We start from the raw sequence: 86915 nt of genomic DNA on the forward strand, positions 1-86915 counted from the left end.
GCGCTGGAGGCGCCGGGCTCGGAGCTGCTCGGCAAGGATGCCGGCGTGCTCGCGGGCCTGCCGGCCAACGGCATCAAGCTCTCAGCCGATCTCTGGGCGATGTCGAAGGAGGCCGACGGCATCCTCGACTTCACCGTGCCCGCGGCGACCATCGCCAATGTCGCGATCGCCGCCGAGCGCGGCATCGTGCATGTCGTCGGCACGACCGGGCTGTCGGGCTCCGACAATGCCGTGATCAAGAGCGTCACCAACCGCGCCATCGTGGTGCAATCCGGCAATATGAGCCTCGGCGTCAATCTGCTGGCCGCCGTGGTCAAGCGCGTTGCCAAGGCGCTCGACCCGACTTTCGACATCGAGATCGTCGAGACCCATCACCGCATGAAAGTCGACGCACCCTCCGGCACGGCGCTGATGCTCGGCCAGGCGGCGGCCGCCGGCCGCGGCGTCACCCTCGATGACCATTCCGAGCGTGGTCGTGACGGCATCACCGGCGCGCGTCGGCCGGGCCACATCGGCTTTGCCTCCTTGCGCGGCGGCACGGTGGCCGGCGATCACAGCGTCACCTTCCTCGGGCCGTTCGAGCGCCTGACGCTATCGCATCAGGCCGAGGACCGCATGCTGTTCGCCCATGGCGCGCTGAAGGCGGCGCTGTGGGCGCATGGCAAGAAGCCGGGACACTACTCCATGGCCGACGTGCTCGGCCTGTCTGACATCTGAACCAGAGCATGATCCGGAAAAGTGTGAAGCGGTTTTCCGATCAGATCATGCTCAAACGACAACGGTAACGGAAAGCAGTTGATGAGCGAACGTCTTCTCGTGCTCGTGCGCCACGGCCAGAGCGAATGGAATCTGAAGAACCTGTTCACGGGCTGGAAGGACCCTGACCTCACCGAACTCGGCGTCAAGGAAGCCACCGAAGCTGGCCGCAAATTGAAGGCGCAGGGACTTGAGTTCGACGTCGCCTACACCTCGGTGCTGACGCGCGCGCAGCATACGCTCGACCTCATCCTCGGCGAGCTCGGCCAGGAGGGCCTGCCGACCTCGAAGGACCTCGCGCTGAACGAGCGCGACTATGGCGATCTCTCCGGTCTCAACAAGGATGACGCCCGCAAGAAATGGGGCGAGGACCAGGTGCTGATCTGGCGCCGCTCCTACGACGTGCCGCCGCCCGGCGGCGAAAGCCTGAAGGACACGCTCGCGCGCGCGCTGCCGTACTACGTGCAGGAAATCCTGCCCGGCGTGCTCAACGGCAAGCGCACCCTGGTTGCCGCCCACGGCAACTCGCTGCGCGCACTGATCATGGTGCTGGAAAAGCTCTCGCCCGAAGGCATCCTGAAGCGCGAGCTCGCGACCGGCGTGCCGATCATCTACCGCTTGAATGCGGATTCGACGGTGGCCTCGAAGCTGGATCTGGCGGGCTAGGCTTTCGCCAAGAGCACGTTGCCGTAGGGTGGGCAAAGCGTAGCGTGCCCACGCGCCGTCAGCGACTTGAGAGAGATGGTGGGCACGGTGCTATGCGCCTTTGCCCACCCTACGCCAGTGTGCTCGTTGCACACTTACTGCAATCCCAGCCGCCCGGCTTCCCAGCCCAGCATCGCCTGCTTGCGGGTGATGCCCCAGTGATAGCCCGTGAGCGTGCCGCTCTTGCCGAGTGCGCGGTGGCAGGGGACGACGAACGAGACCGGGTTCTTGCCGACCGCGGCTCCAACGGCGCGCGAGGCCTTCGGGCTGTTGATGTTGCAGGCGATGTCGGAATAGGACACCGCGCGGCCCATCGGAATCCTCAGCAGCGTCTCCCACACCCGCACCTCGAAATCGGTGCCGATCAGGACCACCCGCAGCGGCTGGTCTGGCCGCCATAGTTTCGAATCGAAGATGCGCGCTGCGAGCGGTGCGGTGCCTTCGTGATCCTCGACATAGGTCGCGTTCGGCCAGCGCCGTGTCATGTCGGCGAGCGCAATCTTCTCCTCGCCATGATCGGCGAAGGCCAGGCCTGACAATCCACGGTCGGTGGCGATGACGATCGCGGTGCCGAACGGCGAGGGATGGAAGCCGTAGCGCAGCGTCAAACCGGCGCCGCCGTTCTTCCATTCGCCCGGCGACATCGCCTCGTGGGTGACGAAGAGATCGTGCAGGCGGCCGGGACCCGACAGGCCGGAGTCGAGGGCTGCATCGAGGATGCTGGCGGAATCCCGCAGCAGCCCCTTGGCGTGGTCCAGAGTGAGCGCCTGCATGAACGCCTTCGGCGTGATCGAGGCCCAGCGGCGGAACAGTTGGTGCAGCTCATCCGGCGTGACGCCGGCCGCATCCGCCATCGCCTCGATGGTCGGCTGCGCGCGCCAGTTCTCCGAGATGAACGCGATCGCCCGGCGCACGGAATCATAGTCGCGCAGTGCGGCGTTCTGGGGGCCCGGCTTGGCCAGGCGCTGGTCATGTATCGCGAGTGTCATCATGACCGGAAATGTAGGCGCGGCCGGGGAGCGAAACCACCCGATTTCCGACCCGCCGATCAGCTCACCGGATTGTAGGTCGGGCCGCGCCTGGCGGCGTTCAGGGCCTCAACCAAGCCTTTGTAAAAGCTTGCTTTTTCTTCCGGGCCGAGGAAGCGGGCGATCTGGATCTGGTGGCCGCGCGAGATCAGATAGAGATGCTCGATGCCAAAGTCCTCGTCGACCTCCATGTCGAGCCGGACCCAGAGCGGGTTGAACGTCCATTCGGCGACCTGGCCGCGATGGCTGACGCGGCGTACGCGCAATTCGCAAGGGGTCACCACGATCTCCTCACGGGCCCGCGCGGCGCGGAAATTGGCCTTGAAGGCCCACCAGATCACGAGAACGTCGAGGCCGAAGAAGAAGAGCACCGGCCACGCCCCCATCATCAGGAAGGCCAGGCCCGTGACGAAGCTGACGACGCTGACGAACAGCATCACGGCGAGGAAGCCGGTGCGGTTCAGCGAGCGATGCGGCGTCAGCAGCGCGGAGAAGATCCGCACGTCGCGCGGGTCTTCAGAAGCGCTGCGCTCAATTTCGTTGCCTGTGCTCATCGTCCCTCAGTATATCCCGATCATGGCGAAAATCACCCGCAAGCCGGCGCCGCGCAAAGCGGCCGTGCCGAAGAAAAAGGCAAAAGCGGTCGTCGCGAAGCCGAATGCCCCGGCCAAAAAATCGCTCAAAGCGACAAGGCCCTGGACCCCCGCCGAGGTCCACGAGGCCTTCAGCCGATTCCGCAAGGCCAATCCGGAACCGAAGGGCGAGCTCGAGCACGTCAATCCGTTCACGCTGCTGGTTGCCGTGGTGCTGTCGGCGCAGGCGACCGATGCCGGCGTCAACAAGGCGACGCGCGCGTTGTTCGAGGTCGCCGACACGCCTCAGAAGATGCTCGATCTCGGCGAGGATCGCCTGCGTGAGTACATCAAGACCATCGGGCTCTATCGCACCAAGGCGAAGAACGTGATAGCACTATCTGCCAAGGTGCTGAATGATTTCGGCGGCGAGGTGCCGCGCACGCGCGCCGAGATCGAATCGCTGCCCGGCGCCGGCCGCAAGACGGCGAATGTCGTGCTCAACATGGCCTTCGGCGAGCACACGATGGCCGTCGACACGCACGTCTTTCGTGTCGGCAACCGCACTGGACTTGCGCCGGGCAAGACACCGCTCGAAGTCGAGCTCGGTCTCGAAAAGGTGATCCCGGCCGAGTTCATGCTGCACGCTCATCATTGGTTGATCCTGCACGGCCGCTATACTTGCCTCGCGCGCAAGCCGCGCTGCGAGGTCTGCCTGATCAACGATCTCTGCCGGTGGCCGGAGAAGACCGTGTGAGATCGCGGCGAGTCCGCTTTGGGGTCATGTCGTGAGTCAACAAGAACAAGTTCCGTCCTCGCCTCCCACCGCAGCGCCTGCCCCGCCGCCCAGGCCCACCCAGCGCCCGGCCCCTTCGCTCTGGAGCCGGCTCGCGATCCCGCTGTTCGCGGTGATCGTTGCGCTCGGCTTCGTCGCGCTGGCGACGCTGCGCTTCGACGAGTGGGTCGGCAATGCAGTGGTGCAGACCACCAATGACGCCTATGTCCGTGCCGAGCTGACGCGGCTGTCGAGCCGCGTCTCGGGTGAGGTGCTCAAGGTAGGCGTCACCGACTTCCAGCGCGTCAAGGCCGGCGATCTCCTGATCCAGATCGACCCCGCCGATTACGAGGCGCAGGTCGCGCAGGCCGAGGCGTCAGTGGCTGCCGCGCAAGCCGCGCTCGACAATCTCGCCAACCAGATCGAGCTGCAATATGCGACGATCGCGCAGGCCCAGGCCGCGCGGCTCTCGGCCGAAGCCATGGAAGTCGAGGCGAGGCAGGAGCAGGAACGTCAACAGTCGTTGTCGCAGACCGAATCCGGCACGCGGCAGCGGCTCGAGCAGGCGGTTGCCGCCTACGCCAAGGCGCAGGCCGACGTGCGCGCCAGCCGCGCCGTGATCGCCGCCCAACAGCACCAGCTAGAAGTCCTGCAAGGCAACAGGAAGCAGCGCGCCGCCGATGTCGAGGCGGCCAAGGCAACGCTGGCGAGCGCGAAGCTGAAGCTTGGATATACCAAGATAACAGCGCCGTTCGACGGCGTCGTCGGCGAACGACAGGTGCAGCCGGGCGACTATGTCAATATCGGCAGCAATCTCATCAACGTGGTGCCGCTGCCGAAAGTGTATGTGATCGCGAACTACAAGGAGACGCAGCTCACGCATGTGCGGCCGGGCCAGCCGGTCGAGATCACCGTTGACAGTTTCCCGCGCGAGACGCTGCGCGGCCGGGTCGAGCGCATCGCGCCGGCGACCGGCGCGCAGGTGGCGCTGCTGCCGCCGGACAATGCGACCGGCAACTTCACCAAGGTGGTGCAGCGCATTCCCGTGCGGATCCAGTTCGATGATGGCCAGCCGCTGCTGGCGCGGCTGGTGCCGGGCATGTCGGTCGTCACCCGCATCGATACGAAGGCCGCGAATGGCGGAAAATGACGACGCTGGCCGCGAGGAGCCGCTCTCGCGTGGCGGCATCACGCCACGGCCGCTCTTCGCCGTGGCGGCGGTGCTGCTCGGCTCGTTTCTCGCCAATTTCGACAGCCGCCTGACCACGGTCGGCCTGCCGGACCTGCGCGGCGCGTTCTCACTCTCCTTCGACGAGGGCGCCTGGCTCTCCACCGCCGGCATCGGCTCGCAGATCTTCATCGCGCCCGCCGTGGCCTGGCTTGCCACCGTGTTCGGCCTGCGCCGCGTGCTCGGCATCCCCAGCCTCGTTTATGCCGCCGTCTCGTTCATCATCCCGTTCGTGTCCGACTATACGACGCTGCTCTCACTCAGCGTCGTGCATGGCCTCCTGCTCGGCACCTTCGTGCCCGCGACCTTGATGATCGTGTTCCGCAATCTGCCGATCCGCTGGTGGCTGCCGGCCATCTCGATCTATGCGATCCGTGTCGGCTTCGCTCTGGACAGCTCGACCTCGCTGGTCGGCTTCTATGTCGATCATGTCGGCTGGCAATGGCTGTACTGGCAGGGCGTGGTGATCGCGCCGCTGATGGGCCTGATGGTCTATTTGGGCACGCCGAACGAGCCGGTGAACCGCGCGCTGCTGCGTGAGGCCGATTGGGGCGGCATGCTGCTGCTCGGCGCCTCCGTCGCGATGGTCTATGCCGGGCTCGATCAGGGCAACCGGCTGGACTGGCTCGGCTCCGGCACGGTGATGGCGCTGCTCGCCAGCGGCGCGGCGCTGTTCGTGGCCTTCCTCGTCAACGAATCCCTGGTCAGGCAGCCATGGGCACATGTCAGCGTGCTGTTCTCGCGCAACATCGGCTTGGGGCTGGTGCTGATCCTGCTCTACACACTGACCAGCCTGTCCAACGCCTCGCTGGTGCCGAACTTCCTCGGCACCATCGGCTTGCTGAGACCGGAGCAGAGCGGCATGCTGCTGCTCACCTATGGCGCGCTGCCGATGTTCGTGCTGGTGCCGATCTCGATCTGGCTGCTCAGGCACTTCGATACGCGCACGGTGCTGGTGGTGGGATTTGCCTCATTCGCCGCGGCCAATCTCTGGGGCACGCAGCTCACCCACGCCTGGGCGCGCGAGGATTTCATCGGCATCGTGCTGCTGCAGTCGATCGGGCAGTCGCTGACCTTGCTGCCGCTGATCATCACGCTGCTGTCCAACTCCGATCCGAGCCGCGCCACGTCCTTTGCCGCCTATATCCAGATCATGCGGCTCGGCGGCGCCGAGATCGGCGTCGCGCTGATGGGAACGTGGCTGCGCGTGCGCGAGCAGGTCCATTCCTTCTATCTCGGTCAGAACCTGAACGTCGGCGACGCCGATGTGATGCAGCGGCTGAAACAGCTCGCGGACCATTTCGCGGCCCATGGCACAGGATCGGCGCAGGCGCGCGCGGTCGGCACGCTCGCGGGCGTCGTCCAGCGCGAGGCCAATGTGCTCGCCTATATCGACGGTTTCTGGCTGTGCTTTTGGCTCGCGATGGCCGCGCTCGGTGTTCTCGCGCTCGTCACCCGCGCCCCGACGGGCCCGTTCACGCCGGCCCCGTTCGGCTTCGCCCGCATGCTCCTGCGCAAATGCGGGGTGACGGCGGCGTAAGCACCGTCACCTCATCTGTCGCGCTGGCTCGATCAGCTCGGGCCGCGGGCCGGACAGGCGCTTGTGCATGTGCACCATGAAGGCCATCGCAAAGATCGGCGTCGCCAGGTTGACGATCGGGATCGAGACGAAGGCCGCAATGAACAGGCCGGCCGTGAAGATCGTTGCGGCGTTGTCGCGCCGCATCGCCTTGGCTTCCGCCGGTGGGCGAAAGCGCATCGCGGCGAGCTCGAAATATTCGCGGCCTAGCAGCCAGGCCGCGGCGATGAAGAAGATCAGGAAACCGGCGCCGGCGAACAGCACCAGCGGCAGCGCGATCAGATAGATCAGGATCGTCAGCAGCGCGGTCTTGACGCCCTCGAAGATCGCCTGGCTGAACGGCAGCGCCACGCCGGGCCGCTCGGCGGGATAATGCTCGCGCTCGACGATGTCGGCGACATCATCAACGAACAGGCTCGCCACCAGCGAGGTGATCGCGGGCATCAGGAAGACGCCGCCGAACACCACGCCGAGGCCCGCCGCGATCGAAACGATCCAGGAGAGGACTTCGATCGACGAATGCCAGCCCGGTCCGAGCAGGCCCTCCAGCCAGACCCCACCGGAGGTCGCAAACCAGCTGAGCAGCCGCTGCAGGCCGATCGCCAGTACGATGATCAGCACCAGCGCCAGCCCGATCGACCGCCACAGGATCGAGCGCATCGGCGGCGAGATCATTTGCGACAGCGCCTTGATGGCGGCATCCAGCATGGGGGTTCCCTTTCAGATCAACACTTCGCGAGAGGTAAAGATGCACAGCGGTTTCGGCAAGGGAGGGTAGTTTGCCGAGAACGTAGCGTGATCTGGCCTACCCTGGGGCAGGGCATCGCACATTGAGGCGATTTCGCCGGTGGCCATCCTTCGAGACGCCCGCCGTTGGCGGGCCCTCAGGATGAGGACTGCGTGCGCGGGTCCACTTTCAGCGCGCACCGATGGTTCTGAGCCTCATCCTGAGGAGACCGCGAAGCGGTCGTCTCGAAGGACGAGGCGTGCGCCCATGTCGCGCAATATGCCATATGCGATCTCCCTACGTTGAGGGAGAGGTAAGATTCATCTATCCGTGCCTGTGCCCGTGCTTGCGTCCCTTCGCCGGTTTTCCGTCCCCCGTCGGGATCATCACCACGCGGCCGTAGCGCACGCCGCGTTCGGCGATGATGTGGTCGGCGAAATGCTTGACCTCTGAGGCATCGCCGCGCAGGGCCGTCATCTCCATGCAATTGTTGTCGTCGAGATGGACATGCAGAGTCGCCAGTGCGAGGTCGTGATGGCCGTGGAATTCCTGCACCAGGCGTTTCGACAGATCCCGGGCGGCGTGATCGTAGACATAGACGAGGCCGGCGACGCATTGGCCGGTCTGCGCAGTGTCTTCCGTACTTTGCTGCAGGCCGGCGCGCGCGAGATCTCGAATGATCTCGGAGCGGTTTTGATAGCCGCGGGCCTCGGCTGCGGCGTCAATCTCCGCCAGGAGGTCGTCCTCGATCGTGATCGTAATCCGCTGCATCAGGTCCTCTCCGCCGGTCGTCGCATGAGCCTGTTTTACACGGATTTTGAGATGCTCATAGCCGCGTTGCACGCAGCCGCAGGGCGTTCCCGACCACGCTCACAGAGGACAGCGCCATTGCCGCCGCGGCGATGATCGGGGAGAGCAGCAGGCCGAACGCCGGATATAGGATGCCGGCCGCGATCGGAATGCCGGCGGCGTTGTAGATGAAGGCGAAGAACAGGTTCTGGCGGATGTTGCTCATGGTCGCCTGCGACAGCTTTCGCGCTCGCACGATGCCGGTGAGGTCGCCCTTGAGCAGGGTCACGCCGGCGCTCTCCATCGCCACGTCCGTGCCGGTGCCCATGGCGATGCCGACCTCGGCCGCCGCCAGCGCGGGTGCGTCGTTGACACCGTCGCCGGCCATCGCGACGCTGCGGCCGGCCTTCTGCAACTTGGTCACCACCGCGCTCTTCTGATCCGGCAGCACCTCGGCCTCGACCTCGGCGATGCCAAGCCGGCGTGCCACGGCCTCTGCCGTCGTGCGGTTGTCGCCGGTCAGCATGATGACCTTGATGCCTTCGGCCGCGAGCGCCTGCAGCGCCTCCGGCGTCGAGGCCTTGACCGGATCGGCGATCGCGAACAGTCCGGCAAGCGCGCCGTCGACGGCCATGTTGATGACAGTCGCGCCGTCGCCGCGCAGGCGCTCGGCCTCGGTGTCGAGCGCCCTGGTGTCGATGCCGATCGACGTCAGATATTTGGCATTGCCGAGCACGATGGTCTTGCCCTCGACCTTTCCGGTCGCGCCCTTGCCGGTCGGCGAATCGAACTGCTCGACCTGAGCGGGCGTGAGCTGCCTCTCCTTCGCTGCGCGCACGATGGCATCGGCCAGGGGATGCTCGCTGGCGCGCTCGACGCTCGCGGCCATGCGCAGGATGTCGTCTTCCGTGAAGCCGGCGGCCGGGGCGATCGAGACCACCTTGGGCTTGCCCTCGGTCAGCGTGCCCGTCTTGTCGACCACCAGCGTGTCGATCTTCTCCATGCGCTCCAGTGCCTCGGCGTTCTTGATCAGCACGCCGGCTTGCGCACCGCGGCCGACGCCGACCATGATCGACATGGGGGTGGCGAGACCCAGCGCGCAGGGGCAAGCGATGATCAGCACGCTCACCGCAGCGACCAGACCGAAGGCCAGCCGCGGCTCCGGCCCGAACCAGGCCCAGGCGGCAAAGGCGGCGATGGCGACGACGATCACGGCGGGCACGAACCAGCCGGCGACCTGATCTGCCAGTCGCTGGATCGGCGCACGGGAGCGCTGCGCGTCCGCGACCATCTGCACGATCTGCGCCAGCAGCGTCTCACGACCGACCTTGTCGGCACGCATGATGAAGCTGCCGGACTGATTCAGCGTGCCGGCGATGACTTTTGCACCGCTCTCCTTCGTAACAGGCATGGATTCGCCGGTGACCAGAGATTCATCGAGCGAGGAGCGGCCCTCCAGGATGGTGCCGTCGACCGGCACCTTCTCGCCGGGACGGACGCGCAAGGAATCGCCGGCATGAAGCGTATCGATCTCGACCTCATGCTCGCTGCCATCGGCATCGACGCGGCGCGCGGTCTTCGGCGCGAGCTGCAGCAGCGCCTTGATCGCGCCCGAGGTCGCGTCGCGTGCGCGCAGCTCCAGCACCTGGCCGAGCAGCACCAGCACGGTAATGACGGCGGCCGCCTCGAAATAGACCGCGACCGCGCCGCCATGGCCGCGGAAATTGTCCGGGAATATCTGCGGCGCGATGGTGCCGAGGACGCTATAGACATAGGCCACCCCCGTACCCATTGCGATCAGCGTGAACATGTTCAGGTTGCGCGTCAGCAATGATTGCCAGCCGCGCACGAAGAACGGCCAGCCGGCCCACAGCACCACGGGCGTCGCGAACGCGAACTGGATCCAGTTCGACAATGTAGGGTCGATCCAATTGTGGGGACCTGCGAGATGGCCGCCCATCTCCAGCACCACGGCCGGCAACGCCAGCGCGCCGCCGATCCAGAACCGCCGCGTCATGTCCGCGAGCTCCGGATTAGGCCCGGTCTCCAGGCTCGCCACTTCCGGCTCCAGCGCCATGCCGCAGATCGGGCAGCTGCCCGGCCCGACCTGGCGGATCTCGGGGTGCATTGGACAGGTGTAGATCGTGCCCGCGGGCATCTCGGGCGCGAGCGCCTTTTTCCTTGGCGAGATATTTTGCGGGGTCAGCGGCGAACTTGGTGCGGCATCCCGCCGAGCAGAAGTGGAAGGTCTCGCCGTGATGTGTGAGGTGATGCTTCGACGTCGCAGGATCGACCGTCATGCCGCAGACGGGATCCTTCACCTTGGTTTCAGCATCATCATGGTCATGCGCGTGATGATGGGCGCGTCCGGAATGATCGCCGTGTCCGCCGCAGCACGAGGAGGTTGCGGGCTTGGCCGCTGGGGACGCTGCCGTCGCGGAACAGCCGCATCCGGAATGCGTTTCCGCCCCGTGGTGATGCCCGTGTTCATTGTTGTTCATTTGCGATGCTCCGGCCCTTCCACTTGGTCTTGCAACCAATACCCGGTAGGGGTATATAGACCCCATGCGCAAGGACATCAAGGCATCAGTCGGAAAACGTCTCAGCCGGATCGAGGGTCAGGTTCGCGGCCTCTCGAAAATGGTAGAGGAAGACCGCTACTGCATCGACATCGTCACGCAGATCTCGGCGGTGCGCGCCGCACTGCGCCGGGTCGAGGAGGAGGTCCTGAAGGACCACGTCGCTCATTGCGTCGAGCACGCGATCGCCAGCGGCGACAAGGCCGATCAACGCGAGAAGATCGCGGAGCTGATGGCGGTGATCGGGCGGGCGGAAAGGTAACGCTCTCTCCGCCGTCATTGCGAGGAGCGTAGCGACGAGGCAATCCAGAGTTTGACCTCGGCAAGATTCTGGAATGCTTCGCTTGCAATGACAGCTGTGCTTATGCCGCGATCTCGCGAATATCTCCGCGGCGGCGTGCCCGATACGCCGCGAGCTCGCTGAGCAGCATAAAATGCTCGGAGGCGGCGGCGCTGGCCGGCGCGCGCTTGGCGCTCACTTCTTCAGCCGGAATCGCAGCCGACGCCTCCTCGTCAATCGCTTCAGGAACAAGCGGCGGCGCACGGAGCGTTTCTGGAAACACACTGAAAGTGCCCGCTACCTCCTCGAGCGGCTTTTGCTTGTCGGCCCAGTGCAAGGCTGTGTAGTCGAAGCCGTTCACGATGGTGGGTTTGACGACTTCGAAATAGGGCGAGATGTCGAAGTCGCGGGGCATGTAGAGCGAGGAATCGCGGATGTGCAGGATCTCGCGGCGGGCGGCCCGGCTGCCGGCCTTGGTGATCTTCGGCAGGATTGGATAGCGCACGGCGTCGAACGCCTGCGCGATCAAGGCGGAGCAGATGATCTTGGTCGGGTCGCCCGAACCGAGCGCGATCATGCGCCGCCGCCAGCGCTGCGGTATCGGCAGCGGGAACAGGTAGCGCATGAGATCGACGATGTTCTTGGTGTCGTAGCCGAAGCCGATGCGGTTGATCGCATAGCGGCACACCGTGGTGCGGTCCTCGTACGACAGCCCGACCGGGCGGCAGAGGCGGGTGTGATAGGGGAAGTATTTCGACAGCGGTGCAGAGGTGACGCCCTCGCCGATATTGGCCTCGATCAGCACATGCGGCTCGCCGTCCGGCTCTTCCGCGCCCTCGATCGGGCCGACATAGAGCGCCGCATGCGACCATGTCGACTGCGTCAGATATTTGATGATGCCGGAGATGCGGTTGTTGCCTTCGACCAGCAGCACGTCGCCGGCCTCGACGACGCCGCGCAGGTGCTCCGGGTCGCTCGGAGTGAACGGCTCGTAGCCCGGCACCTCCTTCGAGAGGTACGCGGCAATCAGCTTGCCGACTGAGTCCAGGACCGTCCCCATCACACACTCCCCCCACGGCCTTTTCCGGCCGTCTTTTTCCCTTCTCTATCATGGTCGAAACGTGTTGCAATTCGGTTCATCACTCTGTGAGATCAAGCACGATTGATTCACCATGACGGTTGCTGCGCAACATCGGATACGGCAAGGTTCGCGGGCTGTTCCCGTTCGTCGCAAGTCCCCGGAAACCATGACATGACAATCACGCGCCGCAGCTTCCTTTCGGCGTCGGCGGCTCTTGCCGCGATGCCGGTCCTGCGCGCAACCGCCGCCCCCCTCCCGCGCGAGGCCGACATCGTCGTGATCGGCGCGGGGGCGGCGGGCATTGCCGCGGCGCGGCGCATCATGGCCGCGAACCGCAAGGTCGTGGTGGTGGAAGCCGCAGGCGAGATCGGCGGGCGCTGCATCACGGACAGCAGGACCTTCGACGTGCCGTTCGACCGCGGTGCACGCTGGATGCACAATCCCGAGACCAATCCGATGATCCGCCTGGCGCGGAGCGCGGGTCTCGACGTGCTGCCGGCGCCCTCGGGCCAGAAGATGCGCATCGGCCGCCGCAACGCGCGCGCTGGCGAGACCGAGGAATTCCTGGCCGCTTTGGTCCGGGCCAACCGCGCCATCGACGAGGCCGCGCGCGGCAAGCTGGATACGTCCTGCGCCTCCGTGCTGCCGAAGGATCTCGGCGACTGGGCCGGCGCGGCCGAATTCATGCTGGGCGCTGGCTTTGCCGGCAAGGATCTGAAGGAGCTGTCGGCGATCGACAAGGCCCGCGCGCAGGACCGCACCGGCGCGATCGCCTGCCGCCAGGGTCTGGGGACCCTGATCGCAAAACTCGGCGAGCAGGCGCCGGTGGCGCTGGCGACGCCAGCGAGCCGGATCGTCTGGAGCAATCGCGACGTGGCGGTAGAGACGCTCAGCGGCAAGATCGTCGCCCGCGCCGCCATCGTCACGGTCTCGACCAACGTGTTGATGTCGGGCGCAATCAAGTTTGCGCCAGACATCCCCAAGCGCACGCTGGATGCGGCCTCGAAGCTCAGCCTCGGCAGCTACGATCACATCGTGCTGCAGCTGCCGCGCAATCCGCTCGGGCTTGCGCGCGACGACATTCTCATCGAGCAGAGCAATTCGACGCGCACCGCGCTGATGTACGCCAATATCGGCGGCTCCTCGCTGTGCTCCATCGATGTCGGCGGCTCGTTCGGCCGCGATCTCTCCGAGCAGGGCGAGAAGGCGATGGCGGCCTTCGCCAAGGAGTGGATCACGAAGCTGTTCGGCAGCGAGGCTGCGGCCGCCGTGCAGAAAACCAGCGCGACGCGCTGGAATGCCTCACCCTATGTGATGGGCGCAATGTCGGCATCCTCGCCCGGCGGCCAGCTCTCGCGAAAAATTCTGGCGGAGCCGATCGGCAACATGTTCCTCGCCGGCGAAGCCACGCACGAGACGCTCTGGGGCACCGTTGACGGGGCCTGGGAAAGCGGCGAACGCGCCGCGGACGCCGCGCTCCGCAAGATCGGCGCGCTCAGAGACGATCCGGCGGACGTGCCGACGCAGTCAACGAAGAAGCGGCGGGCGCCGCGGCAGTAGGATAGAAGCAACCTATCCGCAACAAACTCCGCTGTCGTCCCGGACAAGCGCGCCTCAAGGCGCGCGCCGATCCGGGACCCATAACCAAAGGGAGAGGTTTGGCGAAGATTCGGAGTTATCAATCCGCGCTACGAGCACTGACTGGGTTAGTGGGTTCTGGCTTTCCGCCAGGACGACATTGGGAAGCTAGCGCAACACCCCGTCCAGCACCGGCAGTCCGGTGATCACAGCTATCGCGATCAGCGCATAACAAATACGACGAAACACTGTCTCGCTGGCGCGGCCGAACAGGGAGGCGCCGAAGGCGACGCCGAGCGCATAGACCGGACCGACGATCAGTGATAGCACGAGCGACTCCCGGGAGATCAGGCCCGTGGTGGCGTAGCTGACCATCGAGAAGAAATCCGACGCGCCGAAGAACAGCACGATGTTGGCGCGCGCGACGATCGGCGCGATCGGGCGGCCGAGCCAATAGCCGACGATCGGCGGGCCGCCGGTCTGCGCCAGGCCGCTGCAAAAGCCCGAGAGGCCGCCGATGCCGACCGAGAGCCAGGCGTGGTCCTTGCCGCGATATCGCCAGCCCGACAGCAGCAGAAGCAGCAGCGCCGCGACGAAGCAGGAGATGATCCAGCGCGTGGTGACGGGTTCGAGCACGCTGAGGAAATAGGTGCCGACGGGCACGCCGATCAGGGCGCCCAGCACGATCACGGCGGTGGCTTTGCGGTCCGCCTTGCGCCACGCATCGGGCAACAGCGGCGCGGCCGCGACGAAATCGATCACGAGCAGCAGGGCGGCAACCAGCCGCGGCGCCGCGATGCTGCTCGCAAGCGGCATGAAGATGAGCGCCGAGCCGAAGCCGGAGAAGCCGCGCGCGGTGCCCGAAACGAAAGCGACGGCGCAGAGCGCCATCGCAATGGTGAGGCTGACGTCCTTCGGGAGAAAGTCGGTGAGACTCATGCTCCGTTCTTCGGCATCATGCTCGCAAGACGCCGCCCGTCTTCTTCGTGACCTCGGCCACGATCTTGGTGCCGACAGCCTCGATCTCCTGGTCCGTCAGCGTCTTCTCGCGGGGCTGGAGCGTCACCGCGATCGCGATCGACTTCTTGCCGTCATCGATGCCCTTGCCCTCGTAGACGTCGAAGACGTTGACGCCGGTGATCAGCTTCTTGTCGACGCCCTGCGCGGCGCGTACGATGTCGCCCGCCTTCACCGTGCGGTCGACGATGAAGGCAAAGTCGCGCGAGACGGGCTGGAATGCCGAGAGCTCGATCAGGGGCTTGGCGCGGGTCGGCTTCTTCTTGGCCTCGGGAATGCGATCGAGGATCACCTCAAATACCATCAGCGGGCCGTCGGCGCCGAGCGCTTCCAGCGCACGCGGGTGCATCTCGCCGAAATGGCCGAGCACGTTTTGCGGGCCGATCTGGATCGTGCCGGAGCGCCCCGGATGCAGCCAGCCGGGTCCGCCGGCGACGATCTGCAGCGCCTGCATCGGCGCACCGGCGGCAGCCAGCACTGCTAGTGCGTCGGCCTTGACATCGAACACGTCGGCCTGCGCCGAGCCGGACCAGTGCCGTCCCAGACCTTCAGAGGAGGAAAGGCCGCGGCGTACGCCGCTTGCCGCCATGAACTGATCCTGCGGGCGGTCGCCCTTGAACAATTGGCCGACCTCGAACAGCACGACATCGCCAAAGCCGCGATCGGCATTGGCCTGCGCCGCGGCGATCAGGCCGGCCAACAGGGTCGGGCGCATGTCCGACAGGTCCGAGGCGATCGGATTGGCCACTTCCAGCTCGCGCTGCCCGCCGCCGAACAATTGGGCCGCAGGCTTTGCGATGAACGACCACGTCACGGCCTCGACCATGCCGCGGCTTGCGAGCGCCCGCCGCGCGCGGCGGGTGCGGAGCTGGAGCGGGGTCAGCACCGGCTTGCGCGCGTCCTCGCCGCGTTCGAACGGCGTCATCGGCACCTTGTCGACACCGAAGATGCGCACGATCTCCTCGACGATGTCGGCCTTGCCGTGCACGTCGGAGCGCCAGGACGGCACCGCCACCTTCACGACTGGGCCGGGGCCTGCCATCATGAAGCCGAGATGGCTCAGGATGCGCTTCATCTCGATTTGCGGCACCTCGATGCCGGACAGGCGCTTGACCTCGGTGACCGGGAATTCGATCAGGCGGTCGTCGCCGAAGGTCTTGCCGACCACGAATGTCTCGGACGGCGCGCCACCGCACATCTCCATCACCAGCCTGGTCGCGAGCTCCAGGCCCGGCACCATGAAGGCCGGATCGACGCCGCGCTCGAAGCGGTAGCGGGCGTCCGAATTGATGCCGAGCTTGCGGCCGGTCTGCGCGATGTTGATTTCGTTCCACAACGCCGATTCGATCAGCACGTCGGTGGTATCATCGTCGCAGCCCGAGGCCTCGCCGCCCATGATGCCGGCGAGCGATTCGACGCCGTGCTCGTCGGCGATCACGCAGATCGAGGGATCGAGATTGTAGGTACGGCCGTCGAGCGCCAGCAGGCTCTCGCCTTCACGCGCGCGACGCACGACGAGATTGCCCGTCACCTTCTTGGCATCGAACACGTGCAGCGGTCGCGCGCGATCGAAGGTCATGAAGTTGGTGATGTCGACCAGCGCGTTGATCGGGCGCAGCCCGATCGCAGTCAGCCGCTTCTGCAGCCATTCCGGCGACGGCTTGTTCTTGACGCCGCGCACAAGGCGGAGCGCGAAGCCCGGGCACAGCGTGGAATCGTCGACCGTAACCTTCACCGGGCAGGGGAATTCGCCCTTGATCGGCTTGATCGTGGGATCCCTGAACTTGCCCATGTCGGCCGCGGCAAGGTCGCGCGCGATGCCGTGCACGCCAGTGCAGTCCTGCCGGTTCGGTGTCAGATTGATCTCGACCACGGGATCGCCGAGCGCGGCCCATTCGGCATAGCCGGTGCCGATCGGGGCGTCCGCCGGCAATTCCATGATGCCGTCGTGGTCGTTGGAGATCTGCAGCTCCGCCGCCGAGCAGAGCATGCCGCGGCTCTCGACGCCGCGAATGGTGCCGACACCGAGCGTGATGTCCTTGCCGGGAATGTAGGTGCCCGGCGGCGAGAAGACGCTGACGAGGCCGGCGCGCGCATTCGGCGCGCCGCACACGACCTGCACCGGCGCGCCACCGTCGCCGGTGTCGACCATGCAGACCCGCAGGCGATCGGCGTTGGGATGCTGCTCGGCCGAGATCACCTTCGCGATGGTGAAAGGCTTGAGCGCCTTCGCCTTGTCCTCGATGTTCTCGACCTCGAGCCCGATCATGGTGAGCTTCTCGGCGAGCTTTTCCAGCGCCTCGTCGGTGTCGAGATGATCCTTCAGCCAGGAGAGGGTGAATTTCACGAGCTCAGCCCTCCGGCAAGCGTTGGCACTTCGAGCGGCTTGAAGCCGTAATGGGACAGCCAGCGGACGTCGCTGTCGAACAGCTGGCGCAGATCGGCGATGCCGTATTTCAGCATGGCGATGCGGTCGATGCCCATGCCCCAGGCAAAGCCCTGATACTCGTCGGGATCGATGCCGCAGGCGCGCAGCACGTTCGGGTGCACCATGCCGCAGCCGAGAATCTCCAGCCAGTCCTCGCCCTCGCCGAAACGGATCTCGCCCTTGTCGCGGCGACACTGGATGTCGACTTCCAGCGACGGCTCGGTGAACGGGAAGAACGACGGGCGGAAGCGCATGTTGATGTGGTCGACCTCGAAGAACGCCTTGCAGAACTCGTGCAGGATCCATTTGAGGTGGCCGAGATGAGAGGTCTTGTCGATGACGAGGCCTTCGACCTGGTGGAATTGCGGCGTGTGGGTCGCATCCGAATCGATGCGGTAGGTGCGGCCCGGGCAGATCACGCGGATCGGCGGCTTCTGGCTCAGCATGGTGCGCACCTGCACCGGCGAGGTGTGGGTTCGCAGCAGCATGCGCGAGCCGTCCTCCTTCGGATGGAAGAAGAACGTGTCGTGCATCTCGCGCGCCGGATGGCCTTCCGGGAAGTTCAGCTTGGTGAAATTGTAATCGTCGGTCTCGATATCGGGGCCTTCGGCGACCGAGAAACCCATGTCGGCGAAGATGGTGGTCAGCTCGTCCCAGACCTGGCTCAGCGGGTGGATGCGGCCGGCCTCCGCCGCGGCATCGCGCAGCGGCAGGGTGACGTCGACGGTTTCGGCGGCGAGCCGCGCATCGAGTGCGGCCGACTTCAGCACGTCGCGCCTTGCTGCGATTGCCCCGGTGACCTCGTCCTTGGCCTGGTTGATCGCGGCGCCTTGCGTCTTGCGCTCGTCCGGCGACATCTTGCCGAGCGTGGCGAGCAAGGCTGAGATCGAGCCCTTCTTGCCGAGCGTTGCGACGCGCACGGCCTCGAGCGCGGCCTCGTCGGTGGCCGCGGCGATGTCGGCGATGATCTGGGCTTGAAGCTGGGCAAGATCGGTCATGGCAATCCCTTTTGGCCAGGATGCTGAGCCGATGATCCTAGCCCGTCACGCCCGGCCCAAAAGCGCGAAGCGCGTCTTCGCGTTGATTCGCCGGGCATCCACGTCGGAGAAGTGTATGCGCGAGAGATGACGGCCGGGGCGATGAAAGCGCGACACGCGCCCTCTGCCCGGGCCATCACAAGCTGAACGCTGCGCGGAGCGCAGTGAGACGGCTTACGCCGCCAGCGCGGCCTTGGCCTTCTCGGCGATCGCCTGGAACGACGCAGGCTCGTTGATCGCGAGATCCGACAGCACCTTGCGGTCCACGGTGATGCCCGACTTGGCCATGCCGTCGATAAACTTGCTGTAGGTCAGGCCGAACGGACGGACGGCAGCGTTGATGCGCTGGATCCAGAGCGCGCGGAAGGTGCGCTTCTTACGCTTGCGGTCACGGAAGGCATATTGCATCGCCTTCTCGACGGCCGGCTTGGCGGCGCGGATGGTGTTCTTGCGGCGGCCATAGAAGCCCTTGGCGGCCTTGTAGACTTTCTTGTGCTTGGCGTGGGCGGTCACACCGCGTTTGACGCGAGACATGACAAAAATCCTTCAGGGATGACTTCGGTTGTCGGATCGCCGCGCGATGCGCGGCACGGTTGGCAGTGATCGTGGACGCGATCAGGCGTTCGGCAAGAAGTACTTCTTGACGTTGTCGCCGTCGGTCTTGAACAGCACGCGGGTGCCGCGGAGCTGACGGATCTGCTTCTTCGTCCGCTTGATCATGCCGTGACGCTTGCCACGCTGGGCGTGCATCACTTTGCCGGTGGCAGTCACCTTGAAGCGCTTTTTAGCGCCCGATTTGGTCTTCAGCTTGGGCATTTGGCTCTCCTATGGCCACAACAGAAATCCGCCCGTGAGGGCGGCTGGCCGTCTAAAATGCTCGTCAGAGCGTTGATTGTGCTCAGGTTTTGCGAACAAGCGCGAAACCCGCACGAGACACCGCCACGGCAGCCCTTAATCAGCCGGGCGATGAAGGCTGGGCTTATGACAGAGGACGGGGCGATTGGCAACGATGAACCGCCGGAACCTGCCCGCCGACTATTGGAAGTTGCCACCCCAATGTCCACGCCTTCATGTCCGGAGCAGGACCCAATGCGCTATTTCCCGCGATCTATTTCCGCTTTCGCCCGCCCGCGCCGCCTGGCGCTGCTCGCCGTGCTGGCCGCCGCCATGGTGCCCTCGGCCGCCGATGCCCGCGCCGCCGGTTATGACGGCATCTGGAACGTCACCTTTGCCACCACGCGCGGCAATTGCAGCTCCGGCTACAGCGTTCCCTTTACCGTCACAGGCACTCGGGTCTCCTCGGCCGGCGGTGGCCGGGTCTCGGGCAAGGTCAACCGGTCCGGCGCCGTCGCCGTCCAGGTCTCGGTCGGCGCCTCCCATGCAACCGGAGGCGGCCGGCTCGCCGGCGTGAACGGCGCAGGCTCGTGGAAGGGCATCATTTCCGGCGACCCATGCAGCGGCACCTGGCAAGCGACGCGGACCTGACACGCAAACGGCCCGCCGGAGATCCGGACGGGCCGTTGAACTCTCAGTCCTGACAAACCGGCGTCAGCGCGGTGCCAGCACCATGACGACCTGACGACCTTCGAACCGTGCGTCCTGCTCGACCTTGGCGAGCTCGGCGACGTCGGTCTTGATCTTGTCCAGAAGCTTGGTGCCGATCTCCTGGTGCGCCATTTCTCGGCCGCGATAGCGCAGCGTGATCTTGACCTTGTCGCCCTCTTCGAAGAACCGCTGCATCGCGCGCATCTTCACGTCGTAATCGTGATCGTCGATCATCGGGCGGAGCTTGATCTCCTTGATCTCGACGGTCTTCTGCCGCTTGCGGGCTTCGGCGGCCTTTTTCTGAGCCGAATATTTATACTTCCCGTAGTCCATGATCTTGCAGACGGGAGGGCTGACATTCGGGGAAATCTCGACCAGATCCATGCCAGCTTCCTGGGCCATCCGGATGGCCAAGACGGTCTCGACCGTGCCCTTATTGTCACCGGTCTGATCGATCAGCTGGATCTGCGCATTGCGAATATCGTCATTGATGCGCGGCCCGTCTTTGCTGGCAGCGGGCGGAGCTTTATTAGGACGGCGAATGGGTGGTTCTCCAAAGTTGTGAAAGAAGCGGCTATCTTGAAGGAAGATGCGTTTGCCGGCAAGCAAGTCGCTCGTGTGAGACGCGAAAAACCCTCAAATGCGAGGCATTTTGGTCACGCCCTTTCCCACGCCGACCGACATAGACACCTTGCCCCTGTTCCGCAAGCGTCCCAAGGGTCAAGGCAGGGTCAATGCCGGGTCGGGCCGCGCGACAAAGTCCGTCCGAACGGCTCAAACCGCACAGCCAGAGTAAACGTTCCATGACTGATGCAATTCCCGATAGCGTGCTCGAGTTCATTACCGTCGGCGAAGGTCCGTCGGCGCGTCGGATCGCGGTGCGCCGGCGTACCGGAAAGGGCCCCGGGCTGGTCTGGCTCGGCGGATTCAAGTCGGACATGCAGGGCGGCAAGGCCGTGGCGCTGGAGGGCTGGGCCAGGGAGCACGGCCGCGCCGTGGTCCGGTTCGACTATTCCGGTCACGGCGAATCCGGCGGCGAATTCGTCGATGGAACCATCGGGCGTTGGCTGGAGGATAGCATGGCGGTGTTCGAGCGCTTCTGCGCCGGCCCGCAGGTGCTGATCGGCTCCTCCATGGGCGGCTGGATGGCGCTGCTGCTCGCGCGCGAGATCAGGAAACGGCAAGAGAAGGAGCAGGCCAGAGGGTCGCTCGCGGGTCTCGTCCTGATCGCGCCGGCGCCCGACTTCACCGAGGAGCTGATGTGGAAGAATTTCCCTTCTTCGGTGAAGAAGGAGATCGAGACCAAAGGTGTCTGGATGCGGCCGTCGGAATATGACGACGGCTCGCCCTATCCGATCACGCGAAACCTGATCGAGGAGGGGCGCAATCATCTCTTGCTCGGCAGCGCCATCGATCTCGGCTGCCCCGTCCGCATCCTGCAAGGCGCGAAGGACCCTGACGTGCCGTGGCAGCACGCTTTCGCCTTGACGCATCGTCTCCCTGCCGACGACGTCGTGCTGACCATGATCCAGGACGGTGATCACCGCTTGTCGCGCCCGCAGGACATCGCGCGCATTCTTGCGGCCGTGGCGGAGATCGGGTGAAGTTGTTTCTACAATGCACGCTGTCATCGTCCGCGAAGGCGGACGATCCAGTACGCCGCGGCGATTGTGACTGAGCCGGGAAGCCTCGGAGTACTGGATGCCCCGGTCAAGCCGGGGCATGACCGAGAACGGGAGAAACGCCAATGACCACCACCGCCATGCTGCGCGCTTTCTGCGACGCGGTCGAACAGCGCAACGGGAAAGCCTTCGCCGAGCTGTTCACCGAGGATGGCGTCTATCACGACGTTTTCTACGGCGCCTTCGTCGGCCGCGCCAAGATCGCCGAGCTGATCGACGACTGGTTCTATCGCACGGCGACCGATTTCCGCTGGGACATGCACGCCCCCGTCACCGACGGCACCACGCTCTATGCGCGCTACACCTTCAGCTATCGCTCGACACTGCCGGAAGCGAACGGCGCGCGGGCGATGTTCGAGGGTGTGGCGATCATGACGCTGAAGGACGGCAGGATCGCGAGCTATCACGAGGTCGCCAACACCGCGCCGGCATTCGTCGACCTGAAATTTGCACCGGAGCGCATCGCGAAGATCGTCGCCAAGCAGGGCGCGGAGCTGAAAGCGCGGCCGGAGATGCAGCGGCATCTGGCGTAGCTCTCTGACGGTTACGGCGGCGGAGGCTTCGCCATCGGCTTGCGCTGTGCCAGTGCGGCGACGGTCGCGGAGCCGATCGGGCCTTCTTCGTCATAGAGCCAGCATTCGCCGATGGCGACGCCATCGGTGGCGTGATGGTTCACCACCTCGAAGCCGATCCAATTCGTCACCGGCAGGCGGTGCAGATAGATGGTGACGTCGCTGTTAATGTAGCCGAGCCCCTTGTCGCCGGCATTCGCGAATGGGCTGGCAAAGTCGGCGCCGGTGGCGACATGGACGAACGGCGTCATAGGCACGCCGGCGACGAGCTCGCGCACTTCGCTCATCCAGAGCCGGCGCGGACCGAGCGAGCCCATATGGCCGACGATGGGACGCGTCGCCCATTTGCCGTTCATGCCGAGCCTGGGATCGGTGGGCTTCGGAATGTCTGATGGCTTCGGCACGTCCCAGTTCGGCGGCGACCAGACATTGCCGTCAGGATTTTGCGTCCGCCGCAGCAGCTGGCACGACGCGCGTGCCATGCTGACACCGCCGGAGACGAACTCCGCCTCCACAACGCGGATGCGCATTCCGTCGCGCACGAGGCGCGTCGTCACTTGAATCGGCTTGTCGATAGTCGGCAGCCGAAACATGTCGACGGTGAGCCGCGCCGGCACGAATTCAGGACCGGAATGGCGTTCCTCGATGGCAAAGCCGAGCAGGCCGATGATGACGCGGCCGTGCAGCGATTTCGGATCCCACGGACCATTGGCCACTTCCGTCGGATGGAATGTATCGCCGTCGCGGGTGAAGAAGGGGATGTTTGTTGTCATGACGCGCGACTTTGCGGGAACGCGCGGGGAAATCAAGTGCGGTAGGGCCATCGCGAGAGTCAGGAGCGCATGCTCTCGCCATTACAACAGGTGTCATCGCCCGGCTTGACCGGGCGATCCAGTACTCCGAGACGGCAAAGGCTTGATCGATAGGCCGCGGCGTACTGGATGCCCCGGTCAAGCCGGGGCATGACACTGAGAGTTAGGAAGCGGCCTGCCACTCCTCACGCACATTATCGTCATGCTCGTTTCCGGTCGCATCAGCCTTCATCGCCGCAAACTCATCCCGCTTCACCAACTGTCCCAGCGCCCACACGGCAGCGCCACGCACCAGAGGACTCGCATCCTCCAGCAATCGCCGCGCCTCTTCCGCCAGCACCGGGTCGCCCGAATTGCCGATCGCAATCAGCACATTCCGTACGAACCGGTCGCGGCCGATGCGCTTGACCGGGGATTTCGTGAACAGCGCACGGAACGCCGCGTCGTCCAGCCGTGCGAGCTCAGCGAGAGAAGGCGCGCGCAATGCGTCGCGTGCGGCGAGTTTCGCTTCGCGTCCCTCCTGCGCGAACTTGTTCCACGGGCATGCGGCGAGGCAATCATCGCAACCATAGATGCGATTGCCCATGGCCTTGCGGAATTCGCGCGGGATCGGTCCCTTGTTCTCGATGGTGAGATAGGAGATGCAGCGCCGCGCATCGAGCTTGTAGGGCGCGGGAAATGCCGCGGTCGGGCAGATGTCGAGACAGGCCCGGCACGAGCCGCAATGGTCGATCTCGGCCTCGTCACGCGGCAGGTCGAGCGTGGTGTAGATCGCGCCTAGGAACAGCCATGAGCCGAACTCGCGCGAGACGAGATTGGTGTGCTTGCCCTGCCAGCCGAGGCCTGCGGTCTGCGCCAAGGGTTTCTCCATCACCGCCGCGGTGTCGACGAACACCTTCACCTCCGATGGCGCGGTTGCGACCAGCCAGCGCGCGAGCGCCTTCAGCCGCTTCTTGATGAGATCGTGATAATCATCGCCCTGTGCATAGACCGAGATCGCCGCGTGTGTGCGCTGCTCCAGGATCGCGAGCGGATCCTGGTCGGGGCCGTAATTGACGCCGAGCATGATCACAGAGCGCACGTCTTGCCACAGCCCGCGCGGATCGACGCGGCGCTCCGGCTGCGCCGCGAGCCAATCCATGTCGCCATGGCCACCCGAGGCGATGAATTCGAGGAAGTATTTTCCCGCGTTCTCGATCGTGCCAGGTGCGGTGATGCCGATGCAGTCGAAGCCGAGCGCGCGCGCTTCGCGTGCAAGCGCGGTACGAAGCTCATCAATGTCGATGCTGGGTTTAATCACCGATGCACCCACACGCGTCATGGCCGGGCTTGTCCCGGCCATCCACGTTCTTGTGTAGTCCTCATCGAGACAGGAAGTGCGTGGATGCCCGGGACAAGCCCGGGCATGACGCGCACCATCAGAAATCCAGGTCCACGTAGGTCCGCGATGCCGGCACGCCGGCCAGCCATTCGCTCAAGAGCGGACGGAACGACGGGCGGGATTTCACCCGCGCGTACCACGCCTTTGCTGCGTCGTCCTCGCTCCATGGCACGTCGCCCAGATAGTCGATCGCCGAGAGATGCGCCGCGGCGGCGAGATCCGCGTAGGTGAGCCGGTCGCCGGCGAGGAAGTTACGCGTCTGCGCCAGCCAGCCGATATAGGCCAGATGATAGCGCACGTTCGCCTTGGCGGCGCGCATCACGTCGGCCGAAGGCGGGCCGCCGCCGTCCTCCTCGTTCATGAACCGCTTGTAGATGCGCTCGGTGACGAGAGGATGCGAGACCTCCTCGAAGAACTTTTCGTTGAACCAGGCCATCAGCCGGCGCACCTCGACGCGCTCGGCAATCGTCTCCGGCATCAGGCGCTTTGGGCCCATCTCGGCACCGTAGGCCTCGTCGACATATTCGGCGATGATCGCCGCGCCCGGAATCGGCGGCTGCTCGTCGTCCACCATCACGGGCGTCGTGCCGGCCGCATTGAGCAGCAGAAACGCCTCGCGCCGCTCCCAGCTGCGCTCCTCGACCAGCTTCAGGTCGAGCCCGTATTCACCCACGATCAGGCGGATGAAGCGCGAATGCGGACAGAACGGATGATGAAACAGCGTAAACATGAAGCCTTTGACTATTTGATGGTGCTTAAGAATCCATCAATGTTTGTGCGGCGCCACACTAGTCCTTCAAAACCGCGAAGCAAGGCCGTGATTTGGCATTTTGCGATTGCGGCATGGGGACGAATAGGCGAGAAGGGCCCCGCTTTTCCAGCCGAAATGGACCGTAAATATGTCAGATGCAATACGGGCAGTGATCCTCGGCATCATCGAGGGCGTGACCGAGTTCCTTCCCGTGTCCTCGACCGGTCACCTGCTGCTTGCTGAGCGCTTCTTTCACCTCGGCGAAGGTGCCTTCTGGGATTCGTTTACGGTTCTGATCCAGCTCGGCGCGATCCTCGCGATCGTGGGGCTGTATTTCAGGAAGCTGTGGGACGTGGTCATCGGCTTCTTCAGCGGCGATGCCGATGCTCGCCGCTTCGTGATCGGCGTGCTGGTCGCATTCCTGCCGGCTGTCATCGTCGGCCTCGCCGCCGGCAAATACATCAAGCTCCTGCTGTTCAATCCGTGGGTCATCTGCTTCACGCTGATCGTCGGTGGCGCCATCCTGCTCTGGGTCGACAAGCTCGAGCTCAAGCCGCGCGAGCATGATGCCACGAAGTTTCCGCTGCTGATGTATCTCTATATCGGCATCGCGCAGTGCGTGGCGATGATCCCGGGCGTGTCGCGTTCCGGCGCCAGCATCGTGGCCGCAATGCTCCTCGGCGCTGACAAGCGCGCGGCGGCGGAGTTTTCCTTCTTCCTCGCCATCCCCACCATGATCGGCGCGTTCGCCTACGATTTCTACAAGAGCCGCGCCGAGATGACGATGGATAACATGAACATCGTCGCGATCGGCTTCGTGGTGTCATTCATCACCGCGATCATCGTGGTGAAGACGTTTTTGACCTATGTCACCCGGCACGGTTTCCTGCTGTTCGCCTGGTGGCGCGTCATCGTCGGCACGCTCGGCCTGATCGCGCTGGCGCTCGGGCATTAACCTCTCGGGCTACACTTCCACCTCGCCTTCAACGCAAAATAAGCTTTTGATCGGTAGTCAGTTTCCAACGCCGGGCGCGCGCCCGGCACAGGAGCTGAGCCATGACCCTCGTCAGCGGCTGGGGGCGCTTCCCGGTCGTCGATAGCGACGTGCTGCGTCCGCGCTCGTTCGCGGCGGTCGGCGAGGCCGTCGCGGCCGGCACGGTCGCGCGCGGCAACGGCCGCGCCTATGGCGATGCCGCGATCGGAACCGTCCGGACCGTCGCGATGACCGGCTTCGACCGGATCAGGTCGTTCGATCCGGCGACCGGCCGTATCCGCCTCGAAGCCGGCATGCTGCTCGCGGATCTGATCGAGACATTCGGTGCGCGCGGCTTCCTGCCCTTCGTCGTGCCCGGCACGCGCTTCGTGTCGATCGGCGGCGCCATCGCGGCCGACGTGCACGGCAAGAATCATCATTGCGAGGGCGGGTTCGGCCGCTATGTCGACGGCATCCTGCTGCGCACCGGCCAGGGCGAGGTGATCGAAGCCTCGCGCGAGCAGAATTCCGATGCGTTCTTCGCGACGATCGGCGGCATGGGCCTGACCGGCATCATCCTGGAAGCGACGATGCGGCTGCGCCCGGTCGAAACGGGATGGATTCGCGAGCGGGTGATCTGTGCATCCGATCTCGACGCGGCGATGCGCGCGCTCGATGCGGGTGATAGCGCGACCTATTCGGTGGCGTGGATCGATTGCGTGGCGCGCGGCAAGGATCTCGGCCGCTCGCTGATCTATCTCGGTGAGCATGCCGGCAAGGACGAGCTCACGGAGGGTGCCGCCGCATTTCCTGTCGGCAAGGATCCCGGCCTCGGAGTCCCCGTCGATCTGCCCGCGCTGACGCTGAACCGACACAGCATCCGCGCCTTCAACGAGATGTACTACCGCATGGGCGCACGCCGCGCCGGCGGCAGCCGCCTGGTCTCGCTCTATCCCTATTTCTTTCCGCTCGACAGCATTGCCGACTGGAATCGCATCTATGGCAGGCGCGGTTTCCTCCAACATCAATGCGTGATCCCGGAAGCCAGCGCGCGCGATGTGCTCGGCGACATCCTCGAGCGCGTCGCACGGCGCGGCGATGCCTCTTTTCTCGCAGTGTTGAAGAAGCTCGGCCAGGGCGACGGCATCCTGTCGTTCCCGCTGCCCGGCTACACGCTGGCGCTGGATTTCCCCGTGAGGGGCGACATCCTGAATTTCCTCGACGAGATCGATCGTCTCGTCGTCGCCGCCGGCGGGCGGCTCTATCTTGCCAAGGATGCGCGCCAGTCGCGCGCGACCTTCGCAGCCGGCTACCCCGCCTTGCAACGCTTCAACGCGATCCGCAAATCGCTCGATCCTGCCGGCAACATCCGCTCGAAATTGTCACAACGTCTGTTCGATGAGGTCTAGGCCGTGACGTCACGCAAATCCGCGATCGTGCTGGGTGGCTCTTCCGACATCGGCCGCGCCACCGCGCGCGCCTTCGCCAAGGCGGGATACGATGTCGCGCTGGCGGGCCGCGACGTTGTCGCGCTGGAGCCTGATGCTGCCGATCTGCGCGCGCGCTACAATGTCGAGGTGGGTCTGCACAAATTCGATGTGCTCGACACCGCCTCGTTCGATGGCTTCGTCGCCGGCCTCCCGGCGCTGCCTGACGTCGTCGTCTCGATCGTCGGTCTTTTGGGCGTGCAGCAAAATGCCGAGAGCGATCTCGCCCATGCCGCCACGATCATGCGCTCCAACTACGAGGGCCCGTCGCTGATCCTCGGTCTGTTCGCCAAGAAGTTTCTGGCCCGCGGCAGCGGCACGCTGGTCGGCGTGTCCTCCGTCGCCGGCGATCGCGGCCGCGCCTCGAACTATGTCTATGGTTCGGCGAAAGCCGGCTTCTCCGCCTTCCTGTCGGGCTTGCGTGCTCGCGCCAGCAGCAGTGGCGTCCACGTCGTCACCGTCAAGCCGGGCTTCGTGCGTACCAAGATGACGGAAGGCATGAAGCTGATCGGCCCGCTCACGGTGGAGGCGCCTGTGGTCGGCGATGCGATCCTTGCTGCGGTCGAGAAGAAGACCGACGTCGTCTATGTCAGCGGCAAATGGCGCCTCGTGATGCTGATCATCAAGACGCTGCCGGAAGCGGTGTTCAAGAAGCTGAAGTTTTGAGGTGTAGCCGCATAGCCGGTGCGCTCCCTCGCCCGCTTGCGGGAGAGGGTGGGGGAGAGGGTATCTCCGCAGAGAGACTCCCGACGAGGAGAAAGCCCTCACCCGCCGCTACGCGGCGACCTCTCCCACGAGCGGGAGAGGTGAGACCAACTCACACGCTCATGCGCTGGAACTGGCCCTGCGGGCGGAAGCGCCAGAGATATTGCGGAGCGACGGCTTCCAGCGAGTCCGGCGTGATGCCGAGCCCCTCCAGCGTCAGGCTTGCGGCCTTGGCCGCATCCGACACGACATTGTCGCGCTCGAGCATCGTGACCTGGTCCGCCGTCAGCTTGAACGCGCCCGGCGCGAATTGCAGGACAGCGGCCTGGAAGCGGGCGAGGCCGAACGACAGCGGGACCAGCATCCGCTCGCGGTCGGTGATCTCCAAGATGGTCTCGATGATCTCGCGCAAGGTCAGCACTTCCGGCCCGCCAAGCTCGTAGGTTGCGCCCGGGACGGCCTTGCCGTCGACGGCCTCGGCAATCGCAGTGGCGACGTCGCCGACGTAGACCGGCTGCATCCTGGTATCGCCGCCGATCAGCGGCAGCACCGGTGACATCCGGGCCAGCGCGGCAAAGCGGTTGGTGAACTGGTCCTCGGGGCCGAACATCACGGATGGGCGGAAGATCGTCGCCGAGGGCACCGCGGCCTTCACCGCGGCCTCGCCGGCCGCCTTGGCCTTGGCGTAGCTTGAGGGCGATCCGGCGTCGGCGCCGATGGCGGAGACATGGATCAGCTCGGCGCCGGCCGCGGCCGCCGCCTTGGCGACGGTCTCGGCCCCCCGGGCCTGGATGGCGTCGAAGGTCTGCGCACCGCTTTCGGTCAGGACCCCCACGAGGTTGATGACGACATGCGAATCACGCAGCGCCGCCGCGACCGAGGCCGGATAGCGCAAATTGGCCTGCACCGTGTGGACCTGCCCGACCTTGCCGGACGGCTGGAGGTATCCGGCCAGTTCCGGCCGCCGCACCGCGACCCGGATCCGGTAATCGCGCTTGCACAGGGCGCGGACGACATTGCGGCCCAAAAACCCCGATCCGCCGAAAACCGTGACGAGCGTGTCCAGATTCGATGCCATGGGTCGGTTCCTGCAGGGTGGGTCGCGTATCGTCAGGCTTGTATCGGGCCGGTTTGCGATGCGCAATCGGCATCCCGAAACCGGCTTCAAGCATGAATTGACAACGGCGTCACCGAACCGTAGTAACCGCCTCCGTGCCCCAAACGGCATGCCCAGGTGGTGGAATTGGTAGACGCGCTGGCTTCAGGTGCCAGTGGCTTAACGGCCGTGAAGGTTCGAGTCCTTTCCTGGGCACCATGCCTTTCTGGATCGCAAACAAATCCAGATAGATAAGCCCTTTCAGAGTGTTGCGTTGGCCCCGACTGTGTAACAATGGGGTGTAACATTGCTGTTCAGGGTTGTTCGGCCGATGCGCCGGGACGGATCTCGCTTTCCTCTTTTCGTGCAGCGCATTCCGGCTGATGTCCGGCCCAAGGCGGTCGGCATCGAACTGTCGATTCCGCTCGGTGATGGCTTCGTCTTCGTGACGCTTAGCGAGGGTGCTCAGGCCGTCCGGTTCTCCCTTCGCACCACGGAACCTAGCGAGGTCAAGACGCGTCAGGCGCTCGCTGCGGCCTATCTGGAAGCCGTCTGGGCGGCACTCCGAAACGACGCTCCCGTGCATCTGACCCACCGGCAGGCGACCGCCTTGGCAGGCGAGCTCTATCGCGTCTGGGCCGACAGCGAGAACCGCGCCCGGAGTTTGGCCATGGTCTACACGCCCGGAATTGGCTGGGCGCCCGACACGGAGAGCCATGAGGAGCATGAGGCCCACTGGGTAGCCGTAACTGAGATGTGGGAGAGGGTCGGCCGAGACGGTGACGCCAAGAAACTGGAGAAGGCGCTCGGGCCCAACGTGGACCGCCTCTTGCTGACCAAAGGCATCCGCCGCGTAGACAGCGAATCGCGCGCGCTCTTACTGACCGCCTTTTGGATGGCGCTGCGTGACGCTTTCGCGAGCCGCCAACGGAATGCAGGGGGAGACTATTCGCCCGACCACAAGGCCGCCCGTTTTCCCGAGTGGCAGGCCTCGGCAGATGCGGCGAAGGAAAAGCCAAAGCGGGGGGCCTCCAAGAATTCCCTCACTGGCCTCGTGGAGGATTGGTGGAAGGAAGCCAAGCGAGCCGGCCGCAAGCAGAGCACCTATGAGAGCTATCGCAATTCGATGGCGCGTCTAGTGACATTCCTAAAGCACGACATCGCGAGCCGGGTCACGCCGGAGGACATCGTTCGCTTCAAAGACTATCGCGTTCAAGGCGGCGTGAGCCCGAAAACGGTGAAGGACAGCGACCTTGCGGGGATGAAGACGGTGTTCGGTTGGGCTGTAGTCAATCGGCGGCTATCCAGCAATCCGGCCGAAGGGATCACCATCAAGGTCGGCAAGCCGCGCAAGCTCCGGTCTAAGGGGTTCTATGATTCGGAGGCCATCGCGATCCTGAAGCATGCCCGTGAATTCGTGCCGGGCCGGGAAGCTCCGAAGCTGGCGGCGGCCAAGCGGTGGGTGCCGTGGCTGTGCGCCTTCACGGGCGCCCGCGTTGGCGAGATGATCCAGATTCGCAAAGAGGACTTGCGGCGCGAAGGCAAGCTTTGGGTGCTGCATGTGACGCCGGAGGCGGGACCGGTGAAGACGGACGAAGCGCGGGATGTTGTGCTCCATCGGCAAGTCATCGAGGAGGGCTTCATCGCGTTCTTTGAAAAGTCGAAGGGCGGCTATCTGTTCATTGACCCCAAGGCCGGTGAGCTAGGCGTGCGCAATGCAGTGAAGACGGCGCGCAACAAGGTCAATGCGTTCGTGCGTGAGGTCGTGAAGGATAAGAACGTTGATCCAAGCCATGGCTGGCGGCATCGCTTCAAGACTGTCGGTATTGATCAGGGCGTTGAGATGCGCGTGCTGGATGCCATTCAGGGGCACGCGCCGCGCAACGTCTCGGAGGGCTATGGAGACGTGACGATCAAAGCGAAGGCCAATGCGATCGCAAAGTTTCCGACGGTCCACGTCGCATCAGCTGCCAGCAACTGACAAATCTCATTTGCAACAAGGTTCGCCTAAGGAAACCTGAAAAGCGACATATCCTTCTCGAAACGAAGGTCTGCTGTCACGGAGGAGCACAGCAGTAATTTCTAAGGTCCATGTAGTGGCAGAGTATCCTCGGGAGGCCTCTAGTTTCAACTTCATGCCTGTACTGTAACCCCTTCGCTGCTGAGCTGCCGCTGTGCGCCTTCGGGAATTCTAGTTCGGGGAAGGTACCCGAGGTCGTTGCCTAGAGCTGATCGCCAGTCATCAATCGCGCGGTTCCGCTTTATCGCGACAAGGGGCCGTGCCGCGATGAAGCTAGTCTCGTTCCGCACACCAATGCCTGAGACCATTCCCTTCATGAGATGCACGGTCGGGGTAGCCGAGTCGCGCAGAATAATGGAAAGGATTTCGTAGTTAGCATTTTTCTGTTCTAGCAGGAAGTAGATGTACTCGCGAACAGGATACCCGTATCCTTCATATTCATAAGCCGAGATGTGGCCACCTGCATCTCTGTGCGGGTTGATGAACTTCGCGTGCAAGCCGTCGCCGGTAATTCGGTCGAGCGTTAGAAGCGATCCTATTACCAGTTCTGGATCGTGCACGTAGTAGAGGACGTACTGGCCGCGATATTTGTCAAACGTCGCCTGCCAGCGCTGCGTATTTTCACGTAGAGTGCGAAAAGCCAGGAGCGGCAGATCGGAGGACGCGCTAGCTCCGGCTATTCCTGCACAGAATTGCTCGTGGTCCCCCTCAAGATCAGCAGCCGGAACTCTAAAGAACAGCGCGAGTTTGGTCAGCTGCGTAGTGTTCGGCTTACGTTTGCCGGACATGAGTTTGGTAACGACCGTTCGATCCCAACCCAACTCCGTCGCCAAAGATCCATGCTTTAGACGGTAGAGTGCCGCGAGATAACGAATATTCTTACAGAAGTTGCTCAGATCAGCATTCTCTTCAGACGCCATCTCCTGAATCCCCTTGCGACCAGCCCTGCCACCACATGGCACAATTTGCCACATCCTGCGTTGCGGCGCCCCAAATAGCTTCACTGCCGGGTGGATTAGCAAGGAGAAAAGGTCATGATACCAAAGACGTTTTTTACGGCGACAGCGGTGAGCCTTTCGTTTGGCATGGCGCAGGCTCATGCCGCCGCTCATCAATGCCAGGAGGCTCGAACGAAGGGCGAAGCTGCCGTCGCCAGCTACTATAACCCGCGTGTCGGTCAGCTCGATGAAATGGCGACCAAGGGTGTTAAGTTGACCGATGTCAAGGTGAAGGTGCCTCACATCGACGGCCAGGAGCAGTGGATGACGTTGGCTGAACTGAAGGACCGTCTGTCCGCCGAAAAGGTCCGGGCGGCTACTGAAGTGACTCGGGCAATCAATGATTGCGAGCGTGGCTTTAAGCCCTATCAGGACGTCATGAACAATTTTGTGCTCGTCGCCACGGGTGGCCTTTCGAAGTTGTTGCCCGAACGCGCCACTCGGATCGATGTCTCTGACATCCTCGCCGGGTATCCGCTTGGCGGCCCGGACGCCTTCGTCCCCAAGCTGCGTGAGCAGATCCTTGGCGGCGACCGCGGTACGGTCGCGAATATCGTGCGCGATCCGTGGAAGTGCATCACGTTCCAGCGCAAGTGCTAGGCGCATCACGACCGCGAATTACAAGGGTGGCTGGATGAAGCCGCCCTTGTAAGCCGAACGCTTCGGATCACCCCAAATGGGGCATGGCATTTGCGCCAGGTGACGCTGGCAAAACTTGCTTGCGCCGTTGCCCGTCGTCATTGGAAGCGGCATCGTCGCGTTAAATAGAGATGGTTCGATCTGTCCTGATAAGCCGAATGCGTCGGGTCCCTAGCGCGTGTTGGCGTATTCGGCGGCCATCGCCTTGCAGGCAGCCATCTTTGAGCATGCCAACACGGCGCCGTCCCGCAAGGCGTCCTCATACGAATCGCCTTTGTGATTCGCGTGGAGATAGGCGCCGAGCAGGGCCGCAGCGACCAAGACCACGACGTAACGAGCCCGCTCCAATATCATCCGCGCTTTGGGGTTCTTTTCAATGCGAGTGACCGTCGCCAAGAATACGGCCGGTGTGCTCACGAGAAGGATGGCAACCCGAATGCCGCCAGACTCGATATCCAGCCGCTTGAGAACCTCGTGTTCGAGCCAAAGGCAGAGCGCGATGAAGCCCCAAATGGTGGCCCAGTAGCTGGCCACATCGAAGAGAACCTTGATAGGCTCGTCCTCACGCAGCTTTGGGGCGGTGCTTTCGTTGCTGGTCATCCTGCATTCCTCATTAGCAGCCGGACTCAATTGTAGACGATAGTCATCATGCCTCAACGGAAAAATGGGACTCATAGTCCGTAGACCTAAAGTCATCATGGCGGCCTGCTCCCGGGGATGGATGACGAGGCTGGGATCGTTGATGTGGTGGCGGAGGCCGTGCGGAAGGCCCGCAAGGATCTCGGACTGTCCCAAGAGGATTTGGCCTTAGAGGCGGGACTTGATCGGACCTACGTCAGTCAGGTGGAGCGGGGCACCCGTAACTGCACCATCATCGTCCTGGCCCGCTTGGCCCGGGCCTTGAAGACCACCCCTGATCGCTTGCTGGTCCCCCAGAAGAGGCCCCGGAGTCAGTCCTGAATCTCGTCCGGTGTCAGGCAGATCATTTTCAGCACGGGCCGCCGCCTAGCGCGTCGAGTGGGGCGGGGGCATAGCTATCCTTATCAATTCGAGCTGGAGCATCCTGCGGAGCCAAAGAACGGTAGGAGGTCGCCATAGCCCCAAATCAAAGTGCCTGCCGCGCCAAGAAGCGGAAGCAGAAAGGCAGGATTGTAGAACCAAATCCGTTGGATTCGACCACCGCTCAGCATGGCGCTCTTGGGGTCGTGCCACTCCAAAACAGCATAGAGCGCAGCAGCCGCGAGAACTACAATGGCCCCGCCTCGCTGGAAGTTTACCCCACAGTGCGTGGTGGAAGCCCAATACCAGTGCCCGGCTAGAGAGACGACGCTGAGCCAAAATGCAACGCGGGGAGCGAAATATTCCATCGCTTTACGTTTCATGTAAGGGGCCGTGCTGGGATCACGCCACTCGCGTACGGCAAGCCAAGCCTGCTGAAAATCAAAATCTCCATGAAAGGGAAGTTTGGGGTGATTCTGCTGCATTCTTCGTTCTCGCGCAATCGGCCATGTACACACCAATATAACCGTCCTCCGTCGCGATCACACTGCGGGCAACAGAGAGCATTGGCCGAGTCAGGCCACTGCCGGTGGCGGACCTAGAGCGACGTTCCTTTAGCCGCTGATAAAGGGAGCCCAATCGGCAACTTAGAGACTCTCCTCTCAGACGGCGGTGATCACTCATCGGAACCGGACGTCCTGGGTTGACCCATGGTGACTTCGCTAAGGACGGGCTCTAGAGGCGCTCGCTGAGAAGAGGTGGTGTCACCTCCCAACTTGAGGGAAAACCCTAGATGGATTGTGGTAACCCTCCAACCCCCCCTTCTAGCTTCCTCCTCCAAAAGCGGAGGCATACGGCTAAAATCTGCCCTAAGCGGCTGTTATCGTGGGCAAAATTCTATGGAGACAATCGCGCAGGAAGATCCCGTTGCCATGCTGAAAGCGGCCTGCATCGCATCCTTCGCAACATACGCCTTCGATTCCGCAACCAGCACCGCGTCATGGAGCGGCAGGGCGGTCACCCCGAGGCTCTCAAGATGCGTGATGATCCCGATCAGTATATCGCTCTCGATGCGCATCAATTGAAAGCCTAGGGCGGACCCGAACAAATGAGCGATAGGCTGGTGGCGCGCGGCTAGCATCCCGATGGCGTCCCGGAGTTTCGTGCCGGAGGGGAAATGTTGAAGCGTGCCCTCAGGCCAACCTTTCAACGGACCGTCCGAGAACAGCATCGCGTTCATCAGCGTCTTCCAGCCATCTCGCCCGGAGCCATCTCCCGCCACGTCATAGATGTCACCTTCGGGCTGCGGCTTGCCTGCCCTTACGTATGCGAGCCGGGGAAAGAGTTGCCTGTAATCGACATCAGCGATTCGCTCGCCATCAATCCGGAGGCACTCAAACCGCTGGGTGCGCTCCATGCCCATCCAGAAGCCGCCAGCGAGGCGGCCGCCGTGCTGCCAGTTCGCATTATTGAAGATCCGTCGAAGGGAGCGGCGATAGGGGGCGATGACCTGCCCATCCTTGCCTAGAGAGAGGCCGGCGTTCTGACCGATCACGTCGATATTAGCGCTGCGCAGAAACTCATTGATGCGCCGCATCTGTCTCGCAAGCTGACGAGTCTTGGCTGTCTCCGGGAAGGCAATCGGGGCCGTACGCCTGTCGTCACGCTTTCCTTCCTTCAAGATGATCAGAGCGCGGTCGTCGATTTGCTTGACGCTTCGCCAATCCGGTGGTGCCAGCGGAAGATGCTGAGCGAGCGCTGCGCTTGGTCGAATGAGCGACGGCACCCGGATTCTTGCGGATAGCCTATATCCCCTTCGCTCCTCTTCGATCAGGCCAAGCGATGCAAGCCCATCTATCGCGGATAGAAAGTGCTGGCCGTATACGGGATTGGCGCTGCCATCGCCTCGCCAAAGAAAGCCATGCGACCGGGGCACCGCGAGCTTGGGGCTGGACTCGATTGCGCTGAGCAAGATCAGGTTGCAGGCCAACGCTTCGACGGCGAGGCCGAACTTCGCCTTGTCCGCTTCCTTCCGCGCTCGCTTCCTGCCGCCGCTATCCGTTTCGTGGAGCAGCAGCGCATCGTGCAAACACTTGACCGCATGGGCAAGCTCCGTCGTCTTGGCCCGGAGCAGTGGATCGAACCACATGATGTTGGGTGATTGCGTCATCGGGCCGTGAGGCATGTGTTCAAAGTGGCCTCCTTGAACCCTCGATATGCACGCACTGCTTCACTCCGACCAGATCGCTCGTGCGAATGCTGCGACCCGCGAATTCTTGCGGACATCGATCAGCTCGCCGCGCGGGGCCGCCCATAGCGCTGCCGGTGGACCAGGACGCCGGCGACATGCTTCTCAATGACCCAGTCGCAGGGCTCTTCCAGCATCCGCCCCATCTCCCGCAGAACCCGGCCGGTGGATTTGGGGAAAGCGTGCATTTCGATCTGCCGCTTCCTGCCCTGATGGTCCTCCACGACCCACACACGATGCGTGCCGGAGGCCAGCCGATGGACCGCCTTGCAGATTTGCACCGTCCGAAACTCCTTTGCGCGGGGCGCCGTGGCGTCGGCCTTGATCAGCGCGGCGACGGCGAGGACGATGGAGACTATCCGCTGCGGGGGCACGCCTTCAACGCGGAGCCTCGCCAGTCCGATCTTGGCCCGCTTTGTGGCAGACATGCCTTTGAGGCGCGTCGCGATCTCCACTGGGCCAGCGTCCTCTAGAGCCCGTCCCATGTCCGCAATCGCGGCGGCGATGAACTTGTCGTTAGCTGCCCGAAGGCCGACATACGCGGTCGCTGCCGTGATGAATGGCCGCAACTCGGAAGCCTTGAAGCTTGGCCGCCAGTAGGACCCATGACGCTGCCGGTGCTCAACGTGGCGCCTACAGTGGAAAGGGGCGAGGCCAACCCCCGCGGCTCTCATAGTCGGTCGTCTGCAGGCTGGAATTGCGCAGGTTGCCTGGAAGTCGTCCGCAAGTGTGCTTGCAACGCGCCGTTTGATGGCTCGGCGCCGCTTACTCCTGCTTAAACTCACGGGAGCCTCACTTCGATCGCCGACGTTTGACCAGCGCCATATGGAATTCGTCAGCCAGGGCAAATACCCGAGTGAGCTGCCTTTCATATTCGCCGCGGCTCTTGCCCAGATGTTGAACGCAATCGCGCCCCCGCAGCTTGATAGCGCGTTCATAGTGCTCTCCCGCGGCCTTTATAGCTGCAGCTCGCCCCTTTCTACTGAGGCCGGCTGAATGCCCAGTTGATCGAGCGGAATCATCGAGGCGCAAGGCCATGGTGCTCTTCCGGTGATCATAGTGATAGTTCGCGTCGAACTGGCGGATACTCCGATGTACTTGCTGACCGCGGGCAGGATCAGAAATGATCCTCAGAACGCGGACATTCTGTCCGGCTCTTCGACCGAAGCTAACGTAGAACCTCCGATCATCGGCTTTGAGAAGTTGCCCTTGCGCATCCCGCTTCGGTTTAGAGTCGTTGAACCGGAAGCTACCTCCGGCGGCGGCCAGCATTAGAAGGGCAGGCACATAAACTGGATCGAATATGCGGGGTCGCCGCTTTTCCGTCGGTCTATCGTCGTCTTTGATGACGACTAAAGCCTTAGGTCCGAAGAGGTCTTCTTTTGTTCGATCGCTCTTGATGCTGAGAATCGTGCCATGCGCGATCTTCGCTATCGCTCCAAGTCTGGGCATCCGGTCAGTTCTGCCTGCAAGAAAACTCGCAACGGCTTCGAAATACCGAAGGCACACTCTCCAACTTGTCGCAGGAAGCGGCGCATAAATAGGATCGCCATCCTGACCGCGGCCGATGCGCCGAGGAATGTCAGTTGTATATCGGATTTCAAAAACAAACGGCTTCTTCGTCGAACTCATATCGCTAGCTCCATTTCCAGTTAGCGATACTTTCCAGAAGCCCAGTTCGGGTAAAACACCCAAACTACCTACCCTGTGCTGAGTGGTCGCCATCATTGCTTCGGGGGGTAGACGTAGCGACCCCACGGGCAAGTCGTGCTTCTATCAGCCTGACCTGAGGCCCTGACCATTTGGTGCCACCCCTCGCCGTAGGAATGCCCTGTGCGGTCAGTGCTCGCGCAATATCGGTGGGGGTGGTGATCCCCTTGGCCCGGAGTGTCTTGAGCAGCGGCGCTATGTCGGTCGCTCGCCTGTCCGCAAGTCTGGATTGCTCGTCTCGCCCGCGTGCCTGCACGTGACTGGATAAGGTCCCGCCTCGGTATCCCCCCAGCCGCTGCCCTCGTGCCTTTGCTGCCGCCAGTGCTGCCTTGGTGCGGGCGGAGATCAAGCCGGCTTCTAGTTCGGCGACTGCTGCCATCTGCTGCAACATGAAGCGCCCGGTGGGCCCCTCGATGGAGGGGAGGTCAGCGAAGCGCACGTCCACCCCCGCCTCCAGTAGCCGCTCTAGGAAGCCCACCGACGACGAGGGTCGCCCAGTGCAGGCGTGCTGCGGTGAGTGCCTCTTCCAAGGCAGGCCTATTGTCGCGTTTGCCGCTCTCCACCTCGGTAAACTCAGCGATGATGGTGGCGGGCCCATCACCCATGGACTTCGCTACAGCGGTCCGCTGTGCATCAAGGCCTAAGCCCGAGCGGCCCTGCTTCGGAGTCGATACGCGATAGTAGGCAACAAACTTGCGTTTCACGGCTGTTTTCCTCTCGATGGTGGTCCGCGAAAAACTTAGTCAACGAGCGTTGTCACCATATTTTCTGTGAGAATCGCGCGGCAAGAGGAGCCGCGTGAGTCAAAACGACTCACGTCGCTACTTCACTCGGTGAGGCCTTTCCTGAAAGGCGACAGGTGCAAGCAACAGAGCAGGAAGTCGGAGCGCAAGCTTCGGTGAAGTGAAGGGCCTCAAAAGTTGACCCCCCATAGGGGGGAGAGCGGCGAGCAGTGGCCACAGGTCACCTCCGAGATAACAGACCCCTATTGCGATTTCGGCCGGGGCTAGGAGCTGCTGGAGGGCCAGCTCATCGTGTGGTTTCTTATGTTGAAGCCACGAAAGTTATCAAGCCAAGCGCTGGCTTCTCCCGAAGGCATGTTCGCCGGGGTCACCGCCCCAAGACGAGCGACTTATCGAAGATACAGAGAGATCGAGCGTCGATAAGTTTTCCGCAGAAACTCCAGTAGGGAAGCCTTGAGTCAACCCAAGGTGAACCCGGAGTTGTGCGGCGTAGCGCCGTCAAACTAGCTGGGCCAACTCTTTCCACTGACCGATTGCCCTATCTCGATCATCGATAATAATTGTTTCGGGTCGACCAACCAGCAAGTAACTTAAGGCGCTGGAATTCGCGACTGCCGTTTCAAGATCGAGCTTGAGCGAGTTTCGTGTTAGCCCGAGTTTTTCCAGGGCTTCGAGAACAATCCCAAAGGGATCGGCTGCACGACCGTTGATCGCCTGATTTCCCTTCAAGTGAATGCGGGAATACGTATCGGAATCGATAGCTTTTTTCGATTCCAGCAGCCTTAAGAAGTCTGTCAAAAGCTGCATACGTATAAGACCACAGATAACTTCCGTCCACGTTATCGCTTGATCGAACGCCTTAATTGCACCGGGAACAAACTCACTAACGCGATACACTAATCTTGCAGCGAACGACGCTGCGTCGTGTGCGCCCAACGGAAAGACTGACGATAGAACGGCTCTTGCACCAAGACTCATAAATCCGTTTGCGGTCGTCGCATGATTGCGATCGGCGGCGTGCGTGTCACAGGCGCTCAGCACTATGATTGGCGAGATGTTCTTAATTCGATCGCGGAGACCCCAAACATCGACCGCCGCATCTCCCAAATGAAGCTTTGCAGGCTCACCGGGTGAATGGCTTCCATGACCATCGAAAATCACCATCGGGCCTCTGAATCCGTTCAAGGCCTCTACAAGTTCGGATTCGCTCGTTATTGACTTGTAAGTTACCGTCAGATTCTTACGCCATTGGGGCTCGAAGACGCCAAATGCGGTTTCAATCAAGCCGGCAATTGGATCATCGCGCTTCAGAGCGCTCAGAACAAGAATGGACGAAAAATCGCCGGGCGTAAGACGGATGGGTTCCTTGGCCGCTAGATGATCGACGAAGAGATTCCCGGGCGTAACGGGAATACGGCTGCAGTTCTTCCTAATGAACAGAGGAAGACCGTCTATGTCCAACCACTCTACATGGGCATCTGAAACGATTCGAATCCCGCTGTCGCTGCGCCGAAGGACGTCCACGAACTCTGCCGGAAATGCACCGGCTAGACGGGCCTGCACTTGACGAAATGCGAGCAGTCTCTTCCGGGTGCTTTTCTCTTTGCTTCGATAGTGCTGAGCAAAGCTTCGCACGCTGCCTACGGTTCGATTGATTTCATTTGGCAAGCGCACGCAGACGGAGAATTCCGACGCTGTCATGGCGCCCATGAGATCCGTATTAAGTGCGAGTTCGGCGGCTCGCGCTGCAATGAGTGGATTGGGTTTGATCGCAGCTTTGCCATCATCGCTCTGAACAATCTTGCCGATCATCGCGGACTTTTGAGCTTCCGTCCGCAAGTCGAAGCCGTATCCAGTTTGGCGTTCTAACGCTTGTCGAACGACGAGAGTTTCTTTGCGCAACGCTCGATCCATGTTCGATGGAATCGGGGAGGTGAAGAAATCCGGATAGAAGGCTGGCGCAAATAGATTGAGATCGGGGGGACGTCTAAATATTCGTTCAAGATCACGCTGACCGAGTTTCGCGCGTTCATCAAAGATGCTGTTGCTTGTTTTAACGATCTGCTCGACATAGGGCTTCGTCGCGCCGCCGACTTCCTGGAAGCGCCCCGACACCATATTTTCGAAGCCGGCGACAGTAAGGGCTACTAGGTTTGGGGTGATCGTGTTGTGTCCCCCAACCTGGTATCCTAGCTCCCTCGCCGGCATAGGCTTCCAAGCTTGGATCGCAGCACGGGCTGCCTCGACTGACTCCCTGCGAATATCGTCGGGGATGCAATCGCATATCTTTAAAAATTGGGCCTGAAGCGCATCAAGCGAAAGCTCTGACAGATCGCCGCCCGACTTCGCAACAATGGTTGGCCGCACGGGTGAAGCCTTAGCCCACTCTTCATAATCTTGAGGGTTTTCGGACGGCGGGAGGACGATGACCGTGAACGGCGCGAAGGCTGGATGCGGCATTGATCGAATCGCGCGAGGCGACTGGCCAAACCAATGGACCGGGGATACGCCTGACACGCGTCCCGCCAAAAACACTTCTCGACCTTCGTCGGTCAGTTCGAAAATATTGGTAGGAAGGAGAGAGGCCACGCGAATTGCCCATCTCATCTCAATAAGCGTAACTGCGAAACCCTGTGTTGGCGTGGCCAATTTCGGATCGCCGTCGGGAATTACGATCACGAAGAAGATGCGAGGATCCAAATCCATACCACCAGCTCTTCGGTTGAAGATAGGACATTAACGATCTATCGCGCTCGAACGGGCGAAACGGCTCGTCGGCGGAAATTTTTCGGCTGCGCTGCCTTGGCCTTGATCGTCACGTCCCAACAGCGACCGCGAGCGGCATACTGATTCCTTTGGCAAAATTGCTGCCGCTACTCTTCGGGTTCGGTAGCCGTAGCTGGCGCGGAGGTCAGATTGTCGTCTGCATACAGGAATTCGAGTTGCTTCGGCGCTGCCTGTAAGGGGGCCTTTTCCTCAATCGGAGCTAAACCATACATCTTCGCAATCGCACCGACGTTGCAGGTCAAGTGATGATCTGTTGACGCCCAGCGCCAAGTCGCAGCATTGCCCTTCGCGGCTGCTCGGTTTTGGAGGCTAACAATAAATTCATCGCCGTCGCTGAACTCACCCCCCATAAAGAAAGCCTGCGAGGCGAGAAGATCGGCGACAGGATAGATTGCTTCGTATCCGTGAGGCTTCTTGACGCTTGTGCCCTTCGCAATGGCATAGCCCGAGGGGGTGGAATAGCGGAAATGAGCCGAGGGCGTTCTGCGCTGAGGCTTCACGATGGGGGACGTATCGACGGCGTAGTCGCCAAACATTGGAGTTCGCAGCAATCCCTTGGGATTCGAAATAAGCTTTTGATAGACAGGCAGATCAGTTCGCGGGAATTGCTTGACTTCACCCGGCCTCATTTTCAGGTTCACAGGGAACGAACTTAGCGCGACCGCGATTCCAGCCCAGTCATGCAGGAACGGGAAATCCGCAAGTCTGTCAGCGAGCATTTCCACGAAGCTATCTTCCGCTTCAACGGAAGGTAATTCCAGATTCCTAAAATCAAGAACCACAAAGCACTTGGACGGCCGGCAGTTCAATTCCTGAATGAGCGTTTCGAGATCAAGATGGAACGTCGGGCTGTCTAGGTGTTTTGTTTCGAGGCGGATGCACACTGGAAAATCGGCGTGCCACTCAACAAACCGCCTTACAGCCTCGCGATATTCGTTAGAATGGGTTGGTGACACAGCAGGGCAGGCCGAAGCGCCGGCCAATCGAGCCCTTTCAAGAAGCTCGGTTAGCGGATGGCGGGCAAACCCCTTCTTGTGAAGATCATCGTCAATGTGGCTAGCGTCAATGAAGGCGACGCGGTTGCCCCATGCATCATAGAGTTTCTTGCCGAATAGCTTGATGTGTTCGGTCGGCGTCAGCGGTCGGCGCTTCTCGTGATCGTAGTCCCCGGCTGGCGGCATCTCAAACAAGACGTGCAGGCGACTCGCACTCGCTCGGAAGGTTGATAGAGCGGCTCGCTCACCCTGCTTCCATTTGAGTATAGCAAGATAGTCCGTGTGCTTGAACGAGCTAACCCTCAGCATCTAAGTTCTCCAAGTATCCTGCTGAAGACATCATCTTCCTCAGCTCTCCTTGACCAACCAGCTCACTAAAGATCGTGTAGTCCTTACGCTCTCGCCGAATTCGCCCCGCGACAACCGCGCTGGATATCCCATGATTCTTCGCGAATTCTATCACCTGATTCTTATCCCGGGTGAATCTAACAAACGATTTTGCCCATACTTCGTTTGTTATGAAGGCGCTTTCGGCGAAGCTGTCAGCTTCCTTCTCCAGTTTGTCCACGGATGGTGCCCCCTCCTCGTCAAAGAAGCCGTCCCGGAGGCCTTGATCTCGATGGAGAAAGACATGCCCAAGCTCATGGAGCAACGTAAACCAGAAATTATCGAGCCGGTCGTGCCTCAACGTAAGCCCGATAATGGGCGTATCGCCGTTCACCATCATCGCAGCCCCATCCAGATGAGTAGATGGGAGATGCCGCTCGATGATTAGGATGATTCCGTGCTGCCGAAGCAATTCAACGGTCTCAACTGGGCCATTTTTCCCCGTGCTTAGACCTACCAACGATCTAACCAGCGACTGTGTTTCGAGTGGCCGAATCGGATTCGATGCTTCTAAGGATTTCGCTCTTTGCAAGAGTCGCGCTCTCCAGGCGAGCAGAGAGTAGGGGTCTTGCTTCGACCCCGATCGCACATGCTGGCGATGCAGAGCGTGAGAGCCGACGGCTTGGGAAACAAAAGCAGCGGCGAGGTCCATGTCGCTAAGCGGCCCAGTCAAGTGTTCGGGCAGTCGCATTTGCGACAGCCACCCTCGCTTCTTCATTTCTTTTACAGGCAGCTTCGAAATGTCGAACCCGCCCCTTAGATTGGGGGCAATCCTTTCTAGAAGGGTGTCAGTCCTCGATTCGAAAAATGCGACCAGATCGAACTGGAGAGCATCAGCGACCTCCGCGACACGCGTGAGGTTGGCAGTAAGATAGCGATCTTGTTCGTATCGCTGAATCTGTTGCTCCTTCATGCCAAGCCGGTCCGCCAACTCGCGCTGCGAAAGATTGCGTGCGATCCTTGCCTCAATCAGCGTTTGGCCGATCTCTCCTATGGACGTCGGGAATAGCCGTTTGACACGGCCAGAGCGCAACTTCTCATAATCGGCCACTTGAGCCTGAAGGTCTTTAAGCTGCTGCTCAAGGGAATTTCGTTGGGCAATAACGATTACCGGATCGAGGCCCTGCTTTATCAGGTCGATCTCTTTGAAGCCTTGTAGAGCTGCCTTGAACCGCTCAGCTTCGTTCTTTGTAATTTTATACTGCCGCTCATTCGTAATCATTGCGGCGCTCCGTCGATTGCTTTTAACTTGATGCCGACAATGCCTTTGGCCGCTCCCGTGAACTTGTCGCGTTGGAAGAAATCGAGAAACGTCTCAGTGCCAGAATTGGCGAAGCCCGCGACAAACATCTCACCTCTGTATTTTAGTTTTTGGCTCGCGCGTCCGTTCGCGAATTCGAGCAGCACGGGATCTAGGAGGGCGGCTATGACACCCGTGGCGTCCCAGCATCCGTCGAAGTCATTCGGCTCCGGTTTCTCAGTCACAAAGCTTCCATCTAGATAGATGTGGGCGCAGTTCGCTTGTCGCAAAGCTTCCGCCACCGCCAGAACCCCTTCAAATAGCCAAGCGCGGCGAGCTGTCTGACCGAAACGAGCCTTGATCTCCTCCAAGGTTGCCCAATGGATTCCGGGAGGCAGCACGGCGAAGGGTGAGCCGGGCAGTTGAACGAACGGGGGAATCATAACACAACAATATCGTTGTGTTCAATCGTCTTCAAGCGGACTCGCCCGTTCGGCCCTTCGGTGAGCCGGCTCAGCAACAGGGCTGTGTAACAAGCGAATCGGCGGCTTGAAATTCTGCCATAAAATCAGTATGTTCCGCCTGAGCCTATGCAATCCTTTCCTGGGCACCAAGGTTTGTTTAAGGCCTTGATCGTTCGTCAAGTGATTGAGAATTGATGGTTTTCGGCCGCCCGTTCGTTCAAGCGGGCGGCGGTGACAATAGTTCTGTTGGCGATGCAGGTTGTAGTGGCGGAAGGCCGGCGGGTGAACTGCGCTTCGCCCAAATGTCACGCTACCGCTCCGCCACGGAGCTGACCCGTGTTGGGCTTGGTGGCGGCAGCCCATTTCTTCCGCACGCAACGCGATATTTGGGTACGCTGTCGCTTGGTCCTAGAGCCGCCCTGAGGTCATTATCGGTGTCTTCGGTAGCAAGCCGCTCGAACGCAAGCGCCCTCTCGATGTAGCGCACGCATCGACGCATCGATCATCTGCCTGGTCGCGGGCGGTGTAGGCGTCGCTTTTGCTTGAAGCTGTTCGTAGCCGCCAAGCGAGCGTTGGCCTGCGCGACTACCTCGACGCTGCTGGCGAGGGTAAAATAGCTGTGCTCGAAGGTTGCGAGCACTTGTTTGTCTCGCTCCTCCTTTGCGGCCAGCCGTGCGGCCCTGCAACGGTCAGCCAGCTCGCGGTATTCTCGCGCGGTTCTCATGACAACCAAGCCATCATCGGTGCGGACGTTCCTGCGCCGCGCGACTTTGAATTAACCTGCATTAGCGAGTTTTCGCAGCCTGCAAGAAAAGCAGGAACAGCGAAGAATACGCCCCGTTACCCGAATCCATGACGATCACTGCTTTCCTCCCCTGACTGACCCGGTCACCATTGTGGCCGGGTCCTTTGTCAGGAGCGGATGCAGACGCAGGCACAAGCTATGAAATGGATGCTGGTGGTCCTGGTCGGCGGCGTCTCGCCCGTCAACACCGATCTGGTCTTCGACAAGTTCAGCGACTGTCTCGCCGCTGAGGAGCAGATGCGACAGCATTATGCTGATGCTTTCGACGCTTGGGATCGCATGGCTGCGGCAAGGATCGATCGGCGGAGGGACTACAAGAAGGCCCGTGATGTAGAAGCCAAGCGGCTATTGAGCAATGTGGGGACGTGTGTCCCGCATGGTGGCGGCGATCAGAGGCCTGTCACGACGCAGCAGCAGCCTCCTGCTCCATCATCGCAGCAGCCCGCCGCAACACCGTCGCCGCAGCCAACGCCGCGAGGCTAACCGATTGCATGGGCCATGCTTGCGCCATGGGTGCCCTCATCGAGCATCGGCCCGCCCTCACACCACGCTCCTCCCCGCCCGCTCCGCCACCGCCTTCTGCACGAAATACATCATCACCAGGGTGACGATCGTCGTCGTGACGACGACGTAGCCGATCCGCTCGAAATGCAGCAGCGAGCCGTCCGGCGCCTGCGCGATGATCGCGGCGGCGAGCACCGAGCCGATCCCGCCGGAGAGCTGTTGCAGCGAGGCGCTCACTGCGCTGAACGAGCCGCGCTGGCTCGCGTCGGGAATCGCCGAGATCAGCGCCTGCGAGGGGATCATGCGCGAGAAGATGCCGACGAACATCAAGACGTTGACGGTGATCGCGGTCGTCAGCGAGACGTGGCCGAGATGGGTGTAGATCAGCACCATGACGACGGTCATCGCGCAGCCGAACACGAAGGTCGGATATTTGCCGAAGGCGTCGCTGGCGCGGCCGACCAGCGGTCCCGTGACGATGCTGAACAGGCCGGAGACGAGATAGATCGTCGGCAGATGCGCGATGTCGATGCCGAGATTGTGCACCGTGAAGGCGCTGGAGAACGGCATCAGCATGTAGCCGCCGGTCGCCAGCAGCGTCGTGACGGCGAAGGCCAGCGTATAGCGCGGCTCGCCGATGGTCGCCACCAGATGGCGGAACGGATTCCTGTCCTGCTTCAGCCTCAGATGCGCGTCGACCGGCTCCATCGCGAAGGCGATGATGGCGATCGCGGCGATCGACAGCACCACGATCGCAAAGAAACAGACATGCCAATTCCAGTGATTGGCGAGAAACAGCCCGGCGGGAATGCCGAGCACCTGGCTTGCCGCGAATGCCGTCTGGATGAAGCCCATCACGCGGCCGCGCAGATGCAGCGCGAACAGATCGGTGACGATGGCGAGCACGACCGATCCGATCACGCCGCCGAACAATCCGGTCACGATCCGGCCGATCAGCAGCACATGATAGTTCGGCGCCATCGCGCAGAGCAGGGTCCCGAGCGTGAAGCCGACATAGAAGAACAGGAGCAGGCGCTTGCGATCGAAGCGGTCGGCGAAGCCCGCGGCGAGGATGCCCGATAATCCCGCGCTGAAAGCGTAGGCCGACACCGCGACGCCGAATTGCCCGGCCGTGATGTTGAGCGCCGGCATCAGGATGGCGCCGAGCGGCGACATGATGATGAAGTCGAGAATGATCGTGAACTGCGTGAACGCGAGCAGCGCGATCAGGAGCGCCTGGTAGCGCGAGAAGCCGCGCTGGCGCTCTCTCGAGTCGTCGATCGGCGCGGCGAGCGTCGGTTCGGTCATTGGTACCTGATTCACGGTCAGCGGGTTGGAATGGGAACTGGGCAGATAGGGTGGGCTTGGACGATGTCCACGGGGCGCAAGGCAAAAGCTCTGCTGGCTCAGGTAGCTCGCGCCGGATTGTGGGATCCGGGCAACAGGCCTCCGGCAGGCGCCGACCGCCGCTCCGGTGGATTAAGCCGGCCTTAGCGAATGCCCTCTAGGCTCGCGGCCGTCCATTTCCCTGCTCCCCGGCCGGATGCCGGTCATTTTGCGGTCAGTAAGAGCGTTTTCGGATGGAGCAGCCTGCCCGCCAGTACAACTCCGAGGCCCCCACACCGTCGGCAATCGCGGCTGCGCGGACGCTCGTGATCGATCTCGAAGGCGCGCTGCTGCGCTCCGAGCTGCTGATGGAAGCGCTGTTCAGCGCGCCCGCCCGCATGTTGGCCCGCTTCGGCGCAGGCGGAGAGGCGGGGATGGCCGCGCTCACGCGCATCCTGGCCAAGGCCGAGATCGACTACGCCCATCTGCCCTATGATTCCGACGTCCTGAACCGGGCGCTGGTGGCGCGGGCGCGGGGCGAGAAGATCTATCTCCTCGCCGGACGTTTTCCCGATCATGCCGCCGCGATCGCCGCGCATCTTGGCTTCGACGGCGTCGTCACGCCGGCCGGACTCGCCGCGGGCGAGGCGCTGCCGTTCGATCGCGCCTCCGTCGAGCGGGTCGACCGCCGCAGCGAAAGCCGCGTCAGCTTCAAGACCTGGGTCAAGGCGCTGCGCGTCTATCAATACGCCAAGAACACGCTGGTATTCGTGCCCGCCGTCACCGCGCATCAGATGAACCTGCCGACACTTGGCTATGCGCTACTGGCGTTCATGGCGTTCTCGGCCTGCGCCTCGGGCGCCTATCTGATGAACGATCTGTTGGATCTCGCGGCCGACCGGCAGCATCCGACCAAGCGCCACCGCGCGCTCGCGGCCGGCGACCTGCCGATCTCTTCGGCGCTGATGGCCATCCCGGCGCTGTGGCTGTTCGCCCTCGTCGCCAGCCTCTGCATCTCGCCACTCTTCCTCGGCGTGCTCGGTGCCTATCTCGTCACCACGATCGCCTATTCGCTCGCGCTCAAGCGCAAGATGCTGGTCGACGTCGTGACCCTCTCGGGCCTCTACGCGCTGCGCATCATCGCCGGCGCGGTCGGCGTCGGTGTGGTGCTGTCGGAATGGCTGCTGATCTTCTCGCTGTTCGTGTTCACCTCACTGGCGCTGATCAAGCGCTTCAGCGAGCTCTCCATGCGCGAGAGCGCCGGCCTCGCCGACCCCTCCAACCGCGACTACAGGATTACCGACCTGCACATCATCGCTGCGATGGCGGCGGCGAGTGCGATGAACGCGGTGACCGTGTTCTCGCTCTACGTCTCCTCCTCCGCGGTGACGCCGCTCTACAGCCGCCCCTGGATGCTGTGGCTGCTCACCCCGCTGCTGCTGTACTGGTTCGGCCGCGCCCTGATGATGGCGCACCGCCGCGAGATGCCTGACGACCCCATCATCTATGCCTTTCGCGACGGTCCGAGCCGCACCGCGGTCGCGGCGATGATCTGCATCATGCTGGCGGCGATTTGACCCGAGCCCGTAAGGTTCCGGCCGGCGCTTGCGCGCCCCGCCGCGAGTGGGTACATCGCGAGCCATGCGGATTAGCCCAGTCTGCCGACAGACCGATTCGAGGTTTTGAAACGCCATGACCGTACGCCTGCATCGCGGCGACCTGCCCGACCTCACGCGCTACACCGGAGCGGTGGCGATCGACACCGAGACCATGGGGCTCAATCCGCACCGTGACCGGCTCTGCGTGGTGCAGCTCTCGCCCGGCGACGGCAGCGCCGACGTGGTGCAGATTCCCAAGGGCCATACCGACGTGCCGAACCTGAAGGCTCTGCTCGCCAATCCCGCCATCACGAAGATCTTCCACTTCGCGCGCTTCGACGTCGCGGTGCTGTACCAGACCTTCGGCGTCATGACCGGGCCGATTTATTGCACCAAGATTGCCTCGCGCCTGACCCGCACCTACACCGATCGCCACGGCCTGAAGGACCTCGTGCGCGAGGTGCTCAACATCGACCTCTCCAAGCAGCAGCAGTCCAGTGACTGGGGTTCCGACAGCCTGACCGAGCCGCAGCTCGCCTATGCCGCGTCCGACGTGCTGCATCTGCATGGCTTGCGCGAGCGGCTCGATGCCATGCTGGTGCGGGAAGGCCGCAGCCAGCTGGCGCAGTCCTGTTTCGACTTCCTGCCGACGCGCGCTTTGCTCGACCTCCAGGGCTGGGCGGAAGAGGACATTTTCGCGCATTCCTGACGCCGCGCTGGCTCGCTAGGTTCAGGGTTGTCGCCCCGTTTCGGACACTTTCGTAACGGCCTGTCCGGCTGCATATTTCGGCGCCGCCGGGTACAATGGGGCGTCCTGCAACCGGACCAGGCGAGCGGCACCTCAGGAGCTCAGGTGAATTCGGCCCAGAATCCCACTTACGACGCCGCGCTTGCGGCGAAGTTTGCCAGCGCGGCGCGCCACAGCCGCCTGGTGCGGATTCTGCGCGTCGCGGTGCCGGGGGCGGTGCTGCTGTCCATGGCCGCCATCGTCGGCGTGTCGATCTTCAATCCGTTCCGCATGCTGATGCCGAAGCTGCCGCTCGATTCCGGAAGCCTGGTGGTGTCAGGCACCAAGATCACGATGGAATCGCCGCATCTGGCCGGCTTCACGCCGGATCAGCGGCCCTATGAGCTCTGGGCCAAGACCGCGACCCAGGACATCACCGATCCCGATCACGTCGATCTCTCCGACCTGCGCGCAAAGGTGCTGATGGAGGATCAATCCACCCTGTTCCTCGACGCCCGCACCGGCCGCTTCGACAACAAGCAGCAGCAGCTCGATCTGCGCAAGGACATCCTCCTGCGCACCTCGAGCGGCTACGAGGCGCGGCTGAACTCCGCCTTCGTCGACATGAACAAGGGCACGGTGACGTCGGATGAACGCGTCGACGTCAAGCTGACCAACGGCACGCTGAGCGCCGACCGGCTGCGCATCACGGAAGGCGGCGAGCTCATCCGCTTCGAGGGCAACGTGGTGATGCATCTGGACAAGCTTGACGAGCCCGCCGCTGCGCAGCCTGCGCCTCTGGTCGAGCCCGCGCCGGCGCCTGCGAAGACTCGTACGCCTCAGAACAAATCCGCCAATTCGAAGTGAATTTCATGATCGTTTTTTTTCCGCGCAACGACAGCAAGCGCAGCGTGATCATCCGCGCCGCCGCGCTGATCGTCGCTGCCGCTGCACTGGACGCCGGCGGAGCCGCCCTTGCGCAGACCTCGATGCAAGGCGTGCCGAACGCGATGCAGGGTTTTACGCAAAACCGCGATCAGCCGATCCAGATCGAGGCCGCCTCGCTCGAGATGCGCGACAAGAAGAAGGAGGCGACCTTCGCCGGCAATGTGAAGGTCGTGCAGGGCGACACCACCATGACCTCGAAGACGCTGGTGGTGTTCTACGACTCCGGCGGCGACAAGCCCGCCGCGCCGCAACCCGGGGCGAAGGGCGCGAAGGCGCCGATGCAGTCGGCCACGCCGGGCCCGGGCGGCAGCTCCTCGATCAAGCGGCTGGAAGCACGCGGCAATGTCGTGGTCACCCAGAAGGACCAGGTGGTCACAGGCGAGACCGCCGTGTTCGACACCAGGACCAATCTGATCACCATGCTCGGCGGCGGCGGCGGCCAAGTGGTCCTGACGCAGTGCAAGAACGTCATGCGCGGCGATCGGCTGACCGTCGACATGACCACCGGGGTGTCGCGCGTGGAATCCGACACCGGCCGGGTCCAGGTCCTGCTGCCGCAGGGCGCCGGCAGCGACTGTGGTCAGGGGGCCAAGTCCGGCGCGGCGCCGCCAGTGCAGATCCCTGGTACAAGTAAACAAAAGTAAATTCAGGCACTTGTCTCCGATCGACCCGAGACGAGGTTGAAGCTTGCCCGGCGAGACTGTATCTAGCGCGCAGGGCTTTCGAAGCGGGGTTCGCCGCTTTTCGGGCGTGTTTCACTGGGCATGAGACATCCCTTTACTCCTGCTGCACCGGCGAATCGCCGCCGGGCGGCAGATCGCGTGAGCGCCGCGGACAACCGCGCAAGGCTAGAAGGCGGGGATGGTCGATCTCTTCAGCATGTTCCGTCGGCGCCCCGCCAAGCGCGGCCGGCCAGGATTTGCGCGTCAGGACATCACCACGCTCGGCGACGGCGCCGGCGGCCTCGTGACCAGTCCCATCAGGGATCAGCCGGCGCGCGTGGTCGACCAGTTCCAGCCTGACTACGAGGCCCACTATCAGGCCGATCCGCGCCCGCAGGCGGTTCACCCCGTCAGAAACGCCGCCGCGTCCAACGGCGCCGGCGGGCCGCAGCTGCTGAAGCGGCCGGGCTTCCTGGCCGTGCATGGCGTGAAGAAGTCGTTCGGCAGCCGTCAGGTCGTGCGTGGCGTCAGCATCTATGTGCGGCGCGGCGAAGCGGTCGGCCTGCTCGGCCCGAACGGCGCCGGCAAGACCACCGTGTTCTACATGATCACGGGCCTGATCAAGGCCGATCACGGCGCGATCGAGCTCGATGGCCATGACGTGACGAAGCTTCCCATGTATCAGCGCGCGCGGCTCGGCATCGGCTATCTGCCGCAGGAAGCCTCGATCTTTCGCGGCCTCACCGTCGAGCAGAACATCCGCGCCGTGCTTGAAGTGGTCGAGCCCTCGCGCAAGAAGCGCGAGCAGCAGCTCGATTCGCTGCTAGACGAGTTCAACATCACGCGACTGCGGAAGTCGCCGTCGATCGCGCTGTCCGGCGGTGAGCGGCGCCGCGTCGAGATCGCGCGCGCGCTAGCGACGCGTCCGAACTACATGCTGCTCGATGAGCCCTTTGCCGGCATCGATCCGATCGCGGTCGGCGACATCCAGGACCTCGTCCGCCACCTCACCAATCGCGGCATCGGCGTGTTGATCACCGACCACAACGTCCGCGAGACGCTCGGCCTCACCGATCGCGCCTACATCGTCTATGCCGGTGAAATCTTGACCGAGGGGACCCCGGATGAGATCGTTGCCGATCCGGACGTTCGCCGCCTTTACCTTGGCGAGGAGTTTCGCCTCTAGCCCGTTTTTCCAATTCGTCAAGGCGTGTACATCGGGCCCGGACTAGGATAAGCAAAAATCGGACCAATTTTTGGGAACGGTTCTTGCTTCATGGCGCTTACGCAGAGATTGGAGTTCCGGCAATCGCAGTCGCTGGTCATGACGCCGCAGCTGATGCAGGCGATCAAGCTGCTGCAATTGTCCAACCTCGATCTCACCACCTTCGTCGAGGAGGAACTCGAGCGTAACCCCCTTCTGGAGCGCGCCAACGACGAGGCCGGCAGCGGCGAGGCGCCGGCTGAGGCCGGCCAGTTCAGCGATGGCGATGAGGGCGGCAGCCAGGGCGATGACGGCTTTGGCGGCAGCGCGGAGGGCTTCGAGCCCGGCCAGGAAGAATGGATGAGCAAGGATCTCGGCACCCGCGCCGAGATCGAGCAAACCCTGGACACCGGCCTCGACAACGTCTTCTCCGAGGAGCCGGCCGAGGCGGCCGCGCGCAATGCCCAGGACGCTGCGCCGACCACCTACACCGAGTGGGGCGGCGGCGCCTCCGGCGACGAGGATTACAATCTCGAGGCCTTCGTCGCCGCCGAGATGACGCTGTCAGACCACCTTGCCGAGCAGCTCTCGGTCGCCTTCACCGCGCCGGCGCAGCGCATGATCGGCCAGTATTTGATCGACCTCGTCGACGAGGCCGGCTATCTGCCGCCGGATCTCGGCCAGGCCGCCGAACGTCTCGGCGCATCGCAAGCGGACGTCGAGGGCGTCCTCGCCGTGCTACAAAAATTCGATCCGCCCGGCGTCTGCGCGCGCAACTTGAGCGAATGCCTGGCGATCCAGCTGCGCGAGCTCGACCGCTACGACCCGGCGATGCAGGCCTTGGTCGAGCATCTCGATCTCCTCGCCAAACGGGACATCGCGTCCTTACGCAAGCTCTGCGGCGTCGACGACGAGGACATCGCCGACATGATCGGCGAGATCCGCCGCCTCAATCCGAAGCCCGGCATGAAGTTTGGATCGGCCCGGCTCCAGACCATGGTGCCGGACGTCTATGTCCGCCCCGGTCCGGACGGCGGCTGGCATGTCGAGCTGAACAGCGACACCTTGCCGCGTGTGCTGGTCAACCAGACCTACTATTCCGAGCTATCGAAGAAGATCGGCAAGGACGGCGACAAGTCCTACTTCACCGATGCGCTCCAGAACGCGACCTGGCTCGTGCGCGCGCTCGACCAGCGCGCCCGCACCATCCTGAAGGTCGCCACCGAGATCGTGCGCCAGCAGGACGGCTTCTTCACCCATGGCGTCGCGCATCTGCGGCCGCTCAATCTGAAGGCCGTCGCCGACGCCATCCAGATGCATGAATCCACGGTGTCGCGCGTGACCGCCAACAAATACATGGCGACCAATCGCGGCACGTTCGAGCTGAAATATTTCTTCACGGCCTCGATCGCCTCGGCCGACGGCGGCGAAGCGCATTCCGCCGAAGCCGTCCGCCATCACATCAAGCAGCTGATCGATTCGGAAGACCCCGCGGCGATCCTGTCGGACGACACCATCGTGGAACGCTTGCGCGGCTCGGGCATTGATATTGCCCGCCGCACGGTCGCGAAGTACCGCGAAGCCATGCGCATACCCTCCTCGGTGCAACGCCGCCGTGACAAGCAGAGCGCTCTTGGTAACGTCCTCTCCACCGCAATGTCCGATCGCTCCCGCAACACCGAACCGGCGTGATTGCACTGGCGCGGAATCGCGCTACTCTCGGCTCCCCTTTGCAACCGATCCAAGCACGCGCATGAACCGGACAAGTGCACAGCGGTTTCCCCTCTCGACGAACGCGGAACGTGGTGCAGATCATGCGCAGGGAACGACCTCAGCTGCGACGACGCGTCGTCGCAGCCGAGGAGCAAACCAAGCGAGGCATCCATGACTCTTCGGATTTCGGGCAAGAGCATCAGCGTCGGTGAGGCCCTGCGCGGCCGCGTTGCCGGCCGCACCGACGAGGTGCTGCGCAAATATTTCGACGGCAATTATTCCGGCCATATCACGCTGAGCAAGGACGGCTTCGGCTTCCGCACCGATTGCGCCCTGCATCTCGATTCGGGAATCACGCTGGAAGCCGATTCGAACGCGCCGGATGCCTATGCCAGCGCCGACCAGGCCCTGGTGATGATCGAGAAGCGGCTGCGCCGCTACAAGAACCGGCTCAAGGACCGCTCCGCCCGCAAGGCCCATGCCGCCTCCGAGGCGATGGCTGCGCTCGATGCGACGGCCTATGTGCTGGAAGCGCCCGGAGAGGGCGAAGAGGAAGTCACCGGCTACAGCCCCGTCATCATTGCGGAGCAGACCACCTCGCTGAAGCAGCTCTCGGTCAGCGAAGCCGTCATGGAACTCGACCTCAGCGGAGCACCTTGCCTGGTATTCCAGCATGGCTCGTCAGGCCGGGTGAACATCATTTACCGCCGCGCGGATGGCAATGTGGGCTGGGTCGATCCGCCCGGCGCCAAGGTCGACGGCAAGGCGGGCGGCTAGGCCGAGGGGGCCCGTACGATCCCGGCCCTTAACAATGACCCGTGGCAAAGCCGCACGCGGGAGTTGGCACCGGGATTGCGTTGGAGTAGAAGCGCCCCACATCAGGATCGGGCCTAAGTCCCCCTCCTGCTTCATGTTATTGACGCCGGCCCCGCTTGGTCTTCCAAGATGGCCAAATCGGAACCTGACGGTTTAATTCACCTCGGAAAGCTTCCATGCCGATTACCGATCTGGTCGCACCCGAGGCGATTCTCCCGGCATTGAAAGTCAACAGCAAGAAGCAAGCCTTGCAGGAGCTCGCGGCCAAGGCCGCCGAGCTGACCGGCCAGAACGAGCGCTCCGTGTTCGAGGTGCTGCTCCAGCGCGAGAAGCTCGGCACCACGGCCGTCGGCTACGGCGTCGCCATTCCGCACGGCAAGCTGCCCAAGCTGGAGAAGATCTTCGGCCTGTTCGCCCGGCTCGATCGCCCGATCGATTTCGAGGCGATGGACGGCCAGCCGGTCGATCTCGTCTTCCTGCTGCTCGCCCCCGAAGGCGCCGGCGCCGATCACCTCAAGGCGCTCGCCCGCATCGCCCGCCTGCTGCGCGACCAGGACATCGCCAAGAAGCTCCGCGCCTCGCGCGATGCCCAGGCGATCTATTCGGTGCTGGCCCTGCCGCCGGCGACGGCGGCGTAATCGTCACTCGCTGATTGCGAGAGTGCGAGCGTCTTAACTCACTCTCGTGCTCCGGACCCAGCGCAGCGCTCTTCAGCGGTGCGCTGCAGAGCCGGGGCCCATGTCACCCCCATGTCACCGCATCTCCTCGTGCCGCCTTCCAGGTCCCGGCTCTGCGCAGCAGCGTTGCACGCTGCAGTCCGGGACACGAGACTTGAGCGCGTTGGGGCCTCACACTCCGTCATTGCGAGCGCAGCGAAGCAATCCAGAATCTGTCCACGCAGGGATTCTGGATAGCTTCGTCGCAAGTGTTTCTCGCGATGACGATGCGGAAAGGGCATCCGCGACAAAAAAGCGCGACGCGTGCGTTTGCGCCGTGCGCGGTTGCGATGTCGTGCGCTTTCCTTGTCGAAAGCTAAGCTCAGAGCGTCGTTGTCACGCTCGAAGCGCCATGTTGCCGCGCTTTGTGCTCACCTCTCACAAACTGCATTTCCAAAAGTATCTGGGTGTTGCTGGCCGAGTACAGCGGGCCTGAATCAGCCGATGTATCTTACCGGTGTTTTCTATTGCTGATTGTCGGGGGAATGATGATGAAGCGACTGCTACTGGCGACGTCGGCTCTGATTGTCGCAGGCTCCGCTCAGGCCGCGGACTTGGGTGCCCGTCCCTATACGAAGGCGCCGATCGCGGCGGCCGTGCCTTTCAGCTGGACCGGCTGCTATGTCGGCGGTCATGTCGGCGGCGGTGCGAGCCGAACGGGTTTCACGGATCCTGGCATCGGAACGGGAGCGCTTATCTCGCCCGCAATGACCATCGGCAATGTGCCTGGTGATCGCATTGGGGTGAACGGCGACGTCGGAATTGTAGGCGGCGTTCAGGCTGGTTGCGACTATCAATTTGCCAGTAACTGGGTGCTCGGGATTGCCGGCGATTTCACGGCCACCGATCTTCACGGCACCGCCAACGATCCGTTCTTCGCCGGCAAGACCGGCGCGCCCGCCACTCTATCGAGCCGCACCGATTGGGTCGCCAGCATCACGGGTCGGCTCGGCTACACATGGGATCGCGTCCTCGTCTATGGCAAGGGCGGCGTCGGATTTGCGCATGACCGGTACAGCCTGAACAATTTCCCGTCGATCGGCGGTTTCGTTTGTCCCGGCGTGGGATTCCTCGTTTTTGATCCCTGTAATTCAAGTGCCAGCACCGATCGCGTGGGCTGGGTGGCAGGTGCCGGTGTCGAATGGGCCTTCGCTCCCAACTGGTCGGCCTTGATCGAGTACACTCACTACGGCTTCGACAGCAAGCGCGTCGGGTTCACCAATTCAGTCGCCCCCACCACCGCATTGATCGATATCCGTCAAGACATCGACATCGTGAAGGTGGGCATCAACTATCGGTTCGGCGGATCGCCCGTCGTCGCGAAGTACTGATTGATCGCGTAAGCAGACAAAGGGAGCGGCCGGGGATCAACCCCGAGCCGCTTCCAAGCGTTTCACGATGCGCTGCCCGATCGGGCTCTTCAACCAGGCCTGGAAACCGGGCCTGTCCCAGGTCATCCGGCGCAGCACCAGAAGCGATCCGTCCGTGTGCGATCGCACGGGATTGTCGGGTTCTGGCTCGAGCGTCCAGCCGAGCTTCGACAGATATTCAATGGTCGTCTGGTTTCGCTCCAGCACGAACGCGCGGATGCGGCTCAGCTCGAGATCGTCGAACACGAACTTGAGCAGCGGGATGAAAGTGTTCACCGTCGCGCCGGCATTGCGATGCTCCTTTTCTCCGATCACGGCGCTGACCAGCGCTTCGCTTGCCGCCGCATTGATGTCGAGGCGGATGAAGCCGACATGCGCGCGGCTGCCCCGTTCGAAGATTCCGAGCAGTAGTCGTTCGCGCTGGTCGAAGGATCTGATGTACTCGACGATGTCGGCCTTGGTCATCGCACGCGGCGACGTGTTGAGCACGTGCACCGTCCAGGGATCGGAGAGCCAGTCCGCCCAGCGCTGCGAGGCATCATCCCGCTTGATCGTGCGCAGGAAATAGCGGCCGGCCGGAAACCACAATTGTTGCTTGGCGAGACGTTCGGCTTTGGCTGGCATGCTGCATCTAAGCAGCTTCGAGTCGAGTGAGCAATTTGAGAGCACGCGGTGCAGATCGAGTTGATCCTGCGTACCTGCTCAGACGCAAACGGGCACGCTTTCGCGTGCCCGTTCGAAACTCTATCCGCGCGGAAAGCGCGTGTGCTCAGTGCACGCTGACCGCTTGCAGCTCGTTGCTCCAGGCGTTGGCAATCGCGGCTTCGCGGCTGTCGGTCAGCATGATCGGCGTGCCGTCGGCGGCGTGGAGCGCGAAAAGCTTGAGGCCCGGCGCGATCTTGGGCGCCTCGGGGAACAGGCCCGGCACGTCCTCGGAACGGATCTGTTTCACATAGGCGATATGGCCTTCGCCCAGGGTTGCCAGCGTCTCCGGAGAGACATTCTTGGCTTCGTATTCGAACGCAACGTGACCTTCACTCATGGTCTCGACTCCTCTGGAACACTAAGCGGTCGAGTCCGCTACTCGTTCCATTATTCGTGCTCATTGATAGCGATTGTCTTAACGATCCTCTCCGGTTCAGGCCGGGCAAGATCGATCGACAACAGCCCGTTCTTCAGATCCGCGCCCAGCACCAGCATCCCCTCCGCCAGCACGAAGGTGCGCTGGAAGTGGCGCGCGGCGATGCCGCGATGGATGTATTGCCGGGTCTTGTCGTCCTGCTGCCGCCCGCGGATCACGAGCTGGTTTTCCTCAATGGTTACATCGAGTTGGTCGCGGGTGAATCCGGCGACCGCCAGCGTGATGCGCAAACGCTCGGGCTGGTTGTCCGCGCCGCTGCACCTCTCGATATTGTACGGAGGATAGCCGTCGGCGCCTTTGACGACGCGGTCGAGCACGCGCTCGATCTCGTCGAAGCCCAGCAGGAAGGGACTGGAGAGCGTTGGAACACGAGACATAGTTTACAAAGTCCTCTCGAAGCGACTTTGGTGCATCAGGGCCCGCGAGCGGCACCCCTTGATCAGCAATATGGGCATGTTCCCCTGCGGGTTCAAGCAGGTAGCGGGAAACTGTGGACGGCCCGATTCCACCATCGATAGGCTCGATATAACCTCAGGTGCGTCATCGCCGGGCTCGTCCCAGCCATCCACGACCTTGCTCGCGGCACTGAGAACGTGGATGCCGGGGCAATCCGGGCGGGGCGAATTCGCGAGAAATTTCTCCAATGAAAACAGGCCCCGCTCTACTGTGCATGGGGTTGTTTTCGTCCTCTGATTTTCGGAACCCGCTCAGGCCTCGAGTCGCTTCCGCCCGTCGCCGCTGAACAAATGCAGCTTCGCCCGCGCTGCGGCGACGCGAATCTTCTGGCCGATGGCGGGCGCTTCCGTTCCGGGAATGCGGACGATGATTTCGCCGGGCGGCAGCTCGCCCGGGGTAGCGGCGACGCGCTGGTCTTCCTCGGCGCGCGCGCCGTAGATGAAGGTTTCCGCGCCCACGCGCTCGATCGCCTCCACGGTCAGCGGCAAGGCGACGCCGCCGGCCGGGGTCTGGTCGGTGATGACGAAGTCTTCCGGGCGGATGCCGAGGATGCCGGCGTCAGCGGCGTTGCTACCGGCGAGCTGCGATCTGATCTCCTCGGGACGTGTCGACATCAGATTCATCGGCGGCGCGCCGATAAAGGAGGCGACGAAGGTCGTCGCCGGCTTCTCGTAGATCGCCAGGGGATTGCCGACCTGCTCGACCTCGCCGCCATTCATCACCACCAGAATGTCGGCGAGCGTCATCGCCTCGAGCTGATCATGCGTGACGTAGATCGACGTCGTGTTGAGGCGACGCTGCAACTTGCGGATCTCGACGCGCATCGCGATGCGCAGCTTGGCGTCGAGATTGGAGAGCGGCTCGTCGAACAGAAAGACCTTTGGTTGGCGCACGATGGCGCGGCCCATGGCGACGCGCTGGCGCTGGCCGCCGGAGAGCTGGCGCGGCTTGCGCTCCAGCATGGCGGACAGTTCGAGCACGCGCGCGGCTTCCTCGACGCGGGTCTTGATCTCGGTTTCCGCCATGCCGCGGTTGCGCAGGCCGTAGGCCATGTTGTTGTAGACGCTCATATGCGGATAGAGCGCGTAATTCTGGAACACCATCGCGATGTCGCGATCGGCCGGCTCGATTCCGTTGACCACGCGCCCGCCGATGTCGATCTCGCCGCCGGTGACGGTCTCCAGCCCCGCCACCATGCGCAGCAGTGTGGACTTGCCGCAGCCGGAAGGGCCGACCAGCACGCAGAACTGTCCGTCGCCGACATCGACGTCGACGCCCTTGATGGCCTCGAAGCCGCCGGGATAGGTCTTGCGGACGTTGCGCAGGGTGACGTTAGCCATGGGTTGCACCGGCGAATAGCGAGCAGGGAATGGCGAATGGGGAAGGGGTAGTACGCCAGGCGGACGCAGCGACCCCATTCGCTACTCGCCATTCACCATTCGCCATCTTCACTTTTCCGTCTCGACCAGTCCGCGCACGAACAGTTTCTGCATGACGACGACGACGAAGACGGGCGGCAGCATGGCCAGTACGGCGGTCGCCATCACGATCGGCCATTCGGTCAGCGCATCGGTGGTGGTGATCATCTTGCGGATGCCGATCTGGATGGTCTGCATGTCGTCGCGCGTGGTGATCAGCAGCGGCCAGAGATATTGATTCCAGCCGAGGATGAACAGGATCACGAACAGCGCGGCCATGTTGGTGCGCGACAGCGGCAGCAGCGTATCCCAGAAGAAGCGGAACGGGCCGGCGCCGTCGATGCGCGAAGCTTCCAGCAGCTCGTCCGGTACGGTCATGAAGAACTGGCGGAACAGCAGCGTTGCGGTCGCGGATGCGATCAGCGGCAGCGACAGGCCGGCATAGCTGTCGAGCATGTGGAGATCGGCGACGATCTTGTAGGTCGGATAGATGCGCACCTCGACCGGCAGCATCAGGGTGATGAAGATGATCCAGAAGATCGCCATCCGGAACGGAAAGCGGAAATAGACGATCGCATAGGCCGAGATGATCGAGACCGCGATTTTGCCCACGGCGATCAAGAGCGCCATCACCAGCGAGTTCAGCATCATGTTGCCGACCGGCTCGCGGGTGGAGCCGCTCGTGCCGACGAAGATCGTCTGATAGTAGGTTTCGAGGAAATGGCCGCCCGGCAGCAGCGACATCTGGCCGTTGGCGATCACCGCGTTGTCCTGCGTGGAGGCGACGAAGGCGAGATAGACCGGGAAGGCGACGATCGCGATCCCGATCCAGAGGATGATGTGGGCGATGTAGCGCCGAAAGCCCTCTTCCTCCACCATCAGTAGGTCACCTTGCGTTCGACGAAGCGGAACTGGATTCCGGTCAGGACGATGACCATGATCATCAGGATCACCGATTGCGCTGCCGAGCTGCCGAGATTTCCGCCGAGCAGGCCGTCGGTATAGACCTTGTAGACCAGCGTCTCCGTCGACTTGCCAGGCCCGCCGCGGGTCATGGTGTCGATGATGCCGAATGTGTCGAAGAAGGCGTAGACGATGTTGACGACCAGCAGGAAGAAGATGGTCGGCGACAGCAGCGGAAAGGTCACGGTCCAGAACCTGCGCATCGGACGCGCGCCGTCGATTGCGGCGGCCTCGAGCACGCTGCGCGGGATGCTCTGGAGGCCGGCCAGGAAGAACAGGAAGTTGTAGGAGATCTGTTTCCAGGCGGCGGCGAGGATGATCAGCGCGGCGGCTTGGTCACCGTCGAGCAGCGGATTCCAGTCGATGCCCAGATTGCGCAAGTACCGCGAGAGCACGCCGAGCGAGGGATGCAGCATGAAGATCCAGAGCACGCCGACGACCGGCGGCGCCACCGCATAGGGCCAGATCAGCAGCGTACGGTACAGCGTTCCGCCGCGCAGCGGCTTGTCTGCCATCACGGCGAGCAGCAGTGCGAACGACAGCGACGACACCGCAATGGCGAACGAGAAGAAGAAGGTCCGGACGATCGCCTCGAAATAGGCGCGGTCCTTGAACAGGTCGAGATAATTCTCGAACCAGACGAAGCTGGTCGACAGGCCGAAGGCGTCCTGGAGCAGGAAGGACTGGATTACGGCCTGCAGGGCCGGCCAGTAGAAAAAGATCAGCACGATCGCGAGCTGCGGCGCAACCAGCGCATAGGGCAACAGCTTTGATTGGAAGATGGCTTGCTTTTGCATGGTGCCCCGAAGCGGCAGGCCGCCTTAACGGCCTGCCGCTTATAATCTCACTTCACGGCGGTCTTTTCGAACTGGCGCAGCATCGTGTTGCCGCGTTCGACGGCGGCATCGAGCGCCTGCTTGGCGGTCTTCTTGCCGGCGAGCGCCTGCTCGATCTCTTCCGCCCAGACGTCGCGCAGCTGCACCATGTTGCCGAGGCGCAGGCCGCGCGAATTGTCGGTCGGCTCCTTGTTGGTCAGCTCGAGCAGCGGCGTCTCGAGATAGGGCTGGTCCTTGTAGAAGCCGTCGGCCTTGGCCTTGTCATAGGCGGCCTTGGTGATCGGCAAATAGCCCGAGGACTTGTGGATGAAGACCTGGCGATCGGTGTCCGAGAGGAAGGTCAGGAATTTCGCCACGCCCTTGTATTCGTCGGCCGACTTGCCGCCCATCACCCAGAGCGAGGCGCCGCCGATGATCGAGTTCTGCGGTGCGCCCTTCGCGTCGGGATAATAAGGCATCGGCACCGCGCTGAAGGCGAACTTGGCTTGCGCCTTGACGTTGCCGAAGAAGGCCGACGAGGTCAGGTAGAGCGGGCATTCGCCCGACGTGAAGCGGCCTTCGCCGGTGTTGGTGCGGCCGGCATAATCGTAGGTCTTGTCCTTCTGGAGCTCGACCAGGTTCTCGAGGTGCTTGACCTGGAGCGGTCCATTGAACGAGAGCACGGTGTCGAAGCCATCGAGGCCGTTGGCCTTGCTGGCGAGCGGCACGTTGTGCCAGGCAGAGAGCTGCTCGAGATTGACCCAGGTGACCCAGGAGTTGGAGAACCCGCAGGTGGCGTGGCCGGCCGCCTTCAGCTTCTTCGCCGCGTCGAACACCTCAGGCCAGGTCTTGGGAATCTCGACATTGGCCTTCTTCAGCGCGTCGAGATTGACCCACATCACGGTCGACGACGAGTTGAAGGGGAAGGACAGCATCTCGCCCTTCGAGGTCGAGTAGTAGCCGGTGATCGCGGGCAGATAGGCCTTGGGATCGAACTTCTCGCCGGCGTCCTGCATCAGCTTGTAGACCGGTTTGACCGCCCCGGTCGCGGCCATCATGGTCGCGGTGCCGACCTCGAACACCTGCATGATGTGCGGCGCGTTGCCGGCACGGAACGCGGCGATGCCGGCGTTCATCGTGTCGGCGTAGTTGCCCTTGTAGGTCGGAATCACCTTGTAGTCGCTCTGCGCGCCGTTGAAGTCGTTGGCGAGCTTGACGATGACGTCGTTGTTCGCGCCCGTCATCGCGTGCCACCACTGGATCTCGGTCACGGCCAGCGCCGGCGAAGCCGACAAGCCGACCGTGATTGCGAGTGCGGCAGCCGCACCAAAATGTCGAAGAGCCATCAAGAAAACCTCCCTTGCCCGTCACTAAAGAAGCGCTTGCGCTAGCAGCGCCATATGACGTTCACATGACTGTGTAAGCGGGAGAAACGAAAGCGGCAAGCGCAGGAAATGGGAAGCCGGAAAATAGGCGAATGCCGAGGGCAGCCGCTTTCGTTCGCGCTGCACCTGCGTGCCCGCGCCGCAATGCGGCATGGATATCGGATGTCGAGGGCCGGCGACCTAGCGCTTGCGCTCGGGGCCGCAGACCGTGCCCTTGTCCAGCATCGAGTCGATCTCGGCCTTGGAGTAGCCGAACTCGCCGAGCACCTCCGCCGCGTGCTGGCTGAATTTCGGCGGCACGCGGCGCAGGCTCGGCTTGCTGCGGTCGAGCCGGATCGGCGAGGCCACGCCCTTGTACCAGTCCTTCTCGATGATATCGCCGCGCGCGACCGTGTGCGGGTTGGTCAGCGCCTGGTCGATCTTCTGCACGGGACCCGCGGGCAGGCCCGCCGCGAGCAGACGGTTGCACAGCGGCTCGGCCTCGTGCTGGCTGAACACCGCGGCAAGCTCGGCGCGTAGCGCCTCGCGGTTGGCGATGCGGTCCTTGTTGCGGGCGAAACGCGGGTCGGTGCCGAGCTCGGGCTTGCCGATCTCCTTGACGAGCTTGCGGAACGTGCCGTCGTTGCCGACGCCGATGAAGATGTTGTCGGTCTTGGTCGGGAAGATCGCGTAGGGCACGAGGTTCGGGTGCTCGTTGCCGGTCAGCGAGGGTGGCTTGCCATGCATGAAATAATTCGCGGTGTGCGGATGCATGATGGCAAGGCCGGTCTCGTACAGCGTCGTCTCCAGGAACTGGCCCTTGCCCGAACGCTGGCGCTCGGACAGAGCCATCAGGATACCGATCGCCGCATAGAGACCGGTGGTAATGTCGACCAGCGGCACGCCGATCCGCATCGGTCCGCTCTCGGGCGAGCCGGTCGCGGCGATCATGCCGGTCATCGCCTGGATGATGGCGTCATAGCCGGGATTGCCGCCGCGCGGGCCGTCGGCGCCGAAGCCGCAGATCCGGCAATGCACGAGGCGCGGAAATCTTTTGCTGAGGACATCGTTGCCGATGCCCCATTTCTCCAGCGTGCCCGGCTTGAAATTCTCGATCAGGACGTCGGCGGTCTCCAGCATCTTGAGCAGCACGGCACGGCCGCCCTCGGAGGCGAGGTCGAGGCCGATCGAGCGCTTGTTGCGGTTGATACCGATGAAATAGGCCGCGTCCTCCTCGTGGAACGGAGGGCCCCATTCGCGCACCTCGTCGCCCGCGGGCGGCTCGACCTTGATCACGTCGGCGCCATGGTCGGCGAGGATCTGGGTGCAGTAGGGACCGCCGAGCACGCGCGTGAGATCGATGACGCGCAATCCGCTCATGGCGCCCAGAACGGCTTCAGAACCCGCGGCTTTAGAACTCATGCCTTCGCTTCCCTGTGTCGACAATTGATCACAGGCCTAGCGAGGTTCGTGCACGCCAGCAATGGCCCCGCGGGCAGGGGCGTATGCGCCGCCTTGGCGCAATCCCGCGGAATGGCAAATCGGCGAAAGCGGCTGGCCCGAGGGGGATCCCGGGCCAGCCAATTCGCATGTCGGTCAGACGACTGTCAGGCGAACGTCGACATTGCCGCGCGTGGCATTGGAGTACGGGCACACCTGGTGCGCCTTCTCGACCAGCGCCTCAGCTTCAGTGCGGGCAAGGCCCGGCAGCGAGACGGCCAGATCGATGTCGAGACCGAAGCCGCCCTCCGAGCGCGGGCCGATGCCGACGGTCGAGGTCACGGAGGCGTCGGCGGGAACCTTGGGGCCGCCCTGCGAGGACACGAACTTCATCGCGCCGATGAAGCAGGCGGCATAGCCGGCCGCGAACAGCTGCTCGGGATTGTTGCCGGCACCGCCGCCGCCGCCGAGCTCCTTCGGCGTGGTCAGCTTGACGTCGAGCGCGCCGTCGAGGGTTGCCGCATGGCCGTCGCGGCCGCCGGTCGCCTTGGCGCTGGTCTTGTAGAGGACGTTCACGGACATTTTCATCTCCCTGGGGGTTCGGGTGGACGCGGTCTATATCGCAGACAATTAGATTGTGCGCAATCTAAATCGTAAAGTCTCACATTTAATTGTTCGCAATTGAATATGCGGCCGCGCACCCCCACAATGCGGCAAATCCCCGTGAGATTCTCCATGGCCCGGAAACCATCGGCGGCGGACGCGCCGCTGCGGCTCGACAACCAGATCTGCTTCGCGGTCTATTCGGCCGCGCACGCCTTCAACCGCGTTTACAAGCCGCTGCTCGACCGGCTTGGCCTCACCTATCCGCAATATCTGGTGATGCTGGTGCTGTGGGAGCGCGACGACGTGCCGGTGAAGGACATCGGCGAGAAGCTGTTCCTGGATTCCGGCACGCTGACGCCGCTACTCAAGCGGCTCGAGGCTGCTCATCTCGTCAAGCGCACGCGGTCGAAAGAGGACGAACGTCAGGTGCTGATCGCCCTGACGCCACAGGGCCACGCGCTGAAGGACAAGGCGCGCGCCGTGCCGCAATCGATCCTGGCGGCGTCGGATTGCTCGGTGTCGGAGCTGGTCGCGATGAAGGACGAGATCGTCGCGCTGAGGGATCGGCTGAATGCGGTGATCGGGGAGTAGGGGTTAGAGACGTTTCTTCGCAAAGGCACGGCCGGATGCTGACTTCAGGTACTTCTCAAACGCAACGGCTTGCTTTGCGTTACTGAACGCGACGTAAGTCTTGAGACGCCAAGGTCCGTATTTGGAAGTGTGGGGCACCTCGCCAGCGTTGTGCTTTGCCAGTCGGGCGCGCAAGTCGTCGGTGATGCCCAAATAGAGTGCAGGGTATCCAGGCTCTCGAGGATGTAGACGTACTTCACCGCACGCTCCCCAGGTGTCGAGGGAGGAGCTTACATCCCCGTTTTATCTGGTGAAGCCCGGCTTCGCCCTTCGGGCTACGCCGCGGCAGCCTTCGGTCACTTCGCTACGAGGGACTTCCCAGGCTTGCCGAGCCGAAGCTCGCGAAGCGAGCGAAGGCTGGTGGAGCCAGGCGGGATCGAACCGCCGACCTCTTGCATGCCATGCAAGCGCTCTCCCAGCTGAGCTATGGCCCCTAAACCTTCGACGGGTGAATCTGGTGGATCACCCCAACCGGCGAGCCCTAGGCGACTCGCGCGGTGCACCCTTTTTCACAGATTAGGACTGATCTCAAGTCTCTTCATCGCCTCCGACATCACCAATGATGTCGGTCACGTCCTCATCGCCCTCTTCCTCGTCGGCAATGAAGGTCGAATCATCGTCATCGTCGTCATCCAGGGTCTCGTCGACCTCGATGTCGTCCTCGGATTCGGGCACCACGGCCTTGACCTTGCCGGTGTTCTCCTCGGCGTCGGCCTCCTCCAGCGAGACCATCTCTTCGGCCTCCGCCGGCTCCGGCGCGGTGTCCTGGGCCACGTTGCGCTCGGCGCCGCGGGACGCGCGTGCGGGGGCAACGGGCGCGATAGGCACCACCTCCCCGGTATAGGGCGAGATCACCGGATTCTTGTTGAGGTCATAGAACTTCTTGCCCGTGGTCGGGCAAATACGTTTGGTTCCGAGTTCGGACTTGGCCACGGCAGGAATCCTGGGAATGTCTGAAAAGCCGTGTTTCACTTGGCTAGTTGGCGGCCCGCTGTCAATAGCGCATTACGGGAGAACGACATGCCCGTGACGGGGCGCGGACCATGTGATACCTGCGCGCCAGCCCATCGGGCCTATTCAAGGACACAATCTTGACTCATTCCGACCAACCGAGGCCGCTGCAGTCTCGCGCCAGCGGTCCCCTGACCGGGAAAGTACGGGTGCCCGGGGACAAGTCGATCTCTCACCGGGCCCTGATCCTGGGCGCGCTCGCGGTCGGCGAGACCAGGATTTCGGGCCTGCTGGAGGGCGAGGACGTCCTCAACACCGCCAAATCCATGCAGGCGCTGGGCGCCAGGGTCGAGCGGACCGGCGATTTCGCCTGGACGGTGAACGGCGTTGGCGTCGGGGGCTTCGCGCAGCCCAAGGCGGCGCTGGATTTCGGCAATTCCGGCACCGGCTGCCGGCTGGTCATGGGTGCCGTCGCGGGCTGCCCGATCTCGGCAGTTTTCGACGGTGACGCCTCGCTGCGCAGCCGCCCGATGCGGAGAATCCTCGATCCGCTCGAAAAGATGGGTGCCAAGGTCGTCTCGGGCAGCGAGGGTGGGCGTCTGCCGCTGACCCTCCAGGGCGCGCGAGATCCCCTGCCGATCACCTACAAGACCCCGGTCGCCTCGGCCCAGATCAAGTCGGCCGTGCTGCTGGCGGGTCTGGCCGCGCCGGGCACCACCACGGTGATCGAGACCGAGGCCAGCCGCGACCACACCGAGCTGATGCTGAAGCATTTTGGTGCCGACGTCAGTTCGACGAGCGAAGGCCGGCACGGCCGCCGTATCACCCTGGCAGGTCAGGGCGAGCTTCACGGCGCCAACGTCATTGTGCCCGCCGATCCCTCCTCGGCAGCTTTCCCGGTCGTCGCAGCGCTGATCGCCGAGGGATCCGACGTCGTTCTGTCGGACGTGATGACCAATCCGCTGCGCACCGGCCTGTTCACCACGCTGCGCGAGATGGGCGGCTCGATCGAGGAGAGCCAGGTGCGCGGCGATGCCGGCGAGCCGATGGCGCGCCTGCGCGTGCGCGCATCGAAACTGCGCGGCGTCGAAGTGCCCCCGGAGCGCGCGCCCTCGATGATCGACGAATATCTGGTGCTGGCGGTGGCGGCGTCCTTCGCCGAAGGCACGACGATCATGCGCGGCCTGCAGGAGCTGCGCGTCAAGGAATCCGACCGCCTGGAGGCCACCGCCGCCATGCTGCGCGTCAACGGCGTCAAGGTGGAGATTTCGGGCGACGATTTGATCGTCGAGGGTCGCGGCCACGTTCCCGGCGGCGGCGTTGTCGCCACCCACATGGACCATCGCATCGCGATGTCCGCGCTGGTGATGGGCTGCGCCTCCGATCAGCCGGTGGGCGTCGACGACACTGCCTTCATCGCCACCAGTTTCCCGGATTTCATTCCGATGATGCGTTCCCTAGGGGCCGAGTTTTCATGATCATTGCCATCGACGGGCCCGCGGCCTCGGGCAAGGGGACGCTCGGCAAGCGTCTTGCCCACCATTACGGTTATCGCCACCTCGATACCGGCGTGATCTATCGCGCCGTCGCCTATGCCCTGATGCAGTCCGGTCACGATCTCAACGACGAGGCGGCCGCAGTGCAGGCCGCTTTGGAGCTCGATCCCGAAAAATTCGGCAATCCAGCCCTGAAGACCCAATTGGCGGGCGAGGGCGCCTCGATCGTGTCGGCGATCCCAAGGGTTCGGGAAGTCCTGCTCAATTTCCAGCGGCAATTCGCGGCGGATCCGCCCGGCGCGGTGCTGGACGGTCGCGACATTGGGACCGTGATCTGTCCGCATGCCGACGTGAAGATATTCGTCGTCGCCGATCCCAAGGTCCGCGCCCGCCGCCGGACCATGGAGGCCCGGGCGAGGGGCGAGGACGCGGACGAGGCCGCCGTGCTCGCCGACATCATCCAGCGCGACGACCGCGACAAGAACCGGCCGATTGCGCCTTTAAAACCCGCCCCGGATGCTTACTTGCTAGACAACTCCCAACTGGATATAGAAGGCGGCGTCCGGGCTGCCATCGACATTATCGAGGCCGTCCGAGCGGGCCGGTCGCGGGGTTAAGCCGCAGCCGTCATTGGAGGAAGTGCCCGCTCCCGCTCTTTGAGGTCGATAACTTCGGTTCCCGTTTGGGACCGGCGCGATCCAGCTTCCGGACAAGAATTTTCACGTATCGAACGCGCGGGCCTCAGCCGGCCCGCTTCCGCCGTTCCGGTGCCAGCCGGAGCAGCGAGCGGTCGCTCGAAGGTCTTGCGGACCTTCCGACACTGCGCGTGCGATGCGCCCATGAACCCAACGGCCGGCATGACATCCGCAACTGGAGAACCAATGGCTTCGACTTCTGCTGATACCTATAGCCCGTCGCGCGACGATTTCGCCGCGATGCTCGACGAATCCTTCGCAGGTGGCAACCTGCAGGAAAGCTCCGTCGTCAAGGGCAAGGTGGTTGCAATTGAAAAGGACATGGCCGTCATCGACGTCGGCCTGAAGACCGAGGGCCGCGTGGCCCTGCGCGAATTTTCCGGTCCCGGCCGTGACTCCGATCTCAAGGTCGGCGACGAGGTGGAAGTGTTCCTCGATCGCATCGAGAATGCCCTCGGCGAGGCCGTCCTCTCGCGCGACAAGGCGCGCCGCGAAGAGAGCTGGGGCAAGCTCGAGAAGGCCTTCCAGAACAACGAGAAGGTCAACGGCGTCATCTTCAACCAGGTCAAGGGCGGCTTCACGGTCGACCTCGACGGTGCCGTGGCCTTCCTGCCGCGCTCGCAGGTCGACATTCGTCCGATCCGCGACGTTGCGCCGCTGATGAACAACTCGCAGCCGTTCCAGATCCTCAAGATGGACCGTCGCCGCGGCAACATCGTGGTGTCCCGCCGCACGGTTCTCGAAGAGACCCGCGCCGAGCAGCGTCAGGAGCTGGTGCAGAACCTCGAAGAGGGTCAGGTCATCGACGGCGTGGTCAAGAACATCACCGATTACGGTGCGTTCGTTGATCTCGGCGGCATCGACGGCCTGCTGCACGTCACCGACATCGCGTGGCGCCGTGTCAACCATCCGACCGAGGTGCTCTCGATCGGCCAGACCGTGAAGGTCAAGATCATCAAGATCAACCACGAGACGCACCGCATCTCGCTGGGTATGAAGCAGCTGCTGGACGATCCGTGGCAGGGTATCGAAGCCAAGTACCCGCTGGGTGCCCGCTTCACCGGCCGCGTCACCAACATCACCGACTACGGTGCGTTCGTTGAACTCGAGCCGGGCATTGAAGGCCTGATCCACGTCTCCGAGATGTCGTGGACCAAGAAGAACATGCACCCCGGCAAGATCGTGTCGACCTCGCAGGAAGTCGACGTGCAGGTGCTGGAAGTCGATTCCGTCAAGCGCCGCATCTCGCTCGGCCTCAAGCAGACCATGCGCAACCCCTGGGAGGTCTTCGTCGAAGGCCATCCGACCGGTTCGGTGGTCGAGGGCGAGGTCAAGAACAAGACCGAGTTCGGTCTGTTCCTGGGTCTCGAAGGCGACGTCGACGGCATGGTCCACCTCTCCGATCTCGACTGGAAGCTTCCGGGCGAGCAGGTGATCGACAACTACAAGAAGGGCGACGTGGTGAAAGCCGTGGTGCTCGATGTGGACGTCGAGAAGGAGCGTATCTCGCTCGGCATCAAGCAGCTCGAAGGCGACCCCTTCGCCGAGCCGGGCGATGTCAAGAAGGGCGCGGTCGTGACCTGCGAAGTGCTCGAAGTGAAGGAGAGCGGTATCGAGGTGAAGATCGCCGGTACCGACTTCTCCACCTTCATCAAGCGCTCGGAGCTCGCGCGTGACCGCAACGACCAGCGCGCCGAACGCTTCGCCGTCGGCGAGAAGGTCGATGCCCGCGTGATCCAGTTCGACAAGAAGGCCCGCAAGGTCCAGGTGTCGATCAAGGCGCTCGAAGTCGCCGAAGAGAAGGAAGCCATCGCGCAGTACGGCTCCTCCGATTCGGGTGCGACGCTCGGCGACATCCTCGGCACCGCGCTCAAGAACCGCGACAGCAAGTAAGCGAAACGCTTCGTTTCGCTGCATCGAAGCCCCGGCGCGAGCCGGGGCTTTTTTGTGGCACATACTCCGCTGTCGTCCCTGACGAGCGGAGCGCAGATCAGGGGCCCAAACCACAGGGAGTGGTTTTGCGAAGACTCGCAGTTACCAGCTCGCGCAACGACTTCTCCCTGTGGTTATGGATCCCCGCCTTCGCGGGGATGACGACCGAGTTTGCGGCAACTTGCTCACCCCGCCATCACAGCCTTGTTTTCTTCAAATTGCGCCGCAATTGATGTATCCAGATAGACCGTAGGTCATGCCGTGACGGCACAACGCGCCCGATCTTTCATTTGGAGATATCTCGATGTCGCTCGATTCTGACATCATCGTCGATCGCCGCAGGATCCGCCGCAAGCTGACGTTCTGGCGCGTGATGGCTGCGTTGATCGCGATCGCGGCGATTGCGAGCGTTGCGCTGATCACGACCCCAGGCGCGCGCGGCACCTTCGCATCCGCCGGCTCGATCGCGCGCGTCAACATCGAGGGCCTGATCCGCAGCGATTCCGAACGCACCCAGGCGCTGGAGCGGCTGGAGAATTCGCAGGCTGCTGCCGTCATCGTGCACATCAACTCGCCGGGCGGCACCACTGCCGGATCCGAGCAGCTCTATGACTCGCTCACCCGGCTGAAGGCGAAGAAGCCGCTGGTCGTCGTGGTCGAAGGCCTTGCCGCCTCCGGCGGTTACATCACCGCGATCGCGAGCGACCACATCGTCGCCCAGCAGAGCTCGCTGGTCGGCTCGATCGGCGTGCTGTTCCAGTATCCGAACGTCACCGAGCTCTTGAAGACCATCGGCGTCAAGGTCGAGGAGGTGAAGTCGTCGCCGCTGAAGGCCGCGCCCAATGGTTTCGAGCCCACCAGCCCGGAGGCGCGCGCCGCGCTCGACGCGCTGGTGAAGGATTCCTATTCCTGGTTCAGGGGCCTGGTGAAGGAACGGCGTGGCATGGATGACACGCAGCTGGAGAAAGTGGCCGATGGCCGCGTCTTCACCGGCCGCCAAGCGATCGATCTCAAGCTGATCGACCAGATCGGCGACGAGAAGACGGCGGTGACCTGGCTGGTCGAGAACAAGGGCGTCAAGAAGGGCCTCAGCGTGCGCGATTACAAGCTCCAGCCGCGCTTGGGCGATCTGACGTTCCTCAGGACGGCCGCTGCCGTGACGCTGGAAGCGCTTGGTTTGGGCTCGATTGCGCAGCAAATCGGGCAAACCGGCGTCGTGCAGGCTGTCGATCGGTTCGGAATGGATGGAATGCTGGCCCTGTGGCAGCCGGCCGCGTCAAACTGAGGGAACCAGGCGAGTTCGGAAGGTTTTTCCCGTCTCGCGCGTGCCGGGTCAGCCTGCTTTTTCGGCATTTGTCACGCATTTTCACGACGCTCAACCTTGATTTAGCGTCTTGACAGATCACGGTATTTTCACGGAAATGGTCATCCGCACGCTTCCGGGTCCTATCTCTCGATGATCAAATCCGAACTTGTTCAGCGCATCGCCGAGCACAACCCGCATCTGTACCAGCGGGATGTCGAGAACATTGTGAATGCGATTCTCGAAGAGATCGTAGCGGCCCTCGCACGCGGTGATCGCGTCGAGCTGCGCGGCTTCGGTGCCTTCTCGGTCAAGCATCGCCCTGCACGCGCCGGGCGCAATCCGCGCACCGGCGCCCATGTGCCCGTCGATCAGAAGAGCGTTCCATTCTTCAAGACCGGCAAGGAAATGCGCGAGCGGCTGAACCGCGACCATCCGGATCCCGGCGCGGCAGACTGAGCCGGCGTCAGGGGAATCCCGCGGTCGCACACGATGCGGCCGGAAGCTTTGATTCAAGGCGAGCGAAGCGAGATGCGAAAGTTCCTGACCGCGCTGATCGTGATTCCGCTGGGCCTGATCCTGGTGACTTTCGCCGTCGCCAACCGGCAATTCGTCACCGTCTCCTTCGATCCCTTCATGACGGATGATCCGTCTCTTTCGGCCACCCTGCCGCTGTTCCTGCTTCTGATCCTGGTCGCCGCCTTCGGCGTCCTGGCGGGGGGATGCGCCGTCTGGCTCGGCCAGAGGCATTGGCGGCGCGCTGCGCGACGGAACGATGCGGATGCCCGGGCGGCCAGGGGCGAACTGGCCGATCTGCGGGCCCAGATGGCCGCAGCAAGGCCCGAAGCCCAGCGCCTCCCGGTCCCCTCGGGGGTCGGCCTTTACGGGCCCATCGGGCGAGACAAGCAGCGCGCGACGTTGTAGAAGCGGCCCGACCTGAAAACCCGCTTCCCGGCCGCCGCTTGCGGCCTCCAGTTGCTTTTGAGACCATGTCCCTGCTCGTCAAGATCTGCGGCCTGTCCACGCGCGAGACGCTCGAAGTGGCGCTCGACGCGGGCGCCGACATGGTGGGATTCGTGTTCTTCCCTCCGTCGCCCCGGCATCTGTCGCTCGAGATGGGACGCGACCTCGGCCGCCAGGTGAAGCGACGCGCGCTCAAGGTTGCGCTCACCGTCGATGCCGATGACGCCACGCTCGACAACATCATGGATGCGCTGTCGCCGGACATGCTGCAGCTCCACGGCAAGGAGAGCGTCGCGCGGCTGCGCGACATCAAGCAGAAGTACGGCCGCCCGGTGATGAAAGCCGTACCGGTTGCGACCACCGCCGATCTCGCCGTGCTGCCCGGCTATGCCGCAGTCGCCGACAGCATCCTGTTCGATGCGCGCGCGCCGAAGGACGCAACCCGCCCCGGCGGCCTCGGCGCGCCCTTCGACTGGCACCTGCTCGAAAACCTCGATCTCAAATTGCCCTACATGGTCTCGGGCGGGCTTCACGCCGACAACGTCGCGGAAGCCCTCCGCGTCACCCGCGCCGGTGGCGTCGATGTGTCCTCGGGTGTCGAGAGCATTCCCGGCGTCAAGGATCCTGACATGATCAAGGCCTTCATCCGCGCCGCGCGCGCCATCCAAGAGTTGAGCGTACGATGAACATCGCCAAACCAAACTCCTACCGCAGCGGCCCCGACGACCGCGGTCATTTCGGCAATTTCGGCGGCCGCTTCGTCGCCGAAACCCTGATGCCGCTGATCCTCGATTTGGAGAAGGCTTACACCGCGGCCAAGGCCGATCCGGCCTTCCAGGGCGAGATGAACGGCTATCTCAAGAACTATGTCGGCCGGCCCTCGCCGCTGTATTTCGCTGAGCGTCTCACCGAGCATCTCGGCGGTGCCAAGATCTATCTCAAGCGCGAAGAACTCAACCACACCGGCTCGCACAAGGTGAACAACGTGCTCGGCCAGATCATGCTGGCGCGTCGCATGGGCAAGAAGCGCATCATCGCCGAGACCGGCGCCGGCCAGCACGGCGTCGCCACCGCGACGCTGTGCGCGCGCTTTGGCCTCGAATGCGTGGTCTATATGGGCGCCGTCGACGTCGAGCGGCAGCAGCCCAACGTCATCCGCATGGAGATGCTGGGTGCCAAGGTGATCCCGGTGCAGTCGGGCACGCGCACGCTGAAGGACGCGATGAACGAGGCGCTGCGCGACTGGGTCACCAACGTGCACAACACGTTCTATTGCATTGGCACGGTGGCCGGCCCGCACCCCTATCCGACGCTGGTGCGCGACTTCCAGTCGGTCATCGGCAACGAGACCAAGACGCAGATGCAGGAGATCGAGGGTCGCCTGCCGGATTCGCTGGTCGCCTGCATCGGCGGCGGCTCGAATGCGATGGGCCTGTTCCATCCGTTCCTCGATGATCCCTCCGTCGAGATCTTCGGCGTCGAGGCCGCAGGCCACGGCCTGACGCAGCTGCACGCGGCCTCGATCGCGGGCGGCCGTCCAGGCGTGCTGCATGGCAACCGCACCTATCTCCTGATGGACGCGGACGGCCAGATCCAGGACGCGCATTCGATCTCGGCCGGCCTCGACTATCCCGGCATCGGCCCCGAGCATTCCTGGCTGCACGAGGTCGGCCGCGTGAACTATCTCTCCGCGACCGACGAAGAAGCGCTTGGTGCGTTCCAGCTGCTGTCGAAGCTCGAAGGCATCATTCCCGCGCTGGAGCCGGCGCACGCCATCGCCAAGGTGATGGAGCTCGCCCCGAAGCGACCCCGGGATCACCTGATGGTCGTCAACCTCTCCGGCCGCGGCGACAAGGACGTCCCGCAGGTCGGCGACATCCTGAGGGGCAAGAGCAAGTGACCACGCGTATCGACACCCGTTTCGCCGAGCTGAAAAAGCAGGGCCGCGCGGCCTTCGTCACCTATGTGATGGCCGGCGATCCCGATCCGGCGACGTCGCTCGAGATCGTCAAGGCACTCTCGAAATCAGGCTCCGACGTCATCGAACTGGGCATTCCCTTCACCGATCCGATGGCGGATGGTCCCTCGATCCAGGCTGCAGGTCTACGTGCGCTCAAGGTCGGCATGACGCTGAAGAAGACGCTCGATCTCGTGCGCGACTTCCGCAAGGACGACAACCTCACGCCGCTGGTGCTGATGGGCTACTACAATCCGATCTACATTTACGGCGTCGACAAGTTCTTGGCGGACGCCAAGACATCAGGCGTTGACGGCCTGATCATCGTCGATTTGCCGCCGGAGGAAGACGACGAGCTCTGCATTCCCGCGCTGAAGGCCGGCCTGAATTTCATTCGCCTCGCGACCCCGACGACCGACGACAAGCGCCTGCCGGCGGTGCTCGCGAACACGTCAGGCTTCGTCTATTACGTCTCGATCGCCGGTATCACCGGTGCAGCGGCGGCGGACGCGAACGTAGTCGGTGAAGCCGTCGCGCGCATCAAGCGGCATACCAAGCTGCCGATCTGCGTCGGCTTCGGCATCCGCACGCCGGAAGCGGCGCGCGCCATTGCCGAGAAGGCCGATGGTTCGGTGGTCGGCACCGCACTGGTCGATGCGCTCCAGAACAGCCTCGATGCCGAGGGACGCGCGACGGCCAAAACGGTTAACGCGGTGGCTGAGTTGACGGCGGCCCTGGCCCAGGGCGTCAAGGGCGCGCAACAGGCGGCGGAATAGGCCATTATTTCGCTGTTCGGACGGGTGACACGGCGGCTTGCCGGGCAGGGGCCCGGCAGCCATATATCCTTTCAGGCAGCCCTACGCGGGTTCGCACATCGGAGCAAACCATGAACTGGCTTACCAACGTGGTCCGGCCGAAGATCCGCAACATGCTGCGGCGGGAGACGCCGGAGAATTTGTGGATCAAGTGCCCGGATTCCGGACAGCTCGTGTTCTACAAGGACGTCGAGGCCAACCAGTTCGTCATCCCCGGCTCGAACTACCACATGCGCATGGGCGCGGTGGCCCGGTTGAAGTCGATCTTCGACAACGAAACCTGGTTCGACGTTGCGCTGCCCGAGGTCACGCCCGACCCGCTCAAGTTCCGCGACGAGAAGAAATACGTCGATCGCGTCAAGGACGCGCGCGCCCGCACCAATTTGAATGATGCGATCAAGGTCGGCTACGGCAAGCTCGAAGGCGCTGCGGTCGTCGTCGCCGTGCAGGATTTCGATTTCATGGGCGGCTCGCTCGGCATGGCCGCGGGCGAAGCCATCGTCCGCGGCATGGAGCTTGCGGTCGAGAAGAACTCGCCGTTCATCGTGTTCGCCGCGTCCGGCGGCGCGCGCATGCAGGAGGGCATCCTGTCGCTGATGCAGATGCCGCGCACGACCGTTGCGGTACAGATGCTGCGCGAGGCCAAGCTGCCCTATATCGTCGTGCTTACCAATCCCACCACCGGCGGCGTCACCGCGTCCTATGCGATGCTCGGCGACGTGCAGATCGCCGAGCCCGGCGCGCTGATCGGTTTCGCCGGCGCGCGCGTGATCGAGCAGACCATCCGCGAGAAGCTCCCCGAAGGTTTCCAGCGGGCCGAATATCTCAAGGAGCACGGCATGGTCGACATGGTCGTGCATCGCCACGAGCTGCGTCCGACCCTGGCGCGGCTCTGCCGCCTCTTGACCAAGGCGCCGGCGCAGGAAGGCGCATCGAAGTCGGTGCAGCCGGTCGCGAGCCCGGCGCAGATCGTCTCGGCCGCCGAGACGGCGCCGGCTGCGCCCCACGCGTGAACGCCTCCCCTGACAGTGCAAAGACCCCGCTCGGCGAAGTGATCGGGCGGCTGTCGGTCCTGCATCAGAAGCGCATCGATCTCGGGCTGGAGCGGATGCACCGCCTGCTCGAACGGCTCGGCCATCCCGAACGCAAGCTGCCGCCGGTGATCCATATCGCGGGCACCAACGGCAAGGGCTCGACGCTGGCCTATCTGCGCGCGATGCTGGAAGCGTCAGGCCAGCGCGTCCACGCCTACACCTCGCCCTATCTCGTCCGTATCAACGAATGCTTCCGGCTCGGCCGCGCCGGCGGCGGGGTGCTGGTCGGCGACGACGAGTTGCGCGCCGCGCTTGAAGAGGTCGAGCGCGTCAATGCTGGCGAAGCCGCAACCGTGTTCGAGCTGAAGACGGCGGCCGCCTTCCACTTGTTCGCGCAGAATCCGGCTGATGTGGTGCTGCTCGAAGTGGGCCTCGGCGGTCGGCTCGATTCGACCAATGTGGTCGACACGCCGGCGGCCTGCGTGATCACGCCTGTCAGCATGGACCACATGGAGTTTCTCGGGGACACCCTGGCATCGATCGCCGGCGAGAAGGCCGCGATCATCAAGCGCGGCGTGCCCGTGATTTGTGCCGAGCAGGAGCCGGACGCGATGGCGGTGATCGAAGCGCAAGCCAAACGCATGCGTGCGCCGCTGTTTGCGGCGAACGAGAGCTGGCACGTCAATGTCGAGCGCGGACGTCTGGTCTATTCCGACGATCGCGGCCTGATGGATCTGCCGGCGCCGCGCCTGTTCGGCCGCCACCAATTTGCCAATGCCGGGCTTGCGATCGCCACGCTACGCGCGCTTCCGCATCTGAAGGTCAATCACGTTGCGTTCGAGGCCGGCATCGTCGGCGCGGAGTGGCCGGCGCGGATGCAGCGCATCAGCGCGGGCGAATTGCTGTCCTGGGGGCCACAAGGCTCGGAGATCTGGCTCGACGGCGGGCACAATGCGGAAGGCGGCCGCGTCGCCGCGGCGGCGCTCGGCGATCTCGAAGAGCGGGTGTCGCGGCCGCTGGTGGTCATATCAGGCATGATGGCCAACAAGGACGCGCAGGGCTTCCTCGCCAATTTCGCCGGCCTCACCCGTCACATCATCGCGGTGCCGATCCCCGAGATCGAGAACGCGATGCCGGTCGACCGTCTCGCGGACGCCGCGCGCAGCCTCGGCATGCGCGTCGAGCCCGCGCCCGGCATCGAAACCGCGCTGCGCGGCTTGGCAAAGCTCGCCTACGAGGTCCCGCCGCGCATCCTGATCACGGGATCGCTGTATCTGGCCGGCCACGTGCTGGCGATCAACGGCACGCCGCCTGCATAGACGGTCTCGTGTCCCGGACGCGCGAAGCGCGAGCCGGGACCCAGAATGCCGCCACATGGGCCCCGGCTCTGCAGCGCACCGCGGAAGACGCGCTGCGCTGCGTCCGGGGCACGATAGAGAGACTGCCCCATGCGTTTCGCCGCGATTGCCGACGTCCACGGAAATCATCTCGCACTGGAAGCTGTCTTCGCCGACATCCGTGCCCTCGGCATTGCCGACATCGTCAATCTCGGCGACATGCTGAGCGGGCCGCTCGATGCGCGCCGCACCGTCGAGATCCTGATGCAGCTGGACGCCGTGCATGTGCTCGGCAATCACGATCGCTACCTGCTCGACCGTCCCCCGGAGAAGATGGGCTCGTGGGACCGTCCCGCCTATGAACAGCTCGATGCCGCGCACCTCGACTGGCTGCGGGCGCAGCCGATGACGCGGGTCTTCCGCGAGCAGGTGTTCCTGTGCCATGCGACGCCGGGGAACGACGAAGTCTATTGGCTCGACACCGTGAATCCCGACGGCGTGGTGGCGCTGTCGCCGCTCGATCGGATCGAGCAGCTCGCACAGGGCGTCACGCAGTCCCTGATCCTCTGCGCCCACACCCATCTCGCCCGCGCCGTGCGCCTGCGCGACGGTCGGCTGATCGTCAACCCCGGCAGCGTCGGCAGCCCCGGCTATCGCGACAAGCATCCGTATCCGCATGTGGTCGAGACTGGCACGCCGCACGCGCGTTATGCGATCCTCGAACTCGTCGGCGGCGCCTGGCAGGTGACGTTCCGACATGTCGGCTACAATCACGAAGCCATGGCCAACCTTGCACGGCGCAATGGACAGCCCGAGCTGGCGAACGCGCTCGCGACGGGATGGATTGGATAGTCACGGCTCGTGTCCCGGACGCGGTGCAGCACTAAGCGCTGCTCCGCAGAGCCGGGACCCAGAATGCCGCGGCATGGGCCCCGGCTCTGCAGCGCATCGCTGAAGACGCGCTGCGCTGCGTCCGGGGCACGAGACCGCGTCACTTCAACAGCTTCATCGGATCCGCCGCCTTCTGCTTCAGCTGATCGAAGCTGCATTGACGCGGCGCCTTGTCGGGGCGCCAGCGCAGGATCGATGTGCCGTGGCGGAAGCGTTCGCCGCTGAAATGGTCGTAGCAGACCTCGATCACAAGCTTCGGCTTCAGCGGGCACCATTTCGCCGAACGCTCGGTCGACCAGCGGCTCGGTCCGCCCGGCGCGTTGCCGGTGAAGCCGGGCTCGCCGATCAAGGCCTCGAGCCGGTCGGTCAGATCAGGCTTCGCCTCCGCCTTGATGGCGGAAGTGAAGCCGACATGGTGCAGCAAGCCATCATCGTCATAGAGCCCAAGCAGCAGGGAGCCCACCACGTTCCGGCCCTTGATCTTGTTGGTGGCGTAGCGGAAGCCGCCGACCACGCAATCGGCGCTGCGGAATTTCTTGATCTTCTGCATGCCGTCGCGATTGCCGGCCTGGTAGGGCAGGTCGATGCGCTTGGCGATGACGCCGTCCGAGCCGCCGCCGGATTGCGCCAGCCATTTCTTGGCCGTGGCGTAGCTCGTCGTCGCTGGCGAAAGGTGGAAGAGACTGCCCTTGAGATTGGCTTTCGCGAAAGTGTCCAGCGCGGGCCGGCGCTCACGCAGCGCCTTCTCGGCAAGACCTTTGTCCCGCGCCATCGCGAGCAGATCGAACGCGAGGTAGAGCGCCGGCGCCTCCTGCGAGAGCTTCTTCACGCGGCTGGCCGCCGGGTGAATCCGTTGCAGCAGGGCATCGAAGGAAAAGCCCTTGCCGTGCGGCACGACGATCTCGCCGTCGAGCGTGAAGCGGTCCGCCTTTAGCTTCAACGCAGCGGCGACGACTTCCGGAAAATAACGCGCGAGGTCCTCGCCCGACTTCGAGCGCAGATCGACATCGCTGCCGCTCCGCGACAGCAGGCACCGGAAGCCATCCCACTTCGGCTCGTATTGCCATTCCTTGCCGCGCGGAATCTCGTCGACCGAACGCGCCTCCATCGCGACGAGAGAGGTCGCTTTGCGATCGCGCTTTCGGGGAGAAGCTGGCAAGGGCGGGACTCGTCATACGCTGAACACGTCCCCTCAACGCAGAACGGCCGGCATTTCGCCGGCCGTTGTCGAAAATAATTGGAAGCGTGGTGGATCAGACCGCGGAAGTGATCCACTGCTGCAGCTTCGCCTTCGGCGCAGCGCCGACCTGGCGCGAGGCCATCTCGCCGCCCTTGAAGATCATCAGGGTCGGGATCGACATCACACCATACTTGGACGCGGTCTTCGGGCTCTCGTCGACGTTCAGCTTCACGATCTTGACCTTGTCGCCCATCGCGCCGGCGATCTCGTCGAGGGCGGGGGCGATCATGCGACAGGGGCCGCACCATTCGGCCCAGAAATCGACGACCACGGGGCCGTTCGCCTTGAGCACTTCGGCTTCGAAATCGGCGTCGGAAACCTTGCTAACGGCCATTGGAGTACCTCACTCGGGTTGAACGAATCGGCGCGACCTGGAATCGCGCCCGGGATCATGGGGTGAACCTATGAACGGCTCCTTGCCGGGTCAAGGACGCTCACCCCGAGATGAAGGGATGCCAGCGCCGCGTCCAGCGCGGGGGCCGAAATCTCCATATATTCAAGGGTCTCGGTCCAGAGCAGGGCGGCTCTGACAGGCTTTTGGGGATAAAGCCGCGACAGCACCGCCTGGTACAGCGCAAGCTGCCGGACATAGGCCGCGGGTGCTTCGGTCGCGCTCTTGGGCGCCGCCTGGTTGGTCTTGAAGTCGACGATCAGGACCTCGTCGGGGCGGACGACCAGCCGGTCGATCTGCCCGGATACCAGCGCCGGCGGCCGGCCCGGCCGTTCCAGTTTGCCTGCGATGGCGACCTCCGCCCGGCTGCCGGGGCCGAAGACCGGGGCGAAACGCGGCTCGGTGATCAGGGCGAGCACCTTGTCGGCGAGTGCAGTGCGGTCGGCGTCCGGCCAGTCCGAGGCGTTGCGCGCCATGAAGCCCAGCGCGGCCTCGCGGCGACGCTCGCTGGCGATGTCGGGCAGGGATTGCAGCAACCGGTGCACCAGCGTGCCGCGTTGCAGCGCGAGCGCGCGGGACTGGACCGACTCGCCCGACCGCACCGCACGCCCCTCCTCGGCAGGCTGGCCGGAGGGACGCACAGGATCATCGTCGGCGATCTCGCGCGGGGCCGGCAGACGCAGCCAATCGGGCAGGGCGATGGTCTGGCTGACGGACGTCGCCGGCGTGCCGAGCGCTGCGACATCCTCGGGACGGGCGAATCGCGTCACCTTGCCGAGCGGCGTCTCGATCACCTGCTTGTCGAGGCCCGAGCCTTTGAGTCCGGTGTCGACCAGATCGTACCAGCTCAGCTTGCGCACCGTCCTCATGTTGCCGGGCATGCAGCCGCCGACGATCAGGCGGTCGGCGGCGCGCGTCATCGCGACATAGAGCAGGCGGCGGTATTCGTCCTCGGTCTCCTCGAGCATCGCCTTGCGCGCATCGGCGACGGGCTTGGGATCGTCGGCCTTGCGGCCGGCCCAGACCACGACCTCGTCGCCATTGCCGCGCGGCACGTGGATCAGCCGCAGCCGCTGCGAATCCGCGGGCGAGGAGGTGGTATCGACCATGAACACGACCGAGGCCTCCAGGCCCTTGGCACCGTGCACGGTCATCACCCGCACCTCGTCGCGCGAGATCTCCATGTCGCGCTTCACCTCGGTGTCAGCCGAGCGCAGCCAGGCCATGAAGCCCTGCAGCGAGGCCGGCGCCTTGCGCTCGTAGTTCAGCGCCAGCTCCAGGAATTCGTCGAGCGCGTCATTGGCTTCATGGCCGAGCCGGCGCAGGATGCGCGCGCGCCCGCCATCGCCGCCGAGCAGCCAGGCATAGAATGCGAACGGCGTCTCCTCGCGCGCGCGCATCTCACAGGCTTCCAGCCGCCGCAATGCCGTGGCGAACTTTTCGCTTGTGCCAGCATGTTCGCCGAGCGCGCGGCGCAGCGAGCCCTTGCGGTCATGGGCAAGCGTGAACAGGTCGTCGTCGTCGAGTCCGAACAACGGGCTCTTCAGCGCCACCGCCAGCGCGAGATCGTCCTGCGGCAGCAGCAGCGCGTCGGCAAGGTTCATCAGGTCGATGATGGCGATATGCTCGGTGAGCTTGAGGCGGTCGGCGCCGGCGACCGGCACGCCCGCGTGCTTCAGCGCCTGGATCACGGCATCGAACGCATTGCCGCGCCGGCGCACCAGGATCAGCATGTCGCCATAGCGCAGGGGACGGCGCTCGCCTTCGTGGCCGGTCAGCGTGCCGCTCTCGACCAGCCGCTTGATCTCGGCCTGGATGCGGCGCGCGAGCTTTACTTCCGGGCTGGTGACGGCGACGCCGTCGAACGGAGCGCGCCAGCCTTCGATGTCCTGCCGCTCGTCGGCTTCCGCTAGATCCCACAGCTCGATGACGCTCGGCCCGGCATCGGCGAGCGCATTGTGCAGGGGATGACCGATTTCGACCGAATGGATGCTCTTGTAGATCTGGGGATCGCGGAAAACGTGGTCGACCGAGTGCAGGATCGTCGCGCCCGAGCGGAATGAATAGGTGAAGGCGACGGGATCGAACTTCAGCCCCGCCGCGGTGAACTTGCGGTGCAACTCGCGCCGGCGCGCATCGAACTCGTGGGGAGCGGCGCCCTGAAACGAGAAGATCGACTGCTTTTCGTCGCCGACCGCAAACACCGTGCGGTTCAGCCCTTCGCGCGCGCCTTCTCCGGCTGTGAATTCCGAGATGATGTGTGCGACGATATCCCATTGCCGCGGGCTGGTGTCCTGGGCCTCGTCGATCAGGACGTGATCGACGCCGCGGTCGAGCTTGTAGTGCACCCAGCCCGAAGCGATGCGATTGAGCATCGCCAGCGTCTTGTCGATCAGATCGTCGTAGTCGAGCAGCCCGCGCTCCTGCTTCTCGCGGCGGTAGTTTGCGGCAGCGGCGGTCGCGATGTGCAGCAGGGCTGCGGTACGGTCGCGAACCGTCACGGCGCGACGCTTCTCGATCAACCCTGCAAGGCGCTGCGCCTCGGCTTCGAACAGGCGGGCCACCGACGGATTGTGATCGCAGAACTTCTTGGTCAGCACCGCCTTGCGCGGCAGCTTGTCGTCGGTGAGGAAGACGCAGAGATAGGCATCGACCTGCGCGCCGCCGGAAAACACCTTGGCCTCGCGCAGCCGGCCAGCCTGGTCGTTGTCGGACTTGCTGCCGTCCTCCAGCGCAAAGGCGATGTCGTCCCAGCGCGATCGCGGCAGGAACGGGCCATCCAGGATTTCCGTCTCGACGTCCTCGATGCGATCGCTCACGTCAACGCCGAGCACCGCAGCCATCTGCGCCGCGGCCGCTTCCGCATTGCCGGCCTCGTCGGTCCAGGCCATGAAATGGTCGCGGCTGAGACACGCCTCGCGCACGACCTCCTTGAAGGTGACGTCGGCGGCGCTCGCCATCGCGGTCAGCAGCGCGCGGCCGGTGACGCTGTCAGGATCGCGCGCGGCCTCCAGCAACACCTTCAGATTGGCGCGCTCCATCATGTCAGTCTGGTCGCGCTCGTCGATCACGGCAAAGCGCGCGGGAACATTGGCCTCGAATGGGAACTGCTGCAGCAGGCGCGTGCACAGCGCATGGATGGTCTGCACCTTCAGGCCGCCGGGCGTCTCCAGCGCGCAGGCGAACAGTTTTCGCGCGTCGCGTCGCAGCTTCGCGCCGGGATGCGGGATGCCGACCGCGCGGATCGCGGCATCGAGCGCGGTGTCATCCAGCGTCACCCAATGACCAAGCGTGGTGAATACGCGCTCGGCCATATTGGCGGCGGCGGCCTTGGTGAAGGTGATGCAGAGGATCTTCTCCGGCGGCACGCCCGACAGCAACAGGCGGATCACCCGCTGCACCAGCACATGGGTCTTGCCCGAGCCGGCATTGGCGGACACGAAAGCCGAGGCGGTCGGATCGGACGCGCGCGCCTGTCGCGCGCGCACCTCATCGGGAATCGGGCGGGGTGCCTTCACCATTCCTCGATCCCCAATCCGCCAGCCGCAGACCATTCCTTGATACGCGCGAGGTCGTCATAGGCGCCGTAGCGATTCGTCCACATCGGCAGGTTCAGCGAGGTATAGGGCTGGTTCTCGTCCTCGAAGGCGCGGATCAGCGCTTCCAGTTTTGCGCGCGCTTCCGCGGCGGCTGTGTCCGGCGGCTGCGGTTCGTCGCCTGGCTTGTATTTGAGCTCGAGGATTCGTTCTTCGCCCGGTGGGTTGTTGCCGCTGAGGCGGACATAGACGAGCTGGCTCACGGATGAGCCGGCGTCGATATCAGGGAAGCCGCCTTCGCGCAGGATCGCGGCTTCCAGCGTCAGCTGCGGCGACAGGCCCATGCGGACCTGCTTGCCTGTCGGCGGCTGCCCGGTCTTGTAGTCGAGGATGGCGTAGCCGCCGCCCTGGCGACGCTCGATGCGGTCGGCGCGCGCGGAGAGACGGAAGCTGCGCTGATGATCGAGCTTGATCGAGATCTCGCCATGAGTCTCGGCCGTGATGGCCTCGATCGCATAGCGCCTTGCCGTCTCCCATTCGCCGAACCAGCGCGCGATGCGCTGGAAGCGCGGCCACCACAGCGCTCGCGCCTCGGGGCGCTCCATCAGCGGGGCGAAATATTTCTCACCGATTGTGCGCAGCACGCGCGCGGGATCGTCGGGCAGGCGAGCGGCGTAAGTTTCGGTGAATTCACCGAGTGCATCGTGGATCGCCGAGCCGCGGTCGGCCGCGGACAGCGGCATGTCGACAGGATCGAGCGCATCGAGCCGCAGAATGTGCCTCGCGTAGATCGTGTAGGGATCGCGCAGCCAATCCTCGATCGCGGTGACTGACATTCTCAGTGGCCGCGTTGTGCGCGGCGGCCGCGGCTCCGGCTGCTTGATCGGCTTGACCTCCGTGGGCTGGTCCAGCGCGGCGGCGAACTGCACATATGTCTCGCCGGCGCGAATCGCCGCCTTCCAGAGCTCGTTGCCGGCAACGGCCTCTAGCCGATGCAGGAAGCGCGAGGCGACCGCGGGCGCGCCGCCGGCCTTGGCGGAATGGGTCAGGATCACCTCGCCGCCGCCGAGCAGCTGCGCGAAGTCGTGCGCGGAAAGGCCGATGCGGCGCTCCGGCAGATCGAGGCCGAGCTCGTGCCGCATCGGCCGGCTGAGCCAGGGATCAATGCGCGGCGCCGGCGGCCAGACGCCCTCGATCAGGCCGCCGACGATGATGCGGTCGGCCTGCATCAGGCGCGATTCCAGGGGGCCGTAGATCTGCAAGCGGGCGCCCGGCCTGTCCTGCCGCCGCACCGCGCGATCGCTGAACGCGGTCTGGAAGACATCCGCGTAATCGGGCAGGGGCACCATCAATCCGCTAGTCGTGCCGCCGCGCAGGAGATCGTCGAAGGCACTCGCGAGTGCCAGGCCTTCGCGTTCCTCGAACGCTAGCGAAAAGCCGTGCTCGTCGCGCGACAGCTCGATCATGAGCTCGCGATGCCTGTGCGCAAGCTCGGCGAAGTCGTACGGCTTCGATGCCGCCAAGCTCTCGATCGGTGCCAAGGCTTTTTGCAAGGCATCGATCAGCGACTGGACGCGATCGAGGTCCTCGGCCTTGAGCCGCGCACGGGGCTCGGCCCTGTGGAGCGCGGATGTCTCACTGCGCCACAGCTTTGCCAGCTCGTCGCGGAAGCGGTTGAATTCGCGGAGCAGGCCGGCCGTGCCTGCGGGCGGGCGTGTGCCGCGCAACACCGCGAGCTCCAGTCCCTCGATCGCGGCCTTCCATCCGCCAGGCGGCCGGCTGAGCCGGCACAGCGGATGTTTCAGCATCGCCAGCAGCGTCGGCGGCTCCAGGCCCTTGGTCGCGGCCTCCGCGGTGAGCCGGGCAAACACCCCGGCGGACGTTTCCATCAGTACGTCGCCGCCCGAATCATCAAAGGCGAGGTCCCATCGGGTCAGTGCGGCCATCACCCGACGCGCCAGCGCGCGGTCGGGCGTCACCAGCGCCGCCGTTTTGTCGAGATGCCGCGCCTCGCGCATGGCGATGGCGATGGCGAGCGCTTCCATTTCAGGATTGGGAGCTTCGACGACCTTGAGGTTCGTCATGCCCGCGGCGATCTTTGCGGTGACGTCCGGCTGCTTCAGCCGATCGTGCCAGACTTCCGTCTTGGCCGAGGGCCGCATCGATTCCGAGGCGAGCAGGTCGCGGCCGCCTTCGGCCCGCGGCTGCAGAATCTCGACGTCGCTGCGCTTGATGCCGAAGCGATCCAGCAGCGCATTCATGGCGTATTGCGGATGGTTCGAGGCCGGATGCTCCACGAATTTGCCGAGCGCATCGCGCACGCCGCCGATGCTGCGCCAGGCGTCGTCGTCGAGATCGGTGTCGAGCCCCGGCAGCACCACCGCGCCATGCGGCAGCGATGCGACCGCATGAAGGAATTTTGCGGTCGCAGGCATCGAGCCGGTCGAACCGGCCGCGATCACGGGACCACCAGGATGCGCGATCAGCCGTTTGGCTTCCGCCGCGATCAGCAGATCGCGCCGCGCCGCCGGCTCAATGCGGTTGATCTCGGCGAGATGGCCAGGCCACGCGATGCGTGCGATGCGCAGGAATTCCAGCGAGTGTTGCCAGTAGCGGTCGAGGTTGTCAGGCACGAGCCCGTCGAGCGCGCTCCAGTCGACGCCGCGCGTGACCATGTCGTCGATCAGGCGCGCGAGATCGGACGCCAGCGCCAGCGTCGAGGCGGGACCGCCGACCACCAGCGGCGACAGCACCGGACC

The 86915-nt window shown here is 63.6% G+C and carries 80 protein-coding genes, 2 tRNA genes and 3 pseudogenes; 41 read left to right on the forward strand and 44 right to left on the reverse strand.

All coding sequences use genetic code 11. The features are described from left to right. Positions 1-717 (forward strand): 4-hydroxy-tetrahydrodipicolinate reductase (dapB, locus tag SE91_RS32065; protein WP_063921330.1); only part of this gene is annotated, 717 nt, incomplete at its 5' end. Between the two features lie 81 nt (positions 718-798). Then, the gene (locus SE91_RS32070; RefSeq protein WP_061850504.1) at positions 799-1422 is read left to right on the forward strand and encodes a 2,3-bisphosphoglycerate-dependent phosphoglycerate mutase; all 624 of its coding nucleotides are present in this window, start codon (positions 799-801) and stop codon (positions 1420-1422) included. Between the two features lie 134 nt (positions 1423-1556). Here the strand turns inward: SE91_RS32070 and SE91_RS32075 are convergent, their stop codons facing one another. Together SE91_RS32075 and SE91_RS32080 are read right to left on the reverse strand one after the other, a co-directional pair. Beyond that, positions 1557-2453: a methylated-DNA--[protein]-cysteine S-methyltransferase gene (locus tag SE91_RS32075; RefSeq protein WP_061850505.1), complete on the reverse strand. Its 897-nt coding sequence runs from the start codon at positions 2451-2453 to the stop codon at positions 1557-1559. Positions 2454-2509: 56 nt separating this feature from the next. Then, positions 2510-3043, reverse strand: a complete 534-nt coding sequence (locus SE91_RS32080; protein ID WP_061850506.1) for a DUF2244 domain-containing protein — start codon at positions 3041-3043, stop codon at positions 2510-2512. Between the two features lie 22 nt (positions 3044-3065). On the opposite strand from SE91_RS32080, the gene nth reads away from it, so the two are divergent. From nth to SE91_RS32095, 3 genes are read left to right on the forward strand one after another with little or no spacing between them, the layout of a single operon-like run. Then, positions 3066-3818 (forward strand): endonuclease III, encoded by a 753-nt coding sequence (gene nth / locus SE91_RS32085; RefSeq protein ID WP_061850507.1) that lies wholly within the window; start codon positions 3066-3068, stop codon positions 3816-3818. Positions 3819-3849: 31 nt separating this feature from the next. Beyond that, positions 3850-4986, forward strand: a complete 1137-nt coding sequence (locus tag SE91_RS32090) for an HlyD family secretion protein (protein ID WP_061850508.1) — start codon at positions 3850-3852, stop codon at positions 4984-4986. Further along, complete coding sequence (locus SE91_RS32095) at positions 4973-6604, forward strand: MFS transporter (protein WP_061850509.1); 1632 nt, start codon at positions 4973-4975, stop codon at positions 6602-6604. The genes SE91_RS32090 and SE91_RS32095 overlap by 14 nt, the downstream gene beginning before the upstream one ends. Positions 6605-6610: 6 nt before the next feature. Here SE91_RS32095 and SE91_RS32100 read toward each other — a convergent pair whose 3' ends face one another. From SE91_RS32100 to SE91_RS32110, 3 genes and pseudogenes are all read right to left on the reverse strand, one after another. Continuing rightward, positions 6611-7351 (reverse strand): sulfate transporter family protein, encoded by a 741-nt coding sequence (locus tag SE91_RS32100; protein WP_061850510.1) that lies wholly within the window; start codon positions 7349-7351, stop codon positions 6611-6613. A 343-nt stretch (positions 7352-7694) separates the two neighbouring features. After that, positions 7695-8141, reverse strand: coding sequence for a nickel-responsive transcriptional regulator NikR (nikR, locus tag SE91_RS32105; protein WP_061851432.1), 447 nt, complete (start codon positions 8139-8141; stop codon positions 7695-7697). A gap of 55 nt (positions 8142-8196) precedes the next feature. After that, positions 8197-10660: pseudogene (locus tag SE91_RS32110) on the reverse strand (heavy metal translocating P-type ATPase). Between the two features lie 64 nt (positions 10661-10724). Between SE91_RS32110 and SE91_RS32115 the strand changes: the two are divergent. Beyond that, positions 10725-11000 carry a metal-sensitive transcriptional regulator gene (locus SE91_RS32115; RefSeq protein WP_061850511.1) on the forward strand — a complete coding sequence of 92 codons (276 nt, stop codon included), beginning with the start codon at positions 10725-10727 and terminating at the stop codon, positions 10998-11000. A 100-nt stretch (positions 11001-11100) separates the two neighbouring features. Here the strand turns inward: SE91_RS32115 and SE91_RS32120 are convergent, their stop codons facing one another. Further along, positions 11101-12078: a YiiX/YebB-like N1pC/P60 family cysteine hydrolase gene (locus SE91_RS32120; protein WP_061850512.1), complete on the reverse strand. Its 978-nt coding sequence runs from the start codon at positions 12076-12078 to the stop codon at positions 11101-11103. 192 nt (positions 12079-12270) lie between these two features. On the opposite strand from SE91_RS32120, the gene SE91_RS32125 reads away from it, so the two are divergent. Further along, positions 12271-13659: a flavin monoamine oxidase family protein gene (locus SE91_RS32125; protein ID WP_061850513.1), complete on the forward strand. Its 1389-nt coding sequence runs from the start codon at positions 12271-12273 to the stop codon at positions 13657-13659. A gap of 186 nt (positions 13660-13845) precedes the next feature. Here the strand turns inward: SE91_RS32125 and SE91_RS32130 are convergent, their stop codons facing one another. From SE91_RS32130 to rpmI, 5 genes are all read right to left on the reverse strand, one after another. Further along, entirely contained in the window at positions 13846-14616 is a 771-nt protein-coding gene (locus SE91_RS32130; RefSeq protein ID WP_061850514.1) for a sulfite exporter TauE/SafE family protein, read from the reverse strand. A gap of 16 nt (positions 14617-14632) precedes the next feature. Continuing rightward, a complete protein-coding gene (gene pheT / locus SE91_RS32135; RefSeq protein ID WP_061850515.1) occupies positions 14633-17041 on the reverse strand; it encodes a phenylalanine--tRNA ligase subunit beta in 2409 nt (802 codons plus the stop codon). Next, positions 17038-18120: a phenylalanine--tRNA ligase subunit alpha gene (gene pheS / locus SE91_RS32140; protein WP_061850516.1), complete on the reverse strand. Its 1083-nt coding sequence runs from the start codon at positions 18118-18120 to the stop codon at positions 17038-17040. The genes pheT and pheS overlap by 4 nt, the downstream gene beginning before the upstream one ends. A 213-nt stretch (positions 18121-18333) precedes the next feature. After that, positions 18334-18693 (reverse strand): 50S ribosomal protein L20, encoded by a 360-nt coding sequence (gene rplT, locus SE91_RS32145; protein WP_008539880.1) that lies wholly within the window; start codon positions 18691-18693, stop codon positions 18334-18336. 81 nt (positions 18694-18774) lie between these two features. After that, positions 18775-18975 (reverse strand): 50S ribosomal protein L35, encoded by a 201-nt coding sequence (rpmI, locus tag SE91_RS32150; protein WP_008539890.1) that lies wholly within the window; start codon positions 18973-18975, stop codon positions 18775-18777. A gap of 273 nt (positions 18976-19248) precedes the next feature. Between rpmI and SE91_RS32155 the strand changes: the two genes are divergently transcribed. Beyond that, positions 19249-19644: a hypothetical protein gene (locus SE91_RS32155; protein WP_061850517.1), complete on the forward strand. Its 396-nt coding sequence runs from the start codon at positions 19249-19251 to the stop codon at positions 19642-19644. Between the two features lie 63 nt (positions 19645-19707). On the opposite strand, the gene infC is transcribed toward SE91_RS32155, so the two are convergent. Next, complete coding sequence (gene infC / locus SE91_RS32160) at positions 19708-20247, reverse strand: translation initiation factor IF-3 (RefSeq protein WP_080648110.1); 540 nt, start codon at positions 20245-20247, stop codon at positions 19708-19710. A gap of 260 nt (positions 20248-20507) precedes the next feature. On the opposite strand from infC, the gene SE91_RS32165 reads away from it, so the two are divergent. After that, positions 20508-21308, forward strand: a complete 801-nt coding sequence (locus SE91_RS32165) for an alpha/beta hydrolase (protein ID WP_061850518.1) — start codon at positions 20508-20510, stop codon at positions 21306-21308. Between the two features lie 143 nt (positions 21309-21451). Then, on the forward strand, positions 21452-21919 hold the full coding sequence (locus SE91_RS32170; RefSeq protein WP_061850519.1) for a nuclear transport factor 2 family protein: 468 nt from the start codon (positions 21452-21454) through the stop codon (positions 21917-21919). An 11-nt stretch (positions 21920-21930) separates the two neighbouring features. On the opposite strand, the gene SE91_RS32175 is transcribed toward SE91_RS32170, so the two are convergent. The 3 genes from SE91_RS32175 to SE91_RS32185 form a co-directional block, all read right to left on the reverse strand. Next, positions 21931-22731 carry an acyl-CoA thioesterase domain-containing protein gene (locus SE91_RS32175; protein WP_061850520.1) on the reverse strand — a complete coding sequence of 267 codons (801 nt, stop codon included), beginning with the start codon at positions 22729-22731 and terminating at the stop codon, positions 21931-21933. A 202-nt stretch (positions 22732-22933) separates the two neighbouring features. After that, positions 22934-24091, reverse strand: coding sequence for a tRNA epoxyqueuosine(34) reductase QueG (queG, locus tag SE91_RS32180; RefSeq protein WP_245318574.1), 1158 nt, complete (start codon positions 24089-24091; stop codon positions 22934-22936). A 97-nt stretch (positions 24092-24188) separates the two neighbouring features. After that, complete coding sequence (locus SE91_RS32185) at positions 24189-24881, reverse strand: glutathione S-transferase family protein (RefSeq protein ID WP_008539907.1); 693 nt, start codon at positions 24879-24881, stop codon at positions 24189-24191. Between the two features lie 169 nt (positions 24882-25050). On the opposite strand from SE91_RS32185, the gene SE91_RS32190 reads away from it, so the two are divergent. From SE91_RS32190 to SE91_RS32200, 3 genes are all read left to right on the forward strand, one after another. Then, positions 25051-25857 carry an undecaprenyl-diphosphate phosphatase gene (locus SE91_RS32190; RefSeq protein WP_060734375.1) on the forward strand — a complete coding sequence of 269 codons (807 nt, stop codon included), beginning with the start codon at positions 25051-25053 and terminating at the stop codon, positions 25855-25857. 101 nt (positions 25858-25958) lie between these two features. Beyond that, positions 25959-27284, forward strand: coding sequence for an FAD-binding oxidoreductase (locus SE91_RS32195; protein WP_061850522.1), 1326 nt, complete (start codon positions 25959-25961; stop codon positions 27282-27284). A gap of 3 nt (positions 27285-27287) precedes the next feature. Beyond that, on the forward strand, positions 27288-28028 hold the full coding sequence (locus tag SE91_RS32200) for an SDR family oxidoreductase (RefSeq protein WP_061850523.1): 741 nt from the start codon (positions 27288-27290) through the stop codon (positions 28026-28028). Between the two features lie 151 nt (positions 28029-28179). On the opposite strand, the gene SE91_RS32205 is transcribed toward SE91_RS32200, so the two are convergent. Continuing rightward, the gene (locus SE91_RS32205) at positions 28180-29145 is read right to left on the reverse strand and encodes a complex I NDUFA9 subunit family protein (RefSeq protein ID WP_061850524.1); all 966 of its coding nucleotides are present in this window, start codon (positions 29143-29145) and stop codon (positions 28180-28182) included. Positions 29146-29295: 150 nt separating this feature from the next. On the opposite strand from SE91_RS32205, the gene SE91_RS32210 reads away from it, so the two are divergent. After that, positions 29296-29382, forward strand: a tRNA-Leu gene (locus SE91_RS32210). Between the two features lie 88 nt (positions 29383-29470). Beyond that, complete coding sequence (locus tag SE91_RS32215) at positions 29471-31144, forward strand: site-specific integrase (RefSeq protein ID WP_245318575.1); 1674 nt, start codon at positions 29471-29473, stop codon at positions 31142-31144. A gap of 152 nt (positions 31145-31296) precedes the next feature. On the opposite strand, the gene SE91_RS37305 is transcribed toward SE91_RS32215, so the two are convergent. Further along, positions 31297-32103, reverse strand: coding sequence for a helix-turn-helix domain-containing protein (locus SE91_RS37305; RefSeq protein ID WP_061850526.1), 807 nt, complete (start codon positions 32101-32103; stop codon positions 31297-31299). 114 nt (positions 32104-32217) lie between these two features. On the opposite strand from SE91_RS37305, the gene SE91_RS37310 reads away from it, so the two are divergent. Continuing rightward, positions 32218-32781, forward strand: a complete 564-nt coding sequence (locus SE91_RS37310; RefSeq protein WP_061850527.1) for a hypothetical protein — start codon at positions 32218-32220, stop codon at positions 32779-32781. Between the two features lie 210 nt (positions 32782-32991). Here SE91_RS37310 and SE91_RS32230 read toward each other — a convergent pair whose 3' ends face one another. Further along, a complete protein-coding gene (locus SE91_RS32230; RefSeq protein WP_061850528.1) occupies positions 32992-33420 on the reverse strand; it encodes a hypothetical protein in 429 nt (142 codons plus the stop codon). Between the two features lie 117 nt (positions 33421-33537). Here SE91_RS32230 and SE91_RS32235 point away from each other — a divergent pair, with 117 nt between their 5' ends. Further along, positions 33538-33780, forward strand: a complete 243-nt coding sequence (locus SE91_RS32235; RefSeq protein ID WP_061850529.1) for a helix-turn-helix domain-containing protein — start codon at positions 33538-33540, stop codon at positions 33778-33780. A gap of 83 nt (positions 33781-33863) precedes the next feature. Here the strand turns inward: SE91_RS32235 and SE91_RS32240 are convergent, their stop codons facing one another. The 9 genes and pseudogenes from SE91_RS32240 to SE91_RS32280 all read right to left on the reverse strand — a co-directional run bounded on the left by SE91_RS32240 (position 33864) and on the right by SE91_RS32280 (position 44372). Beyond that, positions 33864-34304, reverse strand: a complete 441-nt coding sequence (locus tag SE91_RS32240) for a hypothetical protein (protein WP_061850530.1) — start codon at positions 34302-34304, stop codon at positions 33864-33866. Between the two features lie 395 nt (positions 34305-34699). Continuing rightward, the gene (locus SE91_RS32245) at positions 34700-36004 is read right to left on the reverse strand and encodes a hypothetical protein (RefSeq protein ID WP_245318576.1); all 1305 of its coding nucleotides are present in this window, start codon (positions 36002-36004) and stop codon (positions 34700-34702) included. A 104-nt stretch (positions 36005-36108) separates the two neighbouring features. Then, positions 36109-36636 (reverse strand): RNA methyltransferase, encoded by a 528-nt coding sequence (locus SE91_RS32250; protein WP_156489882.1) that lies wholly within the window; start codon positions 36634-36636, stop codon positions 36109-36111. Positions 36637-36859: 223 nt separating this feature from the next. After that, on the reverse strand, positions 36860-37699 hold the full coding sequence (locus SE91_RS36715; protein WP_156489883.1) for a hypothetical protein: 840 nt from the start codon (positions 37697-37699) through the stop codon (positions 36860-36862). 64 nt (positions 37700-37763) lie between these two features. Next, positions 37764-38481, reverse strand: a pseudogene (locus SE91_RS38345) (recombinase family protein). A gap of 537 nt (positions 38482-39018) precedes the next feature. Continuing rightward, entirely contained in the window at positions 39019-41226 is a 2208-nt protein-coding gene (locus tag SE91_RS32265) for a hypothetical protein (RefSeq protein WP_197489549.1), read from the reverse strand. Positions 41227-41393: 167 nt separating this feature from the next. Further along, positions 41394-42611 (reverse strand): beta family protein, encoded by a 1218-nt coding sequence (locus SE91_RS32270; protein ID WP_061850534.1) that lies wholly within the window; start codon positions 42609-42611, stop codon positions 41394-41396. After that, a complete protein-coding gene (locus SE91_RS32275) occupies positions 42598-43911 on the reverse strand; it encodes a helix-turn-helix domain-containing protein (protein ID WP_061850535.1) in 1314 nt (437 codons plus the stop codon). Before SE91_RS32275 ends, SE91_RS32270 begins: the two co-directional genes overlap by 14 nt. After that, on the reverse strand, positions 43908-44372 hold the full coding sequence (locus tag SE91_RS32280; protein ID WP_061850536.1) for a DUF6932 family protein: 465 nt from the start codon (positions 44370-44372) through the stop codon (positions 43908-43910). The genes SE91_RS32275 and SE91_RS32280 overlap by 4 nt, the downstream gene beginning before the upstream one ends. Before the next feature lie 559 nt (positions 44373-44931). Between SE91_RS32280 and SE91_RS36720 the strand changes: the two genes are divergently transcribed. Together SE91_RS36720 and SE91_RS32285 are read left to right on the forward strand one after the other, a co-directional pair. Then, positions 44932-45249: a hypothetical protein gene (locus SE91_RS36720; RefSeq protein WP_156489884.1), complete on the forward strand. Its 318-nt coding sequence runs from the start codon at positions 44932-44934 to the stop codon at positions 45247-45249. 66 nt (positions 45250-45315) lie between these two features. Then, positions 45316-45681, forward strand: coding sequence for a hypothetical protein (locus tag SE91_RS32285; RefSeq protein ID WP_008539916.1), 366 nt, complete (start codon positions 45316-45318; stop codon positions 45679-45681). A gap of 57 nt (positions 45682-45738) precedes the next feature. Here the strand turns inward: SE91_RS32285 and SE91_RS32290 are convergent, their stop codons facing one another. After that, positions 45739-47010, reverse strand: coding sequence for an MFS transporter (locus SE91_RS32290; RefSeq protein WP_061850537.1), 1272 nt, complete (start codon positions 47008-47010; stop codon positions 45739-45741). Between the two features lie 272 nt (positions 47011-47282). Here SE91_RS32290 and SE91_RS32295 point away from each other — a divergent pair, with 272 nt between their 5' ends. The 9 genes from SE91_RS32295 to SE91_RS32335 all read left to right on the forward strand — a co-directional run bounded on the left by SE91_RS32295 (position 47283) and on the right by SE91_RS32335 (position 56743). Then, positions 47283-48605 carry a UbiA family prenyltransferase gene (locus SE91_RS32295; protein ID WP_061850538.1) on the forward strand — a complete coding sequence of 441 codons (1323 nt, stop codon included), beginning with the start codon at positions 47283-47285 and terminating at the stop codon, positions 48603-48605. Positions 48606-48720: 115 nt separating this feature from the next. Further along, complete coding sequence (locus tag SE91_RS32300; RefSeq protein ID WP_061850539.1) at positions 48721-49335, forward strand: ribonuclease D; 615 nt, start codon at positions 48721-48723, stop codon at positions 49333-49335. 144 nt (positions 49336-49479) lie between these two features. Beyond that, entirely contained in the window at positions 49480-50220 is a 741-nt protein-coding gene (gene lptC / locus SE91_RS32305) for an LPS export ABC transporter periplasmic protein LptC (protein WP_061850540.1), read from the forward strand. A 5-nt stretch (positions 50221-50225) separates the two neighbouring features. Then, positions 50226-50945 carry an LptA/OstA family protein gene (locus tag SE91_RS32310; RefSeq protein ID WP_061851433.1) on the forward strand — a complete coding sequence of 240 codons (720 nt, stop codon included), beginning with the start codon at positions 50226-50228 and terminating at the stop codon, positions 50943-50945. Between the two features lie 217 nt (positions 50946-51162). Next, a complete protein-coding gene (gene lptB / locus SE91_RS32315; RefSeq protein ID WP_008566157.1) occupies positions 51163-52149 on the forward strand; it encodes an LPS export ABC transporter ATP-binding protein in 987 nt (328 codons plus the stop codon). Positions 52150-52239: 90 nt separating this feature from the next. After that, positions 52240-53859: an RNA polymerase factor sigma-54 gene (gene rpoN, locus SE91_RS32320; protein ID WP_061850541.1), complete on the forward strand. Its 1620-nt coding sequence runs from the start codon at positions 52240-52242 to the stop codon at positions 53857-53859. Between the two features lie 192 nt (positions 53860-54051). After that, the gene (gene hpf, locus SE91_RS32325; RefSeq protein WP_061850542.1) at positions 54052-54657 is read left to right on the forward strand and encodes a ribosome hibernation-promoting factor, HPF/YfiA family; all 606 of its coding nucleotides are present in this window, start codon (positions 54052-54054) and stop codon (positions 54655-54657) included. 215 nt (positions 54658-54872) lie between these two features. Continuing rightward, positions 54873-55334: a PTS IIA-like nitrogen regulatory protein PtsN gene (ptsN, locus tag SE91_RS32330; protein ID WP_008141251.1), complete on the forward strand. Its 462-nt coding sequence runs from the start codon at positions 54873-54875 to the stop codon at positions 55332-55334. Between the two features lie 485 nt (positions 55335-55819). Beyond that, entirely contained in the window at positions 55820-56743 is a 924-nt protein-coding gene (locus SE91_RS32335) for an outer membrane protein (RefSeq protein ID WP_236840808.1), read from the forward strand. Between the two features lie 36 nt (positions 56744-56779). Here the strand turns inward: SE91_RS32335 and SE91_RS32340 are convergent, their stop codons facing one another. The 9 genes from SE91_RS32340 to SE91_RS32385 form a co-directional block, all read right to left on the reverse strand. Further along, a complete protein-coding gene (locus SE91_RS32340) occupies positions 56780-57406 on the reverse strand; it encodes a GNAT family N-acetyltransferase (RefSeq protein WP_061850543.1) in 627 nt (208 codons plus the stop codon). A 145-nt stretch (positions 57407-57551) separates the two neighbouring features. After that, entirely contained in the window at positions 57552-57824 is a 273-nt protein-coding gene (locus tag SE91_RS32345) for a BQ00720 family protein (RefSeq protein ID WP_007598581.1), read from the reverse strand. Positions 57825-57874: 50 nt separating this feature from the next. Then, positions 57875-58300: an Hsp20 family protein gene (locus tag SE91_RS32350; protein WP_008539959.1), complete on the reverse strand. Its 426-nt coding sequence runs from the start codon at positions 58298-58300 to the stop codon at positions 57875-57877. 330 nt (positions 58301-58630) lie between these two features. Further along, the gene (locus tag SE91_RS32360; RefSeq protein WP_061850545.1) at positions 58631-59719 is read right to left on the reverse strand and encodes a sn-glycerol-3-phosphate import ATP-binding protein UgpC; all 1089 of its coding nucleotides are present in this window, start codon (positions 59717-59719) and stop codon (positions 58631-58633) included. 108 nt (positions 59720-59827) lie between these two features. After that, positions 59828-60676, reverse strand: a complete 849-nt coding sequence (gene ugpE / locus SE91_RS32365; RefSeq protein ID WP_008539961.1) for a sn-glycerol-3-phosphate ABC transporter permease UgpE — start codon at positions 60674-60676, stop codon at positions 59828-59830. Continuing rightward, on the reverse strand, positions 60676-61557 hold the full coding sequence (gene ugpA, locus SE91_RS32370; RefSeq protein ID WP_060734367.1) for a sn-glycerol-3-phosphate ABC transporter permease UgpA: 882 nt from the start codon (positions 61555-61557) through the stop codon (positions 60676-60678). Before ugpA ends, ugpE begins: the two co-directional genes overlap by 1 nt. A 47-nt stretch (positions 61558-61604) precedes the next feature. Then, positions 61605-62921: a sn-glycerol-3-phosphate ABC transporter substrate-binding protein UgpB gene (ugpB, locus tag SE91_RS32375; protein WP_060734366.1), complete on the reverse strand. Its 1317-nt coding sequence runs from the start codon at positions 62919-62921 to the stop codon at positions 61605-61607. 219 nt (positions 62922-63140) lie between these two features. Beyond that, a complete protein-coding gene (locus tag SE91_RS32380; protein ID WP_061850546.1) occupies positions 63141-64361 on the reverse strand; it encodes a CaiB/BaiF CoA transferase family protein in 1221 nt (406 codons plus the stop codon). Positions 64362-64535: 174 nt separating this feature from the next. Further along, on the reverse strand, positions 64536-64961 hold the full coding sequence (locus tag SE91_RS32385) for an organic hydroperoxide resistance protein (RefSeq protein WP_008539979.1): 426 nt from the start codon (positions 64959-64961) through the stop codon (positions 64536-64538). Between the two features lie 153 nt (positions 64962-65114). Here SE91_RS32385 and SE91_RS32390 point away from each other — a divergent pair, with 153 nt between their 5' ends. Continuing rightward, positions 65115-65576, forward strand: a complete 462-nt coding sequence (locus SE91_RS32390) for a MarR family winged helix-turn-helix transcriptional regulator (protein ID WP_060734364.1) — start codon at positions 65115-65117, stop codon at positions 65574-65576. Between the two features lie 3 nt (positions 65577-65579). On the opposite strand, the pseudogene SE91_RS35795 reads toward SE91_RS32390, so the two are convergent. From SE91_RS35795 to SE91_RS32400, 3 genes and pseudogenes are all read right to left on the reverse strand, one after another. Continuing rightward, positions 65580-65815, reverse strand: a pseudogene (locus SE91_RS35795) (GIY-YIG nuclease family protein). Between the two features lie 158 nt (positions 65816-65973). Next, positions 65974-66049 (reverse strand) — tRNA-Ala (locus tag SE91_RS32395). A gap of 94 nt (positions 66050-66143) precedes the next feature. Beyond that, complete coding sequence (locus SE91_RS32400) at positions 66144-66548, reverse strand: TIGR02300 family protein (protein ID WP_060734362.1); 405 nt, start codon at positions 66546-66548, stop codon at positions 66144-66146. A gap of 158 nt (positions 66549-66706) precedes the next feature. On the opposite strand from SE91_RS32400, the gene aroA reads away from it, so the two are divergent. The 12 genes from aroA (at position 66707) to SE91_RS32460 (ending at position 78950) form a co-directional block, all read left to right on the forward strand. Beyond that, entirely contained in the window at positions 66707-68044 is a 1338-nt protein-coding gene (gene aroA / locus SE91_RS32405) for a 3-phosphoshikimate 1-carboxyvinyltransferase (RefSeq protein ID WP_061850547.1), read from the forward strand. Beyond that, the gene (gene cmk / locus SE91_RS32410; protein ID WP_008539994.1) at positions 68041-68679 is read left to right on the forward strand and encodes a (d)CMP kinase; all 639 of its coding nucleotides are present in this window, start codon (positions 68041-68043) and stop codon (positions 68677-68679) included. The genes aroA and cmk overlap by 4 nt, the downstream gene beginning before the upstream one ends. Positions 68680-68943: 264 nt before the next feature. Beyond that, positions 68944-70650: a 30S ribosomal protein S1 gene (rpsA, locus tag SE91_RS32415; RefSeq protein ID WP_060734361.1), complete on the forward strand. Its 1707-nt coding sequence runs from the start codon at positions 68944-68946 to the stop codon at positions 70648-70650. 343 nt (positions 70651-70993) lie between these two features. Further along, positions 70994-71974, forward strand: a complete 981-nt coding sequence (gene sppA / locus SE91_RS32420) for a signal peptide peptidase SppA (RefSeq protein WP_061850548.1) — start codon at positions 70994-70996, stop codon at positions 71972-71974. Positions 71975-72145: 171 nt separating this feature from the next. Beyond that, on the forward strand, positions 72146-72451 hold the full coding sequence (locus SE91_RS32425; RefSeq protein WP_008539997.1) for an integration host factor subunit beta: 306 nt from the start codon (positions 72146-72148) through the stop codon (positions 72449-72451). Between the two features lie 72 nt (positions 72452-72523). Then, positions 72524-72916 carry a lipopolysaccharide assembly protein LapA domain-containing protein gene (locus SE91_RS32430; RefSeq protein ID WP_061851434.1) on the forward strand — a complete coding sequence of 131 codons (393 nt, stop codon included), beginning with the start codon at positions 72524-72526 and terminating at the stop codon, positions 72914-72916. A 65-nt stretch (positions 72917-72981) separates the two neighbouring features. Further along, on the forward strand, positions 72982-73641 hold the full coding sequence (locus SE91_RS32435; protein WP_060734360.1) for a phosphoribosylanthranilate isomerase: 660 nt from the start codon (positions 72982-72984) through the stop codon (positions 73639-73641). Further along, positions 73638-74855 (forward strand): tryptophan synthase subunit beta, encoded by a 1218-nt coding sequence (gene trpB / locus SE91_RS32440; protein ID WP_060734359.1) that lies wholly within the window; start codon positions 73638-73640, stop codon positions 74853-74855. Before SE91_RS32435 ends, trpB begins: the two co-directional genes overlap by 4 nt. After that, complete coding sequence (gene trpA / locus SE91_RS32445) at positions 74852-75688, forward strand: tryptophan synthase subunit alpha (protein WP_008540002.1); 837 nt, start codon at positions 74852-74854, stop codon at positions 75686-75688. Before trpB ends, trpA begins: the two co-directional genes overlap by 4 nt. Before the next feature lie 110 nt (positions 75689-75798). Further along, positions 75799-76740, forward strand: a complete 942-nt coding sequence (gene accD / locus SE91_RS32450; RefSeq protein WP_008540003.1) for an acetyl-CoA carboxylase, carboxyltransferase subunit beta — start codon at positions 75799-75801, stop codon at positions 76738-76740. After that, entirely contained in the window at positions 76737-78080 is a 1344-nt protein-coding gene (locus tag SE91_RS32455; protein ID WP_008540004.1) for a bifunctional folylpolyglutamate synthase/dihydrofolate synthase, read from the forward strand. The genes accD and SE91_RS32455 overlap by 4 nt, the downstream gene beginning before the upstream one ends. 129 nt (positions 78081-78209) lie before the next feature. Then, positions 78210-78950, forward strand: a complete 741-nt coding sequence (locus tag SE91_RS32460; protein WP_060734358.1) for a metallophosphoesterase family protein — start codon at positions 78210-78212, stop codon at positions 78948-78950. Positions 78951-79089: 139 nt separating this feature from the next. Here the strand turns inward: SE91_RS32460 and SE91_RS32465 are convergent, their stop codons facing one another. From SE91_RS32465 to addB, 4 genes are all read right to left on the reverse strand, one after another. Then, a complete protein-coding gene (locus SE91_RS32465; protein WP_061850549.1) occupies positions 79090-80097 on the reverse strand; it encodes an ATP-dependent DNA ligase in 1008 nt (335 codons plus the stop codon). A gap of 145 nt (positions 80098-80242) precedes the next feature. After that, positions 80243-80563: a thioredoxin gene (trxA, locus tag SE91_RS32470; protein WP_008540017.1), complete on the reverse strand. Its 321-nt coding sequence runs from the start codon at positions 80561-80563 to the stop codon at positions 80243-80245. 68 nt (positions 80564-80631) lie between these two features. After that, positions 80632-84141 carry a double-strand break repair helicase AddA gene (gene addA, locus SE91_RS32475; protein ID WP_061850550.1) on the reverse strand — a complete coding sequence of 1170 codons (3510 nt, stop codon included), beginning with the start codon at positions 84139-84141 and terminating at the stop codon, positions 80632-80634. Further along, the coding region (gene addB / locus SE91_RS32480; protein WP_061850551.1) for a double-strand break repair protein AddB at positions 84135-86915 on the reverse strand (2781 nt) is incomplete at its 5' end. The genes addB and addA, both read right to left, overlap by 7 nt.

Source organism: Bradyrhizobium sp. DOA1 (genome assembly GCF_001593325.1).
In the GTDB taxonomy this organism is placed as follows: domain Bacteria; phylum Pseudomonadota; class Alphaproteobacteria; order Rhizobiales; family Xanthobacteraceae; genus Bradyrhizobium.

Coding starts and splice junctions, on each gene's coding strand:
- SE91_RS32095 (WP_061850509.1), top strand. CDS start 4,973: ATGGCGGAAAATGACGACGCTGGCCGCGAGGAGCCGCTCTCGCGTGGC.
- rpoN (WP_061850541.1), top strand. CDS start 52,240: ATGGCGCTTACGCAGAGATTGGAGTTCCGGCAATCGCAGTCGCTGGTC.
- SE91_RS32340 (WP_061850543.1), bottom strand. CDS start 57,406: ATGCCAGCCAAAGCCGAACGTCTCGCCAAGCAACAATTGTGGTTTCCG.
- SE91_RS37310 (WP_061850527.1), top strand. CDS start 32,218: ATGATACCAAAGACGTTTTTTACGGCGACAGCGGTGAGCCTTTCGTTT.
- ptsN (WP_008141251.1), top strand. CDS start 54,873: ATGCCGATTACCGATCTGGTCGCACCCGAGGCGATTCTCCCGGCATTG.
- sppA (WP_061850548.1), top strand. CDS start 70,994: ATGTCGCTCGATTCTGACATCATCGTCGATCGCCGCAGGATCCGCCGC.
- SE91_RS32280 (WP_061850536.1), bottom strand. CDS start 44,372: ATGATTCCCCCGTTCGTTCAACTGCCCGGCTCACCCTTCGCCGTGCTG.
- SE91_RS32240 (WP_061850530.1), bottom strand. CDS start 34,304: ATGCAGCAGAATCACCCCAAACTTCCCTTTCATGGAGATTTTGATTTT.
- ugpA (WP_060734367.1), bottom strand. CDS start 61,557: ATGCAAAAGCAAGCCATCTTCCAATCAAAGCTGTTGCCCTATGCGCTG.
- SE91_RS32205 (WP_061850524.1), bottom strand. CDS start 29,145: ATGGCATCGAATCTGGACACGCTCGTCACGGTTTTCGGCGGATCGGGG.
- SE91_RS32425 (WP_008539997.1), top strand. CDS start 72,146: ATGATCAAATCCGAACTTGTTCAGCGCATCGCCGAGCACAACCCGCAT.
- SE91_RS32130 (WP_061850514.1), bottom strand. CDS start 14,616: ATGAGTCTCACCGACTTTCTCCCGAAGGACGTCAGCCTCACCATTGCG.
- queG (WP_245318574.1), bottom strand. CDS start 24,091: ATGACGCGTGTGGGTGCATCGGTGATTAAACCCAGCATCGACATTGAT.
- SE91_RS32285 (WP_008539916.1), top strand. CDS start 45,316: ATGCAGACGCAGGCACAAGCTATGAAATGGATGCTGGTGGTCCTGGTC.
- SE91_RS32295 (WP_061850538.1), top strand. CDS start 47,283: ATGGAGCAGCCTGCCCGCCAGTACAACTCCGAGGCCCCCACACCGTCG.
- SE91_RS32275 (WP_061850535.1), bottom strand. CDS start 43,911: ATGATTACGAATGAGCGGCAGTATAAAATTACAAAGAACGAAGCTGAG.
- SE91_RS32125 (WP_061850513.1), top strand. CDS start 12,271: ATGACAATCACGCGCCGCAGCTTCCTTTCGGCGTCGGCGGCTCTTGCC.
- SE91_RS32265 (WP_197489549.1), bottom strand. CDS start 41,226: ATGGATTTGGATCCTCGCATCTTCTTCGTGATCGTAATTCCCGACGGC.
- SE91_RS32075 (WP_061850505.1), bottom strand. CDS start 2,453: ATGATGACACTCGCGATACATGACCAGCGCCTGGCCAAGCCGGGCCCC.
- addA (WP_061850550.1), bottom strand. CDS start 84,141: ATGGTGAAGGCACCCCGCCCGATTCCCGATGAGGTGCGCGCGCGACAG.
- SE91_RS32345 (WP_007598581.1), bottom strand. CDS start 57,824: ATGAGTGAAGGTCACGTTGCGTTCGAATACGAAGCCAAGAATGTCTCT.
- SE91_RS36715 (WP_156489883.1), bottom strand. CDS start 37,699: ATGAGTTCGACGAAGAAGCCGTTTGTTTTTGAAATCCGATATACAACT.
- pheS (WP_061850516.1), bottom strand. CDS start 18,120: ATGACCGATCTTGCCCAGCTTCAAGCCCAGATCATCGCCGACATCGCC.
- SE91_RS32155 (WP_061850517.1), top strand. CDS start 19,249: ATGCGCTATTTCCCGCGATCTATTTCCGCTTTCGCCCGCCCGCGCCGC.
- ugpB (WP_060734366.1), bottom strand. CDS start 62,921: ATGGCTCTTCGACATTTTGGTGCGGCTGCCGCACTCGCAATCACGGTC.
- rpsA (WP_060734361.1), top strand. CDS start 68,944: ATGGCTTCGACTTCTGCTGATACCTATAGCCCGTCGCGCGACGATTTC.
- hpf (WP_061850542.1), top strand. CDS start 54,052: ATGACTCTTCGGATTTCGGGCAAGAGCATCAGCGTCGGTGAGGCCCTG.
- SE91_RS32310 (WP_061851433.1), top strand. CDS start 50,226: ATGATCGTTTTTTTTCCGCGCAACGACAGCAAGCGCAGCGTGATCATC.
- SE91_RS32390 (WP_060734364.1), top strand. CDS start 65,115: ATGGCCCGGAAACCATCGGCGGCGGACGCGCCGCTGCGGCTCGACAAC.
- SE91_RS32465 (WP_061850549.1), bottom strand. CDS start 80,097: ATGGAGGCGCGTTCGGTCGACGAGATTCCGCGCGGCAAGGAATGGCAA.
- SE91_RS32270 (WP_061850534.1), bottom strand. CDS start 42,611: ATGCTGAGGGTTAGCTCGTTCAAGCACACGGACTATCTTGCTATACTC.
- trpB (WP_060734359.1), top strand. CDS start 73,638: ATGAACATCGCCAAACCAAACTCCTACCGCAGCGGCCCCGACGACCGC.
- SE91_RS32185 (WP_008539907.1), bottom strand. CDS start 24,881: ATGTTTACGCTGTTTCATCATCCGTTCTGTCCGCATTCGCGCTTCATC.
- SE91_RS32430 (WP_061851434.1), top strand. CDS start 72,524: ATGCGAAAGTTCCTGACCGCGCTGATCGTGATTCCGCTGGGCCTGATC.
- SE91_RS32290 (WP_061850537.1), bottom strand. CDS start 47,010: ATGACCGAACCGACGCTCGCCGCGCCGATCGACGACTCGAGAGAGCGC.
- SE91_RS32195 (WP_061850522.1), top strand. CDS start 25,959: ATGACCCTCGTCAGCGGCTGGGGGCGCTTCCCGGTCGTCGATAGCGAC.
- rplT (WP_008539880.1), bottom strand. CDS start 18,693: ATGTCTCGCGTCAAACGCGGTGTGACCGCCCACGCCAAGCACAAGAAA.
- ugpE (WP_008539961.1), bottom strand. CDS start 60,676: ATGGTGGAGGAAGAGGGCTTTCGGCGCTACATCGCCCACATCATCCTC.
- nth (WP_061850507.1), top strand. CDS start 3,066: ATGGCGAAAATCACCCGCAAGCCGGCGCCGCGCAAAGCGGCCGTGCCG.
- SE91_RS32165 (WP_061850518.1), top strand. CDS start 20,508: ATGACTGATGCAATTCCCGATAGCGTGCTCGAGTTCATTACCGTCGGC.
- SE91_RS37305 (WP_061850526.1), bottom strand. CDS start 32,103: ATGGCGTCTGAAGAGAATGCTGATCTGAGCAACTTCTGTAAGAATATT.
- SE91_RS32175 (WP_061850520.1), bottom strand. CDS start 22,731: ATGACAACAAACATCCCCTTCTTCACCCGCGACGGCGATACATTCCAT.
- SE91_RS32460 (WP_060734358.1), top strand. CDS start 78,210: ATGCGTTTCGCCGCGATTGCCGACGTCCACGGAAATCATCTCGCACTG.
- SE91_RS32190 (WP_060734375.1), top strand. CDS start 25,051: ATGTCAGATGCAATACGGGCAGTGATCCTCGGCATCATCGAGGGCGTG.
- SE91_RS32070 (WP_061850504.1), top strand. CDS start 799: ATGAGCGAACGTCTTCTCGTGCTCGTGCGCCACGGCCAGAGCGAATGG.
- cmk (WP_008539994.1), top strand. CDS start 68,041: ATGATCATTGCCATCGACGGGCCCGCGGCCTCGGGCAAGGGGACGCTC.
- SE91_RS32230 (WP_061850528.1), bottom strand. CDS start 33,420: ATGACCAGCAACGAAAGCACCGCCCCAAAGCTGCGTGAGGACGAGCCT.
- nikR (WP_061851432.1), bottom strand. CDS start 8,141: ATGCAGCGGATTACGATCACGATCGAGGACGACCTCCTGGCGGAGATT.
- trxA (WP_008540017.1), bottom strand. CDS start 80,563: ATGGCCGTTAGCAAGGTTTCCGACGCCGATTTCGAAGCCGAAGTGCTC.
- rpmI (WP_008539890.1), bottom strand. CDS start 18,975: ATGCCCAAGCTGAAGACCAAATCGGGCGCTAAAAAGCGCTTCAAGGTG.
- SE91_RS32170 (WP_061850519.1), top strand. CDS start 21,452: ATGACCACCACCGCCATGCTGCGCGCTTTCTGCGACGCGGTCGAACAG.
- SE91_RS32385 (WP_008539979.1), bottom strand. CDS start 64,961: ATGTCCGTGAACGTCCTCTACAAGACCAGCGCCAAGGCGACCGGCGGC.
- SE91_RS32350 (WP_008539959.1), bottom strand. CDS start 58,300: ATGTCTCGTGTTCCAACGCTCTCCAGTCCCTTCCTGCTGGGCTTCGAC.
- SE91_RS32300 (WP_061850539.1), top strand. CDS start 48,721: ATGACCGTACGCCTGCATCGCGGCGACCTGCCCGACCTCACGCGCTAC.
- lptB (WP_008566157.1), top strand. CDS start 51,163: ATGGTCGATCTCTTCAGCATGTTCCGTCGGCGCCCCGCCAAGCGCGGC.
- SE91_RS32115 (WP_061850511.1), top strand. CDS start 10,725: ATGCGCAAGGACATCAAGGCATCAGTCGGAAAACGTCTCAGCCGGATC.
- SE91_RS32120 (WP_061850512.1), bottom strand. CDS start 12,078: ATGGGGACGGTCCTGGACTCAGTCGGCAAGCTGATTGCCGCGTACCTC.
- SE91_RS32235 (WP_061850529.1), top strand. CDS start 33,538: ATGGATGACGAGGCTGGGATCGTTGATGTGGTGGCGGAGGCCGTGCGG.
- SE91_RS32435 (WP_060734360.1), top strand. CDS start 72,982: ATGTCCCTGCTCGTCAAGATCTGCGGCCTGTCCACGCGCGAGACGCTC.
- SE91_RS32380 (WP_061850546.1), bottom strand. CDS start 64,361: ATGAGTTCTAAAGCCGCGGGTTCTGAAGCCGTTCTGGGCGCCATGAGC.
- SE91_RS32360 (WP_061850545.1), bottom strand. CDS start 59,719: ATGGCTAACGTCACCCTGCGCAACGTCCGCAAGACCTATCCCGGCGGC.
- SE91_RS32100 (WP_061850510.1), bottom strand. CDS start 7,351: ATGCTGGATGCCGCCATCAAGGCGCTGTCGCAAATGATCTCGCCGCCG.
- SE91_RS32080 (WP_061850506.1), bottom strand. CDS start 3,043: ATGAGCACAGGCAACGAAATTGAGCGCAGCGCTTCTGAAGACCCGCGC.
- accD (WP_008540003.1), top strand. CDS start 75,799: ATGAACTGGCTTACCAACGTGGTCCGGCCGAAGATCCGCAACATGCTG.
- SE91_RS32245 (WP_245318576.1), bottom strand. CDS start 36,004: ATGCCTCACGGCCCGATGACGCAATCACCCAACATCATGTGGTTCGAT.